The organism is Xanthobacter sp. AM11 (assembly GCF_047444035.1).
Classification (GTDB): domain Bacteria; phylum Pseudomonadota; class Alphaproteobacteria; order Rhizobiales; family Xanthobacteraceae; genus Xanthobacter.
The window spans coordinates 1,888,642-2,002,816 of sequence record NZ_JBLAOA010000001.1; the positions used below are offsets into that span (position 1 = coordinate 1,888,642).

The following is a 114,175-nucleotide window of genomic DNA, read 5'->3' on the forward strand; positions in this document are numbered from 1 at the left end:
GGACCTGCGCCATCCGAAGGGGGCCGACCTCGATCAGCTGGGCGCGCGCCTGGAGGCCATCTGCGCGCAGGAGGCCGGACCCTGCGGCCTGGCGCTGACCCGCCTCGTGGACGCTCCGCCCAATGATTTCGACGCCGGCCTGATGGCGGCCATCGCCGCTTCCGCCGCGCGCCGGGCCATCCCGGCCATGCCGCTTCTGTCCGCCGCCGGCCATGATGCCCGCCACCTCGCCAAGGTGTGTCCCAGCGCCATGATCTTCATTCCATGCCGCGACGGGGTTTCCCACGCCGAGACCGAATCCGCCGAGCCCGCCCATCTCGCCGCCGGAACGCAGGTGCTTGCCGATGTGCTGGCGCGCCTCGTCTGCGCCAAGGAGACCTGAGCATGACCACCGCCACCACCGCTGCGAAGCCCGACATGGCCGATCTGCCGGAGCAGCGGCCGCACGCCCCCGCCACCCCGGCCCAGGGCCGCGCCCGCTTTTTCAATTCCGGCAACGCCTTCAACATCAAGTTGCCGGCGGTGCCGGGGGCCCTGTTCACCGCCGAGCCGGCGCGGGCGCTGGCGGAGGGGGGCGGCACCGGCTTCATCCCCTGCGACCAGTCCGCCGCCATGGGCACGGCCTTCCCCGCCACCACGCCGCTGATGCTGGCGCGCTATGCGGTGGTGGAGCCGGGCGCGGGCTTCACGGTGGATTTTCGCGCCACCGGCTCCATCTGGTACGTGATTTGTGGCGCGGGGCAGGTGGACTGCCTCGCCGACACCATCGCCTTTGCGCCGGGGGACGTGTTCCTGCTGTCCTGTGCCCCGGCGCAGATCCGCGCCGGGGCGGAAAAGCTGGTGCTGTGGGTGGTGACCAACGAGCCCCAGCTCGCCCACGACGGCAGCCTGCCGCCCGATGCGGCGCGCCGGCCGGTGGCGCCGGTGCATTATCCGGCGGCGGAGATCGCCCGGCAGGTGGAGGTCATCTACGACCATGCGCACAATGCGCAGACCTCCGGCATCGCGCTCATCTTCTCCTGCGACACCCAGGCGGCGGGGCGCAACATCCTGCCCAGCCTCACCCTTTCCCTGAACACCCTGCCCGCCGGCGAAAGCCAGAGGGCGCACCGGCACAATTCCGCGGCCATCACCTTGGTGGTGCAGGGCGAGGGGTGCCACTCCATGGTGGACGGGACAAGGTGCCCGTGGTCTTCGTGGGCCACGCTGGTGACGCCGCCCGGCGCCGTCCATTCGCACCACAATGACGGCACCGGCCGCGCCTTGTTCCTCATCGTCCAGGACGGCGGGCTGCACTATCACGCCCGCACCATGGGCTTCGCCTTCCTGGACTGAGGCGCCGGGCGGGCGATGAATCGCCCGGGCCGCTTCAGCATGGGCAGATCCGGCGCGTGGGGCAGCCACCGCGATTGGACAGCCAGGGCCACATCCGCCCGCAAAAACAAACGCAATGCTGGAAATGTTGGGGGCAACATCCATCGGCGCGGCCCCAGCCGCGATCCAAGCTCACCGCGGTCTGCCGAAAGGCGCCCGATAGATTACTTATGTTTTCAGGTGATTAGGCCGCGTCATAGCGTAGTTTCGGATACGCACGGATGAGCAAAAATCACTCCCACTCGATGATTAACTGGAGCGGTAAGTATTTGAAGTTTCGATGAGTGTAAAACGGAGAAATAGACGGTTACCGTCATATATACCGTCAGATTCATACGCAATTGATTTTCCACAATAAATGTGGCGCGGTGCGCGGCATCGATCTGTACGTTTGCATTATATACGAAGCGCGGGAGAAATAGCTAGATCCGATCGCAAAAGTTCGCGATTGACTGCGATAGATGGCATGTTCGGATCCGTGTGCGGCCTTGCATCTCAACTTCTCACTGTTCATCCAAGTGGCAACCTTCTGTTCGGCTATCGGCTTAAGCCTTCCATCAGAGGCTATGTGCCCGCGGACCACTCACAGCCAAGCGTGTGACGTTTCCTCGCCAAAGCAGAGAAACAGCCGAGGCTTTGTCACATATCAAGCAGTCCAAAACGGGCGAGGGATTCGGCAATTTTCATCCGTCACGTAGATTGAGATCACGCACGGCTACAAATGCGCGATTGGTCTCAGCTGCGCGACGAGCCTTCTCCTCCAGCACGTCGATTAGCGACACCCTGCGTGAGAGGACTTCGTACAGATCAAGTCCGTCAGCACAAATCAGATTCGTTTGGCGCCCGCGCGAAAACGCCTCCAGCCCATCGACCGTGAATCCCGAATTGCTGACGAACAGACCGCGCGACCAGGACGCTTTGCCTGCGACCTTCCCAGAGAACGTCATCAAGTCGGCGAAGCCAATCTGCGGCCCGTGCCATTTGGCTTCCACCAAGTAGGTCTGCCCTTGCAGCTTGAAGCTGCCGTCGATTTGCTCCCCCACGAGCCGAAACGCACCGCGCGGCGCCAACCCGAAGCCAGCGAAGAGCTCATTCAGAAAGCCCTCGAAACGTAGGCCGCGCGCCTGCGGGTCCAGCTTCGTGATCTCGATGAGATGCGTTGCCAGTTCCTGAGCTTTGCCCGCGCTCAGCGTTCCAGCCGTCTGTGGCGGCGGGTCTTCGGCCTTCGGCGGCGCGAAGCTGTTGAGAAAGCCGGGATCAAGCAATTCGGGTATCTTGAACTCTACACCGGGAAGAAGACTGTTCAGCCGATCGATTTCGGCGCGCGTCAGGGGATTTCCCTTGCCGCGCCGATAGGTCATTGCCTGCCGAACGATCGCCACGATCAGCTTTGTGAAATACGACCGACGATGCTCCAGGGTGGACGTCAGGAGCTGGACGATCGCCGGTCTTTTGCTACCCGGAACCCACAGCTCACCGATCCCGGCCTGCGCCGCTGCCAATGGAAAGGCGGTCTTGTTGTTTCCACTTCCCGGCAGGAAATCATAGAAAAGATCGGCCAGGTCTTCGACAGTCTGCGCTTCGCGGAATGACAGCATCGTTAGTCGCCCTCGGCCTCCTGCATTCGCGCTTCAAGCTCGTTCAGGAACGGAGAGCGCCCCCAATACATCCTCCCGCTGCGCGTATCGACGTAACCAGAATATAGCATGTGGATTTCATCACGGGCCCGCGTCAGGCCCACATAAAACAGGCGCCGGCTTTCCCGTCGAGCCGCAGGTAGTTCATTGCGCCACGGCAAGCTGCCCAGATCGAGCCCCACCATGATCACCACGTCGTATTCGCAGCCCTTAGCGGAGTGCAGCGTCAAAAGATTGAGGTGGAGCGGGGAGCCGTCGCGACCGCCAAGGCTCGCAAGGTCGAGATCCGCAAGCGACCCACCAATGGCGAGCGCCGTCGACATACGGTCGACCTGTTCGCGCTGATCCCCCAAGCTCGGTTCGGCCGCCATCAGCGCGTCGAGCATTCCTGCCCGCAGCGCCGTTACGAAGTCTCGGGCTAGCCCCTCTTCAACCCGGAGCGCCCAGAGAAGCCGGGTGAGGCTTTGCAATTCCCCGCTGGCCTCCGCATCTGAGATTCGCGCGCGGTGGAAGCCGATCCACCGGTCCAACAAACCACGCAGTTGGGGCCGCGCTTCGCGCCAACCACCCGCGCACCATGCCGCGCAATCCTCGATCCAGCTCGTGAGCGCGACCTTCCGATAGGGCGCGGCCGTGTCGACGCGCACGAAGTCGAGCCCCGCAGCCGCAACGGCTTCCGCCACCACGTCGCCGGCGCGATAGTCCCGATAGAGGATGGCGATGTCGCCGAGTGCGCGTCCCGGTTTGGCGGCGAGCGCGGCAGGAATGATCTCAGCGACCGCGTGCGCGGCCTGACCTTCCAGCCCGTCGTCACATTTGACGAAAGCGATCACCGCCTGGCGATCCGGATCGTTCGATTGATAACCGCGCGCTTCGCCGAGCGCCATTTCTGAGGCGCTGACGATCCGCGAGGCCGAGCGATAGTTGAGCTGGAGCTGAACGCGCTCGACATCCTCGCGCTCGGCTAGCTCCTGCAGCAAAGCGCCGTCCGCTCCCGTGAAGCCGTAGATCGATTGATCAGGGTCTCCCACCGCAAAGAGGCGGACACCGCCGTCGAAGGCCACGCGCTTGACGATGCGATGCAACGCGACGCCGAGATCCTGATATTCATCGACCGCGAGCACCGGGAATTTTGCCTGCAGCAACGGGAGCACCCAATCGTGCTCTGAGACCAGCCGCTGACCGAAAATCACAAGGTCGTCGAAATCGACGAGACCTGTCCGCCGCAGCTCGGCCTCGTAGCCCTCAGCCCAGGCCGCAAGCTCCTCCTCGCTGGTCCAGTCTTCCGAGGTCCGGTCGAGGATTGACCGCCGATGACGTCCGAGGTCCATCGGTTTGTTCGGATGACCCACGCCGAAGAGCCTGTCGCCGATCCGCTTTATCACCTGGTCGCTCTGACGTTGAGTGGCGACCGCGAGCGGAAACGGGACCGGCAGATCGGCAAGCCGACCGTAGGGCATCAAGAGATGCCGCAGGCAAAAGCCATGGACCGTGCCGATGAAAAGATTCGGCGCCTCTCGCAGGCCGAGCCGTTCCAACCGGCGTGTCAGTTCGCGCGCGCACTCCTGGCTGTAGGTAATGCACGCCGCGCCGCGTGGCGCGCGTACATCTTCAGCCATGATCCGGGCTAGCTTAAGCACCAGCGTCTTGGTCTTGCCGCTGCCGGGGCCGGCGAGCACGACGCAATGGCCCGTCGAGTCATAGGCGGCTTGCTGGCCAGGGTTACTGGCCAAGTCCGCCGCCTGGGCGAGATATGCGGCGCTAACACTACGCAAGGGCATCGCGAATGTGCTCCAGCGCCCTCCGGATATAGTCCGGGCACGTATCCTCATCGACGTGCGGCGCCAGCGCCTGCGCGAAGCGCCCCTTGCCGATCCGTTCGATAAGCTTGATCAGGTGCTCCTCATCGAGCGTGTCGGCGTCGTCGACCCAGCCTTGAATCAGGTCGCGGGTCGCCTGGTTGATCGACAGCTCCTCCCCGATGACCTGCTGCATCGCTTCCGCCAGACCGCCGCAGAACAGCTCCGGCTCGAGCGTGTTGCCGTTTACGAAATAGCCGAGTGGCTCCGCACGGGCGATCACGGCGTCGGCGTCCAGCGGCGTGTAGTTCACGCCGTTCTCGACCAGGCGCAGCACATTAATGAGGCGGCGGCGCACCAGCGGCGGGTTCGCGCCGTTCGGATCGCGATCGGTCAGGATGACGTGGGGAATGTTCAGGCCCTGAGGACCCAGCAGCTTCACATAGGGCGTGAAATTGGTGCCGCTCACCGAGCAGACCGTGATGCCCAGCATGTCGAGCGGTATGCCTAGCGCCTCGGCGAATGCGGGAATGAGAAACCGCTCAGCATCGCCTTCGACGAGGATGACGCCTCGCGCAAAGAAGATCTCGCCCCGGCTGACGTCGATGTAGCGTTGGAGATCGGCCTCGTCGCGTGCGGTCAGCGGAGCCGTCGCTGTCGAGACCGCGGTCGTCGCGTCTTCGCCGGCATCGTGCCGGAGCAGGACGATCGAGCGGATCGGTGTGACGCTTGCAATATGCGGTGAGTGCGTCGTGAGGATGGTTGTGAGCGGCGGCACATCTTCCTCATCACCCGCAGCTCCGCCGAGGAAATACCGATAGACCAGCCGCTGCACGTGCGGATGTAGATGCGCCTCGGGCTCTTCGACCACGAAAAAGGTGTGGTCGCGCTCACCATCGGTCACCAGGCGATCAAGCTCGAGGCTCTTCAAGGCCAGGAAGATCAGATTGGCGGTGCCCAGGCTGGCGTCGCCAATGCCGCGCGAGCCATTGTCGATCAGCAGGCGCAGGCTACGCAGCAGCGCATCGACACGCGTTGGAGCCAGACCGAGCGTAAGCGGAACGGCGTGCTGCTCGCCCGCGATTGCGATCAAGCGGTCGCTGATCCGCTGCGCGGTCGCGACCACTTCAGCATGGCCGGCAAGCTCGGCCTGCGCCTCGTTGACCTGCTCTTGAATTTCGTCGCGCGCGTCTTCGTCGAGCGAGCTGGCCAACTGCTCGATCAGGGGCCTCAGCGGCGAGTTACGCCAGCTCGACAGGTCCTTCTCGGCGTCGCGGAGCGCCACCTGGACATCGAGCGGCAGCATCCGACGCAAGGATGATCCGATCGCCATATCGGGATCGTCGCCACCAAAAATGACGTACTCATAGTCGGCCAGGCTTTCCGGATCGCGGCCGAGATTTGCCTTTGGTTGGAAGCGGTACGTGAGGCGCGCGACCATCGGCGGGCCCGGATACACCACGCAGTCGTTGAGATGCGCCATGAGGCGCGGGTCGCCCGTGAAATCGGTCAGGTCGACGGAGATTTCGATTGTCTCGCCGAGCTTGTCCTCGCCCAGGCCGTCCCAGAAATGTTCGAGCCCGAGCTGGCGATCACGTTCCGACAGGCCCGGATCCAGGATCAGTTGCAGGGCGCGGATGAAGTTGCTCTTGCCGACCTTGTTCTCACCGACAATGACGATGCTCTCGCCGGTCTCGACATCAATGTCCGAGAAGTTTGCAAAATTTCTTATTTTTACCCGCGAGATGCGCAAACTTCTCTCCCAATCCTCACAGTACACGACGATTCTTGGTAGGGCCTTGATCGATCAGTAGGATTTCCGATTCGGCGGAGAGCGGATCGGGATTTTGCATGAGAAGAGACATCATCGCCGCTTTGAGGCATTGCCTGGACAAGCACTTGTCGATGCGCAAGAGCCGGCTTGAGAGCTTCTGCGTCCTTGTCGTCGGCGTTCTGCTGTCGCGCACCGTCAATCTAAGTCACCTTGCCGGGATGTTCCCGACGCGGGCGGAGATTGCTTCAAACTATCGCCGCCTCCAGCGTTTCTTCGAGCAGGTCGAGCTGGATAGCGATCAACTGGCCCGCGTCGTGGTGAGGATCGCACGGATCGGATCGGGGCCCTGGCTTCTTGCCCTCGACCGCACCAGTTGGAAGTTCGGGCGACGCGACGTCAACGTCCTGATGCTCGCCATCGTCCATAACGGCATCGCCATCCCGCTCATGTGGGACGTGCTCGACAGAGCCGGCAACTCGACCACGGCCCATCGCGAAGCCCTGCTGTCCCGCTTTTGCAATGTCTTCGGTGCCGAGGCTGTAGCCGGATTGATCGCTGATCGGGAATTCGTCGGCACGGCCTGGATGGCCTTTCTGGTCGAGAACAACATCCCGTTCATCCTGCGCATCAAGGACGCCTTCCAGATCCGTCTGGCTGATGGCCGCTGCTGCCCGGTCGTTTCCTTGTTCCGGAAGCTCGCCATCGGCGGACGCCGCTACGTGCGCGAAGATTGCCGCCTCGGTTCACGCGGCAGCGCTCTCGGGCCGCCCGTAAAGCTCGCGGCGACACGACTGGCCAGTAAGGAACTGCTCGTTGTGGCAACCAACACCGATCCCGGGATCGCCCTGGCCAACTATCGGCGGCGCTGGGAAATCGAAACCCTGTTCGCGGCCAGCAAGACGCGCGGTCTCAACCTCGAGGACACTCACATCACCAACCCGGAGCGGATCGCCAAGCTCATCGCCGTGCTGGCCGTCGCCTTCACCTTCGCTCATACAACTGGGGAATGGAGCGCCAGACATCGACCAATTATCATCAAGACCCACAAGCGCAAGGCAAAGTCGATTTTCCGCGTCGGCTTCGATCTGCTGAGAAAAATCCTGATCCAAGGAGGACGCGAAGCCGTTCAATGCTGGAACGCCATCATGACAGGGCAACCTCCAAATCCACAAGGCCCCAGAGCAGGCCCACATCCAGCATGAAAGAGTCGTGTACTGTGCCCAATCCTATTGATGCCAACCTGTTCAGGACGAGCCCTTGCACGGCATCCGCCGACTCTTGACCTAGAAAACAGTGTACACTTCGTGCTACACAACTTCAATATTTGGGAGCATGAAAGCGACAGCATAGTCGCGGTACCGAGCTCGGCCACCGAAGGCCGTCGGACTTCGGTGCCAAGCTGTTGGGGGGGCAATGATCCTAACGGACAATGAAACCAAGGTTGACCTCCTCAACAACGAGGCGATCGCGGCAACCATCATCAGGCTCCTACGCGATCGGCCGGATCAACCGGTCACTGTCGGTGTTCACGGTGATTGGGGAGCAGGCAAATCCAGCGTGCTGGAAATGATCGAAGCGGGCTTCGAAGGCGAGGCGAAAGTCCTCTGTCTGAAGTTCAACGGTTGGCGTTTCCAAGGATTCGAAGACGCCAAAATCGCTCTCATCGAGGGCATCGTCACCGGCCTCATCGATAAGCGCCCCGCCCTCACCAAGGCAGGCGAGGCAGTCAAGGATGTCTTTCGGCGTATCGACTGGCTCAAGGTTGCGAAAAAAGCCGGAGGGCTCGCCTTCACCACCTTCACAGGAATTCCAACACCTGATCAAATTCAGGCCATCGTGGGAACACTGGAAGGTTTCCTCGCAGATCCGGCAAAACTCGCTACCGAGGATAATCTCCAAGCCGCCGTCGAAGGTGTGAAGGGCCTACTCAAGCCCAAGAGCGACGGCGACTCGACCAATGTCCCCGAGGAGATCAACGCATTCCGGAAGGCTTTCGACGACCTCCTCGACAAAGCCGGCGTCGAGCAGCTCGTTGTCCTGATCGATGATCTAGATCGCTGCCTCCCAGATACCGCGATCGAGACGTTGGAGGCTGTGCGCCTCTTCGTCTTCACATCGCGTACAGCCTTCGTCGTCGCCGCGGACGAGGCGATGATCGAGTATGCCGTGCGCAAGCACTTCCCCGATCTGCCGGACACCACCGGCCCGCAGACATATGCTCGGAACTATCTTGAAAAGCTCATCCAGGTGCCGTTCCGCATCCCGGCGCTCGGCGACACGGAAACACGGATCTACGTAACGCTTCTCCTCGTCGGTGCCGAACTCGGCGAGAACGACGCCGCATTCAACGCCTTGATCAAGATTGCTCGTGAACGGTTGAAGCGCCCTTGGACCTCGGGTGCGCTCGATGCGGCCACAGTCAGAACCGCGCTCGGCGAAAAGGCTTCGCGCACCAACAATGCGTTGGCGCTCAGCGATCAGATCGGGCCGATCCTGGCAAGCGGCACCAAGGGCAACCCGCGTCAGATCAAACGGTTTCTGAACACGCTCGTGCTGCGGCAGCGCACTGCCGAAGCGAGGGGGTTCGGCGACGACGTCAAGCTGCCGGTGCTTGCGAAGCTGATGCTTGCCGAACGTTTCCTTCCACGTCTCTTCGACCAGACTGCCGCTGCCGCCGCAGCGGCAGCAGATGGAAAATGCCCCGACCTATCGGCCCTCGAGGCTGCGGCAACCGCCAAGGATGACACCAGCCCCGTCAAGCCCAAGAAGCCTTCCGTGAAGGGGGATGACGACGCGAAACCCGCGCCCAAGCTGGAAGCCGTGAAAGCCACCGAAAGCGCGCTCCTGAGCGAATGGCTTTCGTCGCCGGCGATCAAAGCCTGGGCAGCGGTACCAACAGCCATCGGAGGCGAAGATCTTCGTCCCTACCTGTTCGTCGCCAAGGACCGGAAGGACTATTTCGGTGCGGCCTCCGTGCTTGGCCACTTGGCAACTGTGGTCGAGCAACTCTTCGGCGGCAAGTTCGTGGTGCAGGGGCTGGAAGCCGATCTCAAGCGCCTGGCTCCACCAGAGGCTGCACAAGTCTTTGAAGCTGTGCGCGGCCGTGTCGTCGGCGGCGACAGCTTTGACACAGAACCGCCGGGTGCTGCCGGCTTGGCGGTCCTCGTTAAGGCGCAGCCAACGCTTCAAAACAGCCTCGTCGATTTCCTGGAGTCGTTGCCACGTAATCGACTCGGCCCTTGGGTCTGCAGCGGCTGGGAGGGCGTCCTCAAGGACGGCGACTCCAGTCAGCGCTTCGACCGCCTCCTCCAAGCGTGGAGCAAAGAAGGAAGCGTAATGCTGAAGACAGCCGCCAGCGGCGTGCTACGCACTCGGCAGGGACCAAGCATTCGGGGGTTTAACTGATGGGCACCTCCAGTGCATTCGGCGGCCAGGGCGGCGGAACGCCCCTCGTCCCGAGCTGGCTAGGTGATGATGGCGCACCGCCCGCCGCTCCAGACGGAACTCCACCAAATGTTGGGCCACCAGATGGTTCGCCCGCGGACGCGCCAACAGACCGTGCCCCGCCAGCCGCTCCTCCGGAACCGCCGTCCCGCCCGCCGATACCCCCGATAGCCGATCCAGCGCGCTTCTCAGCGGCTCGCAACAACTTCTCACGTTTTGCTGGTTCGGGCGGCAGCGATCGCAAGAGCCTCGGTCGAGCGGTGTCACACTATGTGGGCTCATCATCAGGCGGGGCACGCACGGCCGCTGCACGGATGGGATCGGCGCGTGGCGCAGGCAGCCGCTTGCTTGGCTTCCTGTCAGATGCCGTTAACCGCGGTGCGACCGAAGCCCTTCGGGCGCTCAACCTCGGCGCTCTCGCTGGGCGGCCGATCGAAGAAATCTTCCTCGGTTTGGCGGACTATGTATGCCCTGACGGAGGTTCGATCGATGAAGGCATCGCACGCGAAGCATTTATCGAGACGATCACCGATCTCGCTGGCGCAGGCATAACCGACCTCGACGGCCTCACCGCCGACCAGATGCAGACGGTATTCGAACTCTACGCCACCAATGCGATAGAAGCGCGGCTCTGCAACGACATCGGGGCGAAGACGATCACCCTGCCGTCGGACAGCCGCGAAGCTGCGCGTGTCCAGGCGCAATTGAACGACTTCATCCGGCGCGGCGTGGCCGATGCGCTAACGACCGCTCGTGCCGCCGCTGCCGCGCTTACGCCCGATCGTGTGCTCCAATTTGTCGGTCGCATCTACGAGCAGGCGTTCGGGATCTTGCAGATCATGGGCGATGCGGAGGCGGAAGGCGCATGAGGAGACACGTCATCATAGGCCGATACGGCCCTGGCGACCGCAGCCGCTTCCCACTCGGCGATGGCGAAGTCGAAACACGTCTCGACCTAATTGCCGGCGAGCGGGCACTCGATCACGGGATCGGCCGCGCGATAAGCGATCTGTCACGGCTCGATGTTCACCCTACGGAAATTGGTGTGGACATCCTGGTCCTGGCCGCCCATGTCCATGCTGCGGACACGCGCATTTCGCGGGCGACTGAATCGCAAGACGGCTGGACCCGCGAAATCCGGCTGATCGTTCCCGTCGCCGACCCCGATCGCTGGACCGCGGTCGCGCCGACTTTCGTCCGGATGCTGAACTTTCTCACCGGCGACCGCTGGTCGATCGCGTTCCGCGCCCGACCACATCTTTTCGTCAGGGTCGCGCCCGCGCGCCCTGCTCGGCTAATCGGTCCTCCCTTCGACGACCTTGCACTTTTCTCGGGCGGCCTCGACAGTCTCATCGGCGCGATCGATGCGCTCGAAAATGGCCGAACACCGCTTCTGATCAGTCACGCAGGCGAAGGTGCGACCAGCGATGCGCAGTCCACCATCTTCGATACGTTGAAGACCCACTATCGCGGTCGCGCGTTCGATCGCTTGCGCCTTTGGATGGCGTACCCGGATGGTTTCGTCCGCGGTTCAGGAGGAGAGAACACGACGCGAGGCAGGTCGTTCCTGTTCTTCGCCCTCGGCGTCTTCGCCGGCAGCGGCCTCGAAGTGCCGTTCAGCTTGAAAGTTCCCGAGAACGGCCTCATCGCCGTCAACGTGCCGCTCGATCCTCTGCGCCTCGGTGCGCTGAGCACGCGCACCACCCATCCATTTTACATCGCCCGCTGGAATGACGCGCTCCATGGGCTCGGCCTGAACGGCAGGATTGAAAATCCCTATTGGGACAGGACCAAGGGAGAGATGGTCGCCGCCTGTGCCAATGGTGCGTTGCTTCGCCGGCTGGTTCCTTCATCGTTGTCCTGTGCGTCCCCGACCAAGGGGCGCTGGCAGGGCCTTGGCACGCAGCATTGTGGCTATTGCCTGCCTTGTCTCATCAGGCGGGCAGCCCTCGTTGCCGGCTTACACCCTGATCCAGATCCAACCGTTTACACGGTCGATGACCTCACCGCCCGCGCGCTCGACACACGCCAATCAGAAGGTGTCCAAATTCGCTCGTTCCAGCTCGCGATCGAGCGGCTTCGCGCCCGACCGGCGCTGGCGCCGATCCTCATCCATAAACCTGGTCCGCTCTTCGATGAATCGCCGGCCCGGCAGATGGCGCTCGCAGGTGTCTACCGTCGAGGCCTTGAGGAGGTTGGCGCACTACTGGCAGGTGTGAGGACGCGGCCGGGATGACCGAGAATGCTCAAACCGCCGGCGTCGACTTCCACTGCCATCTCGACCTCTATCCCGACCATGAGGCCGCGATCGCTAGGGCGGAAGCAGCTCGGATCTACACACTGACCGTCACGACGACGCCGAAGGCCTGGGCGCGCAACCAGGAGCTCACGCGCCACACCCGCTATGTGAGGGCTGCGCTCGGCCTGCATCCGCAGCTCGTGGCAGAGCGCGCCGCGGAGCTGCCATTGTGGGAGCGCTTTCTGTCTGAGACACGCTATGTCGGCGAAGTCGGCCTCGACGCCGGTCCGCGCTTTTACAAATCCATGGATGCGCAAAAGCACGTGTTCCGCGGAATTCTCGAACGGTGCGCGGAAGCCGGAAACAAGATTCTCACGGTGCACAGCGTGAGGAGCGCTTCGGCAGTTCTCGACATGATTGAACAGTATCTCCCTCAAGACCGCGGCACCGTCGTGCTTCACTGGTTCACCGGAAGCAAAAGCGAAGCTCGACGTGCAGCGATGCTCGGCTGCTATTTTTCCGTCAATGCCGAGATGACCCGCACGGATCGTGGCCGTTCTCTCGTCCGCGAGTTGCCCATAGATCGGATCCTGACGGAAACAGACGGCCCCTTCACGCAGGTTGACGGCCGTCCCAGCGAACCCGCTGACGTGAAAGCCACGGCGGCCGCAATCGCCGACATTCGGAAGGTCCCGGTGGGTGCCGTAACAGCGGCGGTAAGATCGAACCTTAGCTCGCTGTTGGCACGACACCCTTGAAGGGCTAGAAAAATTGTTATCTTCGTGCTACATAAACCGCCAATCTGTAGTGCGAAGGTGTCAAAATGCCTACTCCACACAACCCTCCTGCTGCTGTGCGGCGCGCGCTACGCAAGCTTGGGGCAGACATTCACGATGCCCGTCGACGTCGGCGGCTGCCGATGGCGGTCGTAGCCGAACGCGCGTTCACGTCTCGCTCGACATTGCAGCGGGTCGAAGCGGGGGACACCAGCGTCAGCGTCGGCATCTATGCCGGAGTCCTGCAGGCGCTCGGCCTGCTCGACGGTCTGAGCCAAGTTGCCGACATCAGCAACGACAGCGTCGGCCAGGCGCTCGCCAGCGCCGACCTGCCCAAGCGCACCCATCTCAAGCGGCCAACAGGATCGTCCCGCGATGGCTGACTTCGAGGTACATATCGATCTGGACGGCCGCACGCGCCCGATCGGACTGGCGAGGAGCAATCGCGTCCGAGGCGCGGAGACCATCCTCTTCGAGTATGACGGCGCATGGCTTGAGGACCCAGACCGCTTCTCACTGGAGCCGGCGCTTGCACTGACGCGCGGTGCCTTCGCTCCTCCTGCGGGACTGGCGACCTTCGGATCCATCGGAGACTCGGCGCCGGATACCTGGGGGCGGCGCCTCATGCAACGCGCGCAGCGCCGCAGCGCCGAGCGCGATGGCCGGGCGGTGCGCACTCTGGCCGAAAGCGACTATCTGCTCGGAGTCGCCGATGAAACCAGACTTGGCGCGCTCCGCTTCCGCTGGGTAGACGACGAGGTTTTTCAGGCGCCGATCCGCGATGGCGTTCCCGCTCTGATCGAGCTTGGCCGACTGCTCCAGATCACCGAGCGGATTCTCCGCGACGAAGAAACAGACGAAGATCTCCAGCTCATCTTTGCGCCCGGCTCATCCCTCGGCGGCGCGCGTCCGAAGGCGTCAGTCATCGACCAACATGGTTGCCTCTCCATCGCCAAGTTCCCGAAGGAAACGGACGACTACAGCATGGAGACCTGGGAGGAGATCGCGCTGCGGCTTGCTGACCAAGCCGGCATCGCCACCCCGCAACACAAACTTATCGAAGTCGCCGGCAAGGCGGTGATGCTGTCGCGACGCTTCGATCGCGATGGCGCGATCCGCATCCCCTTCCTGTCCGCAATGGCGATGATGGGTGCCAAGGACGGCGAGCGTAGCAGCTACCCGGAGATCGTCGACGCCTTGGCTGAGCATGGCGCGCAGGGAAAGACTGACGCCCACGCGCTCTACCGGCGCGTCGTCTTCAACGTGCTGATCTCCAATGTCGACGATCACCTGCGCAATCACGGCTTCCTGTGGCTGGGAAAAACGGGATGGTCGCTGTCCCCCGCCTATGATCTCAATCCGGTGCCAACCGACGTCAAGGCGCGGGTGCTGACAACCAACATCGATCTCGACGAGGGCACCTGCTCGCTCGATCTGCTCGAACAGGCATCGGAGTATTTCGCCCTAACGCTGGCGCAGGCCCGCGGCATTATCAAAGAGGTCGCGACCGTGACCGCGACGTGGCGTGAGATCGCAAAGGCTGTCGGCGCCCGGTCGGCCGAGATCACACGCATGGCCAGTGCTTTCGAGCATGACGATCTCAAAAGGGCCCTGGCGCTATGACAAGGACCTTCCTGCACAGTTTCGATCCACCAGCATCCAGCCCTGTCGCTGGCGCGACCGTCGACCTGGACGTCTCGGAGATCGAGGACGCCGGGATTCGCGAAGTGTTGCAGACGCCAGGGGCCGCCTATGGCGCGTGGTCCATCCTTGATGCGCTGTTGACGCCAACCGGCGCTGGTACGCCCTTCATCTTTCGGGAACCGCTTGGACAGGCTCGCGAAGTGAAGGTCGCACTGTCCGGCCTGTTCGGCCGCTTCGTTGCCCGCGCCTATCTCGAGCGCTACTTCAATCTCTCGATTTTCGCGCATCTCGGCAGCCGCGTCATCGACCTCAATCGCCGCCGGCAGGTCAAGGTCACGCGCTTATCCCGTGGCGACCTACCCGACTGGATCGCCTGCACGTCTAACTTGTCCTCCTTGACCGTGGCCGAGGCGAAAGGTTGCCATGATAACGGCGGCCCGGCCAAAGCATTGAACCGCGCCTGGGCTCAGGCCGGACGGATAGACATCACCGCCGGAGGCAGCAAGGTCACAGTGAAGCGTATTGCCATTGCGACACGCTGGGGGATGGCGGCGCCAAGTCCGACTGAGGTGGTCCCCGAAAATCGGACAGGGAGTTAAGCTTGGTTCGGCCTGACGGAAGGACGAGCCCGATGACCGGGAAGAGGAAGCGATATTCAGCTGAGTTCAAGGCGAAGGTGGCCCTGGAGGCGCTTCGCGGGGAGCAGACGGTGGCGCAGCTGGCGGCGAAGCATGGCCTCCACCAGACCATGATCAACGCCTGGAAGAAGCAGGCCGTCGAGGGGATGGCCACGGTGTTCTCCGGCAAGGCGGAAGCCGCCGACGCCGCCCGCGAGGGCGAGATCGACCAGCTCCATGCCAAGATCGGCCAACTGGTGGTGGAACGGGATTTTTTGCGTCGGGCCTCCGGTCGCTGAGCGTGGGGGCGAGACGCGACATGATCGAACCGGATCACCCTCAGTTGCCGATCACGCGCCAGTGCGCCCTGGTCGGCATCAGCCGGTCGGCCTTCTACGGCGGCCCGCGGACCGAAGGCCCCGAGACCCTCGCCGTCATGCGAGAGATCGACGGCCAGTTCCTCGAGACGCCCTGGTACGGCTCGCGGCAGATGGTCCGCCATCTGCGCCGGCAGGGACATGAGGTCGGGCGCAAGCGCGTGCGGCGCCTCATGGCCCGCATGGGGCTGGCCGCCATCTACCAGCGGCCGAAGACCACAGTGCGGCACCCGCAGCACCGCGTGTTCCCCTATCTCCTGCGGAACATGGCGATCGACAGGCCTGACCAGGTCTGGTGCGCCGACATCACCTACATCCCGATGCGGCGTGGCTTCCTGTACCTGGTCGCCATCATGGACTGGCACAGCCGGAGGGTTCTGTCCTGGCGGCTGTCCAACACCATGGAGGCCGACTTCTGCATCGAGGCATTGGAGGAGGCCTTGTCCCGGTTCGGGCGGCCGGGCATCTTCAACACCGACCAGGGCAGTCAGTTCACCAGCCCGCGGTTCACCCAGGTGCTGCTGGACGCCGGCGTGCGGATCTCCATGGATGGCCGCGGCCGGTGGATGGACAACGTGTTCATCGAGCGCCTCTGGCGGTCGCTGAAATACGAGTGCATCTACCTCAACGCCTTCGAGACCGGCTCCGAGGCCCGGGCCGGCATCGGCAGGTGGGTCAGTTACTATAACCGCGCGAGGCCCCACTCGGCCCTCGGCGGCAGAACGCCGGAGGAGGTCCACACGGCCTGCGACGGCATCAACAAGGCGGCGTGACACACACCAGAACCAAGCTTAGCGAAGCCGCCAATCTGTCCGCCAAACCGGGACCACCTCATCACCTCTCCAGTGCGGGTGAGATATTCAACAAACAGCCGCCAGTTCGATGAAGGCCCAACTCCCTGCGGGAACGTCTTGGCGTGGACCTTTACGGGGCTCCATTTCAGGTCATGTTCTATTAGCTCCGCCTCGACCGCTGGCGACTCTCGTGACGACGGGAGGTAGAGCGGATCAAGTCGACCCTTCCATTTTCCCTCATCCTGCTCCTGTTGCAGGATGGCGTTCACGTTGACCCGGACGAACTCGGAACCGAACCGCGCATCCAGCGGCGGCGTGGATACAAGCGTCAACTTCGCCCGCCCTCGGCATTTGCCGCCAGGTCCGACCAAGGACGCTGGCCATGGGAAGCGGAAATTGATCTGCTGGCCGTGCTGAATACGTGAGGCGAAGACCAGGGTAATTGAATGATCGCCCGTCTCCAGAATACGTTCAGCAGACGGCGGCATCCCGAACCCAACAAGGTGCCGTGCCACCGGTGCCAGCATTTTCTGGCGCAAGGGTTCTGGAATCTCTGCGTGGTGCACGAGCAAACCGATGAGTGTCTCACGCGAAACCTCGCCCTCGATAGCATGGTCGAGGACCGCTGCCGTCTTGGCGATCAAGGGCGCGGCGTAGCTGGTCCCGCAACCGTCGATTACTGTTCCATCAGGAAGAATTGAGAAAAGGCCGTGCCCCAGTGTCGCGTGCTGCGTGCCCGCGCCTCCGATGTGGGCAAGGTCGGGTTTTCCACCGGACCGAAGCCCAGGCCCCCGACGACTGAAACGGGCTGGGGCGAACGGCAAGCAACCGCTGTGCCCCGGTGGATTCAGCGCCGCGACGGCAACATTTCTCGCGCTCTCCGCTGGCGTCAGGAGTCCATCGTTTCGCGCAAGCGCGAGGTTGGAAAGGGCAGTTGCTGCATCGGCCGGCCACTCAGGGCGAAGGTCTTGCGGCTGAATGTTGCCGGCCGAAATGAACACGACGGCATTGTTTTCTTCGGCAATCTGGTCGAGCCGGACCGCATGTGGGCTGTAGCGATCGGGTGCGGCGGGCTGAAGGATGTTCAGACTCATATTGAAAACACGCACGCCGTGTCGTGCCCGCGCATCTGCGACAGCCGCATCCATCTCATCGAAGAACTGCGGGAGGCCACCCGAATAGTAAGATGCAAACGCCCCAGCCTTCTGCTCATTTGGGAAGACGGCCACGTCAACCAACTCCGTTCCGTCGGGTTCGGGGCAAGTCTCCGCACCATTTATTCCTGCTCCAGCGACTGCAAGCCCGCCAATAAACGTGCCATGGGATAGATCCATGTCCTCGTCGGCCAGCACGTCCCATCGATCGATAACCCAGTCAGCCAACGCGGGGCTTATGCCGCCGTCGATGATGCCCATCCTTGGATGAGTCCTGCGACTATCACGAACGGGCATGACCGCTCGCGCCGGCCGAATGCGATCCGGCGTTGCCGGGCGAGCAGAGCGCACCACGATGCCAGGTAACTCGATCCGTCGGACCAAGGGATGCGCGTCCAAGAATGCCAGCAAGCGGCTATGGTGTTGAACATTCGGGTCAAAAGGCGCGAGCTCCCGGCGTTCCTTCGATGATACGCTCGTCAGCCGTAGAACGGCACCATCTCCGGCTCGGTCCAGGCGCACGGAAAGCATAGGGAGGCGTTGTCTCCAGTTCGGCAGACGCTCCACTGACAAGCTTTGTTCAAGGGCATTGAAGCCTGCAACAAAGGACTCGACTAGACGTCTGTGCGCGGGGTCGAGGCGATCCCATTCGGCACGCGGCGGAAGAACGTCGAACAACTCGACTTGATACCCACTTCCCGTCATCGGATTGGCGAGCCAAGCAACGGCCTCTTCGACCGAAAAGTTGCGCTTGTCGGAAGCGCCGTAGAGTTCGATCCGGTCGATTGCTCCTGTCTCGCTCTTTTGCGCCGAGGGGTTCGGCACCTCTTTCCCCTTTTTCTCGTCGAAACGCATTCTGGTCTGCGTTTCGGCCTTGGCAATTTCGGCTTTCACCTGAGCCAAAGCCGATGGGCGGCCTTCGACAATCATAACGCCGAGATCCCCACCCCCGACTACGGGTACCCGATCGCTGCGAAAGAGCGCCCCCACGGGTCGATGGCTCTTGGCCCAAGCATCTCGTTTAAGGATAACCTTGACGTAGCCGATCGGTCCCTGCGCTTGCGCGGAAAGAACCCCGGAAATAGTGTCGATCTGCTCGATCAGAGCTGCCTTATGGGCGCCAAACTCCCGATCGCGGTGAGCAAAGAAGTCCTTGCGGCCGCCGCCGCCGCCCGCCTCTCGGGCTTCCTCATAATTGTCCGGATTGAGGACGATCTGGATCGGACTAGCCATGATTTACGCCCCCATCGGCTTTACTCGACTGCCGTCCAAGCTGACGGCTTACGGTCGATTTATCCCTCCCTGCGATTTCGCCGATGTCGGCCATTGAAAATGCGAGGATGGGGTCGTCGCGCATGGCCCGGAACAGAGTTGTGGGATCGTCGAAAAGCAGCGTTCGACGCTCACTCTGAATGCGGGCCGCGTTGAGCGTCGCAAATTGGCGGAGCGTATCCAACAACCCCCGTCGATCGTCCTCGCGAACCGTGGTGGCCTTCTTGTACGTTCTTACTAGCGCTTCGATCTCAGCCCCAGTCGAACCTTCGGTGAACCACGCAATAAGACGGAGATGGCTGTCGGGAGCCGTTACAGGCGGCATAAACATGGCGGCGATCGCCTTTCGCACCTCAAAGTCGGGCTTAGGGATCTCAAGCTGGATTTCGAAACGACGCCAGACTGCCGGATCAAGCAGCTTTGGGTGATTGGTGATGCCGATTGTTAATCCGATGTTTTGCCTAACATCGAGATTTTGGAGAAGCGCATTCACAACGCGCTTGATCTCGCCGACCTCCTGCGGATCGTCGCGGACCTTTGCAATCGCGTCGAATTCATCAAGCAGGAGGACACAACGATAGCGATTGGCGAACGCGAAGAGATTTCCAATATTTCGTGCTGTCGTTCCAAGAAACGAGGAAACAAGACCATCCAGCTTCACGAGAATAACGGGCAACCCCAACTTGCGAGCCACCCAGAGGGCCAGTCGTGTTTTCCCCGTGCCGGGCGCTCCGTAGATCAAACACGTTTTCGATGGCACGATATCAACGGTCGCGAGCGCTTCGAAATCAGTCCATTCATCGACAATCGTTCCGACTGCCTGCGTCACAGTCGAATTGAAGAGCGGAGCGGCCCCCTCGACTTCAGATGGAAAAATGATCTCCGCCAAGGCGGCGGACGTTTCACGATCAACAGGAACCGGCGTATTGCGACCGAGAGTTTCGCCGGACAGGTTCGCTCGGGAGCGCTCGATTCGGCTCGGAGCCATCTCCTTTAGGCGCTCCGCAGTGGCAAGAATCCCCGCGAGCGATGCCGCCTGCTTTTCCTCACCGTCTTTGGCGAGAGCATCCCTTAGCCGCTCGACTTGTTTGCGCAGTGCGGGCGTTGGTTCGCCCATTGCCGCCCGACAAAGGGCCTGAATAATTGAAAAGTGCTCCATGCGCCCCGCTCACGATCTAATGCATAGCTGATGCCTTGTGATGCATATAGACCGCAAAACGGTGCACGTCAAATGATTTTGTTGCAAGGCGTCCGGGATTCGATGCGCCATACCACCATCTCGTTGCGTTTCCTCCCAAAAAAACAGGGACGCGCTTCCCGATGGCTATCGAAGGATAGAGATATGGGAGTAGCTCTCACTCGACCGTTGGAGTGACTGGCGCGATGCCCCCACGCCGCCGCGCCTTATGATCCGATCACTTTGTCATCGGTCGCTGCCCGGAGAAGCATTCGGCGAGCGGAGCAGTCAAGACACGTTTCCATCGCCCATAAAGGCCATCGACGGCGGCAACAGCGTCGGCACGCGCTTCTCTCCCTTCGCCCAGGCATCGATCATGTCGGCCCATTCCTGGAGCATGTGCCGGCGCTGGGGTTCGTATTCCGCCTTGTTGTAGACGCCGCGTGACGAGCGCCCGTCCTCATGGGCGAGGCACTTCTCGATCCAATCGCTGTTGAACCCCATCTCGTTCAAGAGCGTCGAGCCGGTCCGGCGCAGGTCGTGGACCGTGAACGGCTCCAATGGCAGCCCCTCCTTCTTCGCCCGCACAACGACGGCCGTGGTCACGCGATTGAAGGTGGCGCGCGACATGGGCGCATCGGCGTCATAACGGGACGGCAGCAGGAAGCGCGAGTTGCCGGCGCAGGTCTTCAGCGCAATCAGGATGTCGAGCGACTGTTGCGACAGGTAGACGTTGTGGGCCTTCGACCGCTTCATGCGCTCCTTGGGGATGGTCCAGACGGCGTTCTCGAAATCCACCTCGTCCCAGACCGCGTCCTGCAGTTCGCTCTTCCGCACCATGGTGAGCAGGATCAGACGCAGGCCGAGACGGATGGTCGGCAGGGTCGGCACGTGCTCGATCTGCTGCAGCATGTTCTTGATCTCGGCCGGTGACAGCGCGCGGTCCTTCGGCTGGAAGGTCGCGATCGAGGCCGGCCCGACCTCGTCGGCCGGGTTTGGCACCTTCTCGCCATGCAGGATGGCGAAGGCGAATATCTGTTTGACGATGTCGCGGGCGTGGATGGCGGTCGCGGGGGCTCCGCGCTCCTTCACCTTGGCGCAGAGCTGGCGCAGATCGTCCGGCGTCACCTCGGTCAGAAGGCGGTTTTTCCAGGCGGGGAGAATGTCGCGATCGAGGATCGCCTTGCGCATGGAGCGGGTGCTTTCCGCCATCCGCGCTTCCTTGATCCATAGGGCGCTCACCGCACCGAAGCTGCGCTCCATGGCCTTGCGCCGTTTGTCGCGCTGTTTCTCGTACGCGGGAGAAAGCCCCTCCGCCACCTGCTTGCGGGCGGCGATGCAGCGCTCGCGGGCTTCGGCGAGCGTGAGGCCATCGGCGCCATAGCGGCCGATCGTCAGCGTCTCCCGGCGACCGTTCAAACGGTAGTCGTACCGGAAGGTGATTTGGCCCGTCGTGGCGACGGAAACGTACATACCGTCACGGTCGGCCACCTTGTATAATTTATCCTTTGGTTTCAGCCTCTTGATGGCCATATCAGTGAGCATGAGGACGGCCTCGTTGACGATCGAAAACGCCTTTTCGAGCCCCAATTTTACCGTCAAATCCGATACCGTCAATCGACGAGAATAACCGTTATATAACAGTATATTAGCTTGAATTATCGTGGGATGCTTCCGTTTTCGGCCTGACGGTAGGGCAAAAATCCGGCTGACGGCGAAAAACGCCTACCGTCGCGCACACCGTCAGAGCCCATCGCTTCGAGGCGATAGGCTCTGACGGTGAGCGCTTTACTTTCTGTTTGATTTCAGCTAGTTATGACGATGTGGCGATAGTTCACGAAACGCCGCGAACCACATCATTTCATTCCCACTCGATGGTCCCCGGCGGCTTGCTTGTGACGTCATAAACAACTCGGTTGACGCCCTTCACTTCGTTGATGATGCGGGTCGCGGTGCGGCCGAGGAATGACATGTCGAAGGGGTAGAAATCGGCGGTCATGCCGTCCACGGAGGTCACGGCGCGCAGGGCCAGCACGTGGTCGTAGGTGCGGCCGTCGCCCATCACGCCCACGGTGCGCACCGGCAGCAGCACGGCGAAGGCCTGCCAGATCACGTCATAGAGGCCGGCGTAGCGGATCTCCTCCAGGTAGATGGCATCCGCCTGGCGCAGGATGTCGAGCTTCTCCCGCGTCACCGCGCCCGGGCAGCGGATGGCGAGGCCGGGGCCGGGGAAGGGGTGGCGGCCGACGAAGGTCTCCGGCAGGCCCAATTCGCGGCCCAGCGCGCGCACCTCGTCCTTGAACAGGTCGCGCAGGGGCTCCACCAGCTTCATGTTCATGCGCTCGGGCAGCCCGCCCACATTGTGGTGGCTCTTGATGGTCACCGAGGGGCCGCCGGCGAAGGAGACGCTCTCGATCACGTCGGGATAGAGCGTGCCCTGGGCGAGGAAGTCGGCGCCGCCCACCTTTTTCGCCTCGGCGTCGAACACGTCGATGAACAGCCGGCCGATGGTCTTGCGCTTGGCCTCCGGGTCCTCGATGCCCGCCAGCTCCTTCAGGAACAGGTCCGAGGCGTCCACATGCACGAGCGGGATGTTGTAGTGGCCGCGGAACAGGGACACCACCTCGTCCGCTTCCGCTTGCCGCATCAGGCCGTGGTCCACGAACACGCAGGTCAGCTGCTCGCCGATGGCCTCGTGGATGAGTACGGCGGCAACCGAGCTGTCCACCCCGCCGGAAAGGCCGCAGATGACCCGGCCGGTGCCCACCTGCTCGCGGATGCGGGCAATGGCGCGCTCGCGGAAGGCGCCCATGGTCCAGGTGCCTTCCAGCCCCGCCACCTTGCGCACGAAATTGGAAAGCAGGCGTGCGCCGTCGGGCGTGTGCGCCACCTCCGCATGGAACTGCACGCCGTAATAGTTGCGCGACACGTCGGCAATGGCGGCGAACGGGGCGTTGTCGGAGGTGGCGATCACCTCGAAGCCCGGGGGAAGCGCGGTCACGCGGTCGCCGTGGCTCATCCACACGGTGTGGCGCTCACCCTCCCGCCAGACCCCCTCGAACAGGGGCACCACCTTCTTCACCGTGACTTCGGCGCGGCCGAACTCGCGGTGGTGGCCGGCCTCCACCATGCCGCCGAGCTGGGCCGCCATGCACTGCTCGCCATAGCAGATGCCGAGCACAGGCACGCCGGCGGAGAACGCTTCCTGCGGCGCCTTAGGGCTCTCGCCCTCGATGACCGAGGCCGGGCCGCCGGACAGGATGATGGCCTTCGGCTTGAGACGCACGATGGCTTCCGCCGCCTTCTGGAACGGCACGACTTCCGAATAGACGCCCTCCTCGCGCACGCGCCGGGCGATGAGCTGCGTCACCTGGCTGCCGAAGTCGATGATGAGGACGGTTTGCTGGGCGGCGGGGGAGGGCATGAAGCGGGCCTTGGGCGCTGGATCGGATGATGGCGCCTTCCTTTAGCGGCAAACCGGCGATTTCAAAAGGCACGGCCGGCGCATGGCGCATGTGCGCCGTGGCGCGCGCCTCAGTCCGGCTCGCCCGGCGGCACCGGCGCAGGGGGCGTCCAGCGGTCCAGAAGGGGTTGCGCCACCCAGCGCGCGGCAATCACCCCGAGCGTCGCCCCGATGCTGCTGGCCAGGAGGTTGTCGAGGCCGGATGACCGGCCGGGAATATAGAGCTGGGCAATCTCCAGCAGGGCGGAGGCGCCGGCGAACGACAGCACCAGCCACACGGGCGCGACGGAGCGGAAGGCGAGGGCGGTAACCCCGGCCGTGCCCACATAGGCCACCAGATGCTCAAGATTGCCGGAATAGCCCGTGTGCGGGCGTTCCTGCCCCGGAAGCAGGGACAGGACGATGATCACCGCCCAGAGGATGACGGACAAGGCCGTCCAGGCAACCCGCTGGTGCTTCAGAATTGCGGACAGGGGCAAAGCGGCTCTCCATCGCCGGCCCGCGCAGGGCAGGAGCCGGCCAATCGCGGCGGAGGGAATCGGCAGGCGCTTCCGCCGATGTGCGGTCTCCCCTCATATCGCAGTGCGGCGCACGATACACGGGTCGCCGGCGCCCCGGTCCGTCGAGAGCGGCGTCCAACGGCCGTGCCGCAGGGTTCGCCCGCCTCCTCAGTTTGGGGGATGCGGCAGAAGGGGCCATGGCGAAACATGTCACCCACGCGACACGAGACCTCCCGGGCCGCGTCGGCCGGACTGCTTATCCCCGCGGGCGGTCCGGCCGTCCTTTTGCTCGGTGTGAAGCCGGCTACCCCTGCGCCGTCGCTTCCGTTAAAGCTGCATCGAGGACCGGTTCGCCTCCTACGTTGCCGCGGAGACGGGAATGCCTGCCGTGAACGATGCCATCGGGCGCTGGGCCCCCGGCCTGGCAGCCCTGCTGAACTACCGGCGCGGAGATCTGGGCTACGACCTGCGTGCCGGGCTGGCGGTGGCCGCCGTGGCCATCCCCGTGGGCATCGCATATGCGGAGCTTGCCGGCTTCCGGCCGGAAATCGGGCTCTATTCGTCCATCTTCCCCCTGGTGGCCTATGCCATATTCGGCTCCTCGCGCCAGCTCGTGCTGGGGCCGGATGCCGCCACCTGCGCCGTCATCGCCTCCGCGGTGGGGCCGCTGGCGGCGGGAAATGCGGACAATTACGCCGCCCTCTCCGCCCAGCTGGCGCTGCTCACGGGGGTCATTTGTGTGCTCGCCAGCTTCCTGCGGCTGGGCGTGCTCGCCGATTTTCTCTCCAAGCCCATCCTGGTGGGCTTCATGAACGGCATCGCCATCACCATCATCTTCGGCCAGCTGGCGAAGATCACCGGCATCGAGGGCACGTCGGGCCATGTGATGGCGGCAACGGCCGCCCTCGCCATGCGCATCGGCGAGGCCCACCCGCCCACGCTGGCGGTGGCGCTGGCTGCCTTCGCGCTGATGCTGGCATCGGGGCGGCTGCTGCCCTCCGTGCCTTCCGCAGTGGTGGCCATGGCCGGCTGCGCCCTCGCCGTTTTCCTGCTGGAGCTGGACCTGAGCGGCGTGAAGACGCTGGGCATCGTGCCCGCCGGCCTGCCCGGCGTGATGGCCGTGCGCCTCGACCCCTCCGCCTTTGCCGAACTGGTGCCCGCCGCCGGGGGCCTCGCGCTGGTGAGCTTCACCTCCATGATGCTCACCTCGCGCTCCTTCGCCTCCCGCAACGGCTACGAGGTGGACCCGGACAAGGACTTCGCCGCGCTGGGGGTGGCCAATGCCGTCTCCGCGCTGACCCACGGCTTCGCCATCAGCGGCGCGGATTCGCGCACCGCGATGTCGGATGCGACCGGCGGCCGGAGCCACGCCACCGCTTTGTTCGCGGCGGCGGCGGTGGCGCTGGTGCTGGTCTTCCTCACTGCGCCGCTGCGCTATGTGCCCGTGGCCGCCCTGGGGGCAGTGCTGGTGATGGCGGGCATCTCCCTGGTGGATGCGGCGACGCTGCGCCTCATCTATCGCGCCGATCGCAGCGAGGCGGCGATCTGCGTGATCGCGACCCTGGGCGTCGTGCTGCTCGGGGCGACGCAGGGCATTCTGGTGGCAGTGGTGCTGGCGCTGCTGCGCTTCGTGCGGCTCACCGCCCGCCCGCGGGTGGAGGTTCTCGGTCGCGTCGCCGGAATGCCGGGCTTCCATGCCCTGTCGCGCCACGCCGGAGCGGCGGAGCCGGAAGGCATCGTCATTTTCCGCTTCAACGGCCCGCTGGTCTTCTTCAATGCCGGCCACTTCCGCCAGACCCTGCTTGCGGCCGCGCGGCGGGGCGATGCGCATGTGTCCGTCGTCCTCGACCTCATTCCGGTGACCGAGGTGGATGTGACCGGCCTGTTCACCCTGAAGGAGGTGTCGGTCCTGCTGGCCGCGCGCGGCGTGCGCCTGGTGGGAGCGGGGCGCCAGACCGAATGGCGGCACTGGATGGAGGCGCGGGGCTTCGATCCGGCGGCCTTCGTCATCCATCCCACCCTGCGGCACGCGGTGGAGGCGCTGCAGGCGCAGGACGCCGCCGCCGCGGACGGCGCCGATCCGCTGCCCAAGGGGGATTGATCTGCGTCATTGAGCAACGGGGCCGCCTGCCAGCATAAGCGCCGAGAGGCGTGCTGGCCTATTCTGCCTCCCCACGGCGGGGCATCTATGCGGCCACCGGTGCGGTGCTCGGCATGGGTGGCGCCTGCCATGGTCGCGGCCCGCAAGGACCGCTGGCGGAAGAGCCGTCCCCGAAGGATCTGCGCGGCGCGGGTGCGCCGGGCGAAAGGGAGAGGTCGCATGTCGGTGTCCGTCGTTCCGCCGCCGCAAGCGGCCCGCCACCAGAAATATGATCGTCTCGTCACCTCAGCCCAGGCGCTTCCCCGGCTGAAGGTGGCGGTGGCGCATCCGTGCGACGCGGCGGCGCTGGGGGCGGCGCTGGAGGCGGCCGACCTCGGCCTCATCGAACCCATCCTGGTGGGGCCCCCGGGCCGGATCGCCGCTGCGGCGGCCGCCGCCGGCCGCGACCTGGCCGGCGTGCGGCAGGTGGCGGCGGCCCACAGCCACGATTCCGCGGCCAAGGCGGTGGAGCTGGTGCGCTGCGGGGAGGCGGACGCCCTGATGAAGGGCAGCCTGCACACGGACGAGCTGATGGCCGCCGTGGTGGCACGCGATACCGGCCTGCGCACCGCCCGGCGCATCAGTCACTGCTTTGTGATGGACGTGCCCAACCACGAGGGCGCGCTCATCGTCACCGATGCCGCCATCAACATCGCGCCCTCGCTGGAAGAAAAGCGCCACATCGTCCAGAACGCCATCGACCTCGCCCGTGCGCTCCACTTCGATGAGCCGCGTGTCGCCATTCTCTCCGCCATGGAGACGGTCAACCCGGACGTGCCCTCCACCATCGAGGCGGCGGCATTGTGCAAAATGGCGGATCGCGGCCAGATTACCGGCGGCGTGGTGGACGGCCCGCTCGCCCTCGACAATGCCATCGACCTCGGCTCGGCTCAGATCAAGCATATTTCCTCGCCGGTGGCGGGGCGGGCCAACATTCTGGTGGTGCCGGACCTGGAAGCTGGCAACATGCTGGCCAAGAGCCTGACCTTTCTGGCCGATGCCGACGCCGCCGGCATCGTGCTGGGTGCCCGGGTGCCGATCATCCTCACCAGCCGTGCCGATTCCCGGTTGACGCGGCTGGCGTCCTGCGCGGTGGCTTGCCTGCTCGCGGAGGCGCAGCGGGTGGCGGCGCGTGCGGCGCTGGAAGTGTAGGCCCGGCGCGCGGCGCTGCATCGACGACGCAGCCTGCCCCGCGCCGGTTTCGTGCCGCAACTGCGTGCGGCGGTGGGCAGGATCGGCGGTGCGCCGCCGCAGAGGGAGGATGCACACATGCACCCCATGGACATGATGAAGGTGTATGGGCGCGTGGCCGAGATCTACCGCCTGCGCCTCGGCGAGGCGGTGGCGGCCTATGGCGATGCCATGCGTGGTGCGGCCGGCGCCTTCGCCCCGGCGGTGACGCAGCCCCGGGAGCCCGCCGCCGCCTGGCGCGATGCCGTTTCCTACTGGTTCGATGCCGGACAGCGCACGTTGCTGTTCTGGGATACCATGCGCCAGCGGGGCAACAACTGGATCGCCCACGAAAAGGCGGGCAAGCCGCCGCTGCTCGCCTTCGACCATGAGATGATCGCCGATGCGCGCACCTTCGAGCGGCCGGCCAATTATGCTTTGGTGCGCATCCTGCCGCCGGAAGGGGTGCAGCTCGATCCGGCCAAGCGGCCCTTCCTCATCATCGACCCGCGCGCCGGCCACGGACCCGGCATCGGCGGGTTCAAGAAGGATTCGGAGGTGGGCTTCGCGCTGAAGGCCGGGCACGCCGTCTACATGGTCATCTTCTTCCCCGAGCCCGAGCCCGGCCAGACCCTGGCGGACGTTTCGCTGGCGGAGACGGAGTTCCTGCGCATCGTGCGCGAGCGCCACCCCACCCGCAGCAAGCCGGTGGTGATGGGCAACTGCCAGGGCGGCTGGGCGGCCATGCTGGTGGCGGCCCTCGACCCGGACAATGTGGGTGCCATCGTGGTGAACGGCGCGCCCATGTCCTACTGGGCCGGCAATGATGCGGAAAACCCGATGCGCTATGCCGGCGGGGTGCTCGGCGGCTCGTGGACCGCGCTGCTTGCGGCAGACCTCGGCGGCGGCGTCTTCGACGGCGCCTATCTGGTGGACAATTTCGAGTATCTGAACCCCGCCAATACCTATTTCAGCAAATACTACAATCTCTATTCCAGGATCGACAGCGAGCCCGAGCGCTTCCTGGAGTTCGAACGCTGGTGGGGCGGCTATTTCCTGATGAACCGGGCCGAGATCCAGTGGATCGTCGAGAACCTGTTCGTCGGCAACAAGCTTGCCGCCGGCAAGGCGGAATGGGCGCCGGGCAAGAGCTTCGACCTCAAGGCGGTGCGCTCGCCCATCATCGTCTTCGCCTCGCTGGGCGACAACATCACGCCGCCGCAGCAGGCCATCAACTGGGTGGCGGATGTCTATCCCACCACCCAGGCGCTGAAGGATGCCGGGCAGGTGGTGGTGGGGCTGATGCACCATTCGGTGGGCCATCTCGGCATCTTCGTGTCCGGCGCCATCGCCCGGCGGGAGCATGCGCAGATCGTGGACCTCCTGGAATATGTGGAGGCGCTCGCGCCCGGCCTCTACGGCATGACCATCGAGGAGGACCACTCCGGCGGCGAGGTGAAGTATGATGTCACCCTCGAGGAGCGCCGGGTGGAGGATCTCGCGATGCTCCAGAAATACGGCCGCCGGGATGAAATCCCCTTCGAGGTGGTGGCCAATGTCTCCGAGCGCAACGCGCAGGCCTACGAAACGCTGGTGCATCCGGCGCTGTCGGCGCTGGTGACGCCGGAGATGGGGCGCGCCATGCGGGCGCTGCATCCGCTGCGCGCCGTGCGCTGGGGCCTTTCCGATCTCAACCCCTTCCTTGCGGCCATGGCGCCGCTGGCCGATTTTGCCCGCAGCCAGCGCACGCCCCGCAACGAGGGCGGCCCCCTGGTGGCCGGCGAGCGCCTGGCCGCGGCATCCATTACCGCCTGGTGGAACCTGTTCCGCAGCCTGCGCGACGCCACGGTGGAGACGGAATTCTTCCGCCTCTACGGCACCCTCGCCATGCTCGACCCCGATCTGACCGCGCCGTCGGCGCCGGCCCTGGTGGAGCAGCCGACGGCCGAGGTGGACGCCGCCCTGGCCGCCATGCGCGAGGGCGGCTTCACCGATGCCGCGGTGCGCGTGGCGCTGCTGGCCCAGCGCCGCAACCCGGGCCAGCGGCGGCTTTCCACCCTGAAGCAGATCCGCGAGCTGGTGGGGCACGAGGTGGGCCTCATCACCCTGCCGGCGGATGCGGCGCAGGCGATCATCCGGCGCCAGTCCATCATCGTGGATCACGCTCCCGAGGCCGCGATGGCAACGCTGCCGGACCTGCTGAAGACCCCGCAGGAGCGCGCCAAGCTGGCGGCGCTTCTGGACCGGCTGGTGGATCGCATCTCCTTCGGCCCGGAACTGACGGCCTTCATTCCGCAGGTGAAGGGCGTGCTGGCCGGCACGGGGCCCGGCGGGCAGGTGGTGCCGTTTCCCTCGCAGGTAGCGGGCGGCGCGGCCTGATCACGGTGCCGATACCGAGCCGGTGAAGTCGTGGTGCCCTCCTGCCCTGACCGGTGTGGCGGGCGGCGCGCCGGTTGCGAAGACGTGTCGCCCCGCGGCGCCGGTTCGGCCGTACTGTCGATGCGGCAGATTTGCCAGAAAGGTTTGCCGTCGCGAAAGAATGTGGCCGGAGCACAGCCGTTTTCTCTCGACAATCGTCCGGGCCTTTCCGCTATATCGAGCAGTCCCGCAGCCGGCGATTGAGGGGACGGCTGTACCAGCATTCTCCATCCGAGGGGCAGTGGCCCCCTTAGGATGGTCGGGGGAGGAAACCATGTCACGCACGCCCGCCGCACGCGCCGCAGCCGCGCTGCTCTTCTGCCTTCCGCTGGGTCTTTCCGGCGTCGGCCCTGCCGGCGCGCAGGAGGGGGGCATCCCCGTGGGCGTGGTCGCCGCCGAGCTGCGCCCCATCTCCTCGGCCATGGAATTCGTCGGCCGCGTCGAGGCGCCGGAGCGGGTGGAGATCCGCGCCCGGGTGAAAGGCATGCTGGAGGCCGTGCTGTTCACGGAAGGCGAGACGGTGAAGGAGGGCGCACCCCTCTACCGCATCGAGAAGCCGCTGTTCCAGGCGGACGTGCAGCAGGCGGAAGGCGACGTGGAGCGGGCCAAGGCCGCGCTCACCCTCGCCAAGATCCAGCGCGAGCGCGCCGAGGAACTGCTGGCGAAGAACGCCGGTACCGCGGTGGCCCGCGACCAGGCGGTGGCGAACGAGGAGCAGTCCAAGGGTGCCCTGCTCTCCGCCGAGGCGGCGCTCAACACCACCAAGATCAACCTCGGCTACACCGATATCGTCTCGCCCATCACCGGCCGCATCGGCCGCTCGGCGGTCACCAAGGGCCACATCGTCGGGCCGGAAAGCGGCGTGCTCGCCACGGTGGTGAGCCAGAACCCCATGTATGTGACCTTCCCGGTAAGCCAGCGCGATTATCTGGAGGCGCAGAAGGAGGAGGGCAAGGTGGACCTCTCCGATGTGGAGGTGCGCATCAAGTTCTCCGACGGCTCGGTCTATGGCGAGGTGGGGCGCATCAATTTCGTGGATGTGAGCGTGAACCGCACCACCGACACGGTGATCCTGCGCGCCGACGTGCCCAACGCCTCGGGCAAGCTGGTGGACGGGCAATTGGTGCGGGTGGAGCTGAAGACCGGCACGCCGGAGGAGCGCGTCCTCATCCCGCAGGCGGCGCTCATCGCCGACCAGGCAGGGGTCTATGTGTTCGTGGTGGAGAACGGCAAGGCGGTGGTGCGCCGGGTGAAGACCGGCGGCTCCCAGGGGCCGAACGTGATCGTGGACGAGGGGGTGAAGGCCGGCGAGCCGGTGATCATCGAGGGCTTCGAGGCCCTGAAGCCCGGCGCGACCGTGCGCGCCACCCCGGCCACCGGCCTGAAGGGCTGAGCCATGCTGTCATCCGTCTTCGTCGATCGCCCGCGGCTCGCCATCGTCATCGCCATCGTCACGGTGATTGCCGGCCTGCTCTCCCTTCTCGCCATTCCGGTGGCGCAGTATCCCGACATCATCCCGCCGCAGGTGTCGGTGACCACGGCCTATCCCGGCGCCTCGGCGGAGGTGGTGGATTCCACCGTCGCCCAGCCCATCGAGGCCCAGGTGGTGGGCGTGGACAAGCTCATCTACATGAAGAGCGTATCCGGCGATGACGGAAGCTATTCGCTGACCGGCTCGTTCGAGCTGGGCACCGATCCCGACATCAACACCGTCAACATGAACAACCGCGTCCAGGTGGCGCTCTCCAAGCTGCCGGACGACGTGAAGCGTCAGGGCGTGGTGGTGAAGAAGAAATCTTCCGCTCTGCTCGGCGTTCTCGCCATCTATTCGCCGAAGAAAACCTACGACCCGCTGTTCATCTCAAATTACGTCACCATCAACATCCTGGACGAGCTGAAGAGCATTCCCGGTGTCGGCGACGCCTCCCTGTGGGGTCCGCAGGACTATGCCATGCGGGCCTGGGTGAAGACGGACCGCCTGACCGGCCTCAACCTCACCTCCGGCGACATCGTCAACGCCATCCGCGCCCAGAACATCCAGGCGGCGGTGGGGCGGGTGGGCGCGCGGCCCATTTCCGACGACCAGCAACTGCAGCTGAACCTGCGCACCAAGGGGCGCCTCGCCACCGTCGAGGAGTTCGAGAAGATCGTCCTGCGCACCAATGAGGACGGCTCGGTGCTGCGGCTCGGCGACGTGGCCCGGCTGGAGCTGGGCGCCGCCAACCTCGATCGCGAAACCCTGTTCAACGGCGGTCCCGCCGCGGTGCTGGCGCTGTACCAGTCGCCGGGCGCCAACGCCATCACCACCATCACCGCCATCCGCGACCGCATGGACGAACTGGCGAAGTCCTTCCCCGAGGACCTGGCCTGGAAGGTGACCTACGACCCCACCAGCTTCGTCACCGAGACCATCCACGAGGTGCAGAAGACTCTGATCGAGGCCTTCATCCTCGTGGTGCTGGTGGTCTATCTCTTCCTCGGCTCGTTCCGCGCCACCCTCATCCCGACGCTGGCGGTGCCGGTGAGCCTCATCGGGACCTTCATCGTCCTCAACGCCATCGGCTATTCGGCCAACTCGGTGTCGCTGCTGGCCATCGTGCTCGCCATCGGCATCGTGGTGGACGACGCCATCGTGGTGGTGGAGAACGTCGAGCGGGTGATGGAGGAGCATCCCGAGCTGACTCCGGCCGAGGCCACCAAGAAGGCCATGGCGGAGATCACGGCGCCGATCATCGCCATCACCCTCGTGCTGCTCTCCGTGTTCGTGCCGGTGGCGTTCATCCCCGGCATCTCGGGCGAGTTGTTCCGCCAGTTCGCGGTCACCGTGGCGGTGGCCATGTTCCTGTCCGCCATCAACGCGCTGACCCTTTCGCCGGCGTTGTGCGGCATCCTCCTGAAGCCCTCCCACGGGCCGAAGAAGGGGCCCATCGGCTATGTCATGCGCGGCATCGACAAGGTGCGCGATGCCTATGGCGCGGTGGTGGCGCGCATCGTGCGCTTCTCCCTCATCGGCCTCGTATGCGTGTTCGTTGCCTCGGGCGGCATCCTCGCCCTGTCGAAGATGACGCCCACCGGCTTCCTGCCGGAGGACGACCAGGGCGCCTTCTTCGTGGTGGTCCAGCTGCCCGGCGGCGCCTCCGTGGGCCGCACCACCGAGGTGATCCGCAAGGCCGAGGCGGTGCTGAAGGAAGAGCACAATGTGGAGGACTTCACCTCCGTCATCGGCCTCAACTTCATCGACAATTATTCCCAGTCCAACGCCGCCTTCATCGTGGTGACGCTGAAGCCGTTCGAGGAGCGGCACGGGGCGGAGAACGGCGTGAACGCCATCCTCGCCCGGATGGGAGAAAAGATGCGGCGCATCCCCGGCGGCACGGTGGTGCCGCTGGCGCCGCCGCCCATCGTCGGCCTCGGCACCGGCGGCGGCTTCAGCTTCGTGCTGCAGGACCTGCGGGCCGGAGATCCCAAGGCGCTCGCCCAGGTGCTGCGCGGCCTCGTCATCGCCGCCAACCAGGACCCGCGGCTCGCCCGGGTGTTCTCCACCTATTCCGCCTCCAACCCCTCGGTCTATCTCGACATCGACCGCGACAAGGCGCAGGTGCTGGGCGTGCCGCTGGACAGCGTGTTCCAGGCGCTCCAGGCCTCCCTCGGCGGGCTCTATGTGAACGACATGAACCTCTACGGCCGCACCTGGCAGGTGCAGGTGCAGGGCGAGGCCGAGGACCGCAAGAGCATCGACGACATCTACCGCATCCATGTGCGCAACGACAAAGGCGAGATGATCCCGCTGCGCTCCATCGTCGAGGTGCGCATCGAGATCGGTCCGCCGGCCCTCATCCGCTACAACAACAAGCGGGCGGTGACGGTGCAGGGCACGCCGGCGCCGGGGGTCTCCTCCGGCCAGGCGCTCGCCGCCATGGACGAGGTGGCGGCCAAGACGCTGCCGCAGGGCTTCTCCGGCGCGTGGACCGACACCTCGTTCCAGGAGAAGCGGGCGGAGGGCAAGACGGGGATGATCCTCGCCTTCGCCGTGCTGTTCGCCTTCCTGTTCCTGGTGGCGCTCTACGAGAGCTGGTCCATCCCCGTGCCGGTGCTGCTGTCGGTCACGGTGGGTCTTCTGGGCGCGTTCGCGGCCATCGTCATCGGCCAGCTTACCCTCGACCTCTACGGCCAGATCGGCATGATCGTTCTCATCGGCCTTGCCGCCAAGAACGGCATCCTCATCGTCGAGTTCGCCAAGGAGCGGCGCGAGCATGGCGAGGACCTGCTCGTCGCCGCCACCGAGGGCTCGCGCCTGAGGTTCCGCCCGGTGATGATGACCTCGCTGGCCTTCATCCTCGGCCTCTACCCGCTGGTGGTGGCCACCGGCGCGGCCCAGCTCGCCCGGCAGAATGTGGGAACGCCGGTGTTCGGCGGCATGATCGCCGCCTCCTTCCTCGGCATCTTCGTCATCCCGCCGCTCTATGTGCTGTTCCAGGGCATCCGCGAAAAGCTGCGCCCCGGCGCGCGGCCCAAGGTGCCCGCGGTGCCGGCGGAGGGGGCACGGGAGGCGTGAGGACGATGCGGCGCGGGGGAGGGGGTCTTCGCCCTCCCCCCCACCGTCTTGATCAGGTGCGGCGGAGCGATCATACTGGCATCGTTTCTTAATCGCCTTGATCGGGACCTTTTCGATGCCTTTGAAGGAAGAAGATATTCAAGCCGGCAAATGCTACAAGACCAAGGGGATCGAGAACTACAAGGTGATCGCCATCACCCGTGGCATCGTCACCTACCAGACCTGGACATCGCCGCTGCGCGTGAACGTGGGCGTGAAGCAGTTCGCCGATGCGGTCTACAAGGAAGTGCCCTGCCCGAAGACCTGAGGGCCGCCCGACGCGCCCGCCCCGAGACCGCATGGGCAACGGCAGCGTGCCGGCCGAAACGGGCGGCCGCCATGGGACAAGCCCAGGGTTGGGCGCTAGGGGTTAGACCGCGACAGATGGAGCCCATCTGTCGCAAGCAGGTCTAACCCCAACTCTTTGATCCACCAGAGCACGCGCCGATCAGCTTGCATCGCAAAAGGATCGGATAACGCCTTCTCTCTCCTTAAGTGAGAGGGCGGTTCACCGATCAAATTGGTTCAATTCGAGCGGATCGCGCTCTAAGGTGCCGGCCTCCGCCTTATGGTGAGTCGCCGCCCGCCCATGCCCGCGCCCGCCTTCAGCTTCCTGCACGCCGCCGACATCCATCTCGACAGCCCCCTGCGCGGTCTGGCGCGGCGCGGCGCGCAGGCGGCCGCCTTCCTCGATGCCTCCCGCCGGGCGCTGGAAAATCTCGTCGAGGCGGCCATCTCGCAGCGCGTGGCCTTCCTGCTCATTGCCGGCGATGTCTATGACAGCGACTGGAAGGATTATGCCACGGGGCAGGTCTTCGTGCGGCAGATGGGCCGGCTCGCCCGCGCCGGCATCCGCGTGTTCGTCATCCGCGGCAATCACGACGCCGCCTCCACCATGAGCCGCGACCTGCCGCTGCCGGAGAATGTGCACCTGTTTCCCGACACGCGGGCGGAAACCGTGCGCCTGCCGGATTTCGAGGTGGCGCTGCACGGCCGTGGCTTCCCCAACCGCGCGGTGCCGGAGAATGTGGCGCGCACCTATCCCGCCGCCGTCGCCGGGGCCTTCAACATCGGCTTGCTGCATACCTCGCTCACCGGGCGGGAGGGGCACAACACCTATGCCCCCTGCACGGTGGAGGAACTGGCGGGCGCCGGCTACGATTATTGGGCCCTCGGCCACATCCACCGCCGCGAGGTGGTGTTGCAGCACCCCGCCATCGTCTTTCCCGGCAACCTGCAGGGCCGCCACGCCCGCGAGACCGGACCCAAGGGCGCGACCCTGGTGCAGGTGGCCGGCGGGCGCATCACCGGCATGGAGGCCCTGACCCTCGATGCGGCGCGCTTCGAGCATGCGGTGATCGACCTCGCCGGGGTGGGGGACGAGGCGGAAATCGCGCTGCGGGCGCGCGCCGCCATCGCCGCCGCCGTGTCCGGCGCCGAAGGGCGGCCGTTGGCGCTGCGGCTCAGCTTTTCCGGGGAAACCCCGCTGCATGCCCATCTCGTCGCCACCGCCGGGCAGGTGGGCGAGGAGATGCAGGCGCATGCCTATGAGGTGTCCGCCGACGTGCTCATCGAGAAGGTGCGCCTCGACACCCGCGCGCCCCGTACGCGCGGCGAGCCGGCGGTGGCCGGCTTCGACGCCATCCTTGCCGAGGTGGCGGCGGACCCCGATTTCCGCGCCGATATCGCCGCCATCCTCGCCGATCTGCGGTCGAAGACCCCGGCCGAGGCGCTCGACCTCATGGAGCGCGGCGTGGCCGACGCCCTGCGGCCGGAGGAGGCGGACCTGGAAGCGGTTCTGGCCGCGGCCCGGGACGAAATCCTGTCCGGCCTGTGCGATGTGGCCCCCGACGCCGAGGCCGGCCGATGAAATTCTCCCACCTCGGCCTCGACCGCTACGGCCGCTTCACCGACCGCGACCTCGCCTTCGACCCGGCGGCGCGGCTGGTGGTGATCCTCGGCGCCAACGAGGCCGGCAAGACCACGGCGCTCAATGCCGCCTGCGACGTGCTGTTCGGCATCGACGAGCGCTCGCGCTTCAATTTCCTGCACGACTACAAGGATATGCGCCTGTCCGCGACGGTGACGCAGGACGGGCGCGCCTTTTCCTTCGTGCGGCTGAAGCGGCGCAAGGCGCCGCTGGTGGACCCCGAGAACGAGGCGCCCCTGGCGGACGATTGCCTCGCCCCCTTCCTCGGCGCCCATGGGCGGGCCGGCTTCCTCGACATCTTCGGGCTGGACCAGGACCGGCTGCGCAAGGGCGGGCGGGAACTGCTGGCCGGGGGCGGCGACCTTGCCGAAACCCTCATCGCCGCGGCGCCCGGCCTGGGCCATGTGGCGCAGATGCGGGACCAGTTCGCCGGGCGCGCGGCGAGCGCCTACAAGCCCGGCCGCAAGGTGGCGGGCAACGCCTTCTACCGGGCCGCCGACGCCCGCGCCGCCGCCCGCAAGCAGGTGCGTGACCTTGAGGTGCGGGAAGACGAGGTGCGCGCCCTGCGCAAGGCCGCGCAGGAGGCCGCCGCCGCCCGCGCGGCCGCGGTGGAGGCCGAAGGCGCCGCCGGGCAGGCGGCCGGCTGGGCGGACCTTCTGTGGCGTGCCGTGGACGCGCTCCGCCAGATCGACGCCGACACCGCCGAGCTGGCGTCCATGGGCCCGCTGCCACAGGTGCCCGCGGGCTTTCCCGCCCGCACCCGAGCCGCCCTTGCCGCCCTGGAGGCGGCCGAGGCGGCCCTCGCCCGCGCCGCGGCCGAAGCCGCACGGGCGGCGGAAGCCCATGGCGGGGTGGCGGTGGACGGAGCCATCCTGCCCCTGGCGGACCTGGTGGCCGCCTGCGACGAGGAACGCGCCGCCATCGAGAAGGCGCGCGCCGATCTGCCCCGGCGGCGGGAGGAGGCGGCCCAGGCCGGTGCCGGCCTCGCCCGCATCGCCGCCGACCTCGGCCTTGCCGATGGGGAGGCGCTGCGGGCGCGCATGCCTGCGGCGCCGGTGCTCGCCCGTGCCGATGCCCTCGCCGATCGCCTCAAGGCGCGGGCGCTGCGGGCCGAGACGCTGGCCAGCGACCTTCAGGCCCATGCCCGCGAGGCGGCAGAGCTGGAGGCCGCGCGGGCCGGCGTGGGGCCGGTGGAAGACCCCGAGCCCCTGCGCCGCCGCCTTGCCGCGCTGGATGGGGCGGAGGCCCGCGAGCAGGCGCTGGCCACGGCCTTCGCCCGGCTGAAGACCGCGCGCGCGGCGCTGGGCGAGCGCATGTTGCGGCTTGGCCTCTCGGGCATGGATGCCGACGGGTTGGCGGTTGCCCCCTTTCCCGCCCTTGCCGCCGCCGAGGCGCTGTTGCGGGCGGTGAACGAAGCCGCCGATGCCCGGGCGCGGCTGGAGGAGGCCCGCGCCGGCCTTGCCGAGCAGAAGGCCCTGGCGCAGGCGCGGCGCGCCACCCTCGACGGGGACGGCACCGCGCCCACCGAGGCCGCCGTCGCAGCGGCCCGCGCCGCCCGTGATGCGCTCTGGCAGCAGCTGCGGCCGGTGGTCCTGGCCGAGCGCGCGCCGCAGGACGCGGACCGGCAGGCGGCCGTCCAGCTCGACGGTGCGCTGGCGCGGGCGGACCATGTGGCCGACGAGCGCCAGCGCGAGAGCCGTCGGCTGGCCGAGCTGGCCCAGGCGGAACGCGAGATTGCCGATCTGGATGTGCGCCTCGCCACCCTGGCCACCCGCCTGGCCGAGGCCGAGGCCCGCTGCACCGCCGCGGCGCAGGATTGGGCCGCCCTGTGGGCGCCGGCCGGCATGTTCCAGCCGGCGGATGCCCGTGCGGTGGCCTTCCTGCGCGAGGTGGAAGCCATCTGCGCCGCCCGCGCCGCACTGGTGGGAGACGAGGCGGAAGGGGAGGCGGCCCGCGCCGCCGTGGCGCTGGATCGCCGCGCGGCGGAGCTGCTGCGCCGCGATCTCGGCCTGCCGCCCCTTGATGCCGCGCCGCTGCGCATGGCGGAGCTGCGCGACGCCCTCGCCCGGCTGGAGCAGCGGCACCAGGAGGCGCGCGACCGCACCCGCGATCTTGCCCGCCTCACCCAGCGCCGGGATGAACTGGCGCGCCGCAGGGGGGCGCTGGATGAGGAAAGCCGGCAGTTGGCGGCCGAGGCGGCCGATCTTTTGCCGCAGCTCGCCATCCGCGCCATGGCCCCGGCCGAGGAGGTGCGCGCCGCCACCGGCCTGTGGCGCTCGGCGGCCACCCTTTCGACCACCCTTGCCACCGCCGAGCACCGCATCGGCGCCATCCTGCGCGACGAGGCCGTGTTCCGTACCCGTGTCGCCGATCTTGCCGGGCGAGCGGGCGAAGGGGAGGGGGAGGATGCCGCGGCCACGGCGCGGCGGCTGCGGCAGCGGCTGGAGGCGGCCAAGGCGGCGCAGGCGCGGGCGGACGCGGCGGGCGCCGCCCTCGCCGTCCGCACCGCCGCGGTGGCGCAGACCCAGGAGGATTTCGCCCGCGCCCAGGCCGATGTTTCGGCCGCCTGCCAGATGGCGGGAGATGTGCCGGCGCCGACGCTGCCGGGGCTGCTGGCGCGCCTGGAGCGCGCCGCCGATTGCACCGCGCGACGCGACGCGGCCGAGCGGCGGCTCGCGGACATGGCGCGCGGCCGCGACCTTGAAGCGGTGCGGACCGCCGTGGCGGGGGCGGATGCGGCAACCCTGGAGGCCCGCGCCGCCGATGCCGCAGCGGCCCATGCGCTCGCCCGCGCCGGGCGCGACCGGGCGGTGGAGCGCGACGCGGAGGCGCGCGCGGCGCTGGCCGCCCTGGACACCCGGGAAGGCGCCGCCCGCGCCGCGCAGGATGAGCAGGACGCCCTTGCCGCCATGGCCGAGGCGGTGGAGGATTTCACCCGCAGCCACGTGGCCAGCCGCCTGCTCGCCCGCGCCATCGAGCGCTATCGCGAGCAGCACCAGAACCCCATCGTCACCCGCGCCTCGCAGGCCTTCGGCGCGCTGACCTTGGGGCAATGGAGCGGTATCGGCATCGACTACGACCAGGAAACCCCACGTCTCGCCGCGCTGCGTGATGGCACCCCTCACGGCATCGACCACCTGTCCGAGGGGACCGCCGACCAGCTTTTCCTGGCCCTGCGCATCGCCGCCATCGAGGAGCACGCCCGCCGTGCGGCGCCGCTGCCCTTCATGGCGGACGACCTGTTCGTGAGCTTCGACGAGGCGCGCACCGAGGCCGGGCTGAAGCTGCTGGCGGAGCTTGGCGCGCTGACGCAGGTCATCGTCTTCACCCACCACGCTTATGTGGCCGATGCGGCGACGCGCGCGGTGGGGGAGGGGTGCCAGGTCATCCGGCTCTGAGGCGCGATCCGGCCCTCAGTTCGATTTCGCCTCGGCCGGGCCGGCGGCGGTGCCTTCGATGGCGTCCGCCACTTCCAGGAGGGCGGCGGCCAAGGCCCGCAGGAGGTCCGGCGGCATGGCCACCTGCACCGCCGGGGAGGGCTTGCCCGGCTTGGGGACGCCCACTTCCAGCCGCACCCCGCCGGTGGCGCCGTCGAACACCGCCGTGGTGAAGGCCTGCAACGGCCACACCTTCAGCCGACCGGCCTCGTCCTTGTCCCAGCTTTCGAAATCCATGCTCGGGCGCATCCCTGTCGCGGCCCGCTCCGGTGGCGGGCACATCTCAGCCTGATGCCGGGAGCGTCTGCCGCACGGTCCCGACTGGTATTCTGCATATCATGCCGCGCCGTGCTGCGGGAGCCCGGGGCTTCGGCCCGGCGGTGCGGCCACCACATGTGCTTTCTGCTCGCCATGGTGCGATGCGGCATCGACGCGGCCGCATCGCGGCGGTATAGCTCGCAAATAGCGCAAGGGAACGTTTCCATTGCTGTCCGTCATCATTGCAACGCACAACTGCGAACACCTACTCGTGCCGGCGCTGTCCGCTCTGGTGCAGGGGGTTACCGCGGGGATTCTGCGGGACGTGACGCTGGTGGACAGCGGCTCCACCGACGGCACCGCCACCATTGCCGATGCGGCGGGATGCGTCTTCCTGCCCTCCGTGAACGACGTGGGCGTGCGCCTGCGGCAGGGCGCGGCGCAGGCGCGCGGCCGCTGGCTCATGTTCCTGTCTCCCGGCTCCATCCTGGAAGAGGGCTGGGCGCGGGAGGTGGCCACCTTCATCGAAACGGCGGAACGACGCGGGCAGGCCGAGCGCCTCGCCGCCACCTTCCGCCTTGCGGTGGACGGCTACGGCATCGGCCCGCGCCTCGGCGAGGCCATGGCGGTGGCCCGCCTGGCGCTGCTGGGCCTTCCCACGCCGGCGCAGGGGCTGGTCATTTCCCGCAAGCATTATGACAAGCTCGGCGGCCACCCCTCGGGGGTGAAGGCGGAGCGGCGGCTCGTGGCGCGCATCGGCCGCCGGCGCATCCACCTGTTGCGGCCGCATGTGCTGCTGCCGGGCGCGGGCGCCTGAACGGCGCGACCCCGCCGCTCCCCAAACTCTCCCCTTGGCGAACGGCCCGGGTTGCGCATAGATGGCGGCGCGGGGTCGGACCTGCCTGCCGTGGAAGACGGAAGGCGGGAGCCGGTCGGTCATTTCTCGCAAGGGGGCCGGTCGCACGATCTGCGGGACGCACGCCTTCGCGTCCTCCGCAGCGCACGCCCGCCGCCCGCAACGGTGCTTCAGCACCGAGGGAGCGGTCCATGGACCTTCGCCGTCGTCTCCTGTCCCTCAGCCTGTTCGCCGGGCTTTGCCTTGGCGCGGCAATGCCCGCTGCCGCCCAGGATGCGGCCGCCGAGGCCGCCCGGGACTATGCCCAGGCCCAGCGTCCCGCGCTCGCCCCGGCCGCGCAGACGCCGCTGCCGCCGCGTCCCGCCGGCCTCAAGACCTTCCAGCGCTCGGACCTGGTGAGCGGCGCGCGGCGCTACGAGCGCCTGCTGCGGCGCGAGGCCACCGTTCCCGCCCCACCCCTCGACCGGGCGCGCCGCGACGCCGCCCAGGCCTTCCAGCGCAACGATGCCCGCACCGCGGCCGAGCTCTATGCCGGCCTTGCGGTGGCCGAACCGCAGGATGCCGGCGTCTGGCTGCGCCTCGCCCGCGCGCTCAACGCCATCAAGCCCAACGAGAATGAGGACGCCTACACCTTCTCCGACAATGCCCTGGCAGCCGCCTTCATCGCCTATCGCCGCGCCACCACGCGGGCGGAGGAGGGCGAGGCGCTGACGCTCATCGGCCAGATCTATGCCACCCGCCGCCTGTGGAACGCCGCCCTCGACACGCTGAAGCTGGCCCTGGAGCTGCGCGACACGCCCGCCGAGCGCGCCTTCTACGAGAAGCTGAAGGAGGAGCACGGCTTCCGCCTGGTGGACTATACGGTGGAATCCGACGCCGCCGCCCCGCGCGCCTGCGTGCAATTCTCCGAGGATCTCGCCGCCGGCACCGATTTTTCGGCCTTCGTGCAGGTGGCCGGCATGGCGAAGCCCGCCATCACCGCCGAAGCCCGGCAGATCTGCGTGGAGGGCCTGAAGCACGGGGAGCGCTATGTCGTCGCCGTGCGGCCCGGCGTGCCTTCGGCCACCGGCGAGCGCCTGCGCCGCGCCACGGAGCTTTCCCTTTATGTGCGCGACCGCCAGCCCTCGGTGCATTTCAGCGGCCGTAACTACGTGCTGCCGCGCACCGGGCAGAAGGGCATTCCCCTTACTTCGGTGAATGCCAGCGCGGTGAAGGTGAACATCCTGCGCATCGGCGACCGCAGCCTGGTGCCCACCGCCATCCAGGGCGAGTTCCGGCAGGGGCTCGACACCTATGTGCGCGAGCGCCTCGCCGAGGGAACCGCCATCGCCATCTATTCCGGCGTGCTGGAGGTGGACAGCCCGCTCAATGCGGAGGTCACCACCGCCGTGCCGGTGACCGAGGCGGTGGGCCGGCTGGAGCCCGGCGTCTATGTGATGACCGCCGCGCCGGAAAAGGGGACCACGGACGACGAGTACGGCACCGAAGCCACCCAGTGGTTCATCGTCTCCGACCTCGGTCTCACCGCCCTTTCGGCGCAGGACGGCGTGCATGTGCTGGTGCGCGCCCTGGGCAGCGCCGAGCCCATGGCGGGGGCGGAGGTGCGCCTCGTCGCCCGCTCCAACGAGGTGCTGGGCACCGCCCGCACCGACGCCGACGGCTATGTGCGCTTTGATCCCGGCCTGTCGCGCGGGCCGGCGGGGCTGGCGCCGGAAGTGGTGGTGGCGCGCACCGATGGCGGCGACTACGCCTTCCTCTCCCTGAAGGACACGGCCTTCGACCTCACCGACCGCGGCGTCGCCGGCCGCGAGGCCCCGGCAGGGCTCGACGCCTTCCTCGCCACCGAGCGCGGCGTCTACCGCTCGGGCGAGACGGTGCATCTCACCGCTTTGCTGCGCGATGCGCAGGGTCGCGCCGCCGCCGGCGTGCCGCTGACGCTGCAGATGGTGCGGCCGGACGGGGTGGACGACCGCCGCCTGGCGGTGCCCGACCAGGGCGCCGGCGGGCGCACGGTGGACCTGCCCCTTTTGGCCGGCGCCATGACCGGCACCTGGCGGGTGAAGGCGCTGACCGATCCCAAGGCCCCGCCCATCGGCGAGGTCACCTTCCTGGTGGAGGATTATGTTCCCGACCGGGTGGAGTTCAACCTCACCGCCCGCGAGCCCGCCCTGCCGCGCAACCGCCCGGTGGAGGTGCTGGTGGAGGGCCGCTTCCTGTTCGGCGCCCCCGCCGCCGGGCTCGACGTGGAGGCCGAGGCCGAGCTGCGCGCCGCCGCGGCGCGGCCGGGCTTCGCCGGCTATGCCTTCGGCAACGGGGAAGACGAGGTGCTGGCCGAGCGCCAGCCGGTGGCGGACGCCCCGCGCACCGACCCGCGCGGCCGCGCCAGCCTGCGCCTCGGCGCCTCCGAGCTGCCGCGCACCGCCCGCCCGCTGGAGATGGAAGCCATCGTGCGGCTGGTGGAGAGCGGCGGGCGCGCGGTCCAGCGCACCATCGTGCTGCCGGTGGCCCCCGCCGGCAGCCAGATCGGCGTGAAGCCGCTCTTCACCGACCGGGTGCGGGAGGGCGAGGCGGCCAGCTTCGACGTGGTGGTGGCCGGCGCCGACGACAGGCTGCTGGCCGCCCCCGGCCTGTCCTGGAAGCTCTCGCGCATCGAGACGCGCTACCAATGGTACCGGGTGAGCGGATCTTGGGACTATGAGCCGGTGAAGATCGTCACCCGCGTGGCCGAAGGGCGGCTCGACACGATCGCCGACGGCCCCGCGCGCCTTTCCGTGCCCACCCAATATGGTCGCTACCGCCTCGACATCATCGGCGACGGGCTGCCCCTCACCAGCGTGCCGTTCGAGGCCGGCTTCGGCGGCGACGGCAATGCGGAGACCCCCGACAAGCTGGAACTGAGCCTCGCCCGCGCCGCTTACGCCACCGGCGACACGCTGGAAGCCACCCTCACCGCCCGCACCGCCGGCACCGCCTCGGTGCTGGTGCTGAACGAGGGCCTGCTGGCGCAGAAGCTGGTGAAGGTGGTTCCCGGCGCCAACAAGGTGAGCTTCCCGGTGGCCGATGGCTGGGGACCGGGGGCCTATCTGGTCGCCTTCCTGCACCGCCCGCTGGACGTGGCCGCCAGCCGCATGCCGGGCCGCGCCATCGGCCTCGCCTGGTTCTCGGTGAACCGCGAGGCGCGCACGCTGAATGTGGAGCTGGCCCCGCCCGCGCAGATGCGCCCCAACGCCACCCTTTCCATTCCCGTGCGCATCGGCGGCCTTGCTGCCGGCGAGGCGGCCTATGTGACGGTGGCGGCGGTGGATGTGGGCATCCTCAATCTCACCGGCTACAAGCCGCCGGCCCCGGACGCCGCCATCTTCGGCCAACGGCGCCTTGCGCCGGAGATCCGCGATTTCTACGGCGCCCTGATCGACGGCATGCAGGGCGCCGCCGGCCGGCTGCGCTCCGGCGGCGACGGCGGGGAGGAGGGGCTGAAGACCAGCCCGCCCGCCGGGCCGCCGCTGGCGTTGTTTTCCGGCATCGTCGCGGTGGGGCCGGACGGCACCGCCACCGTCTCCTTCCCGGTGCCCGCCTTCGACGGGACCGCGCGGGTGATGGCGATGGCCTGGAGCGCCGGCAAGCTCGGCCATGCCGCCACCGACGTGGTGGTGCGCGACAAGGTGGTGATGCTCGCCACCCTGCCGCGCTTCCTCGCCGCCGGCGACCGCTCCACCCTCAACCTGGACCTCACCAATGTGGAGGCGCCGGAAGGGGAATATCGCCTCGACCTGTCGGCCACCGGCGCCGCCGCGGTGACCAGCCAGCCCCCGCCGCTGACGCTGGCGGCGAAGCAACGCCAGGCCCTGCGCCTGCCGCTGGAAGGCCGGGGCGTCGGCCCCGCCACCGTCACCGCGCGGCTGACGGGGCAGGGGATCGACATCACCCGCAGCTTTGAAATGGTGGTGCGTCCGGCCTACCCGGACATCGAGCGGCGCACCGTGCGCAATCTCGGCCCCGGGGAGAGCCTCGCCGTCTCGCGCGACCTCATCGCCGATCTCCTGCCCGGCACCGGCAGCGTGGCGGTGAGCGTCACCCCCTCCAGCGCCATCGACGTGCCGGCCCTGCTGGCGGCCCTCGACCGCTACCCCTATGGCTGCACCGAGCAGGTGACCAGCCGCGCCCTGCCACTGTTGTCCTACAACGATCTCAGCGTGCTGGTGGGCCGTGCCCCGGACCCGGAGGCGGACGGGCGCATCCGCGACGCCATCGTGCGGGTGCTGGCCCGGCAGGGGGCGGACGGCTCCTTCGGCCTGTGGACGGCGGGCGGCACCGACACCTGGCTCGACGCCTATGTGGTGGATTTCCTCACCCGCGCGAAGGAGAAAGGCTTTGCCGTGCCCCAGCCGGCCTTCGCCCTTGCGCTGGACCGGCTGCGCAATGTGGTGAACCTCGCCGGCGCCGACATGCGCGCCCAGGGCGAGAACACCGCTTATGCCCTCTATGTGCTCGCCCGCAACGGGCGGGCGCCGCTGGGGGACCTGCGCTACCTCGCCGACACCCGGCTGAAGGATCTGGCCACCCCGCTGGCCAAGGGGCAGGTGGCCGCCGCCCTCGCGCTGCTGGGCGACCGCAGCCGGGCGGAGCGGGCCTTCACCGTGGCGATGGAAGGGCTGCCTGCCAATCCCGGCGCGCCGGTGGCGGGACGGGCGGATTTCGGCTCGGTGCTGCGCGATGCCGCCGCCCTCACGGTGCTGGCCCGGGAGGCGGGGCTGGAGAAGCTCGCCGACGCGGCCATGGCGCGGGTGGATGCGGCCCGGGTGCGCACCGAGCGCACGTCCACGCAGGAGAATGCCTGGCTCGTCCTCGCCGCCCGCTCCCTCGTGGCCAGCGCCGCCAACATGGCGCTGGAGGTGGACGGCACGCTGCTGCGCGGCCCGTTCGGCCGCAAGCTCGGCCGCGCCGATCTCGACCGCGGGCCGGTGACGGTGAAGAATGTGGGCACCGAGCCGGTGAAGATGGTGGTGTCCGTCAACGGTGCCCCGGTGGCGCCGGAGCCGGCCATCGCCCGCGGCTACACGCTGGAACGGCGCTATTTCACCCTGGACGGCAAGCCGGCCGACCCCTCGAAGGCGGTGCAGAACCAGCGCTTCGCGGTGGTGCTGAGCTTCAGCGAGGCGCAGGGCGCGCTGGCCGATACCCTCCTGGTGGACTATCTGCCCGCCGGATTCGAGATCGAGAACCCCAATCTGATCCAGGGCGGGGAGGACGGCGGCTTCGCCTGGCTGGATGCCACCAGCGAGGCCGGCCACGTGGAGTTCCGCGACGACCGCTTCGTCGCCGCCGTGACCCGGGAGGAGGGCGACGAGCCCTTCGTGGTGGCCTATGTGGTGCGCGCGGTGTCGCCCGGCCGCTATGCCCATCCCCCCGCCATGGTGGAGGACATGTATCGCCCCGACCGCTTCGCCCGCACCGCGGCGGGAAGCCTGGAGGTGGCGCCGGGCCGATGAGCGCGACCTCGCCAGCAGACCCGGCCGGACCACCCAAGCGCTCCGGCGGGCGGTGGTGGCGCCGGCTGGGCCTTGCGGTTCTGGCCGGCGCCCTGGTTGTGGCCGGCACCGTCCAGGGCGGCCTCGCACTGGTGCGGGCCGGGGCTCCGCCGCCGCCGCAGGCGCCGGTGTCGGTGGAGGTGCTGGACCGGGACGGCCGCCTGCTGCGGCCGTTCGCGCTGTCGGATGGCCGCTGGCGCCTCGCCGCCGGCGCGGCGGACGTGGACCCGCGCCTGCTGGCCATGATCCTCGCCTATGAGGACCGCCGCTTCGAAGGGCATTCGGGCGTCGATCCCCTGGCGCTGCTGCGCGCGGTGGGGCAGGCGGCCCGCTCCGGCCGGGTGATTTCCGGCGGCTCCACCTTGACCATGCAGGTGGCCCGCCTCACCACACCGCCGCGGGCGCGCACCCTGGGCGCCAAGCTGGACCAGATGCGCCGCGCGGTGCAGCTGGAGGCCCGCCTCACCAAAGCGGAAATCCTCGGCCTCTACCTCACCCTCGCGCCCTATGGCGGCAATGTCGAAGGGGTGCGCGCCGCCGCCCTCACCTATTTCGGCAAGGAGCCGCGCCGCCTCACCCTGGCCGAAGCCGCCCTGCTCGTCGCTCTGCCGCAATCGCCGGAAGCCCGCCGGCCGGATCGGAATGCGGCGCGGGCGCGGGCGGCGCGTGACCGGGTGCTGGACCGGCTGGCGGCCCAAGGCCTGCTTTCCGCAGACGAGGTACGGGTGGCGAAGGCCGAGCCGGTGCCCGCCCTGCGCCGGCCCCTGCCGCAGCTGGCGCCCCATCTGACCGGGGAGATGGCGGCGGCCCGCCCCGCGCTGGTGCGCCATGGGCTGACCCTCGACGGCGCGCTGCAGGAGCGGCTGGAGGACCTCCTGCGCGAGCGCACCCGCGCTCTCGGCCGGGGCCTGTCCGCCGCCATGGTGGTGCTCGACAACGACAGTTCGCAAGTGCGCGCCTATGTGGGCTCGGCCGATTTCACCGACCGCGCGCGGGCCGGGGAGGTGGACCTTGCCCGCGCGGTGCGCTCGCCGGGCTCCACCCTCAAGCCCTTCATCTATGCGCTGGCGTTCGAGGACGGCATCGCCCATCCCGAAACCCTGATCGAGGACCGGCCCGCGCGCTTCGGCGCATGGCGGCCGGAGAATTTCGACCGCACCTTCCAGGGCACCCTTTCGGTGCGCAAGGCGCTGCAATTGTCCCTCAATGTGCCGGCGGTGCGGCTTCTGGAGGCGGTGGGGCCGCAGCGCCTCGCCAGCCGTCTGCAGCAGGCGGGGGCACGGCTGGAACTGCCGCCCGGGGCCGCGCCGGCTCTGCCCATGGGCCTCGGCGGCGTGGGCATCCGCCTTATCGACCTCACCATGCTCTATGCGGCGCTGGCGCGGGGCGGGGAGGCGCAGGCGCCGGTGTTCCGCCGCGAGGACGCCATGCTGGCGCCGCCGCGCCGCGCCCGCCTGGTGGAGGCGGTGGCCGCCTGGTATGTGGGCCAATCGCTGCTGGGCACGCCCGCGCCGGAAAATGCCCTGGGCGGGCGCATCGCCTTCAAGACCGGCACCTCCTACGGCTATCGCGATTCCTGGGCGGTGGGCTTCGACGGGCGACGCACCGTGGGCGTCTGGGTGGGGCGGCCGGACGGGCAGGCGGTGGCGGATCTCACCGGGCGGGCTGCGGCGGCGCCGCTGCTGTTCGATGCCTTCGCCCGCATCGTGCGCACGCCGGCCGGGCTCGGGCCGGCGCCCAAGGGGGCATTGATGGCCGGCAATGCGCGCCTGCCGCCGCCGCAGCGGCATTTCGGCCGCACCCGGCAGGATGAGCCGCTGCAGGTGGTGTTTCCGCCCGACGGTGCGCGGGTCGCCGGTGCCGATGCTCAGGCGCTGGCCCTGAAGGTGGACGGGGGGACCTTTCCCCTCACCCTGCTCCTGGACGGCCGGCCGGTGGCCCGGGCCGAGGACCGGCGCACCCTGTTCTGGACGCCGCAGGGCCGCGGCTTCGCCCGCCTCACCGTGATCGACGCCGCCGGCCTGACCGACAGCGTGATGGTGCGGGTGGAATAGCGCCGGGGTCCGGGGGCCTCGGGCGAAGCCGCGCGGCGCCATTCAAAAGAAAAATCCCGCCGCGCCGGGAGGCGGGCGGGACAAGGCACTGGGAGGAAACGCTGGGAAGGAGAGGCCGGGCAGGCGCGCCTTCACGGCAGCGCACGCCCGGCGAAAACCTGCAGCCTCCGATGAGGCCGCTTGCGGCTCAGCGGCCGCGGGCGACCACCTGGGGAATCTCCTCGCGGGAGATGCCGAGACGGGCGAGCTCGCTGTTGCTCATGTGGGAGAGGTGCTCGTACCGGTCCGCCATGCGGCGGGCTTCGGCGACGGCGGAAAAGAACTCGGACACCGCAGCGCCCATGCGCCCGAAGAGTCCGGTTTCGCGGGTGGGGTTCGCAGTGATCGTGGCCATTTGTGCCTCCATTTGATGGGACATAGATAGGCCGCTTGCGTGCGATGCAATATAGACAATTGTGCATGGCACCACTGCGCATGCCGTATACCAGATTGCCTGTGGGATTTGCGAAAAGCCGCTAGACCCCGGCCGGCGAATTGCGTATAGAGCGCCCCTGCCTTCCGGGCGCGCCCCCTGCCGCTCCGTTCTCCGGCCCTACCAGCCGGCGCGGACCAGACGCCAGCCCGACCAGGCGCCGTTGGGGGATAGTTCAACGGTAGAACAGCGGACTCTGACTCCGTTAATCTAGGTTCGAATCCTAGTCCCCCAGCCACTTTCAGCAAATGGCTCCAAATCCGTGATCCGCCGGAGATCACCGCGCGTGCACGCATCGTCGGCGCGGTTTTTTCGTCCGCGGGTCATGGCCTGCGCCCGGACGGCTTGGGGCGCCGGCGTCCGGCGAGGGGCCGGCCGCGCCGGTCATGCCTTCCGGCGCTGGCGCCCATGATCTGCAGGTCCGGGGACCGCTGGCTTCAAGACGCTTTGTCGTCCTCATTCCGAGAAAGGGCTGCCGCGGCCCAGAAAGCTGCCGCCAGCAGGAGGCCTCCCACCGCCATGGCCGAAAGCACTGCGCCATAGGCGTTAGATTGCGCCCAGATGAGCGCGGCGCCGGCTGGTGCCAAAGCCCGCGCGAGCATGGCGGGCGCCGCCAGCGCGCCATTTACCGCGCCATAGGCCTGCCGGGTCAGCATTTCCGGCACGGCGAGCCCGCGCACGATGGTCATGATGCCGTTGGCGCTGCCGTAGAGCGCCATGATTGCCGCCACCAGGGCAAAACCGGGCGGCAGCCATGCCAGGGCGAGGATGGCGACGGGAAAGGCCAGAACCGCACAGCTGCCGATGAGCCGCACCGGCGCGCGCGGCGCGAACACCGAGACGGCGATGCGCCCCGCCACCTGGGTCGGGCCGATGATGGCCATGGCCGCCACCACGCTTCCGGGCGTGAGGCCGCGCTCCAGCAGCAGGGGATAAAGGTGGAAGGTGAAGGCGGAGAAGGTGGCGGCATAAGCGGTGAAGGCCACCGCCAGCGCCCAGAAGGTGGGCCGCCGGGCCACGCGCCCCATGACCTGCCGCAGGGTGGCCGCACCCGATAGCGCAAGAGCGTGCGCCGACGATGCCGCATGGTCGGCCGCCGGCCGGATCACCGCGGCATAAAGCGGGGCGCACACTGCAAGGTTCACGGCGCCAAGCACCACCAGCGCGCCGCGCCAGCCCACCTGATCCAGCAGGATCTGGATCAGCGGAATGAAGAGGGTGGAGGCGAACCCGCCCCAAAGGGTGAGCGCGGTGATGCCGGCCCGGGCGCCGGCTGCCCCGGTCCGGCGCGCCACCACCGCGAACGCCGGCTCATAGAGGGTCGCCGCCTGCAGCATGCCGAGGATGGCCATCAGGCCGTAGAACAGCCAGAGCTGCTGCACCTGCGACCAGGCCAGGAGGGTGAGGCCGGCAAGCCCGGCACCTCCCGCCATCACCCACCTGCCGTGTCCCCGGTCGATGGCGGCACCCACGGGAAAGGCGGCAAGGCCGCCGAGGGCGAGGCCGAGGGTGGCGGCGCCGAACAGGTTCGGCTTCGACCAGCCGAGGTCATGCCCCATGGCCTCGGCCATCAGAGGAAAGCTGTAATAGAGCGACCCCCAGGAGCAGATCTGGCCGATGCCGAGGCCGGTGATGAACAGGCTGCGCCCGGAGAGGGGGGCCGCCGGTGCCGGCGGCGCGTGCTCTCCGCTCAGGCTGCGGCTCATGCGGCCGTACCGCAGTAGTGTGGCGCTTCCATCTGCAACGGGCCGGTAGCGCAGCCGCAGCCGTCCGCGCCGCAGGCATCGGCATTCCCAGGCGCTGGGCCACCGCAGCAACCGGATGCTCCCGCTGCCACCGGCGCGGCGCTGCAGGCGCCGGTCTCCGGCAGTACCAGATGGACACGCCGCGCCGCGTCGTGATCGCCGGCGATCTCCGCCGCGATGGAGCGCACCTGCTCATAGCCCGTGGCCATCAGCAAGGTGGGGGCGCGGCCGTAGGACTTGGAGCCGACGATGTAGACGCTCGGCTCGGGGTGGGCGAGTTCCACCGTGCCATGGGGCAGGACGGTGTCGCACGAATGCTGGTTCGGCGCGCTCCAGCCGGTTTCCTCCAGCAGCGTGCGGGCGGCCGCGTCGATATTGTAGCCCCAGGGCGAGAACACCCGCACATGGCCCCAGGCCTTGAGCGACGTGCCGGCGCCGGCTCCGCGTTCGAAGGCGAGGGGCGTCAGGCCGCGGGCCAGAAGATGCGCCGCGGCGGCAAGCCCCACCGGGCCGGCTCCGATGATGGCGACGGGCAGCGATGCGGTCATGACGGCAGACTCCGATGCTCGATCCATCGAGGAGCAATGCTTGGGGGCAAAGGAATGCGGCTCAGGGGCAGCATCCCCCGGGGCTCCCGTCCCCGCCCGGCGCGCCGGCGATCATCTTCTCGGCGTCGGCCAGGCAGCGGGTCACGTCCATCCAGGCCTCCACCGCCACCTTGAAGGCGGCACGGCCCTTGTCGGTGAGAGTGTAGACCTTGCGCTCGCGGCCCGAGACGACCTCACTTGCCGCGGTGACGTAGCCGCCCTCCTCGAACTCCCGCAGCACCGGATAGATGGTGCCCTCGGTGGGGGAGCAGCAGCCGTTGGTGGTCGCCTCCACCGCCCGTGCCACGTCGTATCCGTGCATGGGCCGCTGGTGCAGCACGCACAGGATGAAGAACTTGGACAGGCTCATCTTGATGGTGCCGTTCCAATAGGCGCGGCTCAGGAAATCGGGCCCTGGCCGCGGCACAGGAGCCGGCGACGGCGACGGCGGAACGGATAGGGTAGCAGATGGGGAGGTTCGCGACATGTTGGAAGGCTATGCATTGATCATCAATGCGTCAACCATCAAGGTTGAGCGCAAAGCGGCTCCGGCCTGCCCCGCGCATATCCGTGCCGTGCGCGATCCCGGCGGCGCTCAAGCCGCGAGCCAGCGGGCAACGTCGTCCGGCTTCGGCAGGCCGCCCGCATGCACCACCTTGCCGTCGATGACGATGCCGGGGGTCGAGGCGATGCCGTAGCCGGCGATCAGCGCATAGTCGGTGACCTTTTCCACCGTGACGTCGAGCCCGAGCTTGGCCGCCGCGTCCCGCACCATCTGCGCCGTTGCCTCGCAGCGGGAGCAGCCGGGGCCGAGCACTTTGACGTCTTTCATGGCTTTTGCCTTTCTTGCTTTAAGAAAACAGCGCGTTGAACAGGAAGCCCACGGCCAGGATGCCGGTTGCCACCACGCCGATGAACACGGCGATCAGCTTCAGGCTCAGCACTTTGCGCAGGATGATCATTTCCGGCAGCGACAGAGCGATGACCGCCATCATGAAGGCGAGCACGGTGCCCAGCGCCGCCCCCTTGGCCAGCAGGGCCTCCACCACCGGGATGATGCCCGCGGCATTGGAATACATGGGAATGCCCAAAAGGACCGCGGCGGGAACCGACCACCACGCATCCCGCCCCATGATGGAGGCGAGCAGGTCCGCCGGCACATAGCCGTGGATGAAGGCGCCGGCCGCGATGCCGGCGATGATCCACATCCAGACCTTGCCGACGATGTCGCGCACCGCGTCAAGGCCGGCTTTGATGCGCTCCACCAATGTCATGCCGTTGGCGGGCAGATCCGCGGGGGTGGCGCGCACATTGCGCACCCAGTCTTCCAGCCAGCCTTCCAGGTGCAGCCGGCCGATGACCCATCCGGCGATGATCGCCACCGCAAGGCCGAAGGCCAGATAGGTGAGCGCCACCTTCCAGCCGACCAGCGCGAACAAAAGGCCCAGCGCCACCTCGTTGACCATGGGCGCGGCGATGAGGAAGGAGAAGGTGACGCCCAGGGGCACGCCGGCGGAGACGAAGCCGACGAACAGCGGCACCGCCGAGCAGGAGCAGAAGGGCGTGACGATGCCGAGGCCGGCGGCCGCGACATTGCCGAGCCCCTCGCGCTTTCCGGCCAGCAGCGCACGGGTGCGCTCGGCGGAAAAGAAGCTGCGCACCACGCCCATGGCGAACACCACCAGCGTCAGCAGCATCAGCACCTTGGGCGTGTCGTAGATGAAGAACGTGACCGCATCGGCAAGATGGCTGCCCGGCTCCACCGGCAGGCGGGCCACCAGCCATCGGGAGAAAGGCGCGAGCTGCGCATAGACCACGAACCAGAGCGCGATCGCTGCGACGGTCCCCGCCGCCCAGGCCAGAGGCGAGGCCTCCCGCGGCGGCTTGCGCCCGGTCAATGACAGGTCGGCGCTCATGCGGCTCTCCTCTTCGATGAAGAGTCCAGGCTATTGAGGACGGCATCGACGATGGCCGCCTGCTCGGCCGGCAATTCAGGATTGCGACGGTAGCGCACCCATTGGGCATCCCGCCGATCCACCACGACGCCAGCCTGCTTGAGCACCGCCATATGGCGCGACATGCGGGACTGGGTGACACCGAGGACGCGCACGAGCTCGCAGACGCAATGCTCGCGCCCGTCCCACAGCAGGCGGACCGCCGCGAGGCGGGTGGGCTCGGCCAGGGACGCCAGAAAGGTGAGGGTGGATTGCATGCGCCCTATATGCCATCATCCGCATATGCGTGCAAGCGCATTTAAAAGCATGCTGGCGACGCTGTTCATTTTCCGGCAGAAACCGGGCCTTTTCGGACGTGCCAGCGCCCGCCGGATAGCGACGTCACCCCAGTGCGCAATGGCGCTGTGCCGGCGCACGTTGCAATCGATACGCGTCGCGCACCCTGATTCGCCATTGAAAACAGCCAACTTTTGGACCTTGCGTCCCCCCTGCGCAGATGCCAGCGTCGTGATAGCTTGGCCGTAGGGACGGACGGAGGTCGGGGACGTCATGACCGAGACCTTGGACTGGCGCAACGAGGGCATCCTTGCAGTCCTCGACACCATCCCCGCCGCCGTGTTCGTCAAGGACCCGGAAAGCCGCTTCATCCTGATCAACCAGCACTGCGAAGCCCAGTGGGGCGTGGAGCGCGCCGCCGTGCTGGGGCGCACCGGAGCCGGTATCTTCCCGGCAGACCAGGTGCGGCGGCTGATGGAGAACGACCGGCGCGTGCCCAATGGGGGCGCCATCGCGTGCGAGGAGGTGGTCCGCAACATCGCCCTCAAGCAGGACCGCACCCTGCGCACCCTGCGCCGCCGCATCTGCGACCGGAACGGCGCGCTGCGCTTCCTGGTGGGCGTGTCCATGGACATCACCGAGGGCAAGCGCACCGAGCGCGCCCTGAAGGACAGCGAGGAGAAGCTGCGCGGCCTGTTCGAGCTCTCTCCCCTCGGCATCACCCTCAATGGGCTGGACGGCTCCTATCTCGACTTCAACAAGGCCTTCACCGCCATCTGCGGCTACAGCGCCGAGGAGTTGCGCAGCCTCGACTATTGGAGGCTCACCCCGGAAAAATACGCCGCGCAGGAACGTGAACAGCTCAGCATGCTGCTCACGCGCGGCCAATACGGTCCCTACGAGAAGGAATACATCCGCAAGGACGGCAGCCTCGTTCCCCTCCGCCTCACGGGGGTGCTGCTGCGCGGCGGCGACGGCCAAGCCTATATCTGGTCCATCGTCGAGGACATCACGGTGCAGAAGGAGGTGCAGGAGGCGGTCTGGTACCACGCCAATTTCGATGACCTCACCGGCCTGCCCAACCGGCGCCTGTTCTACGAGCGGCTGGAGAAGGAAATTGCCCGGGCGCGCACAGCCGGCCATCGGATGGCGCTGCTGTTCATCGATTTCGACCGCTTCAAGGAGATCAACGACGCCTACGGCCACGACCGGGGCGACATGCTGCTGCGCGAGGCGGCCGCGCGCCTCGGCAGTCAATTGAACGAAGGCGACGTGGTGGGGCGCCTCAGCAGCGACGAATTCATGGTCGTCGTCGGTGGCGCCGACGATCCGAACCGCGCGGACGAACTGGCCGGCCGCATCCGTGACACCCTGTGCAAGCCGTACCGGCTCGGGCCGGACCTCGCGCATTCCTCCGTCAGCATCGGCATCGCCGTGTTCCCGGAGGATGGCGACGACGCCGACGCACTGGTGCGCCATGCCGATCAGGCCATGTACGAGGCCAAGGCGCTCGGCCGCAACCGCTACCGCTTCTTCCGCAAGGTCATGCAGGACGAGGCCACCCGGCGCATCCGCATCGCCAACGAGCTGCGCGACGCCATCGCCAGCCAGCAGTTCTGCCTGTTCTACCAGCCCATCGTCGAACTCTCGACCGGCGCGCTGGTGAGGGCGGAGGCCCTGCTGCGCTGGCAGCATCCCGAGCTTGGCCTCGTCGGGCCCGGCGACTTCATCCCCATCGCCGAGCAGACCGGCGAGATCATCGCCATCGGGCAGTGGGTGTTCGAGGAGGTCCTGCGCCAGATGGAGGCGTGGGACCGCGCCGGCCTGCCGCCGCTGAGCGTGGCGCTGAACCGCTCGCCCATCGAGTTCCGCCAGTCCTTGGACGTGCTGGACCGCTGGGCGGCGGGCCTCGCCGCGCACGGACTGCCCGGCCAGCGCCTCATCGTCGAGATCACCGAGGGGCTGCTGGTGGAGCTCAGCGATGCGGTGCGCGACCAGCTCGGCCGGTTTCGGCAGATGGGGATCGCGCTGGCCCTCGACGATTTCGGGACCGGCTATTCCTCGCTCGCCTACCTGAAGAAGTTCGATGTGGACTTCCTCAAGATCGACCGCACCTTCGTGCAGGGCGTCGCCGATGGCTCCGACGATCTCGCCTTGTGCGAGGCCATCATCGTGATGGCGCAGAGGCTCGGCATCGACGTGATCGCCGAGGGCATAGAGACGCCCGAGCAGCGGGCACTGATCGCCGCCGCCGGCTGCCGGTACGGACAGGGCTTCCTGATCTCCCGCCCGCTGCCGGCGGACGCCTTCGCCGCCTATCTGGCCCGCAGCCCCTTGCCGGCGGGGTGAGGCGGGAGCGTGGACGCGGGCGGCAGGGCACGCGGCAGGAGCTGCGCGGGCAGGTCGTCCACGCTGTCCACCACCAGGTCGGCCTCGCACAGAAGATCGGCCAGGGGCATGGGGCCGGTCCGTACCAGAATGAAGCGCGCGCCCGCGCCCCGTGCCGCGGCAAGGTCGTGGGCGCTGTCGCCCACCACCGCCACGGCCCCCGGCCGGTGGCCGAACCGCTCCATGAAGGCGCGCACCATGCCCGGGCCGGGCTTGGAGCCGAAGCCCGTATCGTAGCCGTGCACGGCGCTCAGCAGCCCGTCAATCCCCAGTGCCTGCGCCTGCTGGCGGGCGTTGGCCTCGGCATCGTTGGTGACCATGCCGAGATCGAGCCCGCCGGCCTTGAGCTGCTCCAGCACCGCCTTCGGCCGTCCGATGGGAGTGAGGTGGCGCAGGCCCTCCTCGGCGAACAGCCGGTCGATGAGGGCGAGGAAGTCCGCCGTCGCCGTGCGGCCCAGCGCCTGCGCCCACAGGGGGCCGTAATGGGCGGAGGAGCCGGACACCAGCGGCGAGGTGGGCAGGAAGCGTTCCGCGTCGGCGAGATAGTGGCTCACCGCCTCCAGCCGCGCCGCCGCCGCCCCGTCGCCGCCACTGAGGCTGCGGATGACCGCGCCCGCTGCCGGACCCCAGGTGCGGTCGAAATGCACCAGGGTGCCGTCCTTGTCGAAGAGCACAGCCGTCAGGTCGCGCATGATCCGCCGCCGGGGGAGGGTGGGGAAGGGGCCCCATATCGTATCGACCGGGCCGCGGGGCTTCTCTACTATCACGATCATCATGCATTCGCGACGACCCGCGCCGCCGCGCCACCGCTCCATTGCCTGTCCTGCCGCCATCGACGGGATGTCCCTGCGCGGGAGGCTGGCGATCGCGTCGGTGGCCGTGCTTCTGGCCGGCGGCACGGCGCTGGCTGAAACCTCCGCTCCGCTGCCGCCGCAACGGCCCCTGGCGCGGACCATGCGCGCGCCGCGCGCCGCTTTGCCGGCGGTGCCTCTGCCGCCGGCCCGGCCTGCCGAGCTGGACGCCGCCCAACCCGCGGCAGCAGAGGCGGTGGCACCGGAGGAGGCAGAGCCGGAGGCTGACGACCCCCGCGTGGATGCCCCGGCCCGTTTGGCATCGCGCAGCGTGCGGCAGGAGCCGGAGCCCGAGCCCGAGCCGCCCGGCGCGGCGCTGCCCCCCACGCGGACGGAGCCGACGCTTCCCGCCGGCGGCGCCGGGGCCGGGGCGCCTCCCGCAGGAGCACCCGCGGGCTTGCCGGCTCCCTGCGCGGCGCTGGTGGCGGAGCGCATCATCGTCGCCGCGGCGGAGCCGGGCATCACAACGGGAACAAGCTGCGGCCTGAAGCAGCCGGTGCGGCTTTCGGCGGTGTGGCTGCGCGACGGACGGCTGGTGGAGATGCGGCCGGCGGCCATCCTCAAATGCGACGTGGCGGCCGCCGTGGCGGACTGGGTGCGGGAAGACCTCGCCCCCGCCGTGGCCGCTTCGGGCGCGCCCCTGGACGCGGTGAAGGTTGCGGCCTCCTATGATTGCCGGCCGCGCAACCGCATGGCGGGCGCGCGCATGAGCGAGCATGGCCTGGGCAATGCCGTGGACGTGGGCGGCTTCGAACTGGGCGACCGGCGCACCCTGGCGGTGGAGAAGGGCGGGCTGCCGCCGGCCCTGCGCGCCTCCATGAAGGAGAGCGCCTGCCGTCGCTTCACGACGGTGCTCGGCCCCGGCTCCGACGGCTATCACGAAGACCACATCCATGTGGACCTCGCCCAGCGCAAGCGCGATTTCAGGCTCTGCCGCTGGAACCTCGATGCCGGCGCCGCCGTGGCCGCGAAGACCGATGCTTCCGGGCGCAAGACCGGCACCGCTGCCGCCGCCCCCGCGGGCAAGGCTTCCGGGACACCGGCGCCGGAAAGGCCGGCCACCGGTGGCACGGGAGCGGGAACCGGCGAGGCCGGATCGAAGGCGGCGGGAAGCCGGGCGCCGGGCACACCGCCGCCACCCGCCGGCACGCCGGGGCAGAAGCCGGCAACCGCCGGCGGTAAGTCCGGCTCAGTTCAATAATCGCAGGACGATCCGCCCGCCCCTTCAGGGGCGCGCCGGCGGCTCCATCTGCGCGCCTGCCGGCATATTGGCCCGGGGGAGGGAGGCGGGGACCCGCGGGGTGCGTTCCACCGTCAGGGCCGGGCTGTCCCCGGTCATCCACGCGGCGGGGCCGGGACGGCTTTTGCGTTGCGCCCAGGGGGGGGCCGCCTGGCCGCCCGGAACCGCAGGCTGGCGGGGTTCCGCACGCAAAGGCAAAGGCGGCGCGCATGAAAAAGGGCGCGGCCAAGCCGCGCCCCCTTCCGGCCTCCCGGGCCAGATCTTCACCCTGGGCCGAGGCTCAGAGCACCACCACTTCGGCGCCTGCCGGCACGCGGTTGTAGAGGTCGATCACGTCTTCGTTCAGCATGCGGATGCAGCCGGAAGAAATGGCCTGCCCGATATATTCCGGCTGGTTGGTGCCGTGGATGCGGAACAGCGTGTCGCGGCTACCCTGGTAGAGGTAGAGCGCCCGCGCGCCCATGGGGTTGTGCGGCCCGGGACCCACATAGGACGGAAGGCCAGCGATGCGCTGGTGGATTTCCGGGGTGGGGGTCCAGCTCGGCCATTCGGCCTTGCGGCCCACCTTGGCCTGCCCGCGGAACGCCAGGCTCTCCTCGCCGACGGTGACGCCGTAGCGGATCGCCTTACCGTTCCCTTCCACATAGTAAAGGAACTTGTTCGGGGTATCCACGACAATGGTCCCCGGCTTCTTGCTCGTCGGATACTCGACGATATGACGCGCATACTGCCCCGAAGGCTTGACATTCGGGTACGGCGCATTCGCCAGCAGTTGCTTGTCCTTTGGCTTCAGCGCCGAGTCCGGCGCCGGCGCATAGGTCTCCGACATGCAGCCGCTGAGCATCAAACCCGCCAGCAGTGCTCCGACCGCCCGCCACATCATGCTTGCCTCTTTTGACTCTACCTTGTCGCACAAGGAGGATTCGATCCCGCCGAATTGGATTAACCCAATGTACGCCATGCTTGAAGTGTCGAGGTGGCGCTTGCCACCTGCTTCTGAGAAAGCGTTGCAGAAATGCCGCACAGGCTCACCTTTCGGCAACCGCCTTTGGAGTTTCTCAAGAGTTTGGGGTCCTACTCTTTGTATGACCTTGGAGAAGTCGCACCGCTTGCACAGTTTTGACGCGATCGGCCGCCATCTCTCGAAGGGTCACGCGAAGGTGCCGCAACGGCAAAAGGCACCGTACAGGAGTATGACATGTCTACCGGACAGCCGTCGCAGGGTCTCAGCGCCCGGGTGGAATCGGATCTGAAGCGTCAGGCCCAGAGCGGCCAGTGGCGGGACATCGGCATCTCGGCCGTAGCCGCCGCGGCCCAGCAGGCCAGCGAGAAGCGTCTCGCCCAGGCTGCGGGCGTGAGTGCTGGCGAGCCCAACCGGGTGGTCACCCTGAAGGACATCGACCACCTCGCCGCGTGAGCCATCCCGCCCCTCTTCCCGCCGGGCTTCAGGTTCTGCGGGCACCGGGGTAAGGAAGGCTGCGCCCTGACCCGGTGCGGGGCCGGGCGGGACGCCGCAGGAATTCCCTTCAGGTTGCGTCCGGGCTATGAGGCCCGGGCATCCGTCCGGGGAACCGCAGCATGATCACCGCTTATGTCGCCTCCGGCGGAAGCCTCGTCGCCGTGCCCGTGGGCGATGGCGCCATTCCGGCCGAAACCATCTGGCTGGACCTCGTCTCTCCCGTCGAAGCCGACGACCGGCGCGCGGAAGCCTTCGCCGGCATCTCGGTGCCGACGCGGGAGGAGATGGGCGAGATCGAGCAGTCGAGCCGCCTTTATGTGGAGGGCGGCGCGCGCTACATGACCGCCGCCTTGTTGTGCGGGGCCGACACCGAAACCCCGGCCATGCTGGCGGTCACCTTCATTCTCTCCCAGGGCCGGCTCATCACCGTGCGCTATGGCGAGCCGCGGGCCTTCCCCAGCGTCGCGGGGCGCCTGGCCAAGGTCTGCCCCACCGGCATCACCGGCGAGGCCCTGTTCATCACCCTCCTGGATGCGGTGGTGGACCGCTTCGCCGACGTGCTGGAGCAGATCGGCGCCGATGTGGAGCGCATCTCCAAGCGCATCTTCGATCGCTCCCGCGGCCGCGAGAACGCCAACCAGCGCTACCGCGCCATCCTTTCCCACATCGGCCGCAAGGAAGGCATCCTTTCCTACGCCCGCGAGAGCCTCGCCTCGCTGCAGCGGCTGCTCTCGTTCCTCGGGACGGAAACCGACGGCACCACCGTGGGCAAGGATGCGAAGGCATCCATCAAGTCCATGAGCCGCGACGTGGCCGGCCTGTCGGATTATGCCAATTTCCTCGGCGACAAGCTGCAGTTCCTGCTGGATGCCACCATCGGCATGGTCGGACTGGAGCAGAACAACATCATCAAGATATTTGCCGTGCTCTCTGTGGTGCTGATGCCGCCGACGCTGATTGCTTCCATCTACGGCATGAACTTCCAGCACATGCCGGAGCTGGACTGGACCTATGCCTATCCGGCGGCGCTGGTGGCCATGGTGATCTCGGGCATCCTGCCCTACGTCTTCTTCAAGTGGCGCGGCTGGCTGTAGGTGCGGGCCGCAGCGCGTTCTCTATCCTTAAGTGAGAGGGCGATTCACCGATCAAACTGAGTCAATTTGATCGGATCGCGCTCTAGACGTGCTGCCCGCCGTTGATGTGGATCTCCGCCCCGTTGAGGTAGGAGGCGGCCTGCGAGCACAGCACGAAGACGATCTCGGCCACCTCGTCCGGCGTGCCGAGCCGCTGCATGGGAATCTGCGCCACGATCCTGTCGGTTCCCGGGGAGAGGATGGCGGTGTCGATCTCCCCCGGGGCGATGGCGTTGACGCGGATGCCGCGGCGGCCGAAATCCGATGCCATCTCCCGCGTCAGCGCCGCCAGCGCCGCCTTGGAGGTGCCATAGGCCGCGCCGGCGAAGGGGTGCACCCGCGAGCCGGCGATGGAGGTGACATTCACCACCGAGCCCTGCGCCCTTTCCAGCTCCGCCGAAAGCCCCCGCGCCAGCATGATGGGGGCGAAGAAATTCACCTGGAACACGTCCACCCAGGTTTCCAGGTCGGTGTCCAGCGTGCCGAGGCGCGCCCCGCCCTCGCCCTTGGGGGAGATGGCGGCATTGTTGACGAGGGCGTGCAGCCTGCCGTCCGGCAGGCGCTGCTTCACCTCGGCGATGGCGGCAAGGGTGCTGGCGGGGCTGGAAAGGTCCACCTGGATATGATCCTCCGGGCCCGCGCCCCACGGGCACTTTTCCGGAAAGGCGTGGCGCGAGCAGGAGATGACGCGCCAGCCGGCGGCGGAAAAGCGCTTCACCGTGGCGTGGCCGATGCCGCGGGACGCCCCCGTCAGCAGCATGATGCGCGGCGCGGCGTCGGGTTCGGCGGTCATGGTTCAGCCTCGCGGGCGGCAATGGTTCAGTTGGGGCATGGCCACAAGCATCACCGGTCGGCGCCGCGGTCAAGGGCCATGGAGGCCGGCATCAGGGATAGAGCCGGGTCCTGGTCCAGGCGGCGCCTTCGCCGTCGCGGCGGAACACCACCCGGTCATGCAGGCGGAACGGCCGGTCGTGCCAGAATTCGATGGCCACCGGCAGCACCCGGAAGCCGGTCCAGTGGGGCGGGCGCGGCACGGTGCCGAGGCCATATCGCGCCGTCGCCGCCGCCACCGCCGCCTCCAGCGCGAAGCGCCCCTCCAGCGGACGGGACTGGGTGCTGGCCCAGGCGCCGATCTGCGACAGGCGGGGCCGGGTGGCGAAATAGGCGTCGGCCTCGGCGTCGCTCACCTGCTCCACCGGGCCGCGCACCCGCACCTGCCGGCGCAGGGACTTCCAGTGGAACACCAGCGCCGCCTTCGGCGTGGCCGCCAGCTCGCGCCCCTTGGCGCTTCCGGTATTGGTGAAGAAGACGAAGCCGCGCGCGTCCAGCCCCTTCAGCAGCACCATGCGCGCATCCGGCAGGCCGTCGGGGTCCACCGTGGCCAGGGTCATGGCATTGGGGTCGTTGGGCTCGCTCTTGCCGGCCTCCTCCAGCCAGTCCGAAAACAGCCGGAAGGGCTCGGAGACTTCCGTGAAATCACTGGTTGTTAAGGGGTTCTGGGCTTCCATGGGGGTGCCTGATGTCATCTGGGAGCCCTTCGTGCCTTGCCGTTCGCCGGTCGCCCGCCTCGCGCAACGCCCGCAGAAGTGCCCGGCGGTTTTGCGTCCGGCGTTGCGCGAAATCAATGGGACGCCGCGAGGCAGCCGCTCCTTTCTCTATAATCGCCTGCGGCGCGCGCGCGAAGGCCTGCGGTGCCTCGCCGGCCTCGGGCTCCTCGCCGTAGCGCTCGCCGGCTGCGCCACCCCCGGCGCCGTGGACGACGACATGCTGGTCACCGGCTCCATTCGGCCGCGGCCGGTGGCGCTGCCCGAGCCCGACGGCGCCGCGCCGAAGGGCATCTTCGCCGGCGACTGGGCGCAGGCGAAGCTGGCCCTGGAGCAGGCCCTCGATTCGCACCAGAAGGATGTGTCCATCCCCTGGGAAAACCGCGAGACCGGCGCCCGCGGCACCGCCACGCCCATCGGCACGGCGCGGGCCGGCGGCTGCCGCGACTTCACCATCTCCCTGGTGGACGGAAAGACCGCCGACCGCTGGATTCAGGGGGAGGCGTGCCGCTCCCGCTCCGGCACCGTGGTGTCGCAGGTCCGGGTGCTGGGGCGCGCCTGAGGCCGGCGGCGGCAGAAACGCCGCAACCTTGCCTGCGCCTTGGGCGTTGCATTTTCCGCGCCATGAACCACATCTTTGATGCGGTCGGACGACGAGCGCCGGCCGGCGAGGTGAATTTTCATGCGTGATCCCTACGACGTCCTCGGCGTTTCGAAGACCGCCGACGAAGCCGAGATCAAGCGCGCCTACCGGAAGCTGGCGAAGAAGCTGCATCCGGATGCCAACGCGTCCGACCCCAAGGCCCAGGACCGCTTCGCGGAACTCAATACCGCGCACGAGATCCTGTCCGACAAGGAGAAGCGCGGCCAGTTCGACCGCGGCGAGATCGACGCCGAGGGCAAGCCGCGCGCGCCCGAATTCACGGGCTTCGGCGGCGGCGGCCCGCGGCGCGGACCCGGCGGCTTTTCCGGCTTCGACGGCGACACCATCTTCGAGAGCTTCTCCTTCGGCCCCGAAGGGGTGCGCCGTGGCGCCCGTGGCGGTGGCGGCGGCAGGGGCTTCGAGGACGTGGGCGACATCTTCGGCTTCGGCCGCCAGCGCCGCTCCGCCGGGGGCGGCTTCGCGCCGCAGCCGGGCGCCGACATGGAGATCACCCTTCCCGTTTCCCTGGAGGAGGCGGTGGAAGGCGCCTCCAAGCGCGTGGGGCTGCCCAACGGCAAGCAGATCGACATCAAGATCGCCGCTGGCACCCGCGAGGGCCACCGCATGCGCCTGAAGGGGCAGGGCGAGCCGAGCCCCATGGGCGGGCCGGCAGGTGACGCCTATGTCACCATCTCCTATGCCCCCCACGCCACCTTCGAGCGGGACGGCGACGATCTGCGCCAGGCGGTGGACGTGGACCTTGCCGATGCGGTGCTCGGCGCGAAGGTGCGGGTGCCCACCCTTTCGGGCGCCGTGGACCTCGCCATTCCCGCCTGGACCTCCGGCGGGCGCACCTTCCGCCTGCGCGGCAAGGGCCTGCCCACCGCCACGGGCGGCCACGGCGACCTCCTGGTGCGCATTAACCTGGTGCTGCCGAAGGAAAAGGACGCGGCGCTCGAGGACCTCATGCGCCGGCTGCGCGAAGCGGCGGCATGACCGCCCGCGCCCCGCGGGCCGGTAGGGGAGAACGGCCGCGGCCCATCGGCCACGCCCGCCTTCTTCCCATGCCCGTCCGCGCCCATTAAAGTCCGCGCCCCGAGCAATGGACCGACGGGTGCGCCATGTTTCTCGAGTTGCAGAACCTCTATTTCGAAGACCTGACCGTGGGGCGCACCGAGCGCATGTCGAAGACGGTGTCGTCGTCCGACATCGTCGGCTTCGCCGAGCTGACAGGGGATCGCAACCCCATCCACCTGTCCCAGCATTTCGCCGCGAAGACACCGTTCGGCGGCCGCATCGCCCACGGCCTCTACACCGCGAGCCTGATCTCGGCGGTGCTCGGCACCCGCCTGCCCGGCCCCGGCGCCATCTACATCTCCCAGACCCTCAATTTCCGCGCACCGGTCCGCATCGACGATACGGTGGACGTGGAAGTGCAGGTGGTGGAGCTGATTCCCGAGCGGTGCCGCGCGCGGCTGTCCTGCATCTGCAGGGTGAAGGGCGAGGTGGTGCTGGATGGCGAGGCGCTGGTGAAGGTGCCCTCATCCGGGGTGCAGAAGGTGGCGTCCGCCTGATCAGGGGCGGCGGTGGCGGGAGAAGGCGGCATGTTCGAATCGGCCAAGTTTGAGCACCGGCTGGACAAGACCGCCTTCAAGGCGCTGGAGCCGAGCCTGCGGGAAGACCTGCTGAACGCCCAGTTCCAGCTCATCGAGCAGAGCCGGCGCAGCCTGATGGTGCTGGTGCACGGGCCGGACGGCGCCGGCAAGGGCGCCGTGCTGAACCGCCTTTATGGCTGGCTCGACGTGCGCAAGCTGCAGACCCTCACCTTCGACATGCCGTGCGCGGACGAGGACCGCCCGCCCATGTGGAAATACTGGCGCGAGCTGCCGCCCTTCGGCCAGATCGGCATCATGCTGGGCTCCTGGTATCACGCGCCCCTGTGCAAGCGCGCGCTGAAGCAGATGGGGCGGGCCGATTTCATGTCGGCGCTGGAGGAGATCCAGCGGTTCGAGGCCATGCTGCATGCCGAGGGCGTGAGCCTCCTGAAGATCTGGCTCTACCTCGACCCCGAGGAGGCTCGCAGCCGGCTGAAGGCCCTCACCCACGGCGCCTACCAGCGGCCGGTGGTGCGCGAATGGGCGGAGTTCGAAACCGAGCGCGAGCGCGAGCGCATGGAGGTGGCCACCGAGGAGGCCGCCCGCGCCACCTCCACCGAGACCGCTCCCTGGCACGTGGTGCCGGCGGCCGACGGCGAATATCGCGATGCCATGGCCGGCAGCCTGCTGCTGGAGAAGCTGCGCGCCATGGCGCAGGAGCCCGAGCCGGCGCCCCAGCCCCTGCCCCCCAACCCCACCCGCGTGCCGGGACCCCTGCCGGCCTTCTCCATCCTCTCCACCCTCGACCTGACCCAACGGCTGGACGAAGACCAGTACGACGCCCAGCTGGCGCGCGCGCAGTCCCGCATCACCCGCATCACCAATGGCACCGCCTTTTCCCGCGCCGGCCTGGTGATCGCCTTCGAAGGCTCGGACGCGGCCGGCAAGAGTTCCACCATCATGCGCCTGCGCCACGCGCTCGATCCGCGGCGCTTTCGCGTCCATCCCATCGCCGCGCCCTCCGACGAGGAGCGCGCGCGGCCCTATCTGTGGCGCTTCTGGCGGCACATTCCCGCCCACGGGCGCACCGCCATCTTCGATCGCTCCTGGTATGGGCGGGTGCTGGTGGAGCGGGTGGAGGGCCTGTGCGGGCCGGACGACTGGGGCCGCGCCTATGGCGAGATCAACGATTTCGAAGGGCAGCTCACCCGCGCCGGCTATGTGGTGGTGAAATTCTGGCTGGCCATCAGCCAGGAGGAGCAGGCCCGCCGCTTCGAGGCGCGCGAGACCATCGCCTACAAGCGCTTCAAGCTGACCCCGGAAGACTGGCGCAACCGCGAGAAATGGCCGCTCTACGAGGCCGCGGTGACCGAGATGGTGGACCGCACCTCCACCCGCGACGCGCCGTGGACGCTGGTGGAGGCGGAGGACAAGCACTTCGCCCGCGTGAAGGTGCTGCGCACCGTCGCCGACCGGCTGGAGGCGATGCTGGGCTGATGCGCCCGCCCCGCCGCCTCACCGCGGCGGCGCCTGCCACACCTCGCCGGGGCTGAGCGGCCGGAAGCGCGCGTGCGGCAGGCCGGCGGCATCCAGCGCCGCGCGCAGCGCATGCAGGGGCGCATCCTGCGCCTCGTCGGTGAGGCGGAAGGTGCCGAAGTGGATGCCCAGGGCCTGCGCGGCGCCGGTATCCTCCAGGATGCGCACCGCCTCGCGGGGGTCTACATGCTGCGGGGCCATGAACCAGCGCGGCTCATAGGCGCCGATGGGGATGATGGCGAGGCACGGCGGGCCGAACGCGCGGCGCACGGCGCGGAACACCTCCCCCGAGCCATAGCCGGTGTCGCCGACGAAATAGACCGGGCCTTCGCCGGTCTCCAGCACGAACCCGCCCCACAGGGCCAGCCGCCGGTCGCGCAGGGTGCGGGCCGACCAGTGGTTGGCAGGGTGGATCACCGCGCAGACCTCATCCGAGAGGGCGAAGCGCGCGCCCCAGTCCCCCGTCTCCACCGGGATCTGCGGCACCTTGCGGCGGATGACGGCATCGTTGCCTAAAGGCGCGATGACGCGCGGGCGATGGGCGCGCCACAGCCGCTTCAGGGTCGGCAGGTCCAGATGGTCGTAATGGTTGTGGGAAATCAGCACCGCATGGATCGGCGGCAGGGCGTCAAAGGCGATGCCCGGGGGCGTGAAGCGTCTGGGCCCGAGGAGCGGCAGCGGCGAGGCGCGCTGCGACCAGACCGGATCGGTGAGGATGTTGAGCCCCTTGAACTGGATCAGCACGGTGGCGTGCCCCACCATGCTCACCCGGATGCCACCGGCAATGGCGGCGGGCGGCACATCCTGCGCCACGGGCAGGGGCGGCACCGCCGGCCACGCCCCCCGCACCCGCTCCTGCCGGCGCCAGCGCAGGAGATCGTGCAGCGACTTGTCGGTGGACGGATGATCCGGGTTGAAGAAGCGCATGCCGTCGAAATGATCGGAAGGCGCACCGCTGTGGTAAGGGCGAGGCATGGGCCAAGTCTAGAGCGCGATCCGATCAAATTGAATCAATTTGATCGGTGAATCGCCCTCTCACTTAAGGATAGAGAACGCGTTGTTCAATCAGCTTGCGATGCAAGCTGATCGGCGCGTGCTCTTGAGCGCGATCCGATCAAATTGAATCAATTTGATCGGTGAATCGCCCTCTCACTTAAGGATAGAGAACGCGTTATCCGATCAGCTTGCGATGCAAGCTGATCGGCGCGTGCTCTTGAGCGCGACCCGCGCCTTGGGAACCGCGCCGCAGCGCCCCCGCGGCGCGCTATGCTCCCGTTCTGCGCCACTCGGCCTGACGGCGCGCCGAACCGGGAGCAAGACCATGATTGCCGGATTGTCCATCGAGGCTTTCGTCACGCTGCATGTGGTGGTGAGCCTTGTGGCCATCGCCACAGGTCTCGTCGCCATGGGCGCCCTGGCCCGGGGCCATTGGCTCGGCGGGTGGCAGCTCGCCTTCCTCGTCACCACCGCGGCCACCAGCATCACCGGGTTCCTCTTCCCGTTCAGCGGCATCACCCCGGCGGTGGTGGTGGGGGCGGTGTCCCTGGCGGTGCTGGCGGTGGCGTTCGGCGCCTTCGCCGTCCGCCGCAGGGCGGGCCCGGCGCGCACCGTCTATGCCATCAGCGGCGTTGCGGCCCTCTATCTCAACCTGTTCGTGCTGGTGGCGCAGCTTTTCCTGAAGGTGCCGGCACTGCAGGCGCTGGCCCCCACGCAGGCGGAGCCGCCCTTCCTTATCGCCCAATTGGCCGTCCTTGCCGCCAGCATTGCCCTTTGCGTTGCGGCGACGCGCGCCGCGCGCAGGGCGGTGCCGCAGCCGGCGTGACCGGCGCGGTCCGCGCCTTTGCTCACGCCGTCGGGGAAGAGGCCGGCGTCGCAGGCCGGCGGCGGGGCGCGCGTGCCCTGGCGGCGAGGCGGGCCAGCAGCGCGCTCAGGCCCAGCGCCATCCCCACGCGCCCCACGCCGCGCGGCCGGCCCGACCGCCGGGGCAGATGCACGAACACCACCGGCGGCGCCCAAGCCTGCCGGGCGGCCCATGCGAGGGCATGGAAGTAGGACGCATTGCACAGGTATCGCCCGGCATCCCGCGAGGGGCGACAGGCGATGCCGGCGTTCCGCAGGGCCTGCACCAGCTGTCCTGCGGCGGCGGTGGTGGCCCGCCGGTGCGGCCCGCCGCGCGCGAGCAGGCGCGCCGGCGCATGGCGGCGGGCGGCGTCGGGAAAGGCGCGCGCGGCGTTCACCGCAACGGTTTCCACGCATACCTCCCGCCGGCGCGCCGCCACGCCGAGCAGCAGCACGGCATCGGGCTTGAGGCGTTCCAGCACCGCGTCGAGCCGCTCCAGCGCGTCCCAGCGCGTGGGCAGGATCTCCAGGCGGATGTCGGCGCCGGCAAGCGCCGGCCGCCGGCGCCGCAGCAGGTCCAGGGCGGCTTGCCGGGAGGGGTTCACCGGCACGCCGGGAAACGGGCCGAAGGCGCAGACGAGCAGGCGGGGGCCATTCCGCGGTGGAGGACCAGCGGCCGTGGGGCACGCGACCATGGGGGTCAAAGCCCGATGAGGCCGGCAATCTCCGCCGCCGCCAGCGCCGGGGCGAGGGTGCCGGCGGCCACCTCCTTCTCCAGCGCGGGCAGGCGGGCCTTCACCGCCGGATCGTGGGCCACCCTCTCGGCGAGGCGCTCGTTCAGCAGCGTCCACATCCAGCGCACCTGCTGGCCCCGGCGGGTGGCGGCGAAGGCGCCGGCGGCCTCGCATTTCTGCCGGTGCAGCCGCACCTGCTCCCACACCTCGGCGATGCCGGCGCCGGTGAGGGCGGAATAGGTGAGAACCGGTGGCGACCAGTGCGCCTCCCGGGCGCCGAGCAGGTGCAGCGCGGCGCGATATTCCCCCGCCGCCGCCCGGGCGCGGTTGATGTTGTCGCCGTCCGCCTTGTTCACCGCCACGATGTCGGCCAGCTCCAGCACGCCCTTCTTGATGCCCTGGAGCTCGTCGCCCGCGCCGGGCAGCATCAGCACCAGGAAGGTGTCGGTGAGGTCCGCCACGGCGGTTTCCGACTGGCCGACGCCCACCGTCTCCACCAGCACCACGTCGAAGCCGGCCGCCTCGCACAGCAGCATGGTCTCGCGCGTCTTCGCCGCGATGCCGCCCAGGGTGCCGCCGGAGGGGGAGGGGCGGATGAAGGCGTTTGGGTCCACCGAGAGGCGGGCCATGCGGGTCTTGTCGCCCAGGATGGACCCGCCGGTGCGGGTGGAGGAGGGGTCCACCGCCAGCACCGCCACCTTGTGGCCCTGCCCGGTCAGATAGGTGCCCAGCGCGTCGATGGTGGTGGACTTGCCCACCCCCGGCACCCCGGTGATGCCCACGCGGAAGGCGCCGCCGGTGCGCGGCAGGAGCGACTGCAGCAGCACCTGCGCCCGTCGGCGATGGTCGGTGCGGCGCGATTCCACCAGCGTGATGGCCCGCGCCAGCGCCGCCCGCTCGCCCCGCGCCACCCCTGCGGCGAGCTTCTCGTCGTCCTCGTGCCGTGCGCTCGTCATCCGCCCTTGTCCCCGTCGCAGCGACCCATCCGGTCTGGCAGTCTCACGTCTTTACCCGGAACTTTCCCGGCGGTGCAGGCGTTGTTTCGGCATCTTCCCACTCCGACGGAGGCACAGCCAATGAACTGGGACCGCATCGAGGGGAACTGGAAGCAGTTTACCGGCAACCTGAAGAGCCAGTGGGGCAAGCTCACCGACGACGACCTCACCGAAATCAACGGGAACCGCGAGATTCTTGAAGGCAAGCTGCAGGAGCGCTACGGCTATGCCAAGGACGAGGTGAAGCGCCAGGTGGATACCTGGTCCACCAACATCCGCACCATGTGATCGCGCATCGCCCGAAATGCCCCGTGCCGTGCCGGCGCGGGGTGTTTGGCGCCGGCCTCATGCCTCCACCCGCACGATGCCGGCCCGGTCGAGCCCGGCCAGGGCCTGCGCCGCCGAAACGCCGCCCACCTTGATGTCGGGGGCGATCTCGGTGAGGGGCACCAGGGCGAAGGCGCGCTCCAGCAGCCGCGGGTGGGGAATCTCCAGGTCCGCCTGCGCCACCGCGGCGTCGCCGAACAAGAGGATGTCGATGTCGATGCGGCGCGGGCCGAAGCGCACCTCGTGGGGCCGGTCGCGCCCCAGCATCCGCTCCACCAGCAGCGCCAGGAACAGCAGCGGGCGCGGCCCCACCGGGCTCTCCACCTCCACCACCTGGTTGAGATAGGGCCCCTGCGGGATCGGCCCCCAGGGCGGCGTCTCATACAGCGAGGAGCGCGCGCGGATGGTGAGCCCGGCCCGCGCCAGCACGGCCAGCGCCAGCTGCAGGGTCTGCGCCCGCGCGCCCACGTTCGAGCCCAGGCAGAGATAGGCGGTGGTGCTGCTCACGATGGCGCCCGCACCGCCTTCGCGTCGCGGATCGCCTCGGCGACCCGCGCCGCCTGGACGTGGGCGGCGACATCGTGCACGCGGATGATCTCCACCCCCTCCATGATGCCGATGACATTGGATGCGATGGTGCCGGGCAGCCGCTCCGCCGGCGTGGTCTCGATCACCTTTCCGATCAGCGACTTGCGCGAGGTGCCGAGCAGGATGGGCAGGCCCAGCACCCGCAGTTCCGGCAGCCGGCGGATGGCGGCCAGATTCTGCGGGAAGGTCTTGCCGAAGCCGATGCCGGGGTCGAGCACGATGCGTTCGCGCTTCACGCCGGCCTTGTCCGCCGTCTCCAGCGCGGTTTCGAAGAAGGCGAGCATGTCGGCCATCACGTCGAGGCGCTCGTCCACCTCGGCGCGGTTGTGCATCACGATGGCGGCGGCGTCGAATTCCGCCACCACCTTGGCCATGTCCGGGTCGCGGGCGAAGCCCCACACGTCGTTGACGATGGCGGCGCCGGCTTCCAGCGCCCGGCGCGCCACCGCGGCCTTGTAGGTGTCCACCGAGACCGGCACGCCGGTTTCGGCGCACAGGGGGCCGATGACGGGGGCGATGCGGGCCCATTCCTCGTCCGCCGCCACGGGGGTATGGCCGGGCCGCGTCGATTCGCCGCCCACGTCCAGCAGGTCGGCGCCCTCGCTCACCAGCAGCCGGGCGTTTTCCAGCGCATCCAGCGGCTTTTCGCTGCGCCCGCCGTCGGAAAAGGAATCGGGCGTCACGTTCACGATGCCCATGACGAGGGTGCGCGGGCCGAGCGCGATGGCGCGGCCACGGGCGAGAAGGGTGCGGGAGGGGGCTGCGGGCATCGGGCGGGGCCGGTTGGAGTGCGCCCCAATGAAACGCGCCCGCGCCGGGAAGGCAAGCCGTGGCCGCCGGCGCCTATCGGCCCGCCCGCCGCGCCTCCACCACGGCGAGGGCGGCGGCGAAGGCGGCGGGAATGTCGAGGCTGCTGGTGTCCAGCAGCACCGCATCCGGCGCCATGACCAGCGGGGCGGCGGCGCGGCCGGAATCGCGGGCGTCGCGCTTGTGGATGTCTGCCAGCACCGCCTCGAAGGTCACGGGCTCGCCGCGGCCGGCCAGTTCGCGGAAGCGCCGCTCGGCGCGTACCTGCGGCGCGGCGGTGACGAACAGCTTGGCCTCGGCGCCCGGGCAGATGACGGTTCCGATGTCGCGCCCGTCCAGCACCGCGCCGCCGGGCCGGGCGGCGAAACGGTGCTGGAGCGCCAGCAGCGCGGCGCGCACCTGCGGGCGCGCCGCCACCACCGAGGCTGCTTCCCCGAGGGCGGCGGTGCGCAAGGCGTCCGGGTCGAGCGCGTCCACGTCGAGCTCGCGGGCGGCCTGCGCGCTTGCGGCCTCGTCGTCCAGGGTTCCGGCGGCGAGGCAGCGGGCGCCCACCGCCCGGTAGAGCAGGCCGGTGTCGAGGTGCGGCAGGCCATAATGGGCGGCCAGGCGCCGCGCCAGCGTGCCCTTGCCGGAGGCTGCCGGCCCGTCGATGGCGATGATCACGGCGCCCATGCCGTCACGCGATGACCGCGCCGAGGGCGCGCATCATGGGCAGGAAGGTGGGGAAGGAGGTGGCGATGAAGGCCACGTCGTCCACGCTCACGCCCTGCGTGCTGGCAAGGCCGAGCACCAGGAAGGACATGGCGATGCGGTGGTCCATGTGGGTGGCAACCGGCCCGCCGCCAGCCACCGCCGCGCTGCCGGTGACGAGGAGGTCGTCGCCGGCCACCTGGTGGGCGATGCCGCAGGCGGCCAGGCCATCGGCCACGGCGGCCAGGCGGTCGCTCTCCTTCACCCGCAGTTCGGACAGGCCGCGCATGGTGGTGGTGCCCTGCGCCAGCGCCGCGGCGACGGCGAGGATGGGATATTCGTCGATCATGGCCGGTGCCCGCTCCGGCGGCACCTCCACCCCCCTCAGGGCGGAATGCCGCACCCGCAGGTCGGCCACGCGCTCGCCGCCCTCGGTGCGCTCGGCCACCACGGTGATGTCCGCGCCCATTTCCAGGAGGGTGGTGATGAGGCCGGTGCGCAGCGGGTTCATCATCACGTCGGTCAGCGTCACGTCCGAGCCGGGCACGATGAGGGCCGCCACCAGGGGGAAGGCGGCGGAGGAGGGGTCGGCCGGCACGTCCACCGGCGCGGCGACGAGGGCGGGCCGTCCGGCAAGGGTGATGCGCCGGCCGTGGAGGCCGTGGGGCTCCACGCGGATGCCGGCACCGAAATGGGCGAGCATCCGCTCGGTGTGGTCGCGGGTGGCCTCGCGCTCCACCACCACCGTCTCACCCTCGGCCCCGAGGCCGGCCAGCAGCACCGCCGACTTCACCTGGGCGGACGGGACCGGCGTCTCGTAGGTGAGCGCCTTCAGGGCGCGGCTGCCCCTGAGGGTGAGCGGCAGGCGGCCGCCCTCGGCGCTGGCTTCCACCGCGGCGCCCATGGCCACCAGCGGATCAAGCACCCGCTTCATGGGCCGGCGCCGCAGGCTGGCGTCGCCATCGAAGGTCGCCACGATGTCCTGCCCGGCCACCGCGCCCATCATCAGGCGCACGCCGGTGCCGGAATTGCCGAAATCCAGCGGCGCCGGGGGGGAGGAGAGGCCGCGCGCGCCCACGCCCTCCACCGTCCAGGCGCCATCGCCCTGCCGCGAGACGCGCGCGCCCAGCGCCGCGCAGGCCTTGGCGGTGTTCAGCACGTCCTCGCCTTCCAGAAGGCCGGTGATGCGTGTCTCGCCCTGGGCGAACAGGCCGAAGATGAGGGCGCGATGGGACACCGACTTGTCCCCCGGCACGCGCACCTGGCCGCACAGGGCCGGCGAGGGGCGGGCGGTGGCGGGCGTCGCCGGGCCTTCGCCGTGGCCGGAAGGGGCGGCGGCGGGGCTTGCGCTTGTGGTTGCGGTCATGGCGGGCCTCGCTCGGGTGAGGGGTGCGCGGGTGGCGTTTGCCGGGCATCCAGCGCGGTGTTCCTGGGTGGCGTCGTCTAGCATGGGGGCGCATCCTGCGTCACCGCCCTGCGATCTGCCCTTGACAGGGGCAAAGTCAGGCGCCAATGGAGCACGCTCCTTTTACAGCCCTTCCGAGGATCTTTGCCGTGGCGAAGCCTGAACTCGGCACCAAGCGCATCTGTCCTGTCACGGGGCGCAAGTTTTACGATCTGAACAAGGATCCCGTCGTGTCGCCGTTCACGGGGGAATCCTATCCGCGGTCCTATTTCGAGCCGGTCGCCCGCGGTGCAAGCCGTGCCGAGCCGCGCAGCGCCGTCGCCGAGGAGGCCGATGGCGAGGAACCCGAGGCCGAGGTCATCAGCCTTGAGGAAGCCGATGAGGAGGTCGCCGGCCCCGCCAAGGTGGTGGCGGTGGACGACGACGTGGACGTGGACGACGACATCGAGGCCGGTGACGACGACACCTTCCTTGAGGAAGACGAAGATGATGGGGATGATGTCTCCGATCTGATCGGCGAGGGCCTCGAAGACGACGAAGAGGCTTGATGCCGGACGCGGCCTGTGCTTTAAGGCCGCTCTCGCTCGGCGGACCCGTTTCACCGAGCATCCCGCCGCGGGACGTCCCAGCGTGTAGAAAGCTACCGAAATCAATCGGTTAGCCGAAACGCGCAGCCCGCGGTCCGGTGGGGCCATAGCTCAGTTGGGAGAGCGCTTGAATGGCATTCAAGAGGTCGGCGGTTCGATTCCGCCTGGCTCCACCAAAATAATGACGTGAAGGTTTTCCTGCCCGGTGAAGCTCATTCGCCAGGCACGCCGCCGCGGGACTTCCCAGCGCGCATGGTTCCGGTGATCAATCGGAAATGCCAAGCGCGCAGCCCGCGGCCCGGTGGGGTCATAGCTCAGTTGGGAGAGCGCTTGAATGGCATTCAAGAGGTCGGCGGTTCGATTCCGCCTGGCTCCACCACTCTGATTTCCTGAAATTCTCCGCTCCGTCGCCGTCCCGTCCGCTCCCATCAGCGGGCGCCGGGGCTCTTCTTTCTCCGCCCTCGGGCAGAGGTCCGCGTTGGCGGGTGCGACAGCATTCTCGCGCCGGGGCCTGTGGACAAGTCGGCGGGGGCCCTGATGCGGAGATTCGCCAGCCCATGGGGCTGGTGGCTTTGCCCCGGTCTCCGTGGGACCCGCGAATCAACCGCCATGCGGCTTCGTATGAGCGGGCCGCGCTCTCACTTGAGGATAGAGAACGCGTTATCCGATCAGCCCGCGATGCAAGCTGATCGGCGCGTGCTCTAAGCCCGCAGGCAGCGGATGAAGGTGGCCTCGTCCACATTGCCGCCGGAGAGCACGATGGCCACCGTGCCGCCGCTCACGCCCAGGCGGCCCTCCAGCAGGCAGGCCAGGGCCACCGCGCCGCCCGGCTCCACCACCAGCTTCAGTTCGCGGAAGGCGTAGGCCACGGCGTGGGCCACTTCGGCATCGCTCACACTTGCGGCCTCGCCCACGAGGGTGCGGTTCACCTCAAATGTGATGCGGCCGGGCATGGGCGCCAGCAGCGCGTCGCAGAAGGAGCCGGTGGGTGCGGCGTTGCGCTCGCGCATGCCGGTACGGAAGGAGTGGGCGTGGTCGTCGAAGCCGGCCGGCTCGCACAGCACCACCCGGGCCTGCGGCGCACGGCTCTTCACCGCCAGCGCGATGCCGGCGGCAAGCCCGCCGCCGGAGGCGTTGGTGGCCACGAGGTCCGGCTGGAGCCCCTGCGCGGCGAGGTCCTCCATGATTTCGAGGCCGACGGTGCCCTGCCCGGCGATGACCTGGGGGTCGTCATAGGGCGGCACCAGAATGGCGCCCCGCGCCTGCGCAATGGCGGCGGCGATGGCGTCGCGGTCCTCGCTGGCGCGGTCGTAGCCCACCACCTCGGCGCCCAGCGCCCGGGTGCGCGCGCGCTTCAGCTCCGGCGCGTCGTGGGGCATGACGATGACGGCGGGCATGCCCAGCAGCCGGGCGGCCATGGCCACGCCCTGGGCGTGGTTGCCGGAGGAGCAGGCCACCACGCCGGCCGGCCGCGCCGAAAGGGCAATCTGCACCATGCGGTTGTAGGCGCCGCGAAACTTGAAGCTGCCGGTGCGCTGCAGCGTCTCCGGCTTCACGAACACGCGGGCGCCCATGCGTTCGCTGAGCACATGGGAGAAGAGAAGGGGCGTGCGCACGGCGATGCCGGCGAGACGCGCGGCTGCGGCGTCCACGTCGGCGGCGGTGGGAAGGCGGGTCGGTTCGCAGGTCATGGTCCGAATCTAGCCGACGCGACGAACGAACGCGATAGGGCGGGCACACGCTGATTCGCGCGCCCGCGCCTCAGTCCGGCAAACGGGCTCAGGCGAATGCGGCGCGCGCGGCGGCCACCAGCGCGCGGGCATCGGCGGCGACGGCGCCGGCGGTCTTGCCGGGCCTGTAGAGGGCCGAGCCGATGCCGAAGCCGTCGGCCCCGGCGGCGCGGTAGTCCGCCATGTTGCCGGCATCGATGCCGCCCACCGGAAGAAGCGGGATGTCGGTGAGCACGGCCCGCCAGGCCTTGACGATGCGCGGCGGAATGCCTTCCGCCGGGAACAGCTTCAGCGCGTCCGCCCCGGCGGCGCGGGCGGCGAAGGCTTCGGTGGGGGTGGCGACGCCGGGGGTGCAGGCGAGGCCGCGCGCCTTGGCGGCGCCGATCACCGCCACGTCCGCATGAGGCATGACGATGAGCCGCCCGCCGGCCTGCGCCACCGCCTCCACGTCGGCGGGGGAGAGCACGGTTCCGGCGCCGATGAGCGCCTGCGCGCCGAAGGCGTCCGCCAGCAGGCGGATGGACGCCAGCGGCTCGGGCGAGTTCAGCGGCACTTCGATGATGAAGACGCCCGCCTCAACCAGCGCCGCCCCGATGGCCGGCGCCTCCTGCGGCGTCAGGCCGCGCAGGATGGCGACCAGGGGGCAGCGGGCGAGGGCATGGGTGAAGTTGGGCGACATGGGGATGGTCCTGTCAGATGAAGCCGGCGGCTCGCGCCACGGCGAGCTGGCCGGCCGGGCCGCAGCCGGCCGGGGCGCGGTGGTGGGGCAGGGCGAGAAGGCGGGCCGCATCCTCGTAGCGGAGGGTCAGGGCCGGGTTCGCCACCAGGGTGAAAGGCACGTGGCCGCGGGTGGCATCGAGAAGCTCGGCGCCGATGAGCAGGCCGGAAAGGAAATCGGCGCTGTCGGCCTCGGCCAGCCGGCCGGTGAGGCCCATGGCCCGCACCGTGAACAGCCGGGCGAGCAGGGCGCCCGGCCCCTTGAGGGTGCAGGCGGCCTCGACCCCGCGGCGGAACCCCTCGGGCGAGGGGGCCTCGGCCGTCATCATGCGGCCGAGGATGGTGTGACCCTTCAGCGCGGCGAACAGCTCGCCGGTCAGGTAGGTGGAGAAATGGGTGATGGCCCCGTCCGCCACATGCACCCATTTGGAATGGGTGCCGGGCAGCACGAACAGGCCGTCGCTGCGCTCCAGCAGCGCCAGCGCGCCGAACACCTCCACCTCCTCGCCGCGGATCACGTCGGGGCGGGCGTCGTCGTCCATCAGCACGCCGGGGGCGATGGCCACCGGGCCGAAGCCGTGGGGCGGGTCGGGCACCTCGACGAGGCCGGCGCCGAGGTCGGCGAGGCGCGCGGGGCAGGGCACGTAGCGCGCCTCCACCCAGCCCTGGCGGCTGCCCACCATGCCGGACAGGAGCACGGGCAGCGGGCCGTGGGCCTGCACCCAGCCGCCGGCCACGGCGCGCAGCACGTCGGGGAAGGCGGCGCCGTCCAGCGCCATGATGCCCTGGGCGCTGGCGCGGGTGTCGAGAACGTGCCCGTCCGCCGCCTGCAGAAAGGCGCGCAGCGCGGTGGTGCCCCAGTCCAGGCAGATGAGGGCGGGGGTCATGTCAGTGGTGCAGGATCTGGCCGAGGAAGGTGCGGGTGCGCTCGTTCTTCGGGGCGGCGAAGAAGCTCTGGGGCGGGCCCTCCTCCACGATCTCGCCCTTGTCCATGAAGATCACCCGGTCGGCCACCTGCCGCGCGAAGCCCATCTCGTGGGTCACGCAGATCATGGTCATGCCGTCCTGGGCCAGCGAGATCATGGTGTCCAGCACCTCCTTCACCATCTCCGGGTCCAGCGCCGAGGTGGGCTCGTCGAACAGCATCACCTTGGGCGACATGCACAAGGCGCGGGCGATGGCGACGCGCTGCTGCTGCCCGCCGGACAGCTGGCCGGGATACTTGCCGGCCTGCTCGGGAATGCGCACGCGCTCCAGATAGGTCATGGCGATGGCCTCGGCCTCCTTGGGCGCGATGCCGCGCACCTTGCGGGGGGCGAGGGTGCAGTTCTGCAGCACGGTGAGGTGCGGAAACAGGTTGAAGGACTGGAACACCATGCCCACTTCGGCCCGCACCTTGTCGAGCTTCTTCGCGGAGGCGCCCACCTCGGTGCCGTCCACCTCGATCCGCCCGCCCTGGTGGTGCTCCAGCGCGTTGATGCAGCGGATGAGCGTGGATTTGCCGGAGCCCGACGGCCCGCAGATGACGATGCGCTCGCCGGACCGCACGGTGAGGTTGATGGCATTGAGCGCATGGTAGGCGCCGTACCACTTCTCCACGGCGTCCATGCGGATCATGACCGGGCGGTCCGCACCGGCGGCGGTTGAGGCGGGGCTGTCCATTTCGGGTCTCCGGTCGGCTTCGGCCGGTTCCGGCCGGGCCGCTGGACCCGACCGGAACGGTCTCAGGACTTGGCAACAGGACTTGGCAACAGGACTTGGCAACAGGACTTGGCAACAGGACTTGGCAACAGGACTTGGCAACAGGACTTGGCAACAGGACTTGGCAACAGGACTTGGCAACAGGACTTGGCAACAGGACTTGGCAACAGGACTTGGCAACAGGACTTGGCAACAGGACTTGGCAACAGGACTTGGCAACAGGACTTGGCAACAGGACTTGGCAACAGGACTTGGCAACAGGACTTGGCAACAGGACTTGGCAACAGGACTTGGCAACAGGACTTGGCAACAGGACTTGGCAACAGGACTTGGCAACAGGACTTGGCAACAGGACTTGGCAACAGGACTTGGCAACAGGACTTGGCAACAGGACTTGGCAACAGGACTTGGCAACAGGACTTGGCAACAGGACTTGGCAACAGGACTTGGCAACAGGACTTGGCAACAGGACTTGGCAACAGGACTTGGCAACAGGACTTGGCAACAGGACTTGGCAACAGGACTTGGCAACAGGACTTGGCAACAGGACTTGGCAACAGGACTTGGCAACAGGACTTGGCAACAGGACTTGGCAACAGGACTTGGCAACAGGACTTGGCAACAGGACTTGGCAACAGGACTTGGCAACAGGACTTGGCAACAGGACTTGGCAACAGGACTTGGCAACAGGACTTGGCAACAGGACTTGGCAACAGGACTTGGCAACAGGACTTGGCAACAGGACTTGGCAACAGGACTTGGCAACAGGACTTGGCAACAGGACTTGGCAACAGGACTTGGCAACAGGACTTGGCAACAGGACTTGGCAACAGGACTTGGCAACAGGACTTGGCAACAGGACTTGGCAACAGGACTTGGCAACAGGACTTGGCAACAGGACTTGGCAACAGGACTTGGCAACAGGACTTGGCAACAGGACTTGGCAACAGGACTTGGCAACAGGACTTGGCAACAGGACTTGGCAACAGGACTTGGCAACAGGACTTGGCAACAGGACTTGGCAACAGGACTTGGCAACAGGACTTGGCAACAGGACTTGGCAACAGGACTTGGCAACAGGACTTGGCAACAGGACTTGGCAACAGGACTTGGCAACAGGACTTGGCAACAGGACTTGGCAACAGGACTTGGCAACAGGACTTGGCAACAGGACTTGGCAACAGGACTTGGCAACAGGACTTGGCAACAGGACTTGGCAACAGGACTTGGCAACAGGACTTGGCAACAGGACTTGGCAACAGGACTTGGCAACAGGACTTGGCAACAGGACTTGGCAACAGGACTTGGCAACAGGACTTGGCAACAGGACTTGGCAACAGGACTTGGCAACAGGACTTGGCAACAGGACTTGGCAACAGGACTTGGCAACAGGACTTGGCAACAGGACTTGGCAACAGGACTTGGCAACAGGACTTGGCAACAGGACTTGGCAACAGGACTTGGCAACAGGACTTGGCAACAGGACTTGGCAACAGGACTTGGCAACAGGACTTGGCAACAGGACTTGGCAACAGGACTTGGCAACAGGACTTGGCAACAGGACTTGGCAACAGGACTTGGCAACAGGACTTGGCAACAGGACTTGGCAACAGGACTTGGCAACAGGACTTGGCAACAGGACTTGGCAACAGGACTTGGCAACAGGACTTGGCAACAGGACTTGGCAACAGGACTTGGCAACAGGACTTGGCAACAGGACTTGGCAACAGGACTTGGCAACAGGACTTGGCAACAGGACTTGGCAACAGGACTTGGCAACAGGACTTGGCAACAGGACTTGGCAACAGGACTTGGCAACAGGACTTGGCAACAGGACTTGGCAACAGGACTTGGCAACAGGACTTGGCAACAGGACTTGGCAACAGGACTTGGCAACAGGACTTGGCAACAGGACTTGGCAACAGGACTTGGCAACAGGACTTGGCAACAGGACTTGGCAACAGGACTTGGCAACAGGACTTGGCAACAGGACTTGGCAACAGGACTTGGCAACAGGACTTGGCAACAGGACTTGGCAACAGGACTTGGCAACAGGACTTGGCAACAGGACTTGGCAACAGGACTTGGCAACAGGACTTGGCAACAGGACTTGGCAACAGGACTTGGCAACAGGACTTGGCAACAGGACTTGGCAACAGGACTTGGCAACAGGACTTGGCAACAGGACTTGGCAACAGGACTTGGCAACAGGACTTGGCAACAGGACTTGGCAACAGGACTTGGCAACAGGACTTGGCAACAGGACTTGGCAACAGGACTTGGCAACAGGACTTGGCAACAGGACTTGGCAACAGGACTTGGCAACAGGACTTGGCAACAGGACTTGGCAACAGGACTTGGCAACAGGACTTGGCAACAGGACTTGGCAACAGGACTTGGCAACAGGACTTGGCAACAGGACTTGGCAACAGGACTTGGCAACAGGACTTGGCAACAGGACTTGGCAACAGGACTTGGCAACAGGACTTGGCAACAGGACTTGGCAACAGGACTTGGCAACAGGACTTGGCAACAGGACTTGGCAACAGGACTTGGCAACAGGACTTGGCAACAGGACTTGGCAACAGGACTTGGCAACAGGACTTGGCAACAGGACTTGGCAACAGGACTTGGCAACAGGACTTGGCAACAGGACTTGGCAACAGGACTTGGCAACAGGACTTGGCAACAGGACTTGGCAACAGGACTTGGCAACAGGACTTGGCAACAGGACTTGGCAACAGGACTTGGCAACAGGACTTGGCAACAGGACTTGGCAACAGGACTTGGCAACAGGACTTGGCAACAGGACTTGGCAACAGGACTTGGCAACAGGACTTGGCAACAGGACTTGGCAACAGGACTTGGCAACAGGACTTGGCAACAGGACTTGGCAACAGGACTTGGCAACAGGACTTGGCAACAGGACTTGGCAACAGGACTTGGCAACAGGACTTGGCAACAGGACTTGGCAACAGGACTTGGCAACAGGACTTGGCAACAGGACTTGGCAACAGGACTTGGCAACAGGACTTGGCAACAGGACTTGGCAACAGGACTTGGCAACAGGACTTGGCAACAGGACTTGGCAACAGGACTTGGCAACAGGACTTGGCAACAGGACTTGGCAACAGGACTTGGCAACAGGACTTGGCAACAGGACTTGGCAACAGGACTTGGCAACAGGACTTGGCAACAGGACTTGGCAACAGGACTTGGCAACAGGACTTGGCAACAGGACTTGGCAACAGGACTTGGCAACAGGACTTGGCAACAGGACTTGGCAACAGGACTTGGCAACAGGACTTGGCAACAGGACTTGGCAACAGGACTTGGCAACAGGACTTGGCAACAGGACTTGGCAACAGGACTTGGCAACAGGACTTGGCAACAGGACTTGGCAACAGGACTTGGCAACAGGACTTGGCAACAGGAAGGCGGGCCGCGCGCGGGTGGCGCGCGGGTGGCGCGCGGCGGCTTGCGGCTCAGAACGTCGGCATGGTCGGCAGCGGCACCTTGAACCACTTCTGGTTGATGGCGTCGAGCTCGCCATTGTTCTTCACGAAGTAGAGGAAGGTATTGATCCACTGCAGGAAGTCGGTGGACCCGCGGCGCACGGTGATGCCGTTATACTGGCTGCGCAGGGTGACCTTCTTCTCGATGCCCATGTCCGGGTTGGCGGCGGCGATGTTGGTCCCGATGAGGTTGTTGGCGCCGAGCAGATCCACCTGGCCGGAGAGGAAGGCCTGCACCGCCGTGGCGTCGTCGTCGAAGCGCATGATGGTGGTGCCCTTCGGCACGGCGGCGGTGAGCGCCGTATCCTGGGTGGAGGCGCGGGCCACGGCGATCTTCTTGCCTACGGTCTGGTCGAGGCTGGTGATCGCCAGCTTCTTCGGGCCGATGAGCTGGATCTCGATGGTGGAATAGGGGATGGAGAACATCACCTGCTTGGCCCGCTCGGGGGTGATGCCGAACACCGCCACCAGCACGTCCACCTTGTTGGTGAGCAGGTAGGGGATGCGGTTCGGGCCGGTGACGGGCACCAGTTCCACTTCCACGCCCAGATACTTGCCCATGAGGCGGGCCACGTCCGCGTCATAGCCTTCCGGCTTGCCCTGGGTGTCGAGCAGGCCGAACGGCGCCACGTCCACCAGCATGCCCACGGTGAGCTTCTTCTTGGACAGGATGTCGTCGATGCTCTGCGCCGCAGCGCCGTGGGGCAGGGCGCCGGCGGCGAGGGCCGCAAGGCCGGCCGCGGCGGCGATGCGTCGCGCGGTCTTCAGGAACGTGTCGAAGATCATGAGCCTTCCTCCATCTGGCCGCCTTCAGCGCGGCGATTGAACCCGGGTTCAGCGAGAGACGGTGCCGAAGCGCTTTTCCAGGCGCTTGGCATAAAGCGAGAGCGGCCAGCACAGGACGAAATAGAGGCCGGCGACGATGCCGAACACGAGGAACGGCTGGAAGGTGGCGTTGTTGACGATCTGCCCCGCCCGCGTCAGCTCGACGAAGCCGATGATGGAGGCGAGCGAGGTGCTCTTCACCAGGAGCACCAGGAAGCCCACCGTGGGGGCCACCGCGATCTTGGCCGCCTGGGGCAGGATGATCTCCCGCATGCGGGTGAAATAATGCAGGCCGAGGGCGGTGGAAGCTTCCCACTGGCCCTTGGGAATGGCCTGGATGCAGCCGCGCCAGATCTCGCCCAGGAAGGCGGCGGCGTTCAGCGTGAGCCCCACGGCGGCGGCGGCCAAGGGGTCGATGGAGGCGCCCACCATGGTCGCCCCGAAGAACACCAGGAAGAGCTGCATCAGCAGCGGCGTGCCCTGGAACAGCTGGATGTAGCCGATGGCCAGGGCCCGCAGCCACGGCCAGGGGGAGGTGCGCGCCAGCGCCACGCCGATGCCGCCCAGCGCGCCGCCCACGAAGGCGATGGCCGAGAGCAGCAGCGTCCAGCGCACCGCCATGACCAGGAAGAGGAATTCGGCCGAGGTGAAGGGGCGGATCATGTCGGGTCCTCCTCAGCGCGCCGCGTCGGTCCGCGCGAACACCGCGCGGTAGATGAGGCCGAAAAGGCCGGCGAACATCAGCGACATGGCCAGGTACATGGCAGTCACCACGATGTAGATCTCGAACGATCTGAAGGTCTGGGACTGGAGGTTGTTGGCAACCGCGGTCAACTCCTCCGCCGAGATAGCGGAAACCACGCTGGAGGTGAGCATCAAGAGGATGAACTGGCTGGTGAGGGCGGGGTAGATGGCCTTCAGCGCCGGGAAGATGACCACATAGGCGAAGACCTGGAGCGGCTTCAGCCCCAGGGCGAGCCCGGCCTCGACCTGGCCCTTGTGCACCGTCTCGATGCCCGCGCGCACGATCTCGGTGCAGTAGGCGCCGGCATTCACCACCATGGCGAGGAGCGCCGCCTCGTTGGCGTCCAGGCGGATGCCGATGCGCGGCAGGCCGAAGAAGATGAGGAAGATCTGCACCAGGAACGGCGTGTTGCGGATGACCTCCACATAGACTTCCACCAGCCAGCGCACCGGGCGCGGGCCCTGGGTCTTGCCCAGGGCGCACAGCACGGCGACGAGGAGGCCGAGGCCCATGGCCATGGCCGACAGGCGGATGGTGAGCCAGGCGCCCAGAAGCAGCTCCGGCCAGGCATTGAACACTTCGCCGAACTGGAAGACGTAGGTCATCCGGCGTCTCCTTGCAGGTGACGGGTCTTGGCCCCGCTGCGCGCCGCCAGCGCCCCGCAGGACTGGCGGATGACGAGGCGGGGCGGCACGATGATTTCCTCGCGCGGGCGGTCCGGCGCTTCGATGCGGCGCAGCAGCAGCCGCGCCGCCTCCCGGCCCACCACCCGCGGATCGGTGGTGAAGGTGGTGAGGGCCGGGCGGTGGAGGCCGGCCTCGGCCACGTCGTCGCAGCCCACCACGGCCACGTCCTCGCCGGGGGTCAGCCCGCGCTCGATCAGGGCGAGCATGACGCCGAAGGCGACGATGTCGTTGTAGCAGACCACGGCGGTGGGAAAGTCGTTTCCAGCGAACAGCCTGCGCCCGGCCTCGTGGCCCGAGGCGCGGTCCAGCACCGCGCAGGGCACCAGCGGCCCGCTCTTCAGGCGGTGGCGGCGCAGCGCGCGGTGGAAGCCGGCGAGGCGCTCGCTGAGGGGGGCGATGCGGCGCACGCCACCGATGAAGCCGATGTTGCGGTGTCCCAGGGCGATGAGGTGCTCGGTGACCAGCTCCATGCCGGCGCCGTAGTCCGGCCCCACATAATCGGCGGGAAAGCCCTCCACCCGCCGCTGGGCGAGAACGCAGGGCAGGCCGGCGCAGGCGCCGTCCTCCAGCGCATCGGCGCGGGTCTGCTCGGCGGGCACCACCACCAGGCCATCCACGCCGTGCTCCTGCATGCGCAGCAGCACGCGGCGCTGGCGCCCGGCATCTTCGGCGGTGTTGGTGATGAAGGCCATGTAGCCTTCCCCGTCCAGCACGTCGTCGATGCCGGCGGTGAGCTGGGAATAGTTGGGCGTGGTGATCTCGCACAGCACGAGCCCCACGGTGCGCGAGGCGCCCGAGCGCAGGTTGGCGGCGCGGCGGTTGTAGACATAGCCGAGCTCGGCCATGGCGGCATCCACCTTCGCCCGCGTCTCCTCCTTCACCAGGGGGCTCTTGCGCAGCACCAGCGAGACGGTGGCGCGGGAGACGCCGGCATGGGCCGCCACGTCGTTCAGCGTCAGCCGATGCGCGGCGGCGGGCAGGGCCGGCGCCGCCCGCTCGACGGGCGTGCTGGCCGCGGCCTTGGCCGGATCGCGCGCGCTGGTCCTTGCCACGTGGGCACCCTCCCTGTCCGCGGACCCTTGCCGGATCTCGCAGCCCGGCTTGTCTAAGGGATGCGCACGGGATCGGTCAACGATCTTTTAGACCGATCTAAATTTTGCGCCGGCCCTACACCAGCATCTGCATGTCGCCGTCCACGGCGATGGCCTGGCCGGAGATGGTGGAGCCCAGGGGCGAGGCGAGGAACACCGCCACATTGGCCAGGTGCTGCGGCGGAATGAGGCGCTTCAGCGAGGTGGCCGAGAGCGCCAGGGCCTGCACCTCCTCCATGGAGACATTGCGCTCGCGGGCCTTGCTCTCGAACACCGAGCGGATGCGCGGGCCGTCCACCGAGCCGGGGAGGATGGCATTGGCGCGGATGCCGAACTCGCCCAGCTCCATGGCCAGCGACTTGATGAAGCCCACCACGCCCCACTTCGCCGCGGCATAAGGCGAACGCAGGGGAAAGCCGAAGCGCCCGGCGGCGGAGGCCAGGCCGATGATGGAGGGGTTCGCGCTCTGCTTCAGCGCCGGCACGGCAAGGCGGGTGACGTTGAAATGGCCGGTGATGTCCACCGCCAGGGTGCGGTCCCAGTCCTCGGGCGAGATCTGGTCCACCCGCCCGGTGGGGCCGGCGATGCCGGCATTGTTCACCAGCACGTCGAGCCCGCCGAGGCGCGAGAGGGCGCCGTCCATGAAGCGCTGGACCGCGGCGCGGTCCGACACGTCGCAGGCGGAGCCGACGGCGCCGGGCGCGGTCTGCGGCAGGTCGGCGAGGGCGGCCGCATCCACGTCGCACACCTCGACGCGGGCCCCTTCGTTCAGGAAGGCGCGGGCGATTTCGAGGCCGATGCCGCCCGCGCCTGCGGTGATGACCACGCGAAGGCCGGTGATGCCGAGGTCCATGGCGGTGCTCCGTCGTCTTTTTGCTGGTTTGGAAGGGGCGCCCGCTCAGTCCGGCAGGATGCCCCGGGAGAGAATGAAGTCGCCGGCGCTCCAGATGTCCGCCACCAGTGCCGTGCGGGCGGCCTGCGGGTCGCGGGCCAGCAGCGCCGCCACCAGGGCGGCGTGATGGATGTGGGCCTCGCCCTGGCGCACCCGCTCGGGTCCGGCGCGGAAATCAAGGTTCAGCACCGGGCCGATCTGCAGCCACAGGCCCTCGATCATCTGCATGAGTGTGGGCAGGTGGGCGGCGCGGTAGAGGGCGAAGTGGAGGTCCTTGTTGTGGCGCATGGCGGCGGCGCCGTCGGGACGCTTCTTCGCGCGCTCGGCGGCGAACAGGTCGGCGCAGCGCACCACCTCGGCAAGCTCCGCGTCGGTGGCGGCGGCGGCGGCGGTGGCGGCGGCCAGCCCTTCGAGGCTGGAGCGGATGAGGCGCAGTTCCTCGAAGCGGGCGCGCGGCATCAGCGGCACGCGCACGGCCCGGTTGGGCAGCACTTCGAGGGCGTTCTCCGCCACCAGCCGCGACACCGCCTCGCGCACCGGCATGGCGCTGGTGCCGATGGCGCTGGCCAGCCCGCGCAGGGTGAAGCGCTCGCCCGGCGCGGCGCGGCCGGCGAGCAGCAATTCCTTCAGGTCGCCATAGACCTGGTCGGCCAGCGTCTGGCGGACGATGCGGCCCACGCGCCCGTCGAGGCCGGGCGGGGTGCCGTCGTCCTCGCGCTGGACCGTCTCATCTGCAGATGCCGTCTTGTGTTCCATGTTTTCCGTCTGCTATGTGTGATCACAGATAACAGATAGCCGAGGCCATCGGCAATCACCGGGTGCGGATGGACAGGAAAAATCCCGCCGCCGCAACGTCACCGGACCAAAAGGGAGGAGACTAACGCCATGAAAGATCCCCAGCTTCCCAACGCCATCGCGTCTGCCCCGCTGGCGCGCCGCACCGTGCTGAAGGGGGTCGGCGCCGCCGCGCTCCTCGGCGGCGTCGGCATGCCGGCCATCGTGAAGGCCCAGGCCGACACCATCACCTTCGGCCACCTCACCCCGCTCACCGGCTTCCTCGGCCCGCTCGGCGCCTACGGGCAGATGGGCGTGCAGCTGGCGGTGGAGGAGCTCAACGCCGCCGGCGGCATCAACGGCCGCAAGATCAACCTGGTGATGGAAGACAGCGTGAACCCCGCCACCGCCTCCTCCAAGGCGGAGCGCTACATCGAGCGCGACAAGGCGGCGGTGATCATCGGCGAGATTTCCTCCGCCTCGGCGCTGGCCATCGCCCAGGTGGTGGCGCGCAACAAGGTGGTGTTCGTGAACACCGGCGGCAATTCCGACGCGCTGCGCGGCAAGGACTGCAACCGCTTCATGTTCCACGTGGAAGGCGCCAACACCCAATATGTGAAGGCGGTGGGCGCGGCCATGGTGCGCGACGGGCTGGTGAAGGGCAAGAAGCTGTTCTTCCTCACCGCGGACTACGCCTTCGGACACGATCTCTCCCGGGTTGCCAAGCGCTATATCGGGCAGAATGGCGGCGAGGTCATCGCCGACGAACTGGTGCCCACCGATGCCACCGATTTCTCGCCCTACCTCCTCAAGGTCCGCCAGGTGCGCCCGGACGTGGTGATCTCCAACCTTGCCGGAAACCAGATCACCAACTTCATCAAGCAGTATTCCGAGTTCGGCCTCAAGTATCCCTTTGGCGGTTTCGGCTTCGATACGGCGGTCGCCTGGGGCGCCGGCAAGGGCACGTTCGGCGGCCTGTGGCCCATGATTTGGCATCACGACGTGCCCACCCCCCAGTCCAAGGCATTCGTGGCCGCCTTCGTGAAGAAATACGGCAAGCCGCCGGAGAACCAGGCGTGGGGCGACTATGTGGCCACCAAATGCGTGGCCCGCGCCATGACCGAGACGAAGAGCACCGCCGCGGCCGACCTCATCGCCTTCTTCGAGAAGGAGCCGGAGCTGGACATCCTGAAGGGGCGCAAGGGCTATTTCCGCTCCTGGGACCACCAGCTGATCCAGGAGATGTACACGGTCACCGCGCGCCCCGTCGCCGAAGTGAAGGACCAGTGGGACCTGATGATCCTCGGCCCGGCCGTGCCCGGCCCGGAAACCGCGCTCTCCGCCATCGCCCCGACGCCGGAAGAGAACGCCTGCACCTTCCCTGCGGGGTGATTGCGCGCTCCTCCCCTCTCCCCTTGTGGGAGAGGGCCGGCACCGCCGGCAACAGGGGAAAGATGTGCTTAAGGGTGCCGCTGATCCCCCTCTCCCGCTTGCGGGGGAGGGACGGGGTGGGGGCCGCGCGCAGCGCGGGAGGGGTTCGTTCGACGCGCCGACGCGCCGCACAAGGCCATACACCTACCCCCTCCCAAACCCTCCCCCGCACACGGGAGAGGGCTTTCGACGTCGCTGGCGATACCTCGACCTGCCTCAGGCCGGAGATGATTTGATGCCCCTTGAACTCGTCTTCCTCATCGAGCAGCTCTTGAACGGCCTGTTGGTGGGCGTGGCCTACCTGCTCATTGCGCTCGGCCTCTCGCTCATCTTCTCGCTGGGCGGCATCGTGAACCTTGCCCATGGCGGCTTTTATGCCATCGGCGCCTATATCGGCGTGGAGATCGGCAACCGCTTCGGCTTCCCGGCCGCCTTCGTGGCGGCGCCGCTGTCGGTGGCGCTCATCGGCATGGTCATCGAGCGGACGCTGTTCTCGCGCTTCTACCGGGCCGATCCCATCCTCTCCTTGCTGCTCACCTTCGGCCTTGCCATGGTGATCGAGCAGGCGCTGCGCATGGCCTTCGGCGCCACGCCGATTCCCTTCTCCATCCCACAATTCCTGCGCGGGCAGGTGTTCATCGGCGATTTCATCTATTCGCGCTATCGCCTCGCCATTCTGGTGGTGGCGGCGCTGGCGGTGCTGGGCCTGTGGCTGCTGCTCCAGCGCACCGCCTTCGGCCGCGTGGTGCGGGCGGGGGTGCAGAACCCGGATATGGTGGGCGCGCTCGGCATCTCGCTGACGCCCTACCTCACCGCGGTGGCGGCCATCGGCATCGGCCTTGCGGGCCTTGCCGGCATCATGCTCGCGCCCATTTCCGGCGTGCACCCGGCCATGGGCGCGGAAATCCTCACCGCCGCCTTCGTGGTGGTGGTCATCGGCGGGCTCGGCTCCTTCTGGGGCGTGGTGCTGGCGGGGCTGCTGGTGGGGCTGGTGCGCGGCCTCACCGTCTATTTCATTCCGCCGGCGGCGGAAGCCTCCATGTATCTCCTGATGCTCCTGGTGCTGCTCCTGCGCCCGCGCGGCCTGTTCGGCGAGCGCATCCTCAGGTTCGAGTGAGGCCGCCATGCTCCAGACGCCCACCCCTCCGCGTCCCGCCACCGCCACCGCCCCGAAAGCTACTAAAGGAGGCGCCATGCTCGCGCGCAACGCCAACCTCATCATCGCGGCGGCGAGCCTTCTGCTCCTGCCCTCCGTGCTCTCGGCCCTCGGCCTGACGCTGACCTCCGCCACCGACGTGGTGCTGCTGGCCATGGCCTGCATGGCGCTGAACCTGCTCGTGGGCTACACCGGCCTCGTCTCCTTCGGCCACGGCGCATGGTTCGGCCTCGGCGCCTATGCCGCCGCGCTGCTGCAGCAGAAGTTCCTGCCCGGCTGGGGCGTGGGGCTGGCGCTGCCGGCGGCGCTGCTGGTGACGCTCGCGGCGCTGCCGATCGGCTTCGTGGTGCTGCGCCGCCGCGGGGTCTATTTCTCCCTGCTCACCCTCGCCTTCACCGCTTTGCTCTACACCATCGCCTTCCGCTGGACCGACCTGACCGGCGGCGAGAACGGCCTTGGCGGCGTGCGGCGCGGGCCCTTCCTGGGCCTCGAACTGGAGCAGGGGCCGGCATTCTACGCCGTGGTGGCGGTGGTGATGTTCGCCGTGGTGTTCGCGCTGCAGCGCTTCGTGCGCTCACCGGTGGGCTCGGTGCTGGTGGCCGTCCGCGAGAACGAGCAGCGCGCGCGCTTCGTCGGCTACGATACGCGGGCCTACAAGATCGCCTGCTTCGCCCTCTCGGCGGGCCTCACCGCCCTGGCCGGCGCGCTCATGGCCTTCAACCACCGCTTCGCCTCGGCCGATCCCATCGCGGTGGCCTTCTCCGGCGAGCTTCTGGCCATGGTGGTCATCGGCGGCATGCGCAGCTTCCTCGGCCCGGCGCTGGGCGCGCTGTTCTTCGTGCTGTTCCGCGAATTCCTGTCCATGTGGACGCCCAACTGGCTGTTCTACTTCGGCCTGCTGTTCATGGCCTTCATCGTGTTCTCGCCCACCGGCCTCGTCGGCGTCGCCGGCCGGCTCCTGGCGCCGCTGCGCCGGAAGGTGGTGGAGGACGCCGCCATGGGCGGGCGCGCCGGGGCGCAGGCCCGGGCGCTGCCGGCGGGCCTCACCGCCCGGGTGCGCTGGGACCGGCCGGAGCCCATCCTGGAGGCGAAGGGCCTGGTGCGCAGCTTCGGCGGCATCAAGGCGGTGCGCGCCGGGGCGGTGGCGGTGAAGGACCGCACGCTGCACGCCCTCATCGGCCCCAACGGCGCAGGCAAGACCACCGCCTTCAACCTCATCTCCGGCATGTTCGCCCCGCAGGCCGGCGAGATCCGCCTGGCCGGCGAGCGCATCGACGGGCTTCCTCCCGAGGCGGTGTGCATGAAGGGGCTGTCGCGCTCGTTCCAGATCACCAACCTGTTCCCCACCCTGTCGGTGGAGGAGAACCTGCGGCTCGGCGTGCAGGCCACCCACGCCCGCCGCTTCGACCCCTGGACCGATGCCGCCTCCATTCCCGAGATTGCCGCCGAGACCCGCGAGATGATCGCCTTTCTCGGCGTCAGCGGCATGGAGCGGGCGGAGGCCGGCGCCCTGTCCTATGGCGGGCAGCGCCTGCTGGACATGGGCCTTGCGCTGACCTCCCGCCCCCGCGTGCTGCTGCTGGACGAGCCGCTGGCCGGGCTCGCGGCGGCCGAGCGCACCCGCGTGTCCAACCTCATCAAGCAGATTTCCGCGCAGGTGCCGGTCCTGCTGGTGGAGCACGACATCGACCGGGTGTTCGAACTGGCCGACGCGGTGACGGTGATGGCCGACGGCGCCGTGCTGGTGGACGGCACGGTGGAGGATGCGCGCTCCAACCGGCAGGTGCAGGAGGTCTATATCGGCTCCGGCGCCGCGGCGCTGGCGGCGCGCGACCTTGCCTCCGCGGCCACCGACACGCCCATGCTCACCCTCGCCAGGGTGGATGCCTTCTACGGCAAGAGCCGCATCCTGACGCAGGTGTCGCTGGAGGCGCGGGAGGGGGAGATCCTCGCCCTGCTGGGCCGCAACGGGGCGGGCAAGTCCACGTTGCTGAAGACCATCACCGGCATCGTGCGGCCGGCGGCGGGCTCCATCACTCTGGCGGGGGACGAACTGGCGGGCCTGTCGTCCGCCGCCATCGCCCGGCGCGGCGTCGGCTACGTGCCGCAGGGGCGCGCCCTGTTCCACGGCATGAGCGTGCGGCACAATCTGGAGCTGGGGCGGCTCAAGCGCATCACCGGCGCCGGCCAGCACTTCAGCGAGGAGGAGGTGTTCGACCTCTTCCCCCGCCTCAAGGAGCGGCGCGACACCGCCGCCGACCTGCTCTCCGGCGGCGAGCAGCAGATGGTGGCGGTGGCCCGCGCGCTGATGGGCGACACCCGCGTGCTGCTGCTGGACGAGCCGTTCGAGGGCCTGTCCCCGGCGGTGACGGAAGAGCTGTTCGACGCCTTCGACCGGCTGCGCGCGCGCCTCACCCTCGTCATCGTGGACCATCACCTGGACGTGGTGCTCAACCTCGCCGACCGGGCCGTGGTGCTGGAGCGCGGGCAGGTGATGCACGAGGGCCCCGCCCGTCCGCTCGCGCGCGATCTCGACCTGCGGCGCAAGGTGCTGTGGCTGTGAGGGGTCGCGTGCGCGCCTCACCGGTGCTCGCCGCGCCGGTTCGGAAGCGATCGCACGGCGGAGGGATGGGCCCTCCGGTCGAGCCGGAGGGCGACGGCTCCTCCTCATTGCCGTCGTGCTCCGGCTCGACCGGAGCACCCATGGTCCGGCGGGGAGCCGGCCCATCCGGCATTGATCCATTGTCCAAGAGGCTATTCCCATGACCAAGATTGCCATCATCGGCTCCGGCTTCATCGGCCGCGCCTGGGCCATCACCTTCGCCCGCGCCGGCTTCGACGTGGCGCTGGCGGACCAGGCCGACGGCGCCCCCGCGGCGGCGCTGGCCTATATCGAGGGCGTATTGCCGGACCTCGCCGCCAACGACCTCCTGAACGGGGCCTCCCCGCAGGCCGTGCGTGCCCGCCTCAGCGCGGCCGCCTCCTATGCCGAGGCGCTGGAGGGGGCCGCCCATGCGCAGGAGAATGCGCCGGAAGACCTCGCCATCAAGACGTCCCTCTACAGCGAGCTGGACGCCCTCGCCGCGCCGGACACGGTGCTGGCCTCCTCCACCTCGGCCATCCTGCCGTCCCTGTTCTCGGCGCACCTGAAGCATCGCGAGCGGGTGTGCGTGTGCCACCCCATCAACCCGCCCTATCTCATCCCCGCGGTGGAGGTGGTGCCGGCCCCCTGGACCTCGGGCGAGACCATGGCGCGGTCGGCCGAGCTGATGCGCGCCGCCGGCCAGTCCCCCATCGTGATGAAGCGCGAGCTGGACGGCTTCGTCATGAACCGCATGCAGGGCGCGCTGCTGGAGGAGGCCTTCCGCCTGGTGGCCGACGGCTATGCCAGCGTCGAGGACGTGGACGTGGGCATCCGCGAGGGGCTTGCCCTGCGCTGGTCCTTCATGGGGCCGTTCGAGACCATCGACCTCAACGCGCCGGGCGGCGTCGCCGATTATGTGACGCGCTACCAGCAGATCTACGAGCGCATCTCGCCCGACCAGTGGCGCCGCGTGGACTGGGCCGGCCCGGTGCTGGAAACCGTGCTGGCGGAACGCCGCGCCCGGCTGCCGCAGGAGGCGTTGGCCGAGCGGCAGGTGTGGCGCGACCGCCGGCTGATGGCGCTGGCCGCCCACAAGCGCAAGGCCGCCAAGGATATCGGCGCCTGAGCGCCGGCCCGTTTCATTCCCAATGGTTCACAGAGGCACGACACGCATGGCCGAAGCAGCATCCGCCCCCAGAACGTCGCGCAAGGTGGTGATCACCTGCGCCATCACCGGGGCGATCCACACCCCCACCATGTCGCCCCATCTGCCCATCACGCCCGACGAGATCGTCGCCGACGCGCTGGCGGCGGCGGAGGCCGGCGCGGCCATCCTGCACCTGCATGCCCGCGACCCGGAAACCGGACAGCCGGACCAGACGCCGGAAGGCTTCGCCCGCTTCCTGCCGCGCATCAAGCAGGCCACCGGCGCGGTCATCAACATCACCTCGGGCGGCAGCCCCTACATGAAGGTGGAAGAGCGGGTGCTGCCCGCCGCCACCTTCAAGCCGGAAGTGGCCTCCCTCAACATGGGGTCCATGAACTTCGGCCTGTTCCACCTTCTGGACAAGTACAAGGAGTTCAAGCACCCCTGGGAGAAGGCGCATCTGGAGAACACGCGCGATCTCGTCTTCCGCAACACCTTCAAGGATATCGAGTATATCCTTCAGACCTGCTACGACAACGGTACGCGGTTCGAGTTCGAGTGCTACGACATCGGCCACCTCTACAATCTCGCGCACTTCCTGGATCGCGGACTGGTGAAGCCGCCCTTGTTCGTGCAGTCGGTGTTCGGGCTTCTGGGCGGCATCGGCCCCCATCCCGAGGACGTGATGCACATGAAGCGCACCTGCGACCGCCTGTTCGGCGACAAGTACCGCTGGTCGGTGCTGGGGGCAGGGCGCAACCAGCTGCCCATTGCCGCCATGGCCGCATCCATGGGCGGCAACATCCGGGTGGGGCTGGAGGATTCGCTCTGGGCCGGGCGCGGCAAGCTGGCCACTTCCAACGCCGATCAGGTGAAGCTGGCGGTGAAGATCATCGAGGGGCTGGGCCTGGACGTGGCGTCGCCCGACGAGGCGCGGCAGATCCTGGAACTGAAGGGCGCGGACAAGACCAACATCTGAGGTCTGGCCGCTCCTGCCCTCCCGCCCCCCTCCCGCCGTCCTCTCCTCCCGCTGTCGCCCTCCGGCCTGACCGGAGGGCCCATGGCCCGTCCTGGCGCCGCACCGGGTGGCGGGATGGATGCTCCGGTCAAGCCGGAGCATGACGGCGGTGGGGGATTGGTGCCGCTCAGGCGCCGGATCAGGCCCTATCTGACCGGCACGTGCGCGAAGTCCTCAGCGCACGTGCCGCCCGGTGAGGGCGAAGCAATAGGTGTCGAGCAGCTCCGCCTCCTCCTCGTGCAGGGTGCCGTCCGCGCGGATGACGCGCAGGCCGGCCCGCAGCAGGCCGGAGATGGCATCGCGCCCGTTCTCCATCAGGGTGTCGAGGGCCGCATCCACGCTCTGGGCGGTGGGCCGCAGCCGGCCCACCTGGGCGGCGAGGCGCTCGCGCTCGGCGCCGGTGAGGTCGATGCCCTCCTGCGCGCAGGCGCGCTCGCAATAGAATACGATCTCCTCCACCTCGGCAGCGCCCATTTCCCGGTCGGCGAGGGCAAGGGCGGCCAGCAGCGCCACCCCGGCCCGGCGCAGCACGGTGCGGATGCGGTCCCAGCGCACGTCCGCCGGCTCGGCCGCCGGCAGGATGATGGCGTCGGCGGGCCAGACGAAGCCGAAGGTCTCGAAGAAGAAGCGGGACAGGGGCTCGCGCCGCCCGCCGTCGAAATCGGTGACGGCGGTGATGCGGTCCACCCGGAAGGCGCGGGTGGCCTGTCGCTCGTGGCAGCGGGCGATCAGGATCGGCACCCCCTCCACATTGCGCTGCACCGCCCACACCGAGATGCGGCGATGGCTCTCGTTTCCCGCATGATCCACATAGTCGATGGCGAAGGATTGCCCGTCCGCCGGGTCGTGGTCCGCCCCATGGCCGGCGGCCAGGGCGTCGTGGGGGTCGTCGGCGGGCAAGGCGAGGCGGGCGGCATCCGCGTAAGCGGGCGCGCCGAACAGCTCCACGCGCTCGGTGAGGAACGTCCTGAGCGACGTGATGGCGTTCATCGTGCGGCTCTCTCGGGGCAGGTCCAGGCTGGCCTATTGATAGCCGGCGGACGGTGGCCGATCCAGAGGGGCCCGGCTCAGCGATCCTCGAAGATGGGCGGGCGCCTGGCGGCGAAGGCGGCCATGCCCTCCTTCTGGTCGCGGGTGGCGAACAGCGCCTGGAACACGCGGCGCTCGAAGCGCAGGCCCTCGGCGAGGGAGGTCTCGAACGCGCGGTTCACGCTCTCCTTGGTCATCATCATGGCCACCTGGGATTTTTCCGCCACGGCCTCGGCCGCCTCCTGCGCCACGGGCAGAAGGTCCGCCGGCGCCACCAGGCGGGAGACGAGGCCGGCGCGCTCGGCCTCGGCGGCATCCATCATGCGGCCGGTCAGGCACAGGTCCATGGCCTTGGCCTTGCCCACCCAGCGGGCGAGCCGCTGGGTGCCGCCGGCGCCGGGCATCACCCCGATCTTGCCTTCCGGCAGGCCGAAGCGCGCGGTTTCGGAGGCGATGAGGATGTCGCACATGAGCGCCAGCTCGCAGCCCCCGCCCAGGGCATAGCCGCTGACGGCGGCCACCAGTGGCTTGCGGAAGCCGGCCACGCGCTCCCAGAAGCCCAGGAAATCCTCCATGAAGGTGCCCGGGAAGGTGCGGTCCATGGCCTCCTTGATGTCCGCCCCCGCCGCGAAGGCGCGCTCGGAGCCGGTGATCACCACGCAGGCCACCTCCCGCGCCGCCGCGAAGCCGTCGAGCGCGGCGCAGACCTCGCCCATCATGGCGGTGTTCAGCGCATTGAGGGCCTCGGGCCGGTTGAGGGTGATCCAGCCGATGCGGCCGCGGGTCTCGATGCGGATGTGGCAGGGGGGCATGGGTGGGGCTCCGCTCGGCGGCAGGGTTGGGCAGGGCAGGTTGGGCAGGGCGCGGTTCAGTAGGGCAGGGGCCAGCGCCGCGCCCGTTCCCGGGCATTGGCGGCAAGCCGGGCAAGGCCGCGCGGCTCGACGATGAGGAAGCCGACGATGAGGGCGCCGAAGATCATCAGCTCCAGATTGGCCAGCACGTCGGGCTTGATGGCGGCGCCGAGCAGCACCGCCAGATTGGCGATGGCCACCGGCAGGAGCACGATGAAGCCGGCCCCGAGGAACGAGCCGAGAATGGAGCCGAGCCCGCCGATGATGACCATGAACAGGATCTGGAACGAGCGGTGCAGCGAGAACGCCTCGATCTCCACATTGCCCAGATAGAGGAAGCCCCAGAGCGCGCCGGCGACGCCGCAGTAGAAGCCGCTCACCGCAAAGGCCGAGAGCTTGGCACGCACGGTATCCACCCCGGTCAGCTCGGCCGCGGTCTCGTGGTCGCGCACCGCCATCCAGGCCCGGCCCACATGGGAGCGCACCAGGTTCTTGGCGAGGAAGGCCAGCCCCACCACCACCACGAACGCCACGAGATAGCGCGCGGTGATGGAATCCACCCGCAGGCCGAAGAGCGACAAAGCCGGGGTGGAGACGACGCCCGAAGGGGTGTTCAGCACCAGCCAGGGCACATGGGTGCACACCCATTCGATGAAGAACTGGGCGGCCAGGGTGGCCACCGCCACGTAGAAGCCCCGGATGCGCAGGCTGAGCAGGCCGAAGGCCAGGGCCACCAGCCCGGCGATCGCCCCCGCCAGCGCCAGCGAGACCGGGAACGCAAGCTCTGGCAGGCGGATGACGAGATTGGCCGCGGCATAGGCCCCCACCGCCATGAACGCCCCCGAGCCCAGCGACAATTGCCCGGCATAGCCGGTGAGGATGTTGAGGCCGATGGCCGCCAGAGAAAGGATGAGGAAGGGCAGCAGGATGGACCCCAGCCAGTAGGGCCCCGCCGCCGCCGGCACCACCACCGCCCCGCAGAGCAGCAGCAGCGCCACGGCGCGGCGGTCGAGGGCCACCGGGAAGATGGCCTGGTCCTGGGCATGGGAGGTCTTCAGCTCCCCGGCGTCGCGATAGAACATGGCGTCACACCCTCGCAACGCGGCCGGCGCCGAACAGGCCCGACGGCCGCACCAGAAGCACCGCAATGGCCAGGGCGTAGGGGAACCAGTTCTCGATGCCCCCGCCCACCAGCGGTCCGATGTAGATTTCCGCGAGCTTCTCGCTCACGCCGATGACCAGGCCGGCGACGATGGCGCCGGCAATGGAATTGAAGCCGCCGAGGATCATCACCGGCAGCGCCTTCAGCGCCACCAGGGTGAGCGCGAACTGCACCCCGAGCCGCGCCCCCCAGACCAGCCCGGCCACCAAAGCGATGAACCCCGCCGCCCCCCACACCACCGCCCAGATGAAGCCGAGGGGAACCCCCGCCACCTGCGCCGCCTGGGTGTCGTCGGCCACCGCCCGCAGCGCCCGGCCCACCGGGGTGAAGGAGAAGAAGGCGGACAGGGCCGCCACCAGCACCCCCGCCATCGCCGCCGTGGACAGGTCGAACTGCGACACCAGCACGCTGCCGAACGCGATGGGCTCGTCGGGAATGCCGAGGTCCAGCCCGCGCACCCGCGTGCCCCACAGAAGCTGGGCGAGGCCCTCGATGAAGATGGACAGGCCGATGGTGGCCATGAACAGGATCATGTGGTCCTGCCCGAGGAGCGGGCGCAGCACCGCCCGTTCGATGGCCACCGCCAGCGCCATCATGGCGGCGAGGGTGACGAGGAAGGCGGCCCAGGCGGGAAGCCCCATCTCGGTGAAGCCGACGAAGGTGAGGGCGGCGAACAGCACCATCGCCCCCTGCGCGAAGTTGAACACGCCGGAGGCCTTGAATATCAAGACGAAGCCGAGGGCGACCAGCGTGTACATGACGCCGGACAGCAGCCCGCCCACCACCACTTCCAGAAAGAATGCGAATGCGTTCACGGCTGGCTCCTCACGCGGCCTGCTCGCCCACCGCGGCAGAGCCGAGATAGGCGGCGATGACATCGGGATCGGCCCGCACCTGCGCAGGCGTGCCGTCGGCGATCTTGCGTCCGTAATTGAGTACCACCACCCGGTCGGACAGGCCCATGACCACGCCGATGTCGTGCTCGATGATGACGATGGTGGTGCCGAAACTTTCGTTCACCGCCCGTATGAATGCGCACATCTCGCGCTTCTCCTCGTGGGTCATGCCGGCCATGGGCTCGTCGAGCAGCAGCAGGCGGGGCTCGGTGGCCAGCGCCCGGGCCAGCTCCACGCGTTTCTGGATGCCGTAGGGCAGGGTGGAGACGGGCACCCTGCGCAGGTGCTCCAGCTCCAGGAAGGCGAGCACCCGCTCGGCCGCCTCCCGCTCCCGGACCTCCTGCGCCGTTGCCGCCGGAAGGCGCAGGGCCGGGCCGAGGAGGGCGCCGCGAAAGCGCGCGGCCCGGCCGCTGAGAACGTTGTCCAGCACGTTCATGCCCTTGAACAGGGAGACATGCTGGAAGGTGCGGCCGATGCCCGAGCGTGCCGCCAGGGCCGGGCGCATGCGGGCGCGGGTGCGCCCCTCGAAGGCGATGGTGCCGGCGCGCGGGTGGTACACCCCGTTGATGACGTTGAGCAGGGACGTCTTGCCCGCGCCATTGGGGCCGATGATGGACAAGATCTCCCCCGCGCACACCTGAAGCGACACGTCGGTGAGCGCCTTGATGCCGCCGAACGCCACATGCACGCCGCGCACCTCCATGAGCGGCGCGCCGATGACCCGCCGCCCAGCCACCGCTTCCGCCGGCCGACCGGCAGCGGGGAGCGCGCGCCCGGCGGTGCCGGCGCCCGGCGGCAGGCGCCGCACGTCGCCTTCCAGGGTCAGCTCGGCCGGCGGGAAGCCGTCGGGTGCCAGCTCGAAGGCGGTGATGCGCAGCTGCGCCGGCCCGGCCGCCCCCGGCTGGCGCTCCAGCGCCGCGTTGACCTGCGCCACCCGCCGGGCGAGGAGGTCGCGAACCGCCACGCTTTCGGACCTGCCGGTGTCGGCCGGGGTGCCCTGGGCCTCGATGAAGGCGTTGATGGCGCCGTCGTCGAGGGCGAGGCGGGCGAGGAGGCCATCGCCCTGCGGGATCACCCGTGCCCGCTCGATCTCCGGCTGGCCGCGCAGCAGGGCTTCCACCTGCGCGCACAGCCCCCCTTCCCCCGGGCCGTCCGCCCGCGCAACCAGAGCCCCGGCCTCGCTGAACACCCGTTCGCCGTCCAGTGGCACGCCCCAGCCGCGCAGCCGGGCGCGGGCGCCGGCTTCCAGCGGCGCGCCGGTGGCGATGGCGATGCGGCAGCGCCGCAGGCCGATGGTGTTGAGCAGGGGCGCGCTGAACAGGAGGCGCGACGCCGGCCCGCTTTTGCCCGCCGCCCGGGCGAGCGCCCGCACCACCACCCCGCCCGCGGACAGGCGGCGCTGCGTCTCCCGCTCCAGCAGCTCGAACGCCCGCGAGGGGGCCGGCAGATAGGTGGGCGCCACCTCCCGCAGATCGACGGGGAAACTCGCCGGCCCCTCCACGCAATGGACGCAGAGGCCGGCAAGGAGGCCCTGGACCAGCGAGACCGCCGCATCGCCGATGCTCGACATGGGCAGGAAGGCCATGGCGCTGTCGTCCGGCCCGAGGCCGAGGGCGGCAACCACGCCGTGTCCCGCCTCCAGCAGCCGGGCGTGGGTGAGGGGCATCATCCGCGGCGGACCGTCCTGCCCGTCCGTGTGCAGCAGCAGGGCGGTCTGGTCCGCGGCCACGCCGGCGGCACGATAGGCGAACCAGGCGAGCCCCTCCTCGTGCCCGGCGCCGGCGGGCGGGGCGATCTGGTCGAGGCGCAGCACGGGGCCGGCCATCTCTCCCGCGGCGGCCTGCCAGGCCCCGGCTGCGGCCTCGTCGACGCACAGCACGATGGCGGCAGGCGCGGCGGGGGCGCCGAACCGGCGCAGGAATTCCGGCCCCAGCGGCAGCGCGGCGGCGCCGAGCGCCTGGGCGGCCAGATGCGCGGCATAGAGTTCCGGCCGGTTCTCGCCCACGGTGACGAGGACCCCGCCCGCGCCCAGCCCGGCCCCCTCCAGCAGACGGGCCATGCCGGCTGCCTGGGCGAGATGATCGGCGAAGGAAAAGGTGTGCCAGATGCCGGCGCGCTTGTGGCGCAGGGCCGGGCGCACGCCATGGCTGCGGGCGGCGGCGATCAGCGCCAGGGGCAGGTTCTCCGCCGGGGCGGACGACAGAAGGGCGCCGTGGTCAAGGGCTCGGGTCATGGGGACGGGGGTTCCTTGCGCAAGCCGTGTCACGACAGCCACCGGGCGCGCCGGCGCGGACCCGGCCCGGCCTCGTCGCGCCGGGCGGAGGCATCGAGGCCGAGGTAGGAGGTGCGGATTTCGGGATCGGCCATCAGATCGGCCGCTGCGCCCTCGCGCACCACGCGTCCGGTTTCGATGAGATAGCCGTAGGTGGCATAGCGCAGGGCGACGCTGGCATTCTGCTCGGCGAGGAGGAAGGTGACGCCCTCCTCCCGGTTGAGGGTGCGGATGATGGTGAAGATCTCCTCCACCAGCAGCGGCGCAAGGCCCATGGACGGCTCGTCCAGCAGGATCATGCGCGGGCGCGCCATGAGGGCGCGGCCGATGGCGCACATCTGCTGCTCGCCGCCCGAGAGCAGGCCGGCGGCCGACAGCCGCCGCTCCCGCAGGCGGGGGAAATAGCGGTAGACCAGCTCCAGGCTCGCGGCCACGGCGGCGGCGCCGTCGCGGCGCGAGAACGCGCCCACCTTGAGATTGTCTTCCACCGTGAGGGCGTTGAAGCAGTGGCGCCCCTCCATCACCAGCGACAGGCCCCGGGCGGCGAGGTCGCAGGCGTCCAGCCGGTCGATGCGCGCGCCGTCATAATGGATGGAACCGCGGGTCACCTCCCCGCGCTCAGATCGCAAAAGGTTGGCCACGGCCTTCATGGTGGTGGTCTTGCCGGCACCGTTGGCGCCCAGCAGGGCGACGATGCCTTGGGGGGGAACGCTGAGGGTGAGCGAGCGGAGCACCAGGGCAAGGCGCGCGTACATCACCTCGATGGCGTTGATGGAAAGCAGGGCGCCGGCGTCGGTCATGGTCCCTCCAGGCGGCGGTGGGGGTGGCGAGCCGGTTCCGGCCGGGCGCGCGCCGGGCCGGAACGTGCTGCGGGTGCGGGCGCTCAGTTGGTCTCGCTGGCGCAATCGCGGGGCGAGATGCCCTTTTCCTTGGCGTATTGGGCGGCCGAGGCCTCCACCAGCGGGCGCACCATGGACTGGTCGGACTTGATCCAGTCGGAGATCATCACCCACTTGCCGCCGTCCCACTGCTGGAAGCGGATGGCGCCGTCGCCCTCGTGGTCGGCGCAGGTGACGGAGATTTCCGGCATCAGGCCTTCGAGGCCCAGTTCCTTGATGCGGTCGGCGGTCATCACCAGATGCTCAAGGCCCCAGCGCACCTGGTCGCCGGTGAGCGGCTTGTTGCCGAACTTCTTCATGGCGGTGCGCATGGCCTCGGTCACGGCGACGCCGTGCAGCACGCCGCGGACGTAGTAGACGGAGCCGATGCGGTTCTCCTCCACATTGCCCTGGCCCTTGGCGTAGACGTATTTCTTGATGTCCTCGAACACCGGGTAGTTGGGCCCGGTGGCGTGGAACTGGGCGGTGATGAAGCCCTTGGCCGCATCGCCCGCCGGCGTCACGTCCTCCTCGGAGCCGGACCACCACCAGCCGATGATGCGGTCGCGGGCGATGCCGGCGCGGGCGGCTTCCTTGATGCCGGTGGGGGTGGCGGCGCCCCAGCCGCGGAACAGCACCCAGTCCGGGCGATACTGGCGCACCTGCAGCCACACGGCGCGCTGGTCCAGCCCCGGCGGGGTGATGGGGAAGGTGGTGACCTCGAAGCCATAGCGCTTGGCCTGGGCGTCGAGAATGGCCTGGGTCTCGCGGCCGGCGGCAAAGTCCATCACCACATTGGCGATCTTCTTGCCGCGCAGGGCCTCCATGCCGCCCTCGCGCTGGGCGATGTAGCGGATGGTGGCGGTGTTCTCGCTCCAGTAATTGGAGATGAGCGGGAAGAAATAGGGGAAGACCCGCCCGTCCGATGCATCGGTGCGGCCGTAGCCGATGGTGACGGAGGGGATCTTGTCCGCCGTCATGCGGTCGATGAGGGCATAGACGCCGCCGGTGCCGGAAGGTGTGAAGGCCGCGGCGCCCGTGGGGCCCTTGTTCTTCTGACGCTCGTAGCACTCGATCATGCGGTCGGGCTGGTAGCCGGTCTCGCACTCCTCATAGACCAGCTTCACCCCGTTCACGCCGCCGTCGCGGGCGTTCACCAAAGCGAGATAATCGGCATAGGCGCCATAGATGCCCGATCCGCCGGGGGCGTAGGGCCCGGTGCGATAGATGGCGATGGGGACGAATTGCTCCATCGGCTGCGCCTGCACGGGGGCAGCAACGGCACAGGCGAGCGCGAGCGCGCCAAGGCATTTGAGATTCACGGCGTCCTCCCTTTGCCGGATCAAACCGTCCAGCTTTTTATCTGATGATCAGACGATAATTCCGAGAAGCGTGCATCGTCAAGATGCCGTGCGGAAATGGCATTTCAGTTCTCAAATAATTGTAATTACTAAATTTTATCAGATTAACCCGGCCCTGATGCGGGGCGTTGGCCGAAAAATTTCTCCCTTGACCGGCGCCTTTAGTCCGACAATTATGGTCCGACAATAAATGCGAAAGCAAGCTGCCAGCCCATGACCGAGGCCCAGAAAACGCCTGCGCTCCGCCCGCCTGCCGATGCCACAGCGGCGGGCCCGGGCATTGTCCTTGCCGCTGCGCCGCCCCTGCCCCCCGGGGTCGCCCTGCGGAGCGTGGAGGCGAGCCGGCCGCTGGACTGGGGTGCCATCGCCGGCCATCTGGCGGCCCATGGCCTCGCCCTCGACCAAGGCGTGCCGCCGCGCCAGTTCGCGGGCGGGCTGGCCAACCTGAACTTCCTGCTGCGCCTGGACGGCCGCTGGGCGGTGCTGCGCCGCCCGCCGGATGGCCCGCTGCCGCCCGGGGCCCACGACATGGGGCGCGAGCACCGCATCCTGTCGCGGCTGTGGCGCGCCCTGCCGCTCGCGCCCCGCAGCCTGCACCTGTGCGCGGACCCCGCCATCGCCGGCGCCCCGTTCCAGATCCTGGAATTCCGGCCCGGCATCTGCGTGCGCGGCGACGGCCTTTCGCCCCTGCCGGAGACGGCGCAGACCGGCGCCGGGCTTTCCACCATGCTGGTGGAGACGCTGGTGGCCATCCATGCGGTGGACCCCGCCGCCGTGGGCCTCGGCGATCTCGGCCGCCCGGACGGCTTCTTCGCGCGCACCGCCGCCGGATGGATCGCCCGTGCCGAGCGCGTGGCGGGGGGGAATCTCTCGCCCGCCGCCGCCGCCATCGCCCGCTGGCTGAAGGCGGTGCAGGTGCCAGACGCTCCCGCGCCCACCTTGCTGCACAACGACTTCAAGCTCGACAACGTGCTCATCGACCCCGCAACCCTCGCGCCCGTCGCCGTGGTGGACTGGGACATGGGCACCCGCGGCGATCCCCTGTTCGACCTGGCGACGCTGCTCAGCTACTGGTGCGAGGCCGGCGACCCGCCCGCCATGCACCGGCTGGCGCAGATGCCCACCGCCCGGCCCGGCTTCCTCGGCCGCGCGGCGCTGGCGCAGGCCTATGGCCGGGCCACCGGCCGCTCCCTCGCCGCCCTCAAGGCCTATCGGGTGCTCACCATGCTGAAGCTCGGCGTGGTGTTCCACCAGCTGCACGCCCGGCACCGCGCGGGCGAGACCGCCGACCCGCGCTATGCCGCCTTCGGCACGCTGGGCGACGAGCTGCTCGAATTCACCCTGGACATCGTCAACGACAGAAAGTTCTGAGGCCGCGCCGCCATGGATTTCGCCCTTCCGCCGTCCCTCGTCCAGCTGGAGGCCCGCACCGCGGCCTTCGTGCGCGAACACGTGCTGCCCCGCGAGGCCGATCCGCGCCGGACGCCCCACGGGCCCACCGACGACTTGCGCCGCGCCCTGGTGGCCGAGGCCCGCGCCGCCGGCCTGCTCAGCCCCCATGTGCCGCAGGCGTGGGGCGGCCTCGGCCTGTCCCATCTCGGCAAGGCGGTGGTGTTCGAAGCTGCCGGCTATTCCATGCTCGGCCCGCTGGCGCTCAACTGCGCCGCGCCCGACGAGGGCAACATGCACCTCCTGGAGCAGGTGGCGAGCGAGGCCCAGAAGGCCCGCTGGCTGCGGCCCCTCGCGGCCGGCGAAACCCGCTCCTGCTTCTGCATGACCGAGCCGCACCCCGGCGCCGGGGCCGACCCCTCCCTGCTGAAGACCGAGGCGGTGAAGGACGGCGAGGATTTCGTCATCAGCGGCCGCAAATGGCTGATCACGGGTGCGCACGGTGCCGCCTTCGCCATCATCATGGCCCGCACCTTCGTCGACGGGGTGGACGTGGGGGCCACCATGTTCGTCACCGATCTGCCGGCGGCGGGCTTTCGCGTCTCGCGCACCCTCGACACCCTGGACAGCTCCTTTGCCGGGGGCCATGCGGAGGTGGAGCTTCAGGGTCTGCGCATTCCCGCCACGCAGGTGCTGGGCACCGTGGGCGAGGGCTTCCGCCATGCCCAGGTGCGGCTGGTGCCGGCACGCCTCACCCATTGCATGCGCTGGCTGGGGGCGGCTCGCCGCGCCCACGACATCGCCACCGAATATGCCGGCCGGCGGGAGGCGTTCGGCGGTACCCTCCTGTCCCACGAGGGCGTCGGCTTCATGCTGGCGGACAATGAGATCGACCTGCACACCACCCGCCTCGCCATCCGCCATGCCGCATGGCTGCTGGACCAGGGCGCGCGGGCGAGCGTGGAAAGCTCCATGGTGAAGGTGTTTGCGTCCGAGGCCATCTTCCGCGTGGCGGATCGCGCGCTGCAGATCCTCGGCGGGCTGGGCATGACCGGCGACACGGAGGTGGAGCGCATCTTCCGCGACGTGCGCGGCTTCCGCATCTATGACGGGCCGTCCGAGGTGCACCGCTGGAATATCGCCCGGCGCCTCGCGCGCGGCGCGGCGCCGGCGGCCGCCGCCGGGAGGGCGGCGTGATGAGCCTTGCCGCCGCCATGCCGGCGCCCGCGCCCGTCACCGGCCTTCAGGGCAAGGTCGTCATCGTCACCGGCGGCGGGCGGGGCCTGGGGCGGGCCATCTGCGAAGGCTTCGCCGGCGCCGGGGCGCGGGTGGTCCTCACGGGGCGCACCGCAGCCACGGTGGAGGCGGCCGCCGCGGCCATCACCGCCGCGGGCGGCTCGGCGCAGGGCTTCGTCGCCGACGTCTCGCGCGAGGAGGACATGGCGGCGCTCTGCTCCGCCGTTGTGGCGCAACGCGGGCGCATCGACGTGCTGGTGAACAATGCCGGCATCAATCCCTGGTACAAGCCGGCCGAGGACACCAGCCTCGATGAATGGCGCAGCGTGGTGGAAACCAACCTCACCGGCGTCTTCCTCGCCGCCCGCGCCGCCGGGCGGGTGATGCTGGCGCAGGGCGAAGGGGCCATCGTCAACATCACCTCCGTGGCCGGGCGCGTGGGCCTGGCCCGGACCACGGCCTATTGCGCCGCCAAGGGCGGGGTGGAGCTGATGACCCGCCAGCTTGCCCTGGAATGGGCGACGCGGGGCGTGCGGGTGAATGCCGTCGGCCCCGGCTATTTCGAGACCGAGCTCACCGAGGGCCTGCGCCACAACCAGAAGCTCTCCGCCCGCGTCACCGCCCGCACCCCCATGGGACGCTTCGGCCGTCCCGACGAACTGGTGGGGGCCTGCCTGTTCCTCGCCTCGCCTGCCGCCTCCTACATCACCGGCGCGTCGCTGGCGGTGGATGGCGGCTGGACCGCCGCCTGAAGACCGGAACCCTCCATGACCGCCATCGCCCAGAACCCCGCCACCCCGCCCGCCACCCCCCTCGCGCTCGCCGGGCTCACCGTGCTCGACCTCACCCGCCTCCTGCCCGGCGCCTTCTGCTCGCTGATGCTGGCGGACCTCGGGGCGGAGGTGATCAAGATCGAGCAGCCGGACGGCGGGGACTACAACCGCACCTTCCCGCCGCTCAATCGCGCCGAATCCGGCTCCTTCCTCCTGCTCAACCGCAACAAGAAGAGCCTGACGCTCAATCTCAAGGCGCCCGAGGGCAAGGAGGTCCTGCTCCGGCTGGTGCGCACGGCGGATGTCCTGCTGGAGGGCTTCCGCCCGGGGGTGATGGAGCGCCTCGGCCTGTCCTACGAACGGCTGGCGCAGGAAAATCCGCGCCTCGTCTATTGCGCCATCTCCGGCTACGGGCAGGATGGGCCGAGCCGGCTCAAGCCGGGGCACGACCTGAACTACCTGGCGGAGGCCGGCGCGCTGCAACTGTTCGGCAAGGCGGGGGAGGGACCCATCGTGCCGGGCCTGTCCATCGCCGACGTGGGCGGCGGCTCGCTCATGGCCTCCACCGGCATCCTCGCCGCGCTGCTGGCCCGCGCCACCACCGGGCGGGGCCAGTTCGTGGACGTGTCCATGCACGACGGCGCGGTGTCGTGGCTCGCCCTGCACGGCGCCGACTACCTGTTCGCCGGCATCGAGCCGAGGGGCGGCGAGCGGCCGTTCATCGGCCAGGCGCCCTGCTACAATGTCTATGCCTGCGCGGACGGGAAACACGTCGCCCTCGGCCTCATCGAGCCGCACTTCTGGCACCGCTTCTGCGATGCGGCGGGCCTGCCGGAGCTGAAGGATGCGCAATGGCCGCAGGGCGAGGCCGCCGCCGCCCAGCGCCGCCGGCTGGAGGATCTGTTCGCCACCCGGCCGCGCGACCTGTGGGTGGCGGAGCTGGAGGCGGCCGACATTCCGGTGGGCCCGGTGCTGTCCATGGAGGAGGCGTTCGCCGATCCCCATGTGCGCCATCGCGGCATGCTGCTGAGCATGGAGCACCCGGTGGAGGGCACCATTCCGCAGATCGGCTTTCCGGTGAAATATTCCGGCACGCCCTGCACCCTGCGCAGCGCGCCGCCGCTGCTGGGCGAGCATACCGCGCCGCTGCTGGAGCAGCTGGGCTATGGCGCGGACGAGATTGCCGCGCTGCGGCAGGCGAAGGTGGTCTGACAAGAGAGCCGAAGGCTCCGGGAGGAAACGATGGCGCCCAACATGACCAGTTACGACGACACCGTGCGCGCCTTTCGGTGGCAGGTGCCGGACACCTTCAATTTCGGTGCGGACGTGGTGGACCGCTTCGCGCGGGAGGCGGACGGGCCGGCCCTGGTGTGGGCCAATGCCGCCGGGGCGGAACAGCGCTTCACCTTTTCGGACATGGCCGGCCTCACCGCCCGCTTTGCCTCGGCGCTGGCCCAGCGCGGGATCGGCAAGGGCGACCGCGTGCTGGTGATGATGCCGCGCATCCCCGAATGGCAGATCGCCATGGTGGGGTGCCTGAAGCTCGGCGCCGTGCCCATTCCCTGCATCGAGATGCTGACGGCGAAGGATGTGGCCTACCGGGTGCGCCATGCGGGCGTCCGGGCCATCGTGACGCGGGCCGAGCAGGCCGCCAAGTTCGAGGCGGTGATGGAGGCGGTGCCGGTGCGCCTGTCCATCGGCGAGGCGCGGGGCTTCGAGCCGTGGGACGCGGCCATGGCCGGCGGCGATGCGGCCTTCGCGCCGGTGCGCATCGCGGCCGACGACCCGGCGGTGCTCTATTACACCAGCGGCTCCACCGGCCAGCCCAAGGGTGTGCTCCATGCGGCGCGCGGGCTCTACGCCTGGCGCGGCTCCGCCCACTACTGGCTAGACCTGAAGCGCTCCGACGTTATCTGGTGCACCGCCGACACCGGCTGGAGCAAGGCCGGCACCTCCATTCTGTTCGGGCCGTGGGGCTGCGGGGCCTGCAGCTTCTTCTACGACGGGCCGTTCGACCCGCAGGAGCGCCTGCGCCTCTTGGAGAAATACGGCGTGACCGTCTATTGCGCGCCGGGCACGGAGCTGTTCCGCGTGGTGGATGCGGGGGTGGAGGCGCACGATCTCTCGCGCCTGCGGCACACGGTGTCGTCGGGCGAGACCCTCAACCCGGCCATCGCCGCGCGCTGGCGTGCGGCGACCGGACAGCCCATCCTGGAGGCCTACGGGCAGACCGAGACCCTGATGACGCTTCTGAACTACCTGTGCGTGCCGCCGCGCGAAGGCTCCATGGGCCGGCCCCTGCCGGGCCTGGAACTGGACATCATCGACCTGGACGGGCGCCGCCTGCCCCCGGGTACCGAAGGCGACATCGCCCTGCTCACCCCCAATCCGCAGATGATGCTGGGCTATCTCCACGATGCCGAGCGCACCGCGGAATGCTATGTGGACGGGCCGGACGGGCGCTGGTTCATCACCGGCGACCTCGGGATGAAGGATGAGGACGGCTATTTCTTCCACCGCGGGCGGCGCGACGACGTGATCAACTCCGCCGGCTACCGCATCGGCCCGTCGGAGGTGGAGAACGCGCTGCTGGAGCATCCCGCCGTGCAGGAATGCGCCGTGGTGGGCGCCCCCCATGGGGAGCGCGGGGAGATCGTGAAGGCGTTCGTGGTGCTGCGGGCGGGGGTGCGCGGCGACGACGCCCTCAAGGCCGCCCTCCAGGACCATGTGAAGGCCACGACGGCACCCTACAAATATCCCCGGGCGGTGGCCTTCCTGGACGAACTGCCGAAGACCATGACCGGAAAGATCCAGCGCAGGGTGCTGCGCGACCTGGAGAAGGCGCGCGCCGCCGAGGGAAAGACCGCCGATGTCGCTCGTGTTTGATCCGGTCCAGGCGGAGCCCGCCTTCCGCCTCGTCGCCCGCACCATCGAGGAGAAGATCCTCGCGGGCGAGATCGTGCCGGGCGACCTGCTGCCGTCCGAGGCCGGCCTCGCCGAGAAGCTCGGCGTCAACCGCTCCACCATCCGCGAGGCGATCCGGGTGCTGGAGCAGAACGGCTTCGTGCGGCGCGAGGCGGGGCGCAAGAAGCTCTATGCCTCCATCCCGCAATCCGGCGATATCTCCCGCCGCCTCACCGCGGCCATGGTGCTGCACCAGGTGACGTTCGAGGAATTGTGGGAGGCCATGTTCGCCCTGGAGCCCGCGGCGGCGGCGGCGGCGGCCCATCGCGGCGACGAGGGCGATTTCGGCGCCATTGAGCGCAATCTGGAGGCCACGCGCAAGGCCCTGAAGGACAGCACCAGCCTGACCGAGCTGGACATCGAGTTCCACGAGCTGGTGGCCCAGGCCACCCGCAACCGCGCCATCCAGATGGCCCGCCTGCCCCTGAGCGAGCTGTTCTATCCCCCCTTCTACCGGGTCATGTCGCGGCTGAATGCGGGCGAGCGCCTGCTGGCGGCGCACGAGGCCATCTATGCCGGCATCCGCGACCATGACGAGAAGCGGGCGCGCGAGTGGATGGAGAAGCACATCCTCGACTTCAAGCGCGGCTACGAGCTCGCTAATCTCGACATGACCTCTCCCGTGGACATGCCCGGCAAATGACGAACACGCCTGCCTTCCCCTCTGCGCCGGAGGGTGCCCCCGCGCTCACCGCGGAAGAGGCGATCCTCTCGCGCCGCTCGGTGCGCGCCTTCCTGCCCCAGGCGGTGCCGGACGATCTCGTCGCCCGCATCCTCACCCTCGCCGCGCGCGCGCCCAGCGGCTCCAACATCCAGCCCTGGCAGGTGCTGGTGCTGCGCGGGGCGCCCCTGGCGGCGCTGGGGCGGGAGCTTCACGCGCACGCGCTCGCCGGCGATCCCGGCAGCGAGGGCTATGCCTATTATCCCCGGCGCTGGCGCGAGCCCTACCTCGCCCGCCGCCGCAAGGTGGGCTGGGACCTCTACGGGTCCCTCGGCATCGTGCGCGGCGACACGGCGCGCACCGCCGCCCAGAATGCCCGCAACTTCCTGTTCTTCGATGCGCCGGTGGGCCTGTTCTTCACCATCGACCGGGACATGGAGCGCGGCTCCTGGCTCGACTACGGCATGTTCCTGCAGAACATCATGATCGCGGCGCGCGGGCTGGGCCTCGACACCTGCCCGCAGGCGGCCTTCAACAGCTATGGCCACATCATCGCCGAGCGCCTCGCCATTCCGGCGGAACGGATGCTGGTGTGCGGCATGGCGCTGGGCTACGCCGACCCGGCGGCGCCGGAGAACAACTTTTCGACCGAGCGCGAGCCGCTCGATGCCTTCGTCCAGTTCGTGGACGGGCTGCGCTGAGCCTTTCCCCGCGCCCGCCACGGCCAACAAAAGCGCCAGAGAACAGGAGGATGCTCCATGCAGCCGGACGGCAAGCTCGCCATCGTTACCGGCGCCGCCTCGGGCCTCGGCCGGGCCACCGCCACACGCCTGGCCGGGGAGGGCGCCCGGCTCGCGCTGGTGGACCTCGACGGCGAGGCGCTGGCGCAGCTCGCCCGCGACACCGGCGCCGTCGCCTGCGCCTGCGACGTGGCGGACGCTGCGGCATCCGAGGCCGCCTTCGCCCGCATCCTGGCGGAGGGCGGGCGCCCGCACATGCTGGTGAACTGCGCCGGCATCGCCCCCGGCGCCCGCATCTTCGGCAGCGACGGGCCGGAGCCGCTTGCCGCGTTCGAGCATATCGTCCGGGTCAACCTCACCGGCACCTACAACTGGCTGCGCCTCGCCGCCGCCGCCATGGCGCAGAATGCGCCGGACGGGGAGGGCGAGCGCGGTGTCATCGTCAACACCGCCTCGGTGTCGGCCTATGAGGGGCAGATCGGGCAGACCGCCTATGCCGCCGCCAAGGGCGGCGTCGCCGCCCTCACTCTGCCCGCCGCCCGGGAGCTGGCCCGCCACGGCATCCGCGTGGCGGCCATTGCGCCGGGCCTGTTCGGCACGCCCATGGTGGAGGCCATGACGCAGGAGGTGCAGGAGCGGGTGATGGACGTGATCCCCTTTCCCAAGCGCCACGGCCGGCCCGACGAATATGCGCAGATGGTGCTTTCCATCATCACCAACCCCATGGTGAACGGATCGGTCATAAGGCTCGACGCGGCCCTGCGCATGCAGGCGCGCTGAACCCGCGGGCACAGCGGCGCTGCGTGGCATCTTTGTGGGCTGGAAGATTCACTCTATATAGCCCCCATGCTCGACACTGCCCATTCCCCGGCCCCCGGCGCGGCCGACCTGCCCGATTTCGCCCGCCGGCGGACCTTTGCCATCATCTCCCATCCCGACGCGGGCAAGACCACGCTGACGGAAAAGCTGCTGCTCGCCTCCGGCGCCATCCGCATGGCCGGGCACGTGAAGGCGCGCGGCGAGCGCCGGCGCACCCGCTCGGACTGGATGGAGATCGAGCAGCAGCGCGGTATTTCCGTCACCTCCTCGGTGATGACGTTCGAGCGCGGCGGCATCGTCTTCAACCTTCTGGACACGCCCGGCCATTCGGACTTCTCCGAAGACACCTACCGCACCCTCTCGGCCGTGGACGCGGCGGTGATGGTGATCGACGCCGCCAAGGGCATCGAGAGCCAGACCCGCAAATTGTTCGAGGTGTGCCGGCTGCGCGACATCCCCATCTTCACCTTCGTCAATAAGGTGGACCGCGAGAGCCTCGACCCCATCGCGCTGATGGACGAGGTGTCCTCCACTTTGGCGCTGGACCTCACCCCGCTCACCTGGCCCATCGGCATGGGCGTGGACTTCCGCGGCCTCATCGACATCGCCAACAAGCGCGCACTGCTGGCCACCGAGCGTGGCGGGCCGCTGGTGCGCGAGGTGGCGTTCGAGACGCCGGAGGACCTCATCGGCCTTGAAGGGGTGGAGGAGCGCATCATCAACGAGGCGGTGGAGAGCCTGACACTGGCGCTGGGCGTGCTGCCGCCGTTCGATCTCGCCTCGTTCCGCGAGGGCCACCTCTCCCCGGTCTATTTCGGATCGGCGCTGAAGGAGGCCGGCGTGGCCGAGCTGCTGTTCGGCCTCGGCTCGGTGGGGCCGAGCCCCCTGCCGCGCTCGGCCGCCGGCGCCCGCACGGTGGAGCCGGCCGAGGACCTCGTCTCCGGCTTCGTCTTCAAGGTGCAGGCCAACATGGACCCGAACCACCGGGACCGCGTGGCCTTCGTGCGCCTGTGCTCCGGCCGCTTCAAGCGCGGCATGAAGCTGTTCAACCCGCGCGAGAAGCGCCAGATGGCCATCGCCAACCCCATCTTCTTCTTCGCCCAGGAGCGCGAGACGGTGGACGAGGCGGTGGCCGGCGACATCATCGGCATTCCCAACCACGGCATGCTGCGGGTGGGCGACACCCTGTCCGAGGGCGAGAGCATCAAGTTCGAGGGCCTGCCGGACTTCGCCCCGGAAATCCTGCGCCGGGTGCTGCTCTCCGACCCCATGAAGGCCAAGCAGCTGCAGAAGGCGCTGCAGGACATGGCGGAAGAAGGCGTGGTGCAGGTCATCAAGCCGGTGTCCGATCCGGCCCCCATCGTCGGTGTCGTGGGCACCCTCCAGCTCGACGTGCTCGCCGCGCGGCTGGAGAAGGAATATGGCGTGCCCATCCGCTACGAAAATACCTCTTTCGTCACTGCCCGCTGGATCGTCGGCGAGCGGGCGGAGGTGGACCGCTTCCTGGAGGGGAACCGCTCCTCCACCGCGCGCGACCGCGACGAGGCGCCGGTCTATCTCGCCCGCAGCCAGTGGGTGCTGGACCGCGCCATCGAGGAATGGCCGAAGCTGAAGTTCGTGGCCGTGAAGGAACGCGGCTGACCCCCACCCCCCTTTGAAACGACAGCGCCGGCCATGCCTGGGGCAGCGGCCGGACGGAGGAGAAAGATGCCCGACGCCGCCCGCCTTGCCGAGCTTTCCCGCATTATCGACCATGCCTTCGAGGCGCGCGCCGAGGTCTCCTTCTCCACCATGGGCGCGGTCCGGCTCGCGGTGGACGAGGCCCTGTCCCTGCTCGACAGCGGCGCCGCGCGCGTGGCCGAGCCCGGCCCGGACGGCGCCTGGGTGGTGAACCCGTGGCTGAAGAAGGCGGTGCTGCTGTCCTTCCGCCTCAATGACATGGGCCTCATCGCCGGCGGTCCCGGCGGCGCCCATTGGTGGGACAAGGTGCCCTCCAAGTTCCTGTCCTGGGGCGAGGCCGATTTCCGCGCCGCGGGCTTTCGCGCCGTGCCGGGCGCCATCGTGCGCCGCTCGGCCTATATCGCCCCCAATGTGGTGCTGATGCCCTCCTTCGTGAATCTCGGTGCCCATGTGGGCGAGGGCACCATGGTGGACACCTGGGCCACCGTGGGCTCCTGCGCCCAGATCGGCCGGAACGTGCACCTGTCCGGCGGGGTGGGCATCGGCGGCGTGCTGGAGCCGCTGCAGGCCGGGCCGGTGATCATCGAGGACGACTGCTTCATCGGCGCCCGCTCCGAGGTGGTGGAAGGCGTGGTGGTGCGGCGCGGCGCGGTGCTCTCCATGGGCGTCTTCATCTCGGCCACCACGAAGATCGTGGACCGCGAGACGGGGGAGGTGTTCGTGGGCGAGGTGCCGGCCTATTCGGTGGTGGTGCCCGGCGCCCTGCCCGGAAAGCCGCTGCCGGACGGCACGCCCGGCCCTTCCCTCGCTTGCGCGGTGATTGTGAAGCGGGTGGACGCGCAGACGCGGGCGAAGACCTCCATCAACGATCTGCTGCGCGATTGAAGCTTCTGGGGGCAGCGTGGCGCGCCGGCAAAATCCGGCTTGCCAGAAGGCCGCGAGTAGTTATATTCCGCCGCCTCGCCCGGACGCGGCGCCTGCGGGCGCCAGTCGTTTTCCGAACATCCTTTGGAGACGGCCCGGCGGCCTTCGGCTCCGCATCGCTGCGGGGCGAGGGGACGGCAATCCTGGGCACTCAACCGGCCCGGGCGTCGTCCGCGAGAAATGTTTCCGGCATGCGCCCCGGCGCATGCGGCTTTAAGAGGTGGCCGAGTGGTTGAAGGCGCACAGACCGCCTTCGGCGGTCGTCTCTAAAGCCAAAAGTTCTGCGTGCGCCCCGGCGCATGCGGCTGGAGAGGTGGCCGAGTGGTTGAAGGCGCACAGACCGCCTTCGGCGGTCGTCTCTAAAGCCAAAAGTTCTGCGTGCGCCCCGGCGCATGCGGCTGGAGAGGTGGCCGAGTGGTTGAAGGCGCACGCCTGGAACGCGTGTATACGGGAAACCGTATCGAGGGTTCGAATCCCTCTCTCTCCGCCATAACTAGTTGATTTTGCAGTACTTTTCGCATTTTGCCGTCCGCCGTGAATAGTGTGGGCGGTTCAAAGGCATATGCCGAGGCTCGTCCTGCAGCCGCAGGGAGAGACCGGATCGGTACCGAAACCGGCCGGCATCACCCGCCGATATCTCCCGAGGCCGTTTTGGTGGTACGGTTTGCCTCGCGCTGCTCTTTGCAACTCGGCGCGGACGGCCAGC

93 protein-coding genes, 4 tRNA genes and 1 pseudogene (1 of these 98 cut by a window edge) are annotated in these 114,175 nt (G+C 68.5%); 53 read left to right on the top strand and 45 right to left on the bottom strand.

Going from position 1 to position 114,175, the window contains the following annotated elements:
- Positions 1-382: the final stretch of a hydantoinase/carbamoylase family amidase gene (locus tag ACI7BZ_RS08750; protein WP_414116781.1), read on the top strand. The gene continues 872 nt to the left of window position 1, outside the view; 382 of the gene's 1,254 nt are visible here — the last part of the coding sequence; its start codon lies off the left edge, out of view; the stop codon is at positions 380-382.
- A gap of 2 nt (positions 383-384) precedes the next feature.
- A complete protein-coding gene (locus tag ACI7BZ_RS08755) occupies positions 385-1,335 on the top strand; it encodes a cupin domain-containing protein (RefSeq protein ID WP_414116782.1) in 951 nt (316 codons plus the stop codon).
- Between the two features lie 722 nt (positions 1,336-2,057).
- Here ACI7BZ_RS08755 and ACI7BZ_RS08760 read toward each other — a convergent pair.
- The 3 genes from ACI7BZ_RS08760 to ACI7BZ_RS08770 are packed head-to-tail and all read right to left on the bottom strand — an operon-like array spanning position 2,058 to position 6,563.
- A complete protein-coding gene (locus tag ACI7BZ_RS08760; protein ID WP_414116783.1) occupies positions 2,058-2,972 on the bottom strand; it encodes a restriction endonuclease in 915 nt (304 codons plus the stop codon).
- Between the two features lie 2 nt (positions 2,973-2,974).
- Positions 2,975-4,792: an ATP-dependent helicase gene (locus tag ACI7BZ_RS08765; RefSeq protein WP_414116784.1), complete on the bottom strand. Its 1,818-nt coding sequence runs from the start codon at positions 4,790-4,792 to the stop codon at positions 2,975-2,977.
- The gene (locus ACI7BZ_RS08770; protein ID WP_414116786.1) at positions 4,779-6,563 is read right to left on the bottom strand and encodes an ATP-dependent nuclease; all 1,785 of its coding nucleotides are present in this window, start codon (positions 6,561-6,563) and stop codon (positions 4,779-4,781) included. Before ACI7BZ_RS08770 ends, ACI7BZ_RS08765 begins: the two co-directional genes overlap by 14 nt.
- 98 nt (positions 6,564-6,661) lie before the next feature.
- On the opposite strand from ACI7BZ_RS08770, the gene ACI7BZ_RS08775 reads away from it, so the two are divergent.
- The 9 genes from ACI7BZ_RS08775 (at position 6,662) to ACI7BZ_RS08815 (ending at position 16,454) form a co-directional block, all read left to right on the top strand.
- The gene (locus ACI7BZ_RS08775) at positions 6,662-7,786 is read left to right on the top strand and encodes an IS4 family transposase (RefSeq protein WP_414115299.1); all 1,125 of its coding nucleotides are present in this window, start codon (positions 6,662-6,664) and stop codon (positions 7,784-7,786) included.
- A 211-nt stretch (positions 7,787-7,997) separates the two neighbouring features.
- A complete protein-coding gene (gene qatA, locus ACI7BZ_RS08780; RefSeq protein WP_414116787.1) occupies positions 7,998-9,989 on the top strand; it encodes a Qat anti-phage system ATPase QatA in 1,992 nt (663 codons plus the stop codon).
- Positions 9,989-10,897, top strand: coding sequence for a Qat anti-phage system associated protein QatB (qatB, locus tag ACI7BZ_RS08785; protein ID WP_414116788.1), 909 nt, complete (start codon positions 9,989-9,991; stop codon positions 10,895-10,897). The genes qatA and qatB overlap by 1 nt, the downstream gene beginning before the upstream one ends.
- Positions 10,894-12,264 carry a Qat anti-phage system QueC-like protein QatC gene (gene qatC, locus ACI7BZ_RS08790; protein ID WP_414116789.1) on the top strand — a complete coding sequence of 457 codons (1,371 nt, stop codon included), beginning with the start codon at positions 10,894-10,896 and terminating at the stop codon, positions 12,262-12,264. Before qatB ends, qatC begins: the two co-directional genes overlap by 4 nt.
- Entirely contained in the window at positions 12,261-13,025 is a 765-nt protein-coding gene (qatD, locus tag ACI7BZ_RS08795) for a Qat anti-phage system TatD family nuclease QatD (RefSeq protein ID WP_414116790.1), read from the top strand. The genes qatC and qatD overlap by 4 nt, the downstream gene beginning before the upstream one ends.
- Before the next feature lie 65 nt (positions 13,026-13,090).
- The gene (locus ACI7BZ_RS08800) at positions 13,091-13,426 is read left to right on the top strand and encodes a helix-turn-helix domain-containing protein (protein ID WP_414116791.1); all 336 of its coding nucleotides are present in this window, start codon (positions 13,091-13,093) and stop codon (positions 13,424-13,426) included.
- Positions 13,419-14,666, top strand: a complete 1,248-nt coding sequence (locus ACI7BZ_RS08805) for a type II toxin-antitoxin system HipA family toxin (protein ID WP_414116792.1) — start codon at positions 13,419-13,421, stop codon at positions 14,664-14,666. The genes ACI7BZ_RS08800 and ACI7BZ_RS08805 overlap by 8 nt, the downstream gene beginning before the upstream one ends.
- A complete protein-coding gene (locus ACI7BZ_RS08810; RefSeq protein WP_414116793.1) occupies positions 14,663-15,286 on the top strand; it encodes a hypothetical protein in 624 nt (207 codons plus the stop codon). The genes ACI7BZ_RS08805 and ACI7BZ_RS08810 overlap by 4 nt, the downstream gene beginning before the upstream one ends.
- A 32-nt stretch (positions 15,287-15,318) precedes the next feature.
- Positions 15,319-16,454, top strand: a protein-coding gene (locus tag ACI7BZ_RS08815; protein WP_414116353.1) for an IS3 family transposase whose coding sequence is annotated in 2 segments (ribosomal slippage) — positions 15,319-15,574 and positions 15,574-16,454 — 1,137 coding nt in all. Because the reading frame shifts where the segments join, the coding sequence is not laid out codon by codon here.
- Here ACI7BZ_RS08815 and ACI7BZ_RS08820 read toward each other — a convergent pair.
- The 5 genes from ACI7BZ_RS08820 to ACI7BZ_RS08840 form a co-directional block, all read right to left on the bottom strand.
- Complete coding sequence (locus tag ACI7BZ_RS08820; protein WP_414116794.1) at positions 16,364-18,862, bottom strand: S8 family peptidase; 2,499 nt, start codon at positions 18,860-18,862, stop codon at positions 16,364-16,366. The two genes, ACI7BZ_RS08815 and ACI7BZ_RS08820, sit on opposite strands and share 91 nt — an antisense overlap.
- The gene (locus ACI7BZ_RS08825; protein WP_414116795.1) at positions 18,855-20,060 is read right to left on the bottom strand and encodes an AAA family ATPase; all 1,206 of its coding nucleotides are present in this window, start codon (positions 20,058-20,060) and stop codon (positions 18,855-18,857) included. The genes ACI7BZ_RS08820 and ACI7BZ_RS08825 overlap by 8 nt, the downstream gene beginning before the upstream one ends.
- Positions 20,061-20,366: 306 nt before the next feature.
- Positions 20,367-21,623 carry a tyrosine-type recombinase/integrase gene (locus tag ACI7BZ_RS08830; protein ID WP_414119119.1) on the bottom strand — a complete coding sequence of 419 codons (1,257 nt, stop codon included), beginning with the start codon at positions 21,621-21,623 and terminating at the stop codon, positions 20,367-20,369.
- Between the two features lie 316 nt (positions 21,624-21,939).
- Positions 21,940-23,502, bottom strand: a complete 1,563-nt coding sequence (guaA, locus tag ACI7BZ_RS08835) for a glutamine-hydrolyzing GMP synthase (RefSeq protein ID WP_414116796.1) — start codon at positions 23,500-23,502, stop codon at positions 21,940-21,942.
- A gap of 110 nt (positions 23,503-23,612) precedes the next feature.
- Entirely contained in the window at positions 23,613-24,020 is a 408-nt protein-coding gene (locus ACI7BZ_RS08840; protein WP_414116797.1) for a VanZ family protein, read from the bottom strand.
- Positions 24,021-24,420: 400 nt separating this feature from the next.
- On the opposite strand from ACI7BZ_RS08840, the gene ACI7BZ_RS08845 reads away from it, so the two are divergent.
- From ACI7BZ_RS08845 to ACI7BZ_RS08880, 8 genes are all read left to right on the top strand, one after another.
- Positions 24,421-26,142, top strand: a complete 1,722-nt coding sequence (locus ACI7BZ_RS08845; protein WP_414116798.1) for a SulP family inorganic anion transporter — start codon at positions 24,421-24,423, stop codon at positions 26,140-26,142.
- A gap of 219 nt (positions 26,143-26,361) precedes the next feature.
- On the top strand, positions 26,362-27,333 hold the full coding sequence (locus ACI7BZ_RS08850; RefSeq protein WP_414116799.1) for a phosphate acetyltransferase: 972 nt from the start codon (positions 26,362-26,364) through the stop codon (positions 27,331-27,333).
- Positions 27,334-27,450: 117 nt separating this feature from the next.
- Positions 27,451-29,730 carry a DUF3141 domain-containing protein gene (locus ACI7BZ_RS08855; RefSeq protein ID WP_414116800.1) on the top strand — a complete coding sequence of 760 codons (2,280 nt, stop codon included), beginning with the start codon at positions 27,451-27,453 and terminating at the stop codon, positions 29,728-29,730.
- 313 nt (positions 29,731-30,043) lie between these two features.
- Positions 30,044-31,162: an efflux RND transporter periplasmic adaptor subunit gene (locus tag ACI7BZ_RS08860; protein WP_414116801.1), complete on the top strand. Its 1,119-nt coding sequence runs from the start codon at positions 30,044-30,046 to the stop codon at positions 31,160-31,162.
- Between the two features lie 3 nt (positions 31,163-31,165).
- Entirely contained in the window at positions 31,166-34,324 is a 3,159-nt protein-coding gene (locus ACI7BZ_RS08865) for an efflux RND transporter permease subunit (RefSeq protein WP_414116802.1), read from the top strand.
- A gap of 115 nt (positions 34,325-34,439) precedes the next feature.
- Positions 34,440-34,631 carry a hypothetical protein gene (locus ACI7BZ_RS08870; RefSeq protein ID WP_414116803.1) on the top strand — a complete coding sequence of 64 codons (192 nt, stop codon included), beginning with the start codon at positions 34,440-34,442 and terminating at the stop codon, positions 34,629-34,631.
- Positions 34,632-34,952: 321 nt separating this feature from the next.
- On the top strand, positions 34,953-36,233 hold the full coding sequence (locus tag ACI7BZ_RS08875; protein ID WP_414116804.1) for a metallophosphoesterase family protein: 1,281 nt from the start codon (positions 34,953-34,955) through the stop codon (positions 36,231-36,233).
- Entirely contained in the window at positions 36,230-39,691 is a 3,462-nt protein-coding gene (locus ACI7BZ_RS08880) for an AAA family ATPase (protein WP_414116805.1), read from the top strand. Before ACI7BZ_RS08875 ends, ACI7BZ_RS08880 begins: the two co-directional genes overlap by 4 nt.
- A 15-nt stretch (positions 39,692-39,706) precedes the next feature.
- Here ACI7BZ_RS08880 and ACI7BZ_RS08885 read toward each other — a convergent pair whose 3' ends face one another.
- Positions 39,707-39,967: a hypothetical protein gene (locus ACI7BZ_RS08885; protein ID WP_414116806.1), complete on the bottom strand. Its 261-nt coding sequence runs from the start codon at positions 39,965-39,967 to the stop codon at positions 39,707-39,709.
- Positions 39,968-40,214: 247 nt separating this feature from the next.
- Between ACI7BZ_RS08885 and ACI7BZ_RS08890 the strand changes: the two genes are divergently transcribed.
- From ACI7BZ_RS08890 to pbpC, 3 genes are all read left to right on the top strand, one after another.
- Entirely contained in the window at positions 40,215-40,805 is a 591-nt protein-coding gene (locus ACI7BZ_RS08890; protein ID WP_414116807.1) for a glycosyltransferase, read from the top strand.
- Positions 40,806-41,035: 230 nt separating this feature from the next.
- Positions 41,036-46,333, top strand: coding sequence for an alpha-2-macroglobulin (locus ACI7BZ_RS08895; RefSeq protein WP_414116808.1), 5,298 nt, complete (start codon positions 41,036-41,038; stop codon positions 46,331-46,333).
- The gene (pbpC, locus tag ACI7BZ_RS08900; protein ID WP_414116809.1) at positions 46,330-48,426 is read left to right on the top strand and encodes a penicillin-binding protein 1C; all 2,097 of its coding nucleotides are present in this window, start codon (positions 46,330-46,332) and stop codon (positions 48,424-48,426) included. Before ACI7BZ_RS08895 ends, pbpC begins: the two co-directional genes overlap by 4 nt.
- Before the next feature lie 187 nt (positions 48,427-48,613).
- On the opposite strand, the gene ACI7BZ_RS08905 is transcribed toward pbpC, so the two are convergent.
- Positions 48,614-48,820 (bottom strand): hypothetical protein, encoded by a 207-nt coding sequence (locus ACI7BZ_RS08905; protein WP_414116810.1) that lies wholly within the window; start codon positions 48,818-48,820, stop codon positions 48,614-48,616.
- A 242-nt stretch (positions 48,821-49,062) separates the two neighbouring features.
- On the opposite strand from ACI7BZ_RS08905, the gene ACI7BZ_RS08910 reads away from it, so the two are divergent.
- A tRNA-Gln gene (locus tag ACI7BZ_RS08910) sits at positions 49,063-49,136 on the top strand.
- Between the two features lie 199 nt (positions 49,137-49,335).
- On the opposite strand, the gene ACI7BZ_RS08915 is transcribed toward ACI7BZ_RS08910, so the two are convergent.
- From ACI7BZ_RS08915 to ACI7BZ_RS08940, 6 genes are all read right to left on the bottom strand, one after another.
- Positions 49,336-50,604: an MFS transporter gene (locus ACI7BZ_RS08915; protein ID WP_414116811.1), complete on the bottom strand. Its 1,269-nt coding sequence runs from the start codon at positions 50,602-50,604 to the stop codon at positions 49,336-49,338.
- The gene (locus tag ACI7BZ_RS08920; protein WP_414116812.1) at positions 50,601-51,218 is read right to left on the bottom strand and encodes an FAD-dependent oxidoreductase; all 618 of its coding nucleotides are present in this window, start codon (positions 51,216-51,218) and stop codon (positions 50,601-50,603) included. The genes ACI7BZ_RS08915 and ACI7BZ_RS08920 overlap by 4 nt, the downstream gene beginning before the upstream one ends.
- Before the next feature lie 34 nt (positions 51,219-51,252).
- Positions 51,253-51,657, bottom strand: coding sequence for a PadR family transcriptional regulator (locus tag ACI7BZ_RS08925; protein ID WP_414116813.1), 405 nt, complete (start codon positions 51,655-51,657; stop codon positions 51,253-51,255).
- Between the two features lie 168 nt (positions 51,658-51,825).
- Positions 51,826-52,062, bottom strand: coding sequence for a thioredoxin family protein (locus ACI7BZ_RS08930; protein ID WP_414116814.1), 237 nt, complete (start codon positions 52,060-52,062; stop codon positions 51,826-51,828).
- A 19-nt stretch (positions 52,063-52,081) separates the two neighbouring features.
- The gene (locus ACI7BZ_RS08935) at positions 52,082-53,146 is read right to left on the bottom strand and encodes a permease (protein WP_414116815.1); all 1,065 of its coding nucleotides are present in this window, start codon (positions 53,144-53,146) and stop codon (positions 52,082-52,084) included.
- Positions 53,143-53,442 carry an ArsR/SmtB family transcription factor gene (locus ACI7BZ_RS08940; protein WP_414116816.1) on the bottom strand — a complete coding sequence of 100 codons (300 nt, stop codon included), beginning with the start codon at positions 53,440-53,442 and terminating at the stop codon, positions 53,143-53,145. The genes ACI7BZ_RS08935 and ACI7BZ_RS08940 overlap by 4 nt, the downstream gene beginning before the upstream one ends.
- A 292-nt stretch (positions 53,443-53,734) precedes the next feature.
- Here ACI7BZ_RS08940 and ACI7BZ_RS08945 point away from each other — a divergent pair, with 292 nt between their 5' ends.
- Positions 53,735-55,810: a putative bifunctional diguanylate cyclase/phosphodiesterase gene (locus ACI7BZ_RS08945; protein ID WP_414116817.1), complete on the top strand. Its 2,076-nt coding sequence runs from the start codon at positions 53,735-53,737 to the stop codon at positions 55,808-55,810.
- Here ACI7BZ_RS08945 and ACI7BZ_RS08950 read toward each other — a convergent pair.
- Positions 55,777-56,541 carry an HAD family hydrolase gene (locus ACI7BZ_RS08950; RefSeq protein ID WP_414116818.1) on the bottom strand — a complete coding sequence of 255 codons (765 nt, stop codon included), beginning with the start codon at positions 56,539-56,541 and terminating at the stop codon, positions 55,777-55,779. The genes ACI7BZ_RS08945 and ACI7BZ_RS08950 overlap by 34 nt on opposite strands.
- 82 nt (positions 56,542-56,623) lie before the next feature.
- Between ACI7BZ_RS08950 and ACI7BZ_RS08955 the strand changes: the two genes are divergently transcribed.
- The gene (locus ACI7BZ_RS08955) at positions 56,624-57,901 is read left to right on the top strand and encodes an extensin family protein (protein ID WP_414116819.1); all 1,278 of its coding nucleotides are present in this window, start codon (positions 56,624-56,626) and stop codon (positions 57,899-57,901) included.
- A gap of 319 nt (positions 57,902-58,220) precedes the next feature.
- Here the strand turns inward: ACI7BZ_RS08955 and ACI7BZ_RS08960 are convergent, their stop codons facing one another.
- Complete coding sequence (locus ACI7BZ_RS08960; protein ID WP_414116820.1) at positions 58,221-58,823, bottom strand: L,D-transpeptidase; 603 nt, start codon at positions 58,821-58,823, stop codon at positions 58,221-58,223.
- Between the two features lie 315 nt (positions 58,824-59,138).
- Here ACI7BZ_RS08960 and ACI7BZ_RS08965 point away from each other — a divergent pair, with 315 nt between their 5' ends.
- Together ACI7BZ_RS08965 and ACI7BZ_RS08970 are read left to right on the top strand one after the other, a co-directional pair.
- Positions 59,139-59,357 (top strand): hypothetical protein, encoded by a 219-nt coding sequence (locus ACI7BZ_RS08965; RefSeq protein ID WP_414116821.1) that lies wholly within the window; start codon positions 59,139-59,141, stop codon positions 59,355-59,357.
- Between the two features lie 161 nt (positions 59,358-59,518).
- The gene (locus ACI7BZ_RS08970) at positions 59,519-60,493 is read left to right on the top strand and encodes a magnesium transporter CorA family protein (protein ID WP_414116822.1); all 975 of its coding nucleotides are present in this window, start codon (positions 59,519-59,521) and stop codon (positions 60,491-60,493) included.
- A gap of 82 nt (positions 60,494-60,575) precedes the next feature.
- Here the strand turns inward: ACI7BZ_RS08970 and ACI7BZ_RS08975 are convergent, their stop codons facing one another.
- Both ACI7BZ_RS08975 and pdxH read right to left on the bottom strand, forming a co-directional pair.
- Positions 60,576-61,292, bottom strand: coding sequence for an SDR family NAD(P)-dependent oxidoreductase (locus ACI7BZ_RS08975; RefSeq protein ID WP_414119120.1), 717 nt, complete (start codon positions 61,290-61,292; stop codon positions 60,576-60,578).
- Positions 61,293-61,416: 124 nt separating this feature from the next.
- Positions 61,417-62,058, bottom strand: coding sequence for a pyridoxamine 5'-phosphate oxidase (gene pdxH, locus ACI7BZ_RS08980; RefSeq protein WP_414116823.1), 642 nt, complete (start codon positions 62,056-62,058; stop codon positions 61,417-61,419).
- An 85-nt stretch (positions 62,059-62,143) separates the two neighbouring features.
- On the opposite strand from pdxH, the gene ACI7BZ_RS08985 reads away from it, so the two are divergent.
- The 4 genes from ACI7BZ_RS08985 (at position 62,144) to pap (ending at position 65,811) form a co-directional block, all read left to right on the top strand.
- Positions 62,144-62,638 (top strand): RT0821/Lpp0805 family surface protein, encoded by a 495-nt coding sequence (locus tag ACI7BZ_RS08985; protein WP_414116825.1) that lies wholly within the window; start codon positions 62,144-62,146, stop codon positions 62,636-62,638.
- A 120-nt stretch (positions 62,639-62,758) separates the two neighbouring features.
- A complete protein-coding gene (locus ACI7BZ_RS08990; protein ID WP_414116826.1) occupies positions 62,759-63,715 on the top strand; it encodes a DnaJ C-terminal domain-containing protein in 957 nt (318 codons plus the stop codon).
- A gap of 125 nt (positions 63,716-63,840) precedes the next feature.
- Positions 63,841-64,293, top strand: a complete 453-nt coding sequence (locus ACI7BZ_RS08995) for a MaoC family dehydratase (RefSeq protein WP_414116827.1) — start codon at positions 63,841-63,843, stop codon at positions 64,291-64,293.
- 30 nt (positions 64,294-64,323) lie between these two features.
- A complete protein-coding gene (gene pap / locus ACI7BZ_RS09000) occupies positions 64,324-65,811 on the top strand; it encodes a polyphosphate:AMP phosphotransferase (RefSeq protein ID WP_414116828.1) in 1,488 nt (495 codons plus the stop codon).
- An 18-nt stretch (positions 65,812-65,829) separates the two neighbouring features.
- On the opposite strand, the gene ACI7BZ_RS09005 is transcribed toward pap, so the two are convergent.
- Positions 65,830-66,825 carry an MBL fold metallo-hydrolase gene (locus ACI7BZ_RS09005; protein ID WP_414116829.1) on the bottom strand — a complete coding sequence of 332 codons (996 nt, stop codon included), beginning with the start codon at positions 66,823-66,825 and terminating at the stop codon, positions 65,830-65,832.
- A 346-nt stretch (positions 66,826-67,171) separates the two neighbouring features.
- On the opposite strand from ACI7BZ_RS09005, the gene ACI7BZ_RS09010 reads away from it, so the two are divergent.
- A complete protein-coding gene (locus tag ACI7BZ_RS09010; protein WP_414116830.1) occupies positions 67,172-67,672 on the top strand; it encodes a hypothetical protein in 501 nt (166 codons plus the stop codon).
- 22 nt (positions 67,673-67,694) lie between these two features.
- On the opposite strand, the gene ACI7BZ_RS09015 is transcribed toward ACI7BZ_RS09010, so the two are convergent.
- Entirely contained in the window at positions 67,695-68,384 is a 690-nt protein-coding gene (locus ACI7BZ_RS09015) for a pyroglutamyl-peptidase I (protein ID WP_414116831.1), read from the bottom strand.
- A gap of 5 nt (positions 68,385-68,389) precedes the next feature.
- Positions 68,390-69,379 carry a methylmalonyl Co-A mutase-associated GTPase MeaB gene (meaB, locus tag ACI7BZ_RS09020; protein WP_414116832.1) on the bottom strand — a complete coding sequence of 330 codons (990 nt, stop codon included), beginning with the start codon at positions 69,377-69,379 and terminating at the stop codon, positions 68,390-68,392.
- A gap of 120 nt (positions 69,380-69,499) precedes the next feature.
- Between meaB and ACI7BZ_RS09025 the strand changes: the two genes are divergently transcribed.
- Positions 69,500-69,706, top strand: coding sequence for a CsbD family protein (locus ACI7BZ_RS09025; RefSeq protein WP_414116833.1), 207 nt, complete (start codon positions 69,500-69,502; stop codon positions 69,704-69,706).
- A gap of 57 nt (positions 69,707-69,763) precedes the next feature.
- Here ACI7BZ_RS09025 and folK read toward each other — a convergent pair whose 3' ends face one another.
- The 4 genes from folK to aroA form a co-directional block, all read right to left on the bottom strand.
- Complete coding sequence (gene folK / locus ACI7BZ_RS09030) at positions 69,764-70,252, bottom strand: 2-amino-4-hydroxy-6-hydroxymethyldihydropteridine diphosphokinase (RefSeq protein ID WP_414116834.1); 489 nt, start codon at positions 70,250-70,252, stop codon at positions 69,764-69,766.
- Positions 70,249-71,103 (bottom strand): dihydropteroate synthase, encoded by an 855-nt coding sequence (gene folP / locus ACI7BZ_RS09035; RefSeq protein WP_414116835.1) that lies wholly within the window; start codon positions 71,101-71,103, stop codon positions 70,249-70,251. The genes folK and folP overlap by 4 nt, the downstream gene beginning before the upstream one ends.
- Positions 71,104-71,176: 73 nt before the next feature.
- Complete coding sequence (gene cmk / locus ACI7BZ_RS09040) at positions 71,177-71,803, bottom strand: (d)CMP kinase (protein ID WP_414119121.1); 627 nt, start codon at positions 71,801-71,803, stop codon at positions 71,177-71,179.
- Positions 71,804-71,816: 13 nt separating this feature from the next.
- Positions 71,817-73,196: a 3-phosphoshikimate 1-carboxyvinyltransferase gene (gene aroA, locus ACI7BZ_RS09045; protein WP_414116836.1), complete on the bottom strand. Its 1,380-nt coding sequence runs from the start codon at positions 73,194-73,196 to the stop codon at positions 71,817-71,819.
- A 188-nt stretch (positions 73,197-73,384) separates the two neighbouring features.
- Here aroA and ACI7BZ_RS09050 point away from each other — a divergent pair, with 188 nt between their 5' ends.
- From ACI7BZ_RS09050 to ACI7BZ_RS09060, 3 genes are all read left to right on the top strand, one after another.
- Positions 73,385-73,783 carry a TIGR02300 family protein gene (locus ACI7BZ_RS09050; protein ID WP_414116837.1) on the top strand — a complete coding sequence of 133 codons (399 nt, stop codon included), beginning with the start codon at positions 73,385-73,387 and terminating at the stop codon, positions 73,781-73,783.
- A gap of 139 nt (positions 73,784-73,922) precedes the next feature.
- A tRNA-Ala gene (locus ACI7BZ_RS09055) sits at positions 73,923-73,998 on the top strand.
- A gap of 127 nt (positions 73,999-74,125) precedes the next feature.
- Positions 74,126-74,201: transfer RNA gene (locus tag ACI7BZ_RS09060), tRNA-Ala, on the top strand.
- 322 nt (positions 74,202-74,523) lie between these two features.
- On the opposite strand, the gene ACI7BZ_RS09065 is transcribed toward ACI7BZ_RS09060, so the two are convergent.
- The 4 genes from ACI7BZ_RS09065 to ACI7BZ_RS09080 form a co-directional block, all read right to left on the bottom strand.
- A complete protein-coding gene (locus ACI7BZ_RS09065; protein ID WP_414116838.1) occupies positions 74,524-75,513 on the bottom strand; it encodes a threonine/serine dehydratase family protein in 990 nt (329 codons plus the stop codon).
- Positions 75,514-75,601: 88 nt separating this feature from the next.
- A complete protein-coding gene (locus tag ACI7BZ_RS09070; protein ID WP_414116839.1) occupies positions 75,602-76,231 on the bottom strand; it encodes a 2-dehydro-3-deoxy-6-phosphogalactonate aldolase in 630 nt (209 codons plus the stop codon).
- Positions 76,232-76,244: 13 nt separating this feature from the next.
- Positions 76,245-77,156, bottom strand: a complete 912-nt coding sequence (locus ACI7BZ_RS09075; protein ID WP_414116840.1) for a 2-dehydro-3-deoxygalactonokinase — start codon at positions 77,154-77,156, stop codon at positions 76,245-76,247.
- Position 77,157: 1 nt separating this feature from the next.
- The gene (locus tag ACI7BZ_RS09080; protein WP_414116841.1) at positions 77,158-77,886 is read right to left on the bottom strand and encodes an amino acid ABC transporter ATP-binding protein; all 729 of its coding nucleotides are present in this window, start codon (positions 77,884-77,886) and stop codon (positions 77,158-77,160) included.
- Here ACI7BZ_RS09080 and ACI7BZ_RS09085 point away from each other — a divergent pair.
- Positions 77,885-81,490, top strand: a complete 3,606-nt coding sequence (locus ACI7BZ_RS09085; protein ID WP_414116842.1) for a hypothetical protein — start codon at positions 77,885-77,887, stop codon at positions 81,488-81,490. The two genes, ACI7BZ_RS09080 and ACI7BZ_RS09085, sit on opposite strands and share 2 nt — an antisense overlap.
- On the opposite strand, the gene ACI7BZ_RS09090 is transcribed toward ACI7BZ_RS09085, so the two are convergent.
- The 6 genes from ACI7BZ_RS09090 to ACI7BZ_RS09115 form a co-directional block, all read right to left on the bottom strand.
- A complete protein-coding gene (locus tag ACI7BZ_RS09090; protein ID WP_414119122.1) occupies positions 81,456-82,271 on the bottom strand; it encodes a transporter substrate-binding domain-containing protein in 816 nt (271 codons plus the stop codon). The genes ACI7BZ_RS09085 and ACI7BZ_RS09090 overlap by 35 nt on opposite strands.
- A gap of 48 nt (positions 82,272-82,319) precedes the next feature.
- Entirely contained in the window at positions 82,320-82,973 is a 654-nt protein-coding gene (locus tag ACI7BZ_RS09095) for an amino acid ABC transporter permease (protein ID WP_414119123.1), read from the bottom strand.
- 12 nt (positions 82,974-82,985) lie between these two features.
- Complete coding sequence (locus ACI7BZ_RS09100; protein WP_414119124.1) at positions 82,986-83,660, bottom strand: amino acid ABC transporter permease; 675 nt, start codon at positions 83,658-83,660, stop codon at positions 82,986-82,988.
- Positions 83,657-84,793, bottom strand: coding sequence for a LacI family DNA-binding transcriptional regulator (locus ACI7BZ_RS09105; protein ID WP_414116843.1), 1,137 nt, complete (start codon positions 84,791-84,793; stop codon positions 83,657-83,659). The genes ACI7BZ_RS09100 and ACI7BZ_RS09105 overlap by 4 nt, the downstream gene beginning before the upstream one ends.
- Before the next feature lie 115 nt (positions 84,794-84,908).
- The gene (locus ACI7BZ_RS09110; protein ID WP_414116844.1) at positions 84,909-85,685 is read right to left on the bottom strand and encodes an SDR family oxidoreductase; all 777 of its coding nucleotides are present in this window, start codon (positions 85,683-85,685) and stop codon (positions 84,909-84,911) included.
- A gap of 45 nt (positions 85,686-85,730) precedes the next feature.
- Positions 85,731-86,480 carry a GntR family transcriptional regulator gene (locus ACI7BZ_RS09115; protein WP_414116845.1) on the bottom strand — a complete coding sequence of 250 codons (750 nt, stop codon included), beginning with the start codon at positions 86,478-86,480 and terminating at the stop codon, positions 85,731-85,733.
- Positions 86,481-86,609: 129 nt separating this feature from the next.
- Between ACI7BZ_RS09115 and ACI7BZ_RS09120 the strand changes: the two genes are divergently transcribed.
- The 5 genes from ACI7BZ_RS09120 to kce all read left to right on the top strand — a co-directional run bounded on the left by ACI7BZ_RS09120 (position 86,610) and on the right by kce (position 93,795).
- Positions 86,610-87,890: an ABC transporter substrate-binding protein gene (locus ACI7BZ_RS09120; RefSeq protein WP_414116846.1), complete on the top strand. Its 1,281-nt coding sequence runs from the start codon at positions 86,610-86,612 to the stop codon at positions 87,888-87,890.
- A 274-nt stretch (positions 87,891-88,164) separates the two neighbouring features.
- Positions 88,165-89,046 (top strand): branched-chain amino acid ABC transporter permease, encoded by an 882-nt coding sequence (locus ACI7BZ_RS09125; protein WP_414116847.1) that lies wholly within the window; start codon positions 88,165-88,167, stop codon positions 89,044-89,046.
- A 76-nt stretch (positions 89,047-89,122) separates the two neighbouring features.
- A complete protein-coding gene (locus ACI7BZ_RS09130) occupies positions 89,123-91,648 on the top strand; it encodes a branched-chain amino acid ABC transporter ATP-binding protein/permease (RefSeq protein WP_414116848.1) in 2,526 nt (841 codons plus the stop codon).
- 199 nt (positions 91,649-91,847) lie between these two features.
- The gene (locus tag ACI7BZ_RS09135) at positions 91,848-92,795 is read left to right on the top strand and encodes a 3-hydroxyacyl-CoA dehydrogenase (protein WP_414116849.1); all 948 of its coding nucleotides are present in this window, start codon (positions 91,848-91,850) and stop codon (positions 92,793-92,795) included.
- 46 nt (positions 92,796-92,841) lie between these two features.
- Positions 92,842-93,795 carry a 3,5-dioxohexanoate:acetyl-CoA acetone transferase gene (gene kce, locus ACI7BZ_RS09140; protein WP_414116850.1) on the top strand — a complete coding sequence of 318 codons (954 nt, stop codon included), beginning with the start codon at positions 92,842-92,844 and terminating at the stop codon, positions 93,793-93,795.
- Between the two features lie 213 nt (positions 93,796-94,008).
- Here kce and ACI7BZ_RS09145 read toward each other — a convergent pair whose 3' ends face one another.
- The 8 genes and pseudogenes from ACI7BZ_RS09145 to ACI7BZ_RS09180 all read right to left on the bottom strand — a co-directional run bounded on the left by ACI7BZ_RS09145 (position 94,009) and on the right by ACI7BZ_RS09180 (position 102,244).
- The gene (locus ACI7BZ_RS09145) at positions 94,009-94,824 is read right to left on the bottom strand and encodes a WYL domain-containing protein (protein ID WP_414116851.1); all 816 of its coding nucleotides are present in this window, start codon (positions 94,822-94,824) and stop codon (positions 94,009-94,011) included.
- Between the two features lie 77 nt (positions 94,825-94,901).
- A complete protein-coding gene (locus tag ACI7BZ_RS09150) occupies positions 94,902-95,675 on the bottom strand; it encodes an enoyl-CoA hydratase-related protein (RefSeq protein ID WP_414116852.1) in 774 nt (257 codons plus the stop codon).
- Between the two features lie 56 nt (positions 95,676-95,731).
- Positions 95,732-96,796, bottom strand: coding sequence for a branched-chain amino acid ABC transporter permease (locus ACI7BZ_RS09155; RefSeq protein ID WP_414116854.1), 1,065 nt, complete (start codon positions 96,794-96,796; stop codon positions 95,732-95,734).
- Positions 96,797-96,800: 4 nt separating this feature from the next.
- On the bottom strand, positions 96,801-97,691 hold the full coding sequence (locus ACI7BZ_RS09160; RefSeq protein ID WP_414116855.1) for a branched-chain amino acid ABC transporter permease: 891 nt from the start codon (positions 97,689-97,691) through the stop codon (positions 96,801-96,803).
- Between the two features lie 10 nt (positions 97,692-97,701).
- A complete protein-coding gene (locus ACI7BZ_RS09165) occupies positions 97,702-98,475 on the bottom strand; it encodes an ABC transporter ATP-binding protein (protein ID WP_414119125.1) in 774 nt (257 codons plus the stop codon).
- A gap of 525 nt (positions 98,476-99,000) precedes the next feature.
- Positions 99,001-100,005, bottom strand: a pseudogene (locus ACI7BZ_RS09170) (AMP-binding protein); the annotation flags it as partial.
- A gap of 29 nt (positions 100,006-100,034) precedes the next feature.
- Entirely contained in the window at positions 100,035-100,844 is an 810-nt protein-coding gene (locus ACI7BZ_RS09175; protein WP_414116856.1) for an ABC transporter ATP-binding protein, read from the bottom strand.
- A gap of 83 nt (positions 100,845-100,927) precedes the next feature.
- Positions 100,928-102,244 carry an ABC transporter substrate-binding protein gene (locus ACI7BZ_RS09180; RefSeq protein WP_414116857.1) on the bottom strand — a complete coding sequence of 439 codons (1,317 nt, stop codon included), beginning with the start codon at positions 102,242-102,244 and terminating at the stop codon, positions 100,928-100,930.
- A 252-nt stretch (positions 102,245-102,496) separates the two neighbouring features.
- Here ACI7BZ_RS09180 and ACI7BZ_RS09185 point away from each other — a divergent pair, with 252 nt between their 5' ends.
- From ACI7BZ_RS09185 to ACI7BZ_RS09235, 11 genes are all read left to right on the top strand, one after another.
- Positions 102,497-103,654 (top strand): phosphotransferase family protein, encoded by a 1,158-nt coding sequence (locus ACI7BZ_RS09185; RefSeq protein WP_414116858.1) that lies wholly within the window; start codon positions 102,497-102,499, stop codon positions 103,652-103,654.
- Positions 103,655-103,666: 12 nt separating this feature from the next.
- A complete protein-coding gene (locus tag ACI7BZ_RS09190) occupies positions 103,667-104,869 on the top strand; it encodes an acyl-CoA dehydrogenase family protein (protein ID WP_414116859.1) in 1,203 nt (400 codons plus the stop codon).
- Positions 104,869-105,660 carry an SDR family NAD(P)-dependent oxidoreductase gene (locus tag ACI7BZ_RS09195; RefSeq protein WP_414116860.1) on the top strand — a complete coding sequence of 264 codons (792 nt, stop codon included), beginning with the start codon at positions 104,869-104,871 and terminating at the stop codon, positions 105,658-105,660. Before ACI7BZ_RS09190 ends, ACI7BZ_RS09195 begins: the two co-directional genes overlap by 1 nt.
- 15 nt (positions 105,661-105,675) lie before the next feature.
- Positions 105,676-106,893, top strand: coding sequence for a CaiB/BaiF CoA transferase family protein (locus ACI7BZ_RS09200; protein WP_414116861.1), 1,218 nt, complete (start codon positions 105,676-105,678; stop codon positions 106,891-106,893).
- A gap of 30 nt (positions 106,894-106,923) precedes the next feature.
- Positions 106,924-108,567 carry an acetate--CoA ligase gene (locus tag ACI7BZ_RS09205; protein WP_414116862.1) on the top strand — a complete coding sequence of 548 codons (1,644 nt, stop codon included), beginning with the start codon at positions 106,924-106,926 and terminating at the stop codon, positions 108,565-108,567.
- The gene (locus tag ACI7BZ_RS09210; RefSeq protein ID WP_414116863.1) at positions 108,551-109,288 is read left to right on the top strand and encodes a FadR/GntR family transcriptional regulator; all 738 of its coding nucleotides are present in this window, start codon (positions 108,551-108,553) and stop codon (positions 109,286-109,288) included. Before ACI7BZ_RS09205 ends, ACI7BZ_RS09210 begins: the two co-directional genes overlap by 17 nt.
- Entirely contained in the window at positions 109,285-110,007 is a 723-nt protein-coding gene (locus tag ACI7BZ_RS09215) for a nitroreductase (RefSeq protein WP_414116864.1), read from the top strand. The genes ACI7BZ_RS09210 and ACI7BZ_RS09215 overlap by 4 nt, the downstream gene beginning before the upstream one ends.
- 57 nt (positions 110,008-110,064) lie before the next feature.
- Positions 110,065-110,826: an SDR family NAD(P)-dependent oxidoreductase gene (locus ACI7BZ_RS09220; protein WP_414116865.1), complete on the top strand. Its 762-nt coding sequence runs from the start codon at positions 110,065-110,067 to the stop codon at positions 110,824-110,826.
- Between the two features lie 66 nt (positions 110,827-110,892).
- Positions 110,893-112,506 carry a peptide chain release factor 3 gene (locus ACI7BZ_RS09225; protein WP_414116866.1) on the top strand — a complete coding sequence of 538 codons (1,614 nt, stop codon included), beginning with the start codon at positions 110,893-110,895 and terminating at the stop codon, positions 112,504-112,506.
- Positions 112,507-112,572: 66 nt separating this feature from the next.
- Entirely contained in the window at positions 112,573-113,430 is an 858-nt protein-coding gene (gene dapD, locus ACI7BZ_RS09230; protein WP_414116867.1) for a 2,3,4,5-tetrahydropyridine-2,6-dicarboxylate N-succinyltransferase, read from the top strand.
- Between the two features lie 439 nt (positions 113,431-113,869).
- Positions 113,870-113,959: transfer RNA gene (locus ACI7BZ_RS09235), tRNA-Ser, on the top strand.
- Positions 113,960-114,175: the final 216 nt, after the last annotated feature.

Coding starts and splice junctions, on each gene's coding strand:
- ACI7BZ_RS08755 (WP_414116782.1), top strand. CDS start 385: ATGACCACCGCCACCACCGCTGCGAAGCCCGACATGGCCGATCTGCCG.
- ACI7BZ_RS08760 (WP_414116783.1), bottom strand. CDS start 2,972: ATGCTGTCATTCCGCGAAGCGCAGACTGTCGAAGACCTGGCCGATCTT.
- ACI7BZ_RS08765 (WP_414116784.1), bottom strand. CDS start 4,792: ATGCCCTTGCGTAGTGTTAGCGCCGCATATCTCGCCCAGGCGGCGGAC.
- ACI7BZ_RS08775 (WP_414115299.1), top strand. CDS start 6,662: ATGAGAAGAGACATCATCGCCGCTTTGAGGCATTGCCTGGACAAGCAC.
- qatA (WP_414116787.1), top strand. CDS start 7,998: ATGATCCTAACGGACAATGAAACCAAGGTTGACCTCCTCAACAACGAG.
- qatB (WP_414116788.1), top strand. CDS start 9,989: ATGGGCACCTCCAGTGCATTCGGCGGCCAGGGCGGCGGAACGCCCCTC.
- qatC (WP_414116789.1), top strand. CDS start 10,894: ATGAGGAGACACGTCATCATAGGCCGATACGGCCCTGGCGACCGCAGC.
- qatD (WP_414116790.1), top strand. CDS start 12,261: ATGACCGAGAATGCTCAAACCGCCGGCGTCGACTTCCACTGCCATCTC.
- ACI7BZ_RS08800 (WP_414116791.1), top strand. CDS start 13,091: ATGCCTACTCCACACAACCCTCCTGCTGCTGTGCGGCGCGCGCTACGC.
- ACI7BZ_RS08805 (WP_414116792.1), top strand. CDS start 13,419: ATGGCTGACTTCGAGGTACATATCGATCTGGACGGCCGCACGCGCCCG.
- ACI7BZ_RS08810 (WP_414116793.1), top strand. CDS start 14,663: ATGACAAGGACCTTCCTGCACAGTTTCGATCCACCAGCATCCAGCCCT.
- ACI7BZ_RS08820 (WP_414116794.1), bottom strand. CDS start 18,862: ATGGCTAGTCCGATCCAGATCGTCCTCAATCCGGACAATTATGAGGAA.
- ACI7BZ_RS08825 (WP_414116795.1), bottom strand. CDS start 20,060: ATGGAGCACTTTTCAATTATTCAGGCCCTTTGTCGGGCGGCAATGGGC.
- ACI7BZ_RS08830 (WP_414119119.1), bottom strand. CDS start 21,623: ATGCTCACTGATATGGCCATCAAGAGGCTGAAACCAAAGGATAAATTA.
- guaA (WP_414116796.1), bottom strand. CDS start 23,502: ATGCCCTCCCCCGCCGCCCAGCAAACCGTCCTCATCATCGACTTCGGC.
- ACI7BZ_RS08845 (WP_414116798.1), top strand. CDS start 24,421: ATGCCTGCCGTGAACGATGCCATCGGGCGCTGGGCCCCCGGCCTGGCA.
- ACI7BZ_RS08850 (WP_414116799.1), top strand. CDS start 26,362: ATGTCGGTGTCCGTCGTTCCGCCGCCGCAAGCGGCCCGCCACCAGAAA.
- ACI7BZ_RS08855 (WP_414116800.1), top strand. CDS start 27,451: ATGCACCCCATGGACATGATGAAGGTGTATGGGCGCGTGGCCGAGATC.
- ACI7BZ_RS08860 (WP_414116801.1), top strand. CDS start 30,044: ATGTCACGCACGCCCGCCGCACGCGCCGCAGCCGCGCTGCTCTTCTGC.
- ACI7BZ_RS08865 (WP_414116802.1), top strand. CDS start 31,166: ATGCTGTCATCCGTCTTCGTCGATCGCCCGCGGCTCGCCATCGTCATC.
- ACI7BZ_RS08870 (WP_414116803.1), top strand. CDS start 34,440: ATGCCTTTGAAGGAAGAAGATATTCAAGCCGGCAAATGCTACAAGACC.
- ACI7BZ_RS08875 (WP_414116804.1), top strand. CDS start 34,953: ATGCCCGCGCCCGCCTTCAGCTTCCTGCACGCCGCCGACATCCATCTC.
- ACI7BZ_RS08880 (WP_414116805.1), top strand. CDS start 36,230: ATGAAATTCTCCCACCTCGGCCTCGACCGCTACGGCCGCTTCACCGAC.
- ACI7BZ_RS08885 (WP_414116806.1), bottom strand. CDS start 39,967: ATGGATTTCGAAAGCTGGGACAAGGACGAGGCCGGTCGGCTGAAGGTG.
- ACI7BZ_RS08895 (WP_414116808.1), top strand. CDS start 41,036: ATGGACCTTCGCCGTCGTCTCCTGTCCCTCAGCCTGTTCGCCGGGCTT.
- pbpC (WP_414116809.1), top strand. CDS start 46,330: ATGAGCGCGACCTCGCCAGCAGACCCGGCCGGACCACCCAAGCGCTCC.
- ACI7BZ_RS08905 (WP_414116810.1), bottom strand. CDS start 48,820: ATGGCCACGATCACTGCGAACCCCACCCGCGAAACCGGACTCTTCGGG.
- ACI7BZ_RS08915 (WP_414116811.1), bottom strand. CDS start 50,604: ATGAGCCGCAGCCTGAGCGGAGAGCACGCGCCGCCGGCACCGGCGGCC.
- ACI7BZ_RS08920 (WP_414116812.1), bottom strand. CDS start 51,218: ATGGATCGAGCATCGGAGTCTGCCGTCATGACCGCATCGCTGCCCGTC.
- ACI7BZ_RS08930 (WP_414116814.1), bottom strand. CDS start 52,062: ATGAAAGACGTCAAAGTGCTCGGCCCCGGCTGCTCCCGCTGCGAGGCA.
- ACI7BZ_RS08935 (WP_414116815.1), bottom strand. CDS start 53,146: ATGAGCGCCGACCTGTCATTGACCGGGCGCAAGCCGCCGCGGGAGGCC.
- ACI7BZ_RS08940 (WP_414116816.1), bottom strand. CDS start 53,442: ATGCAATCCACCCTCACCTTTCTGGCGTCCCTGGCCGAGCCCACCCGC.
- ACI7BZ_RS08945 (WP_414116817.1), top strand. CDS start 53,735: ATGACCGAGACCTTGGACTGGCGCAACGAGGGCATCCTTGCAGTCCTC.
- ACI7BZ_RS08950 (WP_414116818.1), bottom strand. CDS start 56,541: ATGCGCGACCTGACGGCTGTGCTCTTCGACAAGGACGGCACCCTGGTG.
- ACI7BZ_RS08955 (WP_414116819.1), top strand. CDS start 56,624: ATGCATTCGCGACGACCCGCGCCGCCGCGCCACCGCTCCATTGCCTGT.
- ACI7BZ_RS08960 (WP_414116820.1), bottom strand. CDS start 58,823: ATGATGTGGCGGGCGGTCGGAGCACTGCTGGCGGGTTTGATGCTCAGC.
- ACI7BZ_RS08965 (WP_414116821.1), top strand. CDS start 59,139: ATGTCTACCGGACAGCCGTCGCAGGGTCTCAGCGCCCGGGTGGAATCG.
- ACI7BZ_RS08970 (WP_414116822.1), top strand. CDS start 59,519: ATGATCACCGCTTATGTCGCCTCCGGCGGAAGCCTCGTCGCCGTGCCC.
- ACI7BZ_RS08975 (WP_414119120.1), bottom strand. CDS start 61,292: ATGCTGCTGACGGGGGCGTCCCGCGGCATCGGCCACGCCACGGTGAAG.
- pdxH (WP_414116823.1), bottom strand. CDS start 62,058: ATGACATCAGGCACCCCCATGGAAGCCCAGAACCCCTTAACAACCAGT.
- ACI7BZ_RS08990 (WP_414116826.1), top strand. CDS start 62,759: ATGCGTGATCCCTACGACGTCCTCGGCGTTTCGAAGACCGCCGACGAA.
- ACI7BZ_RS08995 (WP_414116827.1), top strand. CDS start 63,841: ATGTTTCTCGAGTTGCAGAACCTCTATTTCGAAGACCTGACCGTGGGG.
- pap (WP_414116828.1), top strand. CDS start 64,324: ATGTTCGAATCGGCCAAGTTTGAGCACCGGCTGGACAAGACCGCCTTC.
- ACI7BZ_RS09005 (WP_414116829.1), bottom strand. CDS start 66,825: ATGCCTCGCCCTTACCACAGCGGTGCGCCTTCCGATCATTTCGACGGC.
- ACI7BZ_RS09010 (WP_414116830.1), top strand. CDS start 67,172: ATGATTGCCGGATTGTCCATCGAGGCTTTCGTCACGCTGCATGTGGTG.
- ACI7BZ_RS09015 (WP_414116831.1), bottom strand. CDS start 68,384: ATGGTCGCGTGCCCCACGGCCGCTGGTCCTCCACCGCGGAATGGCCCC.
- meaB (WP_414116832.1), bottom strand. CDS start 69,379: ATGACGAGCGCACGGCACGAGGACGACGAGAAGCTCGCCGCAGGGGTG.
- ACI7BZ_RS09025 (WP_414116833.1), top strand. CDS start 69,500: ATGAACTGGGACCGCATCGAGGGGAACTGGAAGCAGTTTACCGGCAAC.
- folP (WP_414116835.1), bottom strand. CDS start 71,103: ATGCCCGCAGCCCCCTCCCGCACCCTTCTCGCCCGTGGCCGCGCCATC.
- aroA (WP_414116836.1), bottom strand. CDS start 73,196: ATGACCGCAACCACAAGCGCAAGCCCCGCCGCCGCCCCTTCCGGCCAC.
- ACI7BZ_RS09065 (WP_414116838.1), bottom strand. CDS start 75,513: ATGACCTGCGAACCGACCCGCCTTCCCACCGCCGCCGACGTGGACGCC.
- ACI7BZ_RS09070 (WP_414116839.1), bottom strand. CDS start 76,231: ATGTCGCCCAACTTCACCCATGCCCTCGCCCGCTGCCCCCTGGTCGCC.
- ACI7BZ_RS09075 (WP_414116840.1), bottom strand. CDS start 77,156: ATGACCCCCGCCCTCATCTGCCTGGACTGGGGCACCACCGCGCTGCGC.
- ACI7BZ_RS09085 (WP_414116842.1), top strand. CDS start 77,885: ATGACCGGGCGGTCCGCACCGGCGGCGGTTGAGGCGGGGCTGTCCATT.
- ACI7BZ_RS09080 (WP_414116841.1), bottom strand. CDS start 77,886: ATGATCCGCATGGACGCCGTGGAGAAGTGGTACGGCGCCTACCATGCG.
- ACI7BZ_RS09090 (WP_414119122.1), bottom strand. CDS start 82,271: ATGATCTTCGACACGTTCCTGAAGACCGCGCGACGCATCGCCGCCGCG.
- ACI7BZ_RS09095 (WP_414119123.1), bottom strand. CDS start 82,973: ATGATCCGCCCCTTCACCTCGGCCGAATTCCTCTTCCTGGTCATGGCG.
- ACI7BZ_RS09100 (WP_414119124.1), bottom strand. CDS start 83,660: ATGACCTACGTCTTCCAGTTCGGCGAAGTGTTCAATGCCTGGCCGGAG.
- ACI7BZ_RS09110 (WP_414116844.1), bottom strand. CDS start 85,685: ATGGACCTCGGCATCACCGGCCTTCGCGTGGTCATCACCGCAGGCGCG.
- ACI7BZ_RS09115 (WP_414116845.1), bottom strand. CDS start 86,480: ATGGAACACAAGACGGCATCTGCAGATGAGACGGTCCAGCGCGAGGAC.
- ACI7BZ_RS09120 (WP_414116846.1), top strand. CDS start 86,610: ATGAAAGATCCCCAGCTTCCCAACGCCATCGCGTCTGCCCCGCTGGCG.
- ACI7BZ_RS09125 (WP_414116847.1), top strand. CDS start 88,165: ATGCCCCTTGAACTCGTCTTCCTCATCGAGCAGCTCTTGAACGGCCTG.
- ACI7BZ_RS09130 (WP_414116848.1), top strand. CDS start 89,123: ATGCTCGCGCGCAACGCCAACCTCATCATCGCGGCGGCGAGCCTTCTG.
- ACI7BZ_RS09135 (WP_414116849.1), top strand. CDS start 91,848: ATGACCAAGATTGCCATCATCGGCTCCGGCTTCATCGGCCGCGCCTGG.
- kce (WP_414116850.1), top strand. CDS start 92,842: ATGGCCGAAGCAGCATCCGCCCCCAGAACGTCGCGCAAGGTGGTGATC.
- ACI7BZ_RS09145 (WP_414116851.1), bottom strand. CDS start 94,824: ATGAACGCCATCACGTCGCTCAGGACGTTCCTCACCGAGCGCGTGGAG.
- ACI7BZ_RS09150 (WP_414116852.1), bottom strand. CDS start 95,675: ATGCCCCCCTGCCACATCCGCATCGAGACCCGCGGCCGCATCGGCTGG.
- ACI7BZ_RS09155 (WP_414116854.1), bottom strand. CDS start 96,796: ATGTTCTATCGCGACGCCGGGGAGCTGAAGACCTCCCATGCCCAGGAC.
- ACI7BZ_RS09165 (WP_414119125.1), bottom strand. CDS start 98,475: ATGGAGGTGCGCGGCGTGCATGTGGCGTTCGGCGGCATCAAGGCGCTC.
- ACI7BZ_RS09175 (WP_414116856.1), bottom strand. CDS start 100,844: ATGACCGACGCCGGCGCCCTGCTTTCCATCAACGCCATCGAGGTGATG.
- ACI7BZ_RS09185 (WP_414116858.1), top strand. CDS start 102,497: ATGACCGAGGCCCAGAAAACGCCTGCGCTCCGCCCGCCTGCCGATGCC.
- ACI7BZ_RS09190 (WP_414116859.1), top strand. CDS start 103,667: ATGGATTTCGCCCTTCCGCCGTCCCTCGTCCAGCTGGAGGCCCGCACC.
- ACI7BZ_RS09195 (WP_414116860.1), top strand. CDS start 104,869: ATGAGCCTTGCCGCCGCCATGCCGGCGCCCGCGCCCGTCACCGGCCTT.
- ACI7BZ_RS09200 (WP_414116861.1), top strand. CDS start 105,676: ATGACCGCCATCGCCCAGAACCCCGCCACCCCGCCCGCCACCCCCCTC.
- ACI7BZ_RS09205 (WP_414116862.1), top strand. CDS start 106,924: ATGGCGCCCAACATGACCAGTTACGACGACACCGTGCGCGCCTTTCGG.
- ACI7BZ_RS09210 (WP_414116863.1), top strand. CDS start 108,551: ATGTCGCTCGTGTTTGATCCGGTCCAGGCGGAGCCCGCCTTCCGCCTC.
- ACI7BZ_RS09215 (WP_414116864.1), top strand. CDS start 109,285: ATGACGAACACGCCTGCCTTCCCCTCTGCGCCGGAGGGTGCCCCCGCG.
- ACI7BZ_RS09220 (WP_414116865.1), top strand. CDS start 110,065: ATGCAGCCGGACGGCAAGCTCGCCATCGTTACCGGCGCCGCCTCGGGC.
- ACI7BZ_RS09225 (WP_414116866.1), top strand. CDS start 110,893: ATGCTCGACACTGCCCATTCCCCGGCCCCCGGCGCGGCCGACCTGCCC.
- dapD (WP_414116867.1), top strand. CDS start 112,573: ATGCCCGACGCCGCCCGCCTTGCCGAGCTTTCCCGCATTATCGACCAT.